Consider the following 91,676-nt stretch of genomic DNA (forward strand, 5'->3'; position numbering starts at 1 on the left):
TTCAGCCAGTTGAACAACGAGGCTTCGGAAATCCCGAAGTCTCTCGCAATCTGCGATAACGGGGCCCGGGCTTTACGGGCCACAGCCACGACATCGTCACGGAACTCTTTCGGATAGGGCTTGGGCAAGAGATACATCCTTCCAGCGAGGACGAATCCTCACAGATCAGATGTCAACCAAACCCGGGGCACACCCAGAAAAAGCTTTCCCGTTTAAGCGCAGAGGACCTCGATTCGATCTACCGGAACCTCCGAGATGCTGGACGGTCGGAAACGACCGTTACACAACTTCACCGGATCCTGTCACGTGCCCTAAAAGTCGCGCGGATGAGAGGTCTAGTCGGTGTCAATGTTGCTGAGAATGTTACTGCGCCTAGACCCTCCAATTTTTCGCCGCAACTCCTTGGGATTGAAGATGCGAAGAAGCTCCTTGCATCGATTAGTGGCGACGAGGACGAGGCTCGCTGGATTGTGGCCCTGGCTCTCGGCTTAAGGCAGGGCGAGGTTCTTGGTATGGGCTGGGATCAAGTAGACCTAAGAGCAGGTAACCTCCGCGTTACCCGCTCCCTATACAGGCTCCCTTGGGCGCATGGCTGCCACGAAAAAAGCTGCGGGAAAGCTGCTTGGCGATGCCCCCAACGACAGGGCGGCGGTGTCTTCATCGGTGAACCGAAATCTAAGGCCGCAGTGCGAACCATCTCGCTCCCAGGCCCACTCATTGAGGCACTGACAGCACTTCAGGAGACCCAAAAACGGTGGCGAATAGAAGAAGGGGAACGGTGGACAGGTTTCACCGATGATGCCGGACGCACAGTGGATCTGGTCTTCTCAACTCGCTTAGGTGCTGCCCGAAATTATCAGGATGACTGGACCGAGTGGAAAGCCTTACTCGCCAATGCAGGTGTGCCATCTGTACGGCTCCATGATGCCCGACATACTGCCGCGACAGTGTTGTTGGCCCTCAATGTTCAACCCCGCGTGGTTATGAACATGATGGGTTGGACGGCAGTATCGATGACCACCCGCTATCAGCATGTGGTTGATGAGATGCTCAAAGATGCCTCCAGAAGAGTCGAGGATGCGCTGTGGTCCGCGCCCGGCAAAGGCGATCCGCCCACGGGGGCGGAAGTTATTAGCCTGGAAAATCGCCGCTCCTTGAAGCGTCGAAAACCATTATAGGCCACCAAATAGGCCACCAAAAGGGCTCAAAACGGTAAAGAAAGCCCCTGTTCAGAAACCTAAATATGCTTCTGAACAGGGGCTTTATCCTGTGCCCCAGGTGGGATTCGAACCCACACTGGGCGGATTTTAAGTCCGCTGCCTCTGCCGGTTGGGCTACTGGGGCGCGATGAATCGCTCTGCCCAGCTTAGCCGACCTTCGGCTGCGCAACGGACATTACGACCCTCCTCTGGTGCGCTAGCGCACCATCACGGTTTCTCCTCAGACACTGGGAGCCGCTGCTTTTTTTCCTGGCTTCTGCTCCTGCCTCTCAGCCGCATTCGCAGCGGACTGGGCACTGGGCTGCGCATCAGGGGCTGGTTTCTCAGCGGCCTTGGCCGGCGGTGTGGCCGCCTCCACAAAAGCCACCCGAGGCTGGTCGAAGTTCAGTAGCGGGGCGATATCCCGGCCCAGGAAGAAGCTCAGGATCCAGTTCCAGATCACCCGAACCTTGCGCTCGAAGGTCGGCATCGCCAGGCCGTGGTAGCCACGGTGCATGAGCCAGGCGAGCGGGCCGCGGGCGCTGACGCTGCCGACCCTGGCCACACCCTTCCACAAACCCAAGCCGGCTACCGCGCCGATGGTGTTGTGCTTGTAATCTTTCAGGGGCTTATCCCACCGCGAAGCCCAGAGGTTCTTCGCCAGCAATTTGGCCTGGCGCACCGCGTGCTGGGCGTTCGGCACGCAGAATCCGCCGACTCCGCCACCACTGAGGTCCGGTACCGCGGCCACGTCACCGGCGGTCCAGGCGTTCTCCAAGGGACCGAATTCACCAGTGATGCGCAGATCCGCGCCGGCTTTAATCCGGCCGCGATCATCGATCGGGAAATCAGTGTTCCGCACCGAAGGGCTCGCCTGAACGCCTGCGGTCCACACCAGAGTGTCGGTCTCAAATTCATCCGCGGGGCTCTTATCCGGCATGTTGATGAGCTTGAGCTTGCCGTCCGTCGCGTCCGCGAGCGAGGTATTCAGAAGAACCTCTACCCCGCGGGAGCGCAGGTGCTCGACTACCCACTCAGCAGAGGCCTCGGTCACCTCGGGCATGATCCGGCCCATCGCCTCGACCAGCACGAAGCGAATTTCCTCCGGCTTCAGCCTGGGATTCTTCTCCGCGATCGACTTCGCGAGATCCTGCATCTCGCCCATGGCCTCGACCCCGGCGAAGCCTCCGCCGACGACGACGAAGGTCAGCATCCGGCGGCGCTTGACCGGATCGGTCTCGATCGACCCCAGCTCAAGCTTGTCGATGATCTGGTTGCGCAGGGCCGTGGCCTCTTCGATGGTCTTCAAGCCGATGCCCTGCTCGGCCAGGCCGGGAATCGGGAAAGTGCGGGTGATCGCTCCGGCGCCCATGACGATATCGAAATACGGGATGTCGAAGGGCTCCCCCCCGCTGCTCGGCTCCACGACCGCGACTCGATGAGCATGATCGACTTTGACGACTTTGCCCTGGATGACCTCGGTCTGCGGTAGATGCTCACGGAAGGAGACCACGGCGTGCCTCGGCTCGATGTTGCCGCCGGTGACTTCTGGTAAGAAAGGCTGATAAGTCATGTACGGCATGGGGTCAACCAGAGTCACCACCCCGCCCGCCTTGGCGATCTTCTTTTGCAGCCCAAAGGCTACATAAAGGCCGACGTAGCCGCCGCCAACGATGAGTACTCGCGGGCGGTCCTGGAGTTCTAGTGGGCTTGCCATGACTCTAGTCTAACGCAGTTTGTGAAAAGATTCACGAAGTGCGCGGAGGGTCCTCCCTGGGGCGCCCCAGGTCTGCTGCCGCGGTCTCCGCAGAGCCCGAACCGTCGGTACCTGCGGGCTGTCTCGACCGTTCAAGGCGCTTCCTGAGCCAGCGCAGATGCACGGTTCCGGCGACGAGGACGAGTAGCAGGAGCACCCCGAACCCGATGATCAAGATCCCCGGCAGAGGAGAACTCAGCTGCGTCGGCTGGATGGCAACAGGAGCGGTAGCCGGCGGTACGGATTCCCCACCGGAACCAGCGGAGGCAGTGGCCGTGCTCGTAGGAGTCGGCTGCGTACCCCGACGGTGGATCGTGATCCACTCCTGGAGGCTCGGCAGCGGACTCACCGTCACCGGAGCGACATCGGCATTGAGCGTAGCATCCGCATCGAGGATGCCCCAGCCGTAAACATTATTAGGCGTCTCATCGCCGGCGGGTTTCGCGGTGCGGATGATCCGGTTAATGACCTGGGCAGCAGGCATGCCCGGATACTTGGAGCGGATGAGCGCAGCCACCCCGGAGACGATCGGGGCAGCACCACTGCTGCCGCCCCAGTCCGCATAATTATTGCCCGGCAGGGCTCCCACCAGGTTCTCCGCCGGGGCGGATACCGCGATCGTGATGCCCTGCGCGGAGGATCCCTGGCTCGCAGTGCCATCCCGCTTCAGGCCCGCTACCGCCACGACGCCGGGAATGGTCGCCGGCGCGCCCACCTGGGTGATCCCGGCATCGGTATTCCCCACCGCAGCTACGATTACCACATCGCGTTCCTCGGCGTAGAGGAACGCCTCGTCCCAGCTCTGCGGCCAGGAAGGCGAACTGGATGTGAGCGACATATTGATCACCCGGGCGCCATTATCCACTGCCCAACGCACGGCTTCAGGAATCTGCTCATCGACGCTCTTACCAGACGGATTCGGGCTGCCGAGCCAGGTGGAGACGGCGAGCAGCTCTGCCTCCGGAGCAACGCCGACAACCCCGTTGGGTCTAGGGCTATCGCCGTCTTCGCCGCCGGTGCCGCGCCCGGCGAGCACCGAGGCGACCAATGTGCCGTGTTCCGGCCGTGCACCGAGACCCTGCTGCCCATTAGAGCTGCCGGAGCCGGAAACATCGGTGCCGCCAACTACGGCTCCTTTGAGGTCCTTATGGCTGCCATCGACTCCGCTATCGATCACCGCGACTTTGACGCCAGCACCTTTACTGCTCTCCCAAGCCTTCTGGATGCCGTAGTCGTTGAGCCAGTACTGCCGGTTTCGAGTCTCATCGGCAGACGCGGAAGGCGCGGCCCATAGAGAGGCGAGCAGGAAAGCGGGAACCAGAAAGAGCGTGAAAGCAGCCAGAATTCGACGGAAACCAGCAGGTCGGTTCACCTGCCTGATCGACTCCGCCCTAGAGCTTCTCTCCACTGGACCCCCTTGGTACTTACCCTTGGTCCCGGCCTCCACCACTGGCACAGCTCTCCACCGCGGATGAAGGATCGCGATCTAGACGCTGCACCGGAAGCATTACTCCGAAACTCAGTCCCGTCCAGAATACCCTGCGCGCCGCTGAGACGCTCTGATGAGACTCAGGCCAGGCTGAGAGCCAGGCCGTCGAGAATGTCGTGCTCGCTCGTCACCGCCGCCTGGATCCGGCCACCACTCAGTTCTGACAGCTCCGCCAGGATAGTCCGCCAAATCAGCGCGCCCGCACCGATCACATCGACTCGCCCCGGGTGCATGAAGCCCAGCGACGACCTTTCCGCACGGCTCATCACCGTCAACTCATCACTGGCTCGGATGAGCTCCGGGATCGCCACCTCGGCTCCGTGCAGTCTTTCCGGCAGATACGACGTCAGGCCCAGGGCGTGCGCGGTCACCGTGGTCACGGTACCTGCCACTCCAATCACCTGCTGCGCCCGAGCCAGCGGAATCTGCGCGGCCACCTCGGCCATAACGGCTCTGATATCGGCTACAGCAGCCAGCAGTTCGGGTTCAGTCGGCGGATCCGAAGTCAGATACCGCTCCGTGAACCGTACGCAGCCGAGGTTCACGCTGCGGGAGGCGATCAGCCGGGGAGCGACGGACTGCGACTGAATCTGGGCTCCGCTCCGGATCTCGCCGAGCACGAATTCCGTGCTGCCTCCGCCCAAATCGACCACCAGAGCAGTGCCCGGTTCCACCTGCGGCAAGCCGCTGGCAGCCCCGGTAAAGGATAGCTCCGCCTCCTCGGTTCCGCTGATGACTTCCGGCTCAACTCCCAGCCGGTCCCGGATTCCAGTGATGAACTGGTCCCGGTTGCGCGCATCGCGACTGGCCGAGGTGGCGGCGAAACGAATTCGTTCCGCGCCTTCCCGCTGAATCAGCTCGGCGTACTCATCCACAGCCGCGAAGGTTCGTTCTAGGGCCTCCGAGGAGAATTCACCGGTCGCATCCACGCCTTGGCCCAGCCGCACCACCCGCATCTCGCGCTGCACATCATGGACAGTCATGGGGCCACTGATATCGGCTATGAGCAGCCGGATTGAGTTCGTCCCGCAGTCTATCGCCGCTACTCTAGTCATCCGCGCCATCCGGTTCCTCTACTGGTCCTCTGTTGGGCCGGTCAGCCGCGCGTAGCCCTGGTTGGCCCGCCGGACGTGCCTGCTCAGATCCCGGTCAGGAACCGGCCCGGCAGCGTCCCAGGCCCCCGCGCAAGAGCAGCGATCCGGAATCCACCAAGGTTTGATCAACCGGAGCGTTTCATCACCCAGAACGTTCACCCCGGGCCCGGCGGCGAGCGCATGACCGACCAGCACGTGCAGGCATTTCACCCGGTCCGGCATTCCGCCGGCGGAGATGCCCGAAATCTCCGGGACCTCGCCGCTGCCGGCCAGCTCGCCGATCCGGGCTCGCGCAGCCAGATACATCTCATGCGCGTTTCGGTGGACTTCGGCCAGTTCCGGATCCGCTGAAAGCCGTTCGTTCATCCGAGCCATCTCTCCCCCAGCTTCGATCCGGGAGACCGCAGCAGCGAGTACCGGATGGGTCAGATAGAACGTGGTGGGGAAAGGGATGCCATTGCTCAGCCGCGGGGCAGTGGCCGCGACCAGGGGGTTCCCGCAGACGCAGCGCGCCGAGATCTCGACGACATCGCGCACTGGGCGGCCCAACTGCCGGCTCAAGGTCTCCAGATCAGTGGTGGTGGGCAGGCTACCTTCGGCAGAGGAAGCGGTTTCAGCCACGTACTCAACTCCTGTGCAGATCAGCGGGCTTATTCAGTGGCGGAGCAGACGATGGATTGCCATAGCCCGTCTGCCCACGGCCGCCCTTCGGGGTTAGCCGTGGACGGCGCCTGCTCGGGGGCAGCCGGAACCTCGGCATTGCCGTAGACCCAGTACCCGGTTTCTCCCGGCATCACCATATTAACCCTGTCCCGCGCCTGCATTCTGATATAGGCCGGATCGTCCCAGCGGGAGAGCTCTCTGCGCAGATCCGTTTCGCGCTGCTGCTGATAGGCGATATCCGCTTTGATCGCAGAGATCTCAGCGCGTTGCTGAAGGAAGTTGTTGACTGATGGAGCCACGATGATCCCCACAAGCACCAGCACGGCTACCAGGAGAACCGCGCGCCCGGAAAAAGACCGAGCCGCTACCGGTTCGGCGCCCTGGACGGTACCGCGGCGCTTGCCGTCCGAGCCTTTCGAGCCGCTCTGCTCCTTCTGATTCTTCTGGCTCTTCTGATTGCTGGAGCCTTTCTGCGTCTCGGCGGGGCGGGCTCCTAAAGCGGCTTTCTTCGCACCGCTCTGAGCTGTCGATTCCGGAGTCGAGCCGGGCACGGCAGAGCGCCCTACTTGACTCGACGCAGCGTGGCTCTGCACAGGTTGATTCTGTTCCGGTTGTCTCTGCGCCGGCGCACCCTGTTTGGTGCCCCGCGGGACACTGGGTTTGCGTGGTGGCATAAGAGGAACTTTCCGGCAGATAGCAGTCTGGGCTCACCGCATGGCGGTGAGCCCAGACTATCGTGAGATCAGGCTGATCTCCGGGAGGAACCCGGGGTGATCCTCAGAACCTCGGGAAGGCGCTGCGCCCGGCATAGCGGGCGGCATCGTCGAGGTCTTCTTCGATGCGCAGCAGCTGGTTGTACTTGGCCACCCGATCCGAACGGGCCGGAGCGCCGGTCTTGATCTGCCCCGCGTTGGTGGCGACGGCGATATCGGCGATCGTGGTGTCCTCGGTCTCGCCGGAGCGGTGCGAGGTGATCGTGGTGTAGCCGTGCCGCTGCGCGAGCGCTACGGCGTCCAGGGTCTCGGTGAGCGAACCGATCTGGTTGACCTTGACCAGCAACGAGTTCGCGATGTGATCGTCGATACCGCGCTGGAGGCGCTCCGGGTTGGTGACGAAGAGGTCGTCGCCGACGATCTGGACCTGATCGCCGATCTGATCGGTCAGCGCCTTCCAGCCGTCCCAGTCGTCTTCCTGCAGCGGATCCTCGATGGAGACCAGCGGGTAGTCCCGCACCAGTTCGGCGTAATACGTGCTCATCTCCTGAGCCGTGCGGGCCTGGCCCTCGAAGTGGTAGACGCCGTCCTTGAAGAATTCGCTCGAGGCCACGTCCAGGGCGAGCGCGATATCGTCACCCGGGGTGTAGCCGGCGCGCTTGACCGCCTCCAGGATCAGATTCAGTGCGGCGCGGTTGGATGGCAGATTCGGTGCGAAACCGCCCTCGTCGCCGAGCCCGGTGGAAAGCCCCTTCTCGTTGAGGACCTTCTTGAGCTCATGGTAGATCTCCGCACCCCAGCGCAGGGCCTCGGAGAAGGTGGAGGCGCCCAAGGGGACGATCATGAATTCCTGGATATCGACATCGGAGTCTGCGTGGGAGCCGCCGTTGAGGATGTTCATCAGCGGCACCGGCAGCAGATGGGCGTTCGTGCCGCCCAGGTAGCGGTAGAGCGGCAGATCAGCAGAATCCGCTGCAGCGCTGGCCACCGCCAGGGAGACGCCGAGAATGGCATTCGCGCCCAGTTTGCTCTTATTCGGGGTGCCGTCCAGGTCGATCATGACCTGATCGATGATCCGCTGCTCGGTGGCGTCGAAGCCGATGAGCGCGGGGGCGATGGTATCGATTACGGCGGTGACGGCTTCCTGCACGCCCTTGCCGAGATAGCGCTTCTTATCCCCATCGCGGCGTTCAGCCGCTTCGAAAGCGCCGGTCGAGGCACCCGAGGGCACTGCTGCACGGCCTACTGAGCCGTCGTCCAGGCCGACCTCCACCTCTACCGTCGGATTGCCGCGGGAATCGAGGATCTCGCGGGCGTGGATGGCGTCGATAATGGCCATGTTCGTGCTCCTCCAGAGTGCTAGCAACGATGATGAGAACAGCGATGCGGTCAACACATCACTTCTATCTCAGCCTATCGCCTTCGAGGTGCCGACATCGAGCTGCGCTGCTCGCGGCTGCACGGCCAGCAAAAAGCCCAGCAAGAAGCACAGCGGATTCCAAGAGACAAGAAAGATTGACAAGCGATATTTAACGATATATCTTTAATCTATCGCGACATACCGCGATGCATTAATACCCTTCCTGAAAGGAACTTTCCATCATGAGAACTCGACACCATCTCCCCCAAGGATTCTCCGCCGACTCTTTTGACTCGCTGCGCGGCGAGAAGCGTCGTGGCCGAGGCGGCCGCGGTCACGGATTCGGGCCGGGCTTCGGCCCCGGATTCGATGCCGGTTTCGGGCCAGGCTTCGGACCGGGTAGGCGAGGCGGCCCCGGGCGGGCCCGCCGAGGCGATGTGCGCACCGCCATCCTCTCCCAGCTCCGCGAGTCCGAGTACAACGGCTACGGCCTCATGAAGACCATCGCCGAGCGCACCAACGGACTGTGGCGCCCTAGCCCCGGTTCGGTCTACCCGGCCCTGGCAGCACTTGAAGACGAAGGCCTCATCGAAGCCACCGGCGAAGGCCGCCGAAGCGACTACCGCCTCACCGACGCCGGGCGCTCCTATACCGCAGAACGCGAAGCAGAACTCGAAGCAGTCTGGGAAGAGCTCGATGCTGAATCAGGCGGTCACCACGATGCCGTCCGCGATCTGCGCGAAAGCATCGCGAAACTCATGGGAGCCGTTCAGCAGATCGCCATGGATGGCACCGAGGAGCAACTGGCCAAAGTCCAGGAGGACCTCGACGCCACCCGGCGCAAGATCTACCAGCTGCTAGCCGAGTGAATCCCCTGAATCGTCAGCAGCCCGGCTCTGCTGCTCTTCCTCAGCCCGGGCCTGCAGACGATAAACGGCCGCCCGGAGTGCCTGCTCCGCATCCACTCCGGGCGCTTGCCGCAGCAGATCCAGGAGCTGCTCCCCGAGCTCTTCCGCGCTGAGCTGGTCAGGGCTGATCCGCCCAGAGGCCGGTGCCCCGGCCCGACGAAGAGTCTTCTGAGCCAGCATCAGCGCCGGCAAGGCGGCCGGAATGCCCTCGAAAGCCCCGCGCACCGGATTCTCTTCGCGCTTGACCCGCTGCCATTCCGCATCGACCTGCGCCAGGGCCGCATCAGCATCGACCCTGAGCGTGCCATCCGGAGCAAAAACATGAGGACTGCGCCGAATGAGTTTCTCAGAGAGCTCGTGCAACACGGATTGGAGGTCGAAATCACCGTTCTCCTCGGCGATCTGAGCGTGCAGCACCACTTGGAAGAGCACATCCGCTAGCTCTCCTCGAAGTTCCTCCGCGGACCGGCCCTGCTCGATGGCGTCTACGGCCTCATAGGCCTCTTCGACCAGATAACCGAGCAGCGTGCGGTGGTCCTGCGCCCGGGTCCACGGGCAGTGCTCGCGCAGCGCGGAGACGATCCCGCTGAGCCGAGCGACCTCGGCGGCCAGATCTTCGATGGTACGGCCCTCAGTCCACGCCGATGGCACCCTGAGCCCGGTAGGCCTCGCTCAGGTACTCCGCCAGAGCCTCCCGCTCCTCGAGCGGCAGGAAAGCCGCCTCGGCAGCATTCAGGCTGAACACCAGTAAGTCGTCGAGGCCGTAGCCGAAAGTCTCCGTGAGCAGCTCGAATTCACCGATGAGCGTGACTCCGCTGTTCAGCCGGTTATCAGTGTTCACGGTGACCCGGAAACCTGTCTGGTAGAGCAGATCGAAGGGGTGCTCGGCCAGGGCCTGGCCCCACTCCGCAATAGCCCCGGTCTGCAGATTCGAGCTGGGGCAGATCTCCAGGGCGATCCCGCGATCCCTAACCCAAGCGGCAAGAGCACCGAAGGACACCACGCCCAATTCATCGGCGTCGTCGTCTTCGGCCAGGACGGCCGTACCATCGTGATATTCCACCTGGAGGTCACGGGCGATGCGCACACCGTGACCGAGCCTGAGCGCCCGGCCGTCGACGAGAGCCGACTGGATGCTCTCGAGCCCAGCCGCTTCACCAGCGTGCACGGTCACCGGGAAGTTCTGCTCCGCCAGGTAGCGGAAGGCCTCGGTGAATCGGGAAGGCAGAAAGCCGTCTTCTGCGCCGGCGATATCGAAGCCGACCGCTCCGCGTTCACGGTGCCGGACGGCGAGCTCGGCGATCTCCATACCCCGGTCGGCATGCCGCATCGCGGTGATCAACTGACCCACCTGGATCGGCCAGCCCTGCTCAGCAGCGGCTTCAACGCCTTCCTGGAGCCCTTGTTGCACCGCTTCGACGGTTTCATCCAGGCTCAGCCCGCGCCGCTGATGCTGTTCCGGCGCCCAGCGCACCTCGCCGTAGACCACGCCATCAGCGGCCAGATCCTCGACGAATTCCCGCGCCACCCGGCGCAGACCCTCTACGGTCTGCATCACTGCCACCGTGTGCTCGAAGGTCTCCAGGTAGCGGGGCAGCGAACCCGAGTCCGCGGCTTCCCGGAACCACGTACCCAGGATTTCCGGATCATGGCTCGGCAGCTCATGGCCGATCTGCTCAGCGAGCTCGACAACAGTGGCCGGCCGGAGTCCGCCATCTAGATGATCGTGCAGGGAGACTTTCGGCAGGGCGGTGAAGTCGATGGCAGATTCAGAAGCGGGGATAGTCACGAACTCACTCTACGGGATGCCGGGTCACCGAAGTTATCAGAATCGTCAGAGTCCTCTGAGCGAGCGGTAGCCGCTTCCTCCGCCTCGATCTCCTCCGCAATGATCTCGGGGTTCACCGACTTCGGATTCTTCCGATCCAGCCAGTTGTGGAAGAACCGAATCAGATGATCCACGATGAAGCCCATGATCACCGCGAGCACGATGGCGAGCAGGACTCCCAGGAGTTCGTTGTTCTCGATCCAACGGCCAGCGAAGTTGCCGATGGCCACGCTGTAAGCCGCCCAGCTGATGCAGGCCAGGATGTCGACCCAGACGAATCGCCGCCACGGGTACTGGGTAGCGCCCGCGGTGAAGTTGACAGCCACTCGGCCCACGGGGATGTACCTGGCGGTCAGGATCAACACGGCACCGCGTTTATCCAGCTCCCGGCGCGCCCACTGCATTGTCTTTTCCACCTTGGGCTGACGCATCCAGCCAAAACCTGCGGTGCCGATCTTCCTGCCCAGGAAGTAGGCGATATTGTCACCGATCGTCGCCCCGACAGCGGTGACCGCCATGAGGTACCAGAGATTGGGCACACCGCCGTTATTGGCGGAGACAGCGGAGAGCGCCACGATCAGGCTCTCGCTCGGGACGAACATGAAGAAGCCGTCGATCATCGAGAACAGCCCAACCACCGGCACCACCCACCACTGGCTGGCGGAATGGGCGATCAAGCCGTTGAGCGAGTCGCTCAGACCGCGGATGAAATCGAGAAGGTCCACGGCGGGCGGCTCCTTGCTGGTTTCGAACACATAGGCATGCGGGCATCAGTTATCCTCCCGCACAACGACCAATGATCGAGGGAAGTTCCTTCTTTTCCTTCTATCTATCGTCGCACGTTCCTCCACCGAGTGGTCGGTTATGGCGGTTCAGAACGGTTCTGAGCCGCCATAACCGACCACTCGGTGGAGGCGGAGGGCGATCAGGCGATGCGATCGATGATGAGCGGGCGCAGCTCCGGGCGAGAGCCTTCCGGGGCGATGGTCACGGCATCGGCGAGGGCTTCCCGTGCCCGCTCGAACCGCTCCGGGGTATCCGTGAACAAGGTCATCAACGGCTCCCCGGCACGCACCGAAGCACCCGGATTCGCATGCAGGCGCACTCCCGCTCCCGCCTGCACAGGGTCTTCCTTGCGGCTGCGGCCCGCGCCCAGACGCCAGGCCGCAATACCCACGCTCAGCGCATCCAACTCGGTCAGCACACCATCCGCGGGTGCATGGATCACCTCGGATTCCCGGGCCTGCGGCAGCGGAGCCGCAGGATCTCCGCCCTGAGCCGCGATCATCCGCCGCCAGACATCCATCGCCCGGCCGTCCTTGAGCGCCGCGGCCGGATCCGCCTCGCGGCCCTGGGCATCGCGCGTCACCCCCGCAGCGGCGAGCATCTCCTCGGCCAACCGCACGGTCAGCTCCACGACGTCCTGAGGGCCGCCACCGGCCAGCACCTCGACGGACTCTTCGACTTCGAGTGCGTTACCCGCGGTCAGACCCAGTGGAGTGGACATATCGGTGAGCAGGGCCACCGTATTCACCCCGGCGTCCCGGCCGAGCTCCACCATGGTGCGCGCCAATTCCCGGGCCATGTCCTCATCCTTCATGAAGGCGCCGGATCCGGTCTTGACGTCGAGCACCAGGGCACCCGTGCCCTCCGCGATCTTCTTGCTCATAATCGACGAAGCGATCAGCGGAACCGCCTCCACCGTGCCGGTGACATCCCGCAAGGCGTAGAGCTTGCGGTCCGCCGGAGCCAGCCCAGAACCGGCGGAGCAGATCACCGCGCCGACCTCGTCCAGCTGCCGCAGCATCTCGTCATTGGACAGTGCCGCGCGCCAGCCCGGAATGGTATCCAGCTTGTCCAGAGTGCCGCCGGTGTAGCCGAGGCCCCGGCCGGAGAGCTGCGGCACGGCGACTCCGAAAACCGCCACGAGCGGGGCCAACGGCAGCGTGATCTTATCGCCGATGCCGCCCGTGGAGTGCTTGTCCGCGGTGGGCCGCTGCGAGCCGTCACCTGTGCGCAGCACACTGAAGTCCAGCCGCTCCCCCGAGTCGATCATGGCCTGGGTCCAGTGCTGGATCTCCTCGGCGTCCATGCCGTTGAGCAGGATCGCCATATTCAGTGCGGCCATCTGCTCCTCGGCGACGACTCCCCGAGTGTAGGCATCGATGATCCAGGCGATCTGCCCCGCACTGAGCCGGCCGCGATCCCGTTTGGTGCGGATGACCTCGACCGCGTCGAAGGATTCAACACGCTGAGTTCCAGATCCATCCAACTGGCCGGTCATCCTCTGCCCTCTTCCTGTTCGTTGCTTTTCGTGCGAGTTCTTCTAGACGAGATCCTGCGGCCCGAAGGCGTCCGGCAGCACCTCGCCCATGGTGCGCACCCCGGAGACCGTCATCAGCACCATCCCCGGTGCCCGGTGCTCGTAGAGCAGCTGGCGGCAGCGCCCGCACGGCATGAGCACCTGGCCGTGCTGATCCACACAGTAGAACGCGGCGATCTTGCCGCCGCCACTCATCTGCAGAGCACCGACCAGAGTGCATTCCGCGCAGAGGGTCAGCCCGTAGGAGGCGTTCTCCACATTGCAGCCGGAAACCACGCGCCCGTCGTCGAGCAGCGCGGCGGCACCTACTGGGAAACCTGAGTAAGGTGCGTAGGCTTTCGCGGCGGCCTGGTGCGCAGCCGAAGCCAGGCGTTCCCAGTCCGCAGCGGAGATCTCTGCTCTGCCGGCCATGGCTCAGGCCTTGACGTAGGCTACGCCGTTGGCGGCAGGCGGCCTGGCGCGGCCCACCAACCCGGATACCGCCAGGATGGTCAGCGCATAGGGCAGCATCGCCAGGAAGGCCCCGTCCACCGGGGTCACCGCGATGGAGAGGATATTCTGCAAATTGCCCGCCACGCCGAAGAGCAGCGCCGCCAAGAACGCCCCGATGGGGTTCCACCGGCCGAAGATCATCGCGGCGAGGGCAATGAAGCCCAGCCCGCCGGACATGTCTTTGCTGAACGAACTGACCGCCACCAAGGTGAAATACGAACCGCCGAGGCCGGCCACGGCACCGCCCAGGCTCACGTTCCAGAACCGCACCCGGTTGACTTTCACGCCCACGGTATCCGCCGCTTTGGGGTATTCGCCCACGGCCCGGACGCGCAGCCCCCAGCGGGTGCGGAACAGAGCGAACCACAGGCCAAAGACAAGAACCAGCATCAGATAACCCAGGATCGTCTGCTCGAAGAACACCGGCCCCAGCACGGGGATGTCTTTGAGCAGTGGGATGCCGAGCACCGGCAGCCTGGGCGGCTGGTTGTACAGGGCGGCACCGGAGTCCTTCATGAGCTTGTCGAAGAGGAAGCCGGTCAGCCCGGAGACCAGCACGTTGAGCACCACGCCGACGATGATCTGATTGACCAGGTACTTGATGCTGAAGACCGCGAGCACCAGGGAGACGAGCACCCCGGCCAGGGCCGCGGCGAGCATCGCCACGAGGGCGTTGCCGGTCATCGTGCCGACCAGGGCTGCGGTGAAGGCACCGCCGAGCAGCTGGCCCTCGATGGCGATGTTGATCACCCCGGCCCGCTCGCAGAGCACGCCGGATAGTGAACCGTAGACGATCGGCACCACGATCAGCATGGAGCCGGTGAGCATCCCGACCAGGCTCACGGTCTGCGCCTGGGTTCCCGCGACGATCCAGATCATGAAGCCGATGACGAAGAGCACGGCGAAAACGCTGTTGAGCCAGCCGGTGGTCCGGCCCACCGTACGCACCTGGAAGTACGCCAGCACCGCCAGCGCCACGAGCCCCAGGGCGAGAACCCAGCCGAACGCTTTAGCGCCCAGCACCAGCGGGGCCAGCTGAATCGCATCGCGATCCTGGGAGAGCCGGAACGTCGCCGATCCGTCCGGGCCCAGAATCGCAAAGCCTAGCAGCGCGACAACCGCGAGGATCCCCATCACCACGGGGGTTTTCCAGTGCCGCAGCTTCGGCGCGGAAGCTGCCTGGTCTCCGGGCTGCCCGGTGGGGTCTGTCTGTCCTGTGACGGAGCTGATCTGGCTCATGCTGAGGCCTGCTTCCCCGCTGTTTTACCCGTTGTTGCAGTATTCGCATCATCGCTGCCGGGGGTACGCGGATCGTTCTTCCCCGGCCCGGCGAACCGGCCCAGGCCGAAGATCCGACGCACCAGCGGCGGCGCGGCGATGAAGAGCACGATCAAGGACTGGATCACCAGCACAATGTCGATGCTCAGACCCGCCTGGACGGACATGGTCTGACCGCCGGCTTTGAAGGCTCCGAAGAGCAGCGCGGCGAAGAACGTGCCCCAGGGGGTTGAGCGGCCCAGCAGCGCCACGGTGATCGCGTCGAAGCCAATGCTGCCTGCGATATCGCTGTCCAGGGTGCGTTCGGTGCCCGCAAGCTGCGCGGCACCCGCCAGGCCCGCCAGCGCACCGGCGATGGACATGACGATGATGTAGCCGCGGCCGACGCTCATTCCGGCGGTCTTGGCGGCATGCTGATTCGCCCCGATGGCTCGGAGTTCGAAGCCGAGGGTCGAGCGGTTGATGAGCCAGGCCACCAGGAACACCGCGATGACCGCGAGTAGCAGGGAATAGTTGAGCCGCAGCCCGGGGATGATCGCCGGGAACATCGCGGATTCGGGCATCGGCGAGCTGATCGGCTGAGCGCCCTCAGGGGCTTTGTAGACCGTGCGCAGCAGAAAGTCGAGGAAGTACTGGGCGATGTAGTTGAGCATGATCGTCACGATCACCTCATGCGCTCCGGTCCGGGCCTTGAGCAGGCCGACCACCCCGCCCCAAATCGCGCCGCCGATGGCGCCGCCGACGATCACCACCAACAGGTGCAGAACCGGCGGGAGATCCAGGCCGAAGCCGATGCCGCCGGCGAAGATCGCGCCGAGGATGATCTGCCCTTTGGCCCCGATGTTGAACAGCCCGGCACGGAAGGCCACCGTGACCGAGAGCCCGGCCAGGATGAGCGGAGTGGCCTGGGTCAGAGTCTCGATGATGCCGAATCTGCCGGTGACCGTCCGGGCGCTCGGGTTGAACGTCGCGCCCTGGATCAGTGCGCCGTAGGCTCCGGCGATGGCGGCCCAGGCGGCGGCTAAGGTGTCCCCCGGACGGGCGAAGAAGTATCCGGCGGCGCGCGCCACGCGATCGTCGGTGACGGCGATGAGCACCGCACCCACGATCATCGCGAGAAGTACCGCGAGCACCGAAACCAGGGCCGGGCCGGTGGTGATCTCGCGCAGCAGTTGCCGGTTCTTCTGCTCTTCCGGCGGTGCGCCCCCGGATGCTGCCGGCGCCTTGCGCTCCGGCTGAGCTGGCTCAGTCATGCTTGGGGTCCTGTTCTGCCTGTTCTGAAAGCTGCACCCTGGCTTCGGCCTCGTTCATCCCGGCCATCATCAGCCCTAGCAGATCCCGCCCGGTGTCCCCCGGGACGATGCCCATGATCCGGCCGTCGTGGAAGACCGCGATCCGGTCGGCGAGCTCGGCGACTTCTTCGAGTTCCGTCGAGACGATGAGCACCGGGGTGCCCTGATCCCGTTCCGCGATGATACGGCGATGCAGGAATTCGATGGAGCCCACATCCACACCGCGGGTCGGTTGGGAGGCGATGAAGAGCTTGAGCGGCCGGGAGAGCTCGCGGGCCACCACGACTTTCTGCTGGTTGCCGCCGGAGAGCGTGCTCACCGCAGCCTCAGCTGATGGCGTACGCACATCTAATTCGGCGATCTTCTGCTGCGCGTGCTCGGCGATGGCCTGCCGGCGCAGGGTGCCGGCCGCAGCGAATTCAGGATCCCGGTAGAGGTTGAGAATGAGGTTCTCGGCGATGCTGAACTCCCCAACCAGCCCGTCGACACTGCGATCCTCCGGCACGAAACCCACACCGGAACTGATGATCTGCCGCACCGAGCGGCCTACGAGCTCCTGGCCTTCGAGCCGGATGGATCCGAAAACGTGTTTGCGCAGCCCCACGAGCGCTTCGGCGAGCTCGGTCTGGCCGTTGCCCTGCACTCCGGCGATCGCCAGGATCTCCCCTTGCGCCACGGAGAAGCTGACATCGTCGAGCAGGCGGCTGCCGTCATCTGCCAGAACGCTCAGATGCTCAACCTGCAGGGTCTGCGCTCCCGGCTGCGGTGCTGCTTTGTTCAGGGTCAGGCTCACCGCCCGGCCCACCATCAGATCGGCGAGTTCCGCGGCGGAAGCGGACGGCTCCGCGGTGCCGACGACCTTGCCGCGGCGGATCACCGTGATCCGATCCGCTACTGCCTTGACCTCGCGCAGTTTATGCGAGATGAAGACGATGCCTTTGCCGGAGGCCTTGAGCTGGCCGATGATCTCGATGAGCTCGTCGGTCTCCTGCGGGGTGAGCACCGCGGTGGGCTCGTCGAGGATCAGAGTATCGGCATCGCGAACCAAGGCCTTGATGATCTCCACCCGCTGCTGCACGCCGACGGGAAGGTCCTCGACGAGAGCATCAGGGTCCACCCGGAAGCCGTAGCGCTCTGAGATCTCCCGGATCCGGCGGCGGGTGCTCTCCAGATTGAGCACGCCCCCCGGCCCGGTGTGCTCATTGCCGAGGGCGACGTTCTCGGCAACGGTGAACACCGGGATGAGCATGAAGTGCTGATGCACCATGCCGATGCCCGCGGCCATGGCGTCACCAGGGCCGTTGAAGGCCACCGGACGGCCGTCGACCTCGATACTGCCCGAGGTCGGTTCGTAGAGCCCGAACAGCACGTTCATCAGGGTGGATTTGCCGGCGCCGTTCTCACCGAGCAGGCAGTGCACTTCACCGGCTTCGACGGTGAGATCGATCTGATCATTAGCGGTCATCGTACCGAAGCTCTTGGTGATCCCTTTGAGTTCTAGTTTCACTCAGTCGGCCAATCTTGAAAGCGGGCTGCGGCCTGGCGGCTCATCGAGTCTCAGCGCCAGGCCGCAGTGCCGGTGATTCCGGTGTATTACTTGGGGCTGGCGACAGAGTTCACCGTGATCTTGCCGTCGATGATGTCCTGCTTGATCTGATCGACATCCGCGCTGAGCTCAGCGGGGACCGTGTCGGCTAGGTCATGATACGGAGCCAGGTCTACGCCCTGGTTGGCCAGGGTGCCGATATAGGGGCTGGCGTCGAACTGCCCCTCGGTATCGGTCTTGATGACCTCTTCCACAGCGTCTTTCATCTTCTTCAGCACCGAGGTGAGGATCACGGACTGATACGCCGGAGCGGTCTCGTAGCCGTCCGAGTCGACCCAGATCAGCTTGACGTCTTTGCCATCGCGATTGGCCGCTAGGACAGCGTCGCCAGCACCGGTGCCGAGCGGACCGGCCACGGGCATCACGATGTCCGCTCCCTCATTGATGAGGTTCTGCGCGTTCTTGGTGCCTTCCTGGATGATCTCGAAGGTATTCGCGAAAGCGCCCTGTTGAGTCTCCTTGTTCCAGCCCAAGACCTCGACGCTCTGGCCCTTCTGCTGGTTGTAGTACTGAACCCCGTCGTAGAAGCCGTCCATGAAGATCGTCACCGTGGGCAGTTTCACTCCGCCGAAGGTGCCGACCTTGCCGGTTTTACTGCTTCCCGCTGCGAGGTATCCGGCGAGGAATGCCGCCTGAGCGGTGTCATAGATGACGGGCTTCACATTGGGCAGGTCGATCTGATTGTCATCGATGATCGTGAACTTGGCCTCCGGGTTGGCCTCCGCCGTGGCCTTCGTCGCATCGGAGAGCATGAAGCCGACCGTCACGGTCATATTGCAGTTGGCCTGCATCATCTGGTTCAGGTTCGGCACGAAGTCGGACTTGCTGCTGGACTGCGCTTTCCGGACCTGGATGCCCAGATCTTTCTCGGTCTGCTTGAGCCCGTCATAGCTGGACTGGTTGAAGGAGCGGTCATCAAACCCGCCGGAGTCGGAGACGATGCAGCCGATGTAGTCGCTATTGGCGCCATCGGCATTAGAGGCGCTGTCCGGCGGAGTCCCGCAGGCGCTGAGCACTAGCGCGCCGATGCCGAAAGCGGCGACAGCGACGGTGCTGTGCCGGGCGCTGCGTGAGGACGTGAGTCTAGCCAAGGTTCCTCCAGAGAGAAGTACTGAGTGAGTCCGGCAGGGAGACCTCCAATACCGCAGCATGCAGTATCGGAGGTCTCACCGGCTACCCGGGCGAACGGAGCTCCGGGATGTGGTCCCCCCATCCTAAACCATGCTGTGGCAGTGCTCACACTTGCGCTGCCCATCAGCCTGGCGGAAGCTCGCGTCAGCTCAGCTCGACGACCATTTTGCCGGTGTTGCCCCCGGCTAGCAGATCGATCATGGCCTGCGCGGTGTTCTCGAAACCGTGCACCGTGGTCTCCTGGGCACGGATCGTGCCATCGGCCAGCAGCGGTGCCATGAACCGGATGTACTCCTGCTCGTATTCGAAGTAGCTGCTGACCAGGAAGCCGCGCAGGGTGAGCTGTTTGCCCACCGCGAGGACGATGTTGCGGGGCCCCTGCAGAGCTTCGCCGGGCTTCCGGTTGTACTGGCTGATCGCCCCGCACAAGGCAGCACGTCCGAAGCCGTTCATCGCGCTCAGTGCGGCTTCGAGGTGATCTCCACCGACATTGTCGAAATACACGTCGACGCCTTCGATACCGCCTTTTTCCAGCGCGGATCCCAGCTGCTCATGGACCGGGGCATCGCGATAGTTGAAGGCCGCGTTGAACCCGAGATCCTGCAGCATCGCCACTTTCTCTGCGGAACCAGCGCTGCCGATCACCCATGATGCACCCAGCTGCCGGGCGATCTGCCCGGCGATGGAGCCCACGGCTCCTGCGGCACCGGAGATGAAAACAGCATCACCGGCTTTCATCTCGGCGATCTTGGTCAGGCCGATATAGGCGGTGAGCCCGGTCATGCCGAGCACGCCCAGATAGGCCGCAGCGGGGGCTACCGAGGTATCGATCGGCTGCACCTGATCCGCGGACAGCACCGCGAATTCGCGCCAACCCAAATAATGCATGACCATCTGACCGACCTCGACCTCAGCTGACCGGCTGGCGATCACCTCGCCCACCGCTCCGCCGTCGAGCGGCTGATCCAGCTGGAAAGGCTCTCCGTAGGACTTCGTATCGTCCATCCGCCCGCGCATATAGGGGTCCACGGAGAGAGCCTGGTTCGCCACCAGGACCTCACCCTCCTGGAGTTCCGGCAGCGGGGCTTCGGTCAGCCGGAAGTCCTCGAGCCGAGGCACCCCCTGTGGCCGGGCCGCCAGCTCGAACCAGCGAGTGGTCTGCGGCGCTTCGCTCATGCTGCGGATCCGGTCGAGGAGAGCGTGACGTCGATGTTCCCGCGAGTCGCATTGGAGTAGGGGCAGACTTTGTGCGCGGCTTCGGTGAGCGACTCGGCGGTGGCCTGATCGACATTCGGCACGCAGACGTGGAGGGAGACCTCCAACTGGTATCCACCCTCGCCGTTAGGGCCGATGCCGACCTTGGCCGACACCTCGCTGCCGTTCACATCGGCTTTCTCCCGCCGAGCCACGACGTGCAGCGCCGAGTGGAAGCACGCGGCGTACCCGGCGGCGAAGAGCTGCTCCGGGTTAGTGGCACCGCCCTGACCGCCCATCTCCTGCGGAACGGCCACCTCCACATCGAGGAGGCCGTCCGAACTGCGAACATGGCCGTCCCTGCCGGCACCAGTGGCCAGGGCTTCTGCGGTATACACGGTTTCCATGAGATCTCCCTATCTTTGACAGCGATATCGAAGCGAGGCTAAGCGAGACGGGAGCGCTACTGCTCGACTGCCCCCGCCGCTTCCCTCAGCTCCATCCAAAACCACAATCACAAAGTACGCAAAGCCGCTGCGGCGAGCACCCGGATGCCGTACCCGAGCGCTCGCTCGTCCAGCACGTAATCGCCTCGGTGCAGATCGTAATGCTCCTCCCCGTCAACACCGTTGCTTCCGGGAGTATGCGTTCCGAGCCGGAGCATGGCCCCCGGAATCTCCTGGAGGAACCAAGCGAAGTCCTCCCTGCCCATCGACTGCGGCGTCAGCACCACCGAATCCGGGCCCAGTTCTCCCCGGGCGGCGGTTTCGATCAGCGTGGTCTCGGATTCGGAGTTGACCACGGGCGGAACTCCGCGGAAATGGGTGACCTCGATCTGGACCCCATAAGGAGCCGCGACTTGCTGGACCACTTCATCGAGCAGTTCCCCGGCAGCGTGCCAGGCTTCCCGATCCAGGCAGCGCATGGTCCCCCAGAGGAACCCCGAAGCAGGAATGGCATTGGGAGCGGCACCGGCCTGGATCTGCCCCCACACCACGGAGACTCCGCTGCGGACGTCGACCCGGCGGGAAAGCACAGCGGGGACGTTGACCGCGATCTCGGCGAGCGCGAAGACCAGATCCTCGGTGAGATGGGGCCGCGAGGTGTGCCCGCCGCGCCCAGTCAGCTGGATCTTCACGGTATCCGAGGCCGAGGTGATGGCACCGATTCTGGTGCCGATCTTGCCCACCTCGATCCGCGGATCGCAGTGCAGCGCCAGCATCCTCGGCACACCTTCCAGAACGCCTTGGGCGATGCAGTCCAGCGCCCCGCCGGGCATCGTCTCCTCAGCGGGCTGGAAGAGGATCCGCACGGTGCCGTTCAACGGCTTGTGCTCATGCATCGCCTGCAGCACCAGGGCGATGCCCAGCATCGTGGTGGTGTGCACATCGTGACCGCAGGCGTGCGTGACGCCGTGATTCGTCGACGCCCAGGGCAGCCCGGTCTCCTCTAGCACCGGCAGGGCGTCGATATCCCCGCGCAGTGCCAGAGCGATGGGCCCCTGGCCGATATCGACAACAGCGCCCGTCGGCTCCAGGCGGCGCGGTTTCAGCCCGGCAGCGCTGAGCCGATCCGTGGTGCGGAACTCATGGCGGGACAGCTCGGGGTGGCGGTGCAGGTCGCGCCGGAACTCGATCAGCTCGGGTAGCAGCGGTTCGAGCCATGGGAGAACCGACTCATCTGCTGGGACGCCCTGCACGCCCTGAGACTTTCCGTCATGAGACTGAGCGTAATAAGTCACCTCTTGACTTTAGCCAAGAGGCAGACCAGATCCCTCATTATTGTTTCAGCTTTGTGTCAGCGCATGGTGGATCTACTCGCCGAGGCTATCGGTATCGCAGGGGTCGAGTTTGGCATGATGCCCCAGGGGGTGGGCCAGGGGCGCGGGGTTTCGAGCTGATAGACAAAAGGAACCGCGTAGTCGATGAGCGCTTTGCCGGGCGACGTGCGCCCTACCGCCTCCCCCGGTACCGAGCACTGCGATTTTCACGGATCCTCCTTGGGGTCGTCGATACCGATGCTGCTGCCGTCAGAGGACGTCGACGTCCCCGGAGGCTTTGAGGCTTTCCACGGCCTCTTTGACGCGCTGCGCATGAGCCGAGGTGGTGACCAAAAGGGCGTCGGGGGTATCCACCACGACGACATCGTCGATGCCGATCAGCGCGATCACCCGTTTGGTGTCCGTGACCACCACGCCGGAGGCGTCTTCGCTGAAGACCCGGTGCGTGCCCTCGCCGAGAACCGTGATGACTTCAGAGTCCTTGGCGCTGTTGAGCCGGCCGATCGCAGCGAAATCCCCGACATCGTCCCAACGGAACGATGCCGGGATCACCGCTACATCACCGGCAGCGGCGGCGGGTTCGGCCACCGCGTAATCGATGGCGGTCTTGGGCAGCTGCTGCCAGATCCGTGCGGTGACCTCATCGCGCTCCGGGGTGTCCCAGGCCTTGGCGATCTCGGTCAGCCCGGCGTGCAGCTGAGGCTCATTGGCTTCCAAGTGCTGCAGCAGGAGGGCGACCGGGGCCACGAACATCCCGGCGTTCCAGTGGTAGTCGCCGGCAGCCAGATAGCGCTCCGCGGTAGCCTGATCCGGCTTCTCCACGAACTCGGCCACGGTATGCGCGTTCGGCGCTCCCGGGACGTCCAGGCCGGCACCGGTGCGGATATAGCCGAAACCGGTCGAGGCGTGGGTGGGCGTGATCCCGATGGTGACGATCTTGCCGGTGGCGGCAGTGCGCACGGCCTCCAGCACGGCCTCCTGGAAGAGGTTGTCGCCGCTGATCACGTGATCGGCGGCGAAGGACCCCATGATGATGCTGGGATCCCGCTCGTAGAGGATGGCAGCGGCGAGACCGATCGCCGCAGCGGAATCTTTGGGTTCGCTTTCCAGCACCAGATCGGAGTCCTTGACTTCCGGAAGCTGGGCGCAGACCGCTTCCCGGTGGGCGACGCCGGTCACCAGGAGGATGCGATCCCCGGCTAGGGGCTGCAGGCGGTCGAAGGTGGAGCGCAGAAGGGTACTTCCGGAGCCGGTGAGATCATGCAGGAACTTCGGCGCACCGGCTCGGGAGAGCGGCCAGAGCCTGGTGCCGACTCCGCCAGCCGGGATCACCGCGTGGAAAGCCGCTAGATCCTGCTGGGCCTGGGCTGGTTGCTCCGATGCCGTGCGCGCATCAGTCTGATCAAGAGAAGAGTCGGCCACAAAGGCTCCACGTGCTAATAGAAGTTACAGGGTCATGACGGGGCCTTGAAGAACAAAGGTCGTCACAAGGTCGCATATGTCTTATAGATAACTGCTGAAGAACTGCCGATCATTTTATCCCATGTATTGGCGTATTGGCTTCGACCGTTTTCACGAGTCGCCGCCAGCCGGCTTCAAGGCCGTAGTTAACCACCGGAAAGAGCCCCGATCCGTGGAATCGAATCGGCTTCGGCGCACCCACCGGAAGGATGAATACGACGAGGTGTGAAGCAGCCCACAGACCAAGGGAAGCCTAAGTTGAGTAAGCGGCGGGGGAGGCCTAGATTTACCCTTGAAGTAAGCCAGCTGAAAGAGCTGAGCTTTCGGTAACGGCCGAACCGAGCAGAGGCACGCTGAGGTTTTGCTGCCGTTGCCCTACAGGGAGGTTTATTCAGTGCCGACAAAACCAGCTGGCACCCTGTACCGCGGCCGGGAAGGCATGTGGTCCTGGGTCGGGCATCGGGTCACCGGTGTGGTGATCTTCTTCTTCCTGTTGGTACACGTTCTGGACACCTCTTTGGTGCGTGTCTCACCGGAAGCCTACGACGCTGTTATTGGCACCTATAAGAATCCGGTCATGGGTCTGGGCGAAGTCGCCCTCGTCGCCGCGATCGTCTTCCACGCCTTCAACGGCTTGCGGATCATCGCCATTGACTTCTGGAAGAAGGGCCCCAAGTACCAGCGTCAGCTGCTCTGGGGCGTCGGGATTCTCTGGTTCCTCGTAATGGTGCCGTTCACAATCCGACAGCTGAGCATCGTCTTGGCACCGCTATGGGGAGGGAACTGATGACGACCATCGAAGCCCCGCGCAGCAAGGCTAGTAAAGCCAAATATCAGCGCAGCGGCCGTTCTGGCTCCAACTTCGAGATGCTGGCCTGGCTTTTCATGCGCGTCTCCGGTGTTTTCCTGATCGTGCTGATCTTCGGCCACCTCTTCGTGAACCTGATGCTCGGCGAAGGCGTCAAGCAGATCGATTTCGCCTTCGTCGCGGGCAAATGGGCCAACCCTTTCTGGCAGTATTGGGCGCTCATCATGCTCTGGCTGGCGATGCTCCACGGCACCAACGGCGTGCGCACCATCATCAATGACTATGCCGAACGGGTCAGCACCCGAATCGCACTGAAGTCGGTGCTGTACATCGCCACCGTCGTGATCATCTCGCTGGGCACCATGGTGATCTTCACCTTCGATCCGTGCATCGATGCGCCGGGCCAGTTGCCTGCTTTCTGCCCGGCACCCCAATAATCCGCGCTTTCCGGCCCCGGTGACGCAGCAGAGCTGCCCCGGAGCGGGAGGCGGAAGCCCCGAGGGCTTCATAGTTATCAACAGTTCAGATTCATATCCGCCAAGGAGCACATGGCATGCAGGTTCATAAGTACGACGTGGTGATCGTCGGGGCCGGCGGCGCCGGAATGCGAGCCGCTATCGAAGCCGGCCAGCGTGCCCACACCGCCGTACTCACCAAGCTCTACCCGACGCGATCGCACACCGGTGCGGCGCAGGGCGGAATGTGCGCTGCACTGGCGAACGTCGAAGAGGACAACTGGGAGTGGCACACCTTCGACACCGTCAAGGGCGGCGACTACCTCGTCGACCAGGACGCGGCAGAGGTCATGGCCAAAGAAGCCATCGACGCAGTGCTGGACCTGGAGAAAATGGGCCTGCCGTTCAACCGCACCCCCGAGGGCCGGATCGATCAGCGCCGCTTTGGCGGGCATACCCGCGATCACGGCAAGGCACCCGTGCGCCGGGCCTGCTACGCCGCGGACCGCACCGGTCACATGATCCTGCAAACGCTGTACCAAAACTGCGTCAAGCACAATGTCGAGTTCTACAACGAGTACTACGTGCTGGATCTGCTCGTCGTCGAAGAAGAGCATGAAGGCACGATGCGCAAGCGGGTCGCCGGGGTGGTTTCCTACGATCTAGCCTCCGGCGAGCTGCACGTCTTCCAGGCGAAGTCCGTGGTCTTCGCCTCCGGTGGTGCGGGCAAGGTTTTCAAGACCACCTCGAACGCGCACACGCTCACCGGAGACGGTATGGCGATCGCCTTCCGGCGCGGCATCCCGCTGGAGGACATGGAATTCTTCCAGTTCCACCCGACCGGCCTGGCCGGTCTGGGCATTCTGCTCTCCGAAGCGGCCCGCGGCGAAGGCGCGATCCTGCGCAACTCCGAGGGCGAGCGGTTCATGGAGCGCTACGCCCCCACCATCAAAGACCTTGCGCCGCGTGACATCGTGGCCCGGTCCATGGCGAACGAAGTCCGGGAAGGTCGCGGCTGCGGGCCGAACAAGGACTACGTGCTGCTCGATCTGACCCACCTGGAGCCCGAGCACATCGAGGCCAAGCTCCCGGACATCACCGAGTTCGCACGCACCTACCTGGGCGTCGAACCGTTCACCGAACCGGTGCCGGTCTTCCCCACCGCGCATTACGCGATGGGCGGCATCCCGACCAATGTCGAATCCGAAGTGCTCGAAGACAATGACACCGTGATCCCCGGGCTCTTCGCCGCCGGGGAGGTGGCCTGCGTCTCCGTGCACGGCTCGAACCGACTGGGCACCAACTCCCTGCTCGATATCAACGTCTTCGGCAAACGTGCGGGCATCGCCGCGGCGGAATACGCCAAACACGCCGATTTCGTGGAGCTCCCGGAGGATCCGGAGGCCTACACCATCGCACTGCTGGACCATGTCCGGGCGTCCGATGGCGGCGAGAAGGTCGCGGCGATCCGCAAAGATCTTCAGGACACCATGGACGCCAATATGCAGGTGTTCCGGTCCGCGCAGACCCTGCACAGGGCGCTCGACGACATCGCATCCCTGGAGGAGCGCTACGCGCGGATCACGGTGCAGGACAAGGGCAAGCGCTTCAACCTGGACCTGCTCGAGGCCGTCGAGCTCGGTTTCCTTCTGGAGCTGGCCAAAGTGATGACCGTCGCCGCACTGCACCGCGAAGAGTCCCGGGGCGGCCACTTCCGCGAGGACTTCCCGGACCGAGACGACGAGAAATTCATGAAGCATTCAATGGCTTATCTGGATGATGCGGCGGAGGCCGAGCATATCGCCGGCATCCGGCTGGACACCAAACCCGTGGTGTTCACCCGCTACGAGCCGATGGTGAGGAAGTACTAGTCATGACCGCAACTGCATCGACTCCAGTGGAGACCGCCGAGCCGGCCTCGAAAGTAGAGCTGCCGGCCAGCGTCGGCGGCGGGGGCGAGATTCCCACCTTCGATATCACGCTCAAAGTGCGCCGGTACAACCCGGAGTTCGAGGACGAGGGCCACTGGGACGAATACCAGCTGACCATGTACGGCACCGATCGAGTGCTCGACGCCTTGCACAAGGTGAAGTGGGAGATCGACGGCTCGCTGTCCTTCCGCCGCTCCTGCGCACACGGCATCTGCGGCTCGGACGCGATGCGGATCAACGCCCGCAACCGGCTCGCCTGCAAAACCCTACTCAAGGACCTGGACACCTCCAAGCCGATCACCGTCGAGCCGATCAAGGGCCTGCCCATCGAGAAAGACCTCATCGTGGACATGGAGCCATTTTTCCAGTCCTACCGCGAGGTGATGCCCTTCCTGATCAACAAGGGCCACGAGCCCACTCGGGAGCGCCTGCAGTCCGCAGAGGATCGCGCCCGCTTCGACGACACCACTAAATGCATCCTGTGCGCCGCGTGCACGAGCTCCTGCCCGGTGTTCTGGACCGATGGCCAGTACTTCGGGCCGGCGGCGATCGTCAACGCGCACCGCTTCATCTTCGACTCCCGTGATGACGCCGGGGACATGCGCCTGGAGATCCTCAACGACAAAGAAGGCGTCTGGCGCTGCCGGACGACCTTCAACTGCACCGAGGCCTGTCCGCGCGGCATCGAGGTCACCAAGGCTATCGCCGAGGTGAAGCAGGCCATCCTGACGCGCAGCGTATAACAGCATGATCTGAAAAAGCAGAGCCCGGGCCGCCACGGCCCGGGCTCTGCTTTACTTTTGCAAGGCTTTACTCAGCACTTCCCTCAGGTCTCCTCGGGCTCCCGATTGAAACCGATCCGATCCACCACCCCGGCGAGCCCATGCAGATCAAGGACCAGCGCGTCGATGTCATAAGGCTCCCCGTCGACCGCCACCACGATGTCCTGGTACCGGCCGTCCTCGGCCTGCGTGCTTTTAAGGATCTCCAGGTTAGAGACCTTCATGCCGTGCTCGGCCACTGCGGCGACGATCTGCCGGAACAGGCCATCGCCCTCCCGGTAACGGTTCCGCAGATCATGCCGGATGTACCTGGAGCGCGGCATCCTGCGGGCCAGCGGCGGAATCCCCAGGGTCACCAGAAGGTACGCCACCGTCACCGCGGCGGCCACGATGTACATGCCGGCACCGGCTGCCGTGCCGACCGCCGCGACCAGCCAGATACTCGCCGCCGTGGTCAGCCCGCGCACCGCATTGCGCTGAATGAGGATCAGGCCGGCACCCAGGAAGCCGACCCCGGTGATGATCTGCGCTGCCATCCGGGAGCCATCGAAGCTGAATCCGGGCAGGCTCGCGAGATCGAAGAAACCGTATTTGGAGATCACCATGAACAGCGCCGCACCCAGCCCGACCAGGATATGCGTGCGGATGCCGGCATTCTTCTGATGGTATTCGCGTTCCACGCCAATGATCAGCGATAACACCATCGCCAAAGCCAGATTGAGCAGATAAACCCACTCGTTCATAAGACTCCTCGTTCCTGATACGTCATATCCAATACTTCTGATACTCCGCATCCTGCCCGGGATGTCTGAAAATGTCAGCGATGCCTGATTTGTTCCGCCCTCAGGAGAATTCCGCCCCCTAGAGCCCAGCCATCATCGATGCTGCGCAGCATGCTGATCCAACGCTCAGCTCCTCTGCTGTTCCGTATCGGCTTTGCCTATCGTTCCCCAACCGGCGGCGATCAGATAGACCTGGGAGAGCAGGTAGAACCAGACGAAAAGGCCCAGGATCACCGAGAACGGGGCAAGCAGAGGGTTCTGGCCGCCGACATTCGCCAGGAGGATCCCGGAGAGCGAGCGCAGCACCGTAGAGCCCACGGCTGCGATAAGCGCTGTCTGCCAGGCGACCGCCCGCGGCATCGAGACATCCGCAGCCACGCGGAACAAGGCGAAGGCCACGATCAAATCCAGCAGCAAGGTCACCAGCAGCGAGAGCACGAAGCCGAGGATCGCGAAGCTGCGGGATTCCAGGCCGATCTGGGTCAGCAGCCAGTCCAGCACTGTGGAGGCTCCCAGCCCGATCACCGACGTGAGGATCAAGGCCACGCCCAGGCCGAGCAGCAGGCCCAGGTCCTTGACGATCCGTAGCACCGGGTTGCCCTGCAAAGTCTCCAAGCCGAAGACCGCCCGAATCCCCGCGCGCAGGCCGTTGATCCAGCCCAGAGAGGTGAAGAGCAGAGCCACCACGGAGATGATCAGAGCCAGGGAGAGCCCCGTGCTCATATTGAACAGATCCTCCGGTTCGGCGAGGCCTGGCTGGCTGTCCGTAGCGATCAACCCGGGAGTGGACTGGGCCACAGCATTGACCACGGATCGTTGCAGCTGCTCGTTACCGGAGGCGATCAAGCCGAAGATCGAGAACCCGGCGACCAGCATCGCGGCCACCGAGAAGAACATATTGTAGGCCGAACCCGCAGCGAGCAACGGCCCATGGCGCAGCGAGTACGTCTGGAAAGCGCGCATCGGTCGGAAGGTGTTGAGCCGCGTGGTCAGCAGGCCCAGCCTGGCACCTAGAGTGCCGAAGAATCCCGGGCTTTCCCGCGTCGCCTTGCCGAAGGCAACTTGAGCTGCCAGTACTCGGCGTTCGGTTTCCGCACGATCCCAGGGGGCCGGCTGCTGCGATCCGACGTCCTCGCTGTAAAGCCGCGACTTCTTGACCTTAGCCGTTACCAAAGCCCACCTCTTCCCTCAACGTCCACACCCCATCATTACTGTGCTCGTACAACCCCATGCTATCGACGGGGAAGCTGGCCTCATAAGCATCCAGCATGGTCAGAGCCTCGTCCATGCCTGCTTCGGAGATGTCATGGGCCACTGTGACATGCGGATGGAAAGGGAAAGGCAACTCCCGTGCCAGCGGGCCGCACTGCAGTCTTTCGTGCAGGGCCGTGCAGTGCTCGAAGCCCTCGGCCACCTTCAGGAAGACCACGGGCGAAACCGGGCGGAAAGCCCCGGTACTGCGCAGAGTGACCCGGAACTCCTCTTGCTCGGAGGCCACATCCCGCACATGGTCGGTGACCGAGGCCCAGTCCGTGATCGGCGTCGTGGTCACCAAGGTGATATGCGCCGGGACGATCTCTGCGAGCGGATCGCCGAAGGAAGCCCGCCAGATCTTGAGCTCGGTGGCGAAGGGCTCCGGTATCGCCAGCACTACCCCGGCGAGGCTAGCCAGCACGCTACTCGGCCTGGGCGGTTGACCGCTGCACCGCAGAAGCGGGTAGGAAGCCGACCTGATCGTAGACACTGCGCAAAGTCTGCGCCGCGACATCACGGGCCCGTTGGGCACCCACCGCGAGGGAACGATCCAGCTCGGCAGGATCCGCGAGCAAATCCATGGCCCGTTCCCGGATCGGCGCGAGCACCGAAACCACCAGATCAGCCAGATCTGTTTTCAGATGCCCGTACATCTTGCCCTGGTACTGGGTCTCGAGATCCGCGATCGTGCTCCCGCTCAGCGCCGAGTAGATGCTCAGCAGATTCGAGATCCCAGGCTTGTCCGCTTTGTCATAACGGATCTCGGAACCGTTATCGGTGACCGCGGATTTGATCCGTTTCGCGGTCACCTTGGGATCATCCAGCAGATTGATCAGGCCCTGAGGCGACTGCGCTGATTTGGACATCTTGGCTTCGGAGTTCTGCAGATCCTGGATCTTCGCGGTCTCTTTCTGAATCAGCGCCTCGGGCACCACGAAGGTCTCCCCGAAGCGGTGGTTGAAGCGCTGCGCCAGATCCCGGGAGAGCTCGATGTGCTGGCGCTGGTCCTCCCCCACCGGCACACCGGAGGGCTGGTACAGCAGAATATCCGCGGCTTGCAGGATCGGGTAGGTGAACAACCCGACGCTGGCGGCATCAAAACCCTGTTTGAGGCTCTTGTCTTTGAACTGGGTCATCCGGGAGGCTTCGCCGAAGCCGGTCAGGCAGTTGAGTACCCAGGCGAGCTGAGCGTGCTCCGGAACATGGGACTGCACGAATAAAGTCGCTTTATCCACATCGATTCCGCCGGCGAGGTACTGCGCCGCGGTGACCCTGGTGCGCTCACGCAGCTCAGCGGGATCCTGAGGTGTCGTGATCGCATGCAGGTCCACGATGGAGAAGAACGCCTCGTATTCGTCTTGCAGGCGCACCCAGTTGACGAGAGCACCCAGATAATTCCCCAGATGCAGGGAACCAGCAGAAGGCTGCATCCCGGAGAGGACTCTGGGCTTGGCGTGCGGCTTGGCGATATCAGTCATGTCTGTGGCGGATCTTCCTCAGGGTTCGCTTCCGGTGCCCTGTGTTTTAGCTGATGTGTTTCAGCTACGGTCCAGCGGGAAAACTAGCGGATGGTGTAGTCGACGAGGAGCGGGGCGTGATCAGACCAGCGCTCAGCATAGCTCGGCGCTCGATCCACCACGGCATTCCCCGCCCGGGCGAAGAGCTCCGGGGTGGCCATGTGGTAGTCGATCCGCCAACCGGTGTCGTTGTCAAAGGCCTGGCCGCGCTGCGACCACCAGGTGTAAGGGCCGTTCACGGGGCCCGCGAGCTCGCGCTGGACGTCCTTCCAGCCCAGGCCGCCAGGGGTATCCCCACCACCGAAGAACTTATCGAAGTAGGCGCGCTCCTCCGGAAGGAAGCCCGCGTTCTTGACGTTGCCCTTCCAGTTCTTAATATCGAGCTCGGTATGCCCCACGTTCAGATCCCCGACGATCAAGGCGTAGTCGCTCTGCTCGGCCAGCTCGGCCATCCGCTCCAGCATCGTGTCCAGGAAGCGGTACTTGTCTTCCTGACGCTGCGTACCGACTTCACCGGAGTGCACATAAGCGCTGATCACCGTCAGCTTCTTGGCGTTCTCACCGATCGTGTAATCGGCTTCGACCCAGCGCCCCGCCGTGGCAAAATACTCTTCACCGATCCCGATCCGGGTGGCATCAGGGGCGAGCGAATCCTTGCGGGAGGCGATGAGCACCCCGGCCCGGCCCTTGGCCTCAGCCTCGGCATGGACGATATGCCAGTCATCTGCGAGGAATCCGTCCACCACCTCATCGGGGGCTCGGACTTCCTGCAGGCAGAGGATGTCGACCTGCCGAGGGGCCAGCCATTCAGCCATGCCTTTGCGATATGAAGCACGGATGCCATTGACGTTGACCGAGGCCACCCGGAGGGCCTCAGCCTGTTTGGCATTCGCGTCTGAAACGTCTGATGTGGCTTCTGGGGTCTGCGCGGCGCTGCTCACTTGATCCACTGTACCGGGCTGCGCGGCTCTCGGTATTCAAACAGCCCGCTAATCGTGCCACTACTGAACTCAATGATGAGCCCGGCACCGGCCTCAGTCGGGGACAACGACCCCGGAGATCGGCTCGCCGTCTGCGCCGTTGCCCCCGCTGCGACGCTCCTCCTGCTGGCTGCCGAGCATGTCCCGGGCATTATGCGAGGTGATCTGGATGGTCTCCAGGGCGCGGTCGACCATATCTTTGGCAGCCGCGTCCAGCCCCGGCTGATCCGCGGCGTCGAGCTGTTCGGCGATGACCCTGGCTTGGACCTGAACGATCTTGAAGCTGTGGTCCAGCTTCATATCGCGCACGCCGTCGCGAGGCTGCTCATCCACCAGTCGGGTGCTGTCGCGCTCCCGCTGAGTCATGTTCTGCTGGGCGAGATCCTGCTGGACCCGGCGCATCTGATCGGCACCGAAGCGCGCCGCCCGGGCGACACCTACGTAGACCAGGGTGGCCAGGATCAGCCAGCCCAGCGCGATGGCGGCGATGATCCAGCCGAGCACCGTATTGTTATTGGCCGCCAGCACCAGGGCTAGCAGGAACACCACGGCAAGGAGCACCGGCCCCGCGGCACCTACCCAGCCGGGACGGCGGTTTTTACCAGAAGCCTGCGAAGGATCCAAGGAGAACATCTTCCCATTATCCTCGCTCGACGCTCCCGCCGGGCCGTTTTCCCGTCGCTTCCGCGACCGGCGAAACCCCGGCCTGCACGGCGGCCTCCGGAGCCTCAGTCTGCAGGGGCTCGGGCTGCGCCCTGGTCATCGGCCCGAAGATCAACCAGAGGCCCGTGATGAACCAGCCGCGCCCGATAGACCACCAAAGCGTGGTCCGCGCTTGCTCATCCGCGAAGAAAACGATCAGCATCAGATACACAACACTGGCGATCGCCACCGCGATCACGACCCGATACCACTCGCGCCAGAGCACCTGCTGCTTCGCCGGCCCATATCGCGGGCGCGGAGGCGGCTTGGGGCCGCCGGCAAAACGGTAGGCGAACCTGGCATCGGCCCAGCGCACCACGGCCGGGCCGAACGCCACGCTGAACCCTAGGTAGTACCCGGCCAGGATATGCGTCCAGCCGAGTTCAGCGCCCTGAGCCAGATCCACCGCGACGGCCACTACGAGGACCACATCCAGCAACGGGATCCCGAGGAGCAGGGCGGTGCTGAGCTTCCGCCACCGCAGCAGATAACGGCAGGCCAGGCCGGCGACCAGCAGCACCCAGAGACCGATCTCACTGGCCAGAATGAAAACAGCCACCGGGTTCTGCTGGAAGAAGCCGGTGACCCCGGAGGTCATGATGCCGCCCCACCGGTATTGCTACGCTGCCGCGCCATCGCCAGTGACCCCACGCTGATCACGGTGTCGATGACCCAGACGATCGCCCAGATCCGGGACGCATTCGAGGACCAGGCTGCACCGTCAACGGTCCTCAGGATGGTGCTCACCTCGGCCTGGCCCGTCAGCACCTGCCACGGCCAGGAATAACCAGCAGAGGCGAAGACGACCTGCGCCAACAGGAAGATCACCGTGTGAATCAGCCAATGTCTCATACCTGCCATGTTTCCGCACGATGGCACTGACCCACATCGTCCAGGAGCCGCATACCGGGCTCATCCTTTAGTCGTAAGCAGCTTGTCCGGAGCTGACTCCGCTCGGGAGAATCAGACCATGGTCAGCGATTTCAGCTTCCGGGCGCTGCCGCGCGCAGACTACTTCATCGCGATGTTCTACCTGGTACTGGGCGGCGCGCTCCAGTTCACCGGGCTGGGCTGGGCCGGTTCGGACCTGTTCGGCCCAGCCCAGCCCAGTGAGCTGGAGCAGCTCTGGCCGGCCTGGCTGCTCCTCGGGTGCGCGGGAATCCTGCTGCGCACCGTCAGGACAGGGGCGATGATGGCGGTGACCGGGTGCGCGGTGATCCTGAGCCTGCTCAGCGGGGCCGGCGTGGTCTCTTTGGTGCTCGTCTTCGAGGTGATCTTCTCCGGTACGCTCTTCGGCTCAGCTCGGCAGCGCCGGATCGCCCAGATCACCGGCCTCGGGCTGAGTGCGCTGACTCTTATCGCCGCACTGTTCGGTGGAAGTTGGCAGCTGGTCTTCGTAGTCCTCGTGCAATGCCTTGTGGTCTTCCTGACCCCGATGTGGTGGGCGGAGAACGTCCGCCAGCAAGGTGAGATCGCACGCACCGAACAGCTCCGGGCGAAGCAGGCGGAACAGCTGCTGGCCCAGGAGCGCCTGCTGGCGCAGCTCAACCTCCAGCTTTCCGTGGCCGCAGAACGCGGCCGAATGGCCAGGGACTTGCACGACGTGATCGCCGGTAGGCTCTCCGCTATCGCCTTGCAGACCGCTGCAGCACTGCAGAGCGAGGACCACCGGCTGCACGGGGAAGTCCTAGCTGCAGCGCGGCAGGCCTCGGTTCAAGCCCTCAACGATATGCGGCAGATGATTGAGGTGCTGCACACCGTGGACGGCGCTTCCGACGGCTCAGATGCGTCATCCGGAAGCGGCACCGGGAATCTCTCCGGGCCCGGCCTGAATCTTCCAGCAGACCTGCAGGTGCTCGCGGACTCCCTGGGTGCCGGCGGCACCCGGGTGACTTTAGATCTGGATCAGAATCAGCCCAGCCCCACTGTGGCATTCAGCGCCGCTGCGGGACAGGCGGTGTACCGAATCTGCCAGGAAGCCCTGGCCAATGCGATCCGGCATGCTCCGGGAGCACCCGTATCGGTACGACTCGCGACGATCGCGGAGGAGCTGGTCCTGACCGTGACGAACTCTTTTCCGCCTGAGGCACCGGTCCGACAACCGGAGAACAGACTCCCAGCGGGTCACGGACTGCGCAATATGCGGGTCCGCGCGGGCGAACTCGGCGGCAGCCTGACCGCGGGGGCTCGTGGGGGTGAGGGTAATGGTGCTGACAGTACCGTCTGGATCGTGGAAGCGAGGTTGCCGCAGTGACCGCTCACACCGATGACGTCCCGCAGCCGGCGCTGAAGCCTCCGGCAGTGCTGATCGCGGATGATCACGCCGCGATCCGCCAGGGGCTGCGGATGATCCTCGACGGTTCCGCCCGGGTGGTCGGCGAGGCTGCCGACGGAGCGAGCGCCGTGCACATGGCCCGAAGCCTGGAATGCGATGTGGTGCTCATGGACATCCGAATGCCCGGCCTTGACGGTATCGAAGCCACCCGGAGGATCGCCGCGGAAGGCAGAGCTTCCGTCCTCATCCTGAGCACTTTTGGCCTCGACGACTACGTCCTCTCCGCGCTCCGGGCCGGCGCAGCCGGCTATCTACTCAAATCCGTTTCCGCCTCGGAGCTCACCGAAGCAGTGCGGCGGGTCGCCGCCGGGCAGACGGTACTGGCACCTGAAGTCACCCGGGCCGTGGTCGATCAGGCTCTCGAAGCCCGCTCACCCGGCGCAGAGCCGCCCGAAGCCCTGGCCGAGCTGACCCCGCGTGAAGTCGAAGTCCTGCAAGCAGTGGGAGCCGGGTGGAGCAATCAGCAGATCGCCCGCAAGCTCGGCATCGCCGAGGTCACCGTCAAAAGCCATATCTCGCGGATCTTCAGCAAACTGGGCCTGGCCTCACGCGTGCAGGCCGCGATCTTCTGCGCGCAGCATCTCCCCCACTGAGCCCACCGCCGCCTGAGCCGGCCCGGCCCTGCGTGCCTCAGCTGAGGAAGAGCTTGCGCAGCCGGGCAGTGGTGAGAATAAGGCCCGCGACGATCATCACCAGGTAATACCCGATATGCACCAGCAGACCCCAGCCGATCGCTCCCGCACCGAGTTGCCGCAGCAGTTCCACGCCCTGCCATAGCGGCAGCGCTTGAATGATCCACTGCACCGGCTCGGGGTACACCGAAAGCGGGAAGAACGTCCCGGAGAACAAGAAGAGCAGCAAGGTGATGAAGCTGATCCATTCCAGACCCTGGAAGCTCTTGATGAAACTGGTCAGGGCCATCCCGAAGCTGGCGAAACCGAAGGCGATCAGCGCCGAGGCCGGGATCATCATCACAGCCCACGGCGAAGTGATCAGGCCCAGCATCGCCATCACCGCGGTGAAGCCGCTGGCATAGATCGTCCCGCGGAGCAGGGCCAGGAAGATATCTCCCAACGCCACGTCCAGCGGGCCCAGCGAGGTGTTGAGGATACCCCGGTACAGCTTGGAGATCCGCATTCGGAAGAAGACGTTCCAGGTGGAGTCGTAGACTGCGCCGTTCATCGCCGACGTAGCCAGCAGCGCGGGTGCGATGAATGCCGCGTAGCTCATCTCCTGGCCGCCCGGCCCGATCACAGTGCCGACCAATGCGCCCAACCCCACACCCAGCGAGAGCAGATACAGCACAGGCTCCAGGAAGCCGGCGACCACGATCGCCCATCGAGTGCTCCTGGTCGCCAGTAAGCCGCGGGCCACGATGGACCTGGCGTTACCGGAATACAGCCCGGCCAGTGGGCCGCGCCGCCGGGCGATCCGTTCGGCGGCGCGGGAGGTGACTTCTTGGCCCGATGGCTCCGGGGCGAGTTCTAACCGGCTCATGCGGACAGCCTCCGCGTGTACATCCGCTGGGCCAGGGCCCATCCGGCACCTGCCAGCACCACCAGATAGGCCAGATGCACGACGATGAGCCAGCCCGGTATCGGGTAACCGAAGCTGAGCCAGCGGCCTAGCTCGGTGGCGTGCCAGAGCGGAGAGATCCAGCCGATCCACTGCAGACCCCAGGGCAGCTGGCTGAGCGGGAAGAACGTCCCGGAGAACAGGAACATCGGGGTGATGACGAACCGGCCGATCAGCGCGAACTGGCCGGCATCTGTTTTCAACGTCGCAGACCAAGCCATCAGCGGAAGGCCGAAGGCCAGGGCCGCCAGAACCGCGGTGAGCACGGAGGACCAGCCCCAAGGGCTCGGCGCGGCACCGAAGAGCACCACGATCAGGTAGTAGAACACCGTCGGCAGCAGCACCCGCAAGAACGTGGCGATGATATGCCCTTGCGCAATCTGCCCCGGTACCAGCGGTGAGGCCTGCGGCCCGTAGTAGAGCCTGCGCCATTTGAATCCGCCGAGCACGGGGAACATGAACTCCCCGGCAGCAGACATGATCGCACTGGAGGCCACGAGGGCAGGGGCGATGAAAGTCTGATAGTTCACCCCGGCGAACTGGTTCTCGGCGCCGCTGTCGATCAGCGTCGCCAACCCCATGCCCATGGCCAGCAAATAGGCCAGCGGAGATCCGATGGAGTACGCAATGATCGAGCCCAGCCAATTGCGCTGCTGACGGAGCACCTGCTCGGCAAAATACCAGCTACCCCGGTGTTCTGCCCGCCGGGCTGATTCTTCCGGATCGATCGGCATAGCCGGCCGGGTTGCCTGCGGCTCAGTCAATGAGACTCCTCCCGGTGAGGCGCAGGAAGACGTCCTCCAAAGAGGATCGCCGGATCAGCGAGGTCAGCGGATGCAGCCCGCGCCGGGCGGCTTCCTCGAGCACTGCTTCACCGCTCTGGGCATAGACCAGAACCCGGTCCGGCAGAATCTCAAGACGTTCGCCGATATCGGCCAACTGCTCAGCAGCCCCGGCGTTCTGCGTGGAACCGAAGCGCAATTCCGCCACTTCCCTGGTGGAATACTCTCGGATCAGGGCAGCCGGAGAGCCCTCCGCCATGATCCGGCCCTGGTCGACGACGACGAGTCGATCACAGAGCTGCTCGGCCTCATCCATATAGTGCGTGGTCAGGATCAGCGTAGTGCCGGCTTCCTTGAGCCGGAAGAGCCGGTCCCAGAGAATGTGCCGGGCCTGCGGGTCCAGCCCCGTGGTGGGCTCATCGAGCAGCAGTATACGGGGCTCGTTCACCAGCGCCCGGGCGATGGTCAACCGGCGCTTCATGCCACCGGAGAGGTCATCGACTTTCGCTTTTGCTCTCTCGCTGAGCTGGGCGAACTCCAGCAGCTCAGCGGCCTTGGGCTTCAAGTAGCTCATCGGCAACCCGAAATACCGCCCGTAGACGATGAGGTTATCCCGGACTTTCAGTTCCTCATCCAGATTGTCCTGCTGCGGCACCACCCCCAGATGAGCCCGTACCTGGGGCCATGCTGATCCGGATCCAGGCCCATGATGCTCAGCTCGCCGGCGCTGCGCTGGGAGACCCCGCCGATCATCCGCATCGTAGTGGACTTACCGGCGCCGTTAGGGCCCAGCAGCCCGAAGGCCTCCCCCGGTGCCACCTCGAAGCTGATGTCGTCGACAGCGGTGAAATCCCCATAGCTCTTGCGGAGATTCCGGGCAGAGATCACCGGAGCGGAGGATTTCTGTGAAAAGGGCACCCGCCCAGCCTAATCGCAACGGCACGTAGAGATAAGTCAAACCTTATCTACTACTTGATATCTCTTCCGCTGACCTCACCGCTGCTCTGCTGTTGCCTGGCCCTTCGTCGTTTCCGAGGCGAGCTGCGCCACCTTGGCCCCTTCCACATCGACATCCGGCAGGATCCGATCCAGCCAGCACGGCAGCCACCACGCCGACCGGCCCAGAAGCCGCATCGCAGCCGGAATCAGAGTCATTCGGACCACGAAGGCGTCGATCAAAACGCCCAGGGCGAGGGCGAAACCGAGCGGCCGGACCATCGTCAGATGCGAGAAGATGAAGCCGGCGAAGACGCTCACCATGATGATCGCCGCGGCCACCACCACGGTGGCGGCATGGCTGAATCCAGTGCGCACAGCCTGCCGAGCATCCTCGCCGTGTACGAAGGCCTCCCGCATGCCGGAGACGATGAAGACCTGGTAGTCCATCGCCAGCCCGAAGAGCACCCCGATGAGAATGATCGGCAGCAGCGAGAGCACCGCACCGGGGTTCGCCACCCCGAAAATCTCGCCGAGCCAGCCCCACTGATACACCGCGACAACGGCGCCGAAACTCGCCGCGAGGGAGAGCAGGAAGCCGCCGGTGGCCAGCAGCGGCACCAGGATCGAGCGGAATACCATGAGCAGCAGCACCAGGGACAAGCCGATAACCACGGTCAGATACAACGGAAGCGCTTCCCCGAGTTTGGCGGAGACATCCACATTGGCCGCGGTCTGCCCGGTGAGCCCTATGCTCACCCCGGTCTCCGCTTCGATCGCGCTGTTCTGGGCACGGAGATTCTTGATCACCTGAACCGTCTCCGCGCTAGCCGGCCCCTCCTCCGGAATCACCTGGAACGCGGCCACCTGCTGATCCTGGCTCAGCGCTACCGGCACCGCCGCGACGACTCCGGGAACCGCACCCAAGTCATCTGCAACATCGAACTGCTTGCTCTGCGCTTCTTCCTGACTGAGGCCGGAAGGGAGCTGGCCGACGACGACGATGGGGCCGTTCGCGCCCGCGCCGAAGTTCTCCTCGGTCAGCCGGAAGGCCTCATAAGAACTCGACCCCACCGGCTCAGAACTGCCGTCCGGCAGTGCAAGACGCAGCTGAGTCGCGGGAAGCGCGACCAGCCCGAGCACCGCGACACCGGCCAGCAGCGTGATCACCGGATGCCGGGTCACCAGGCCGCCCCAGCCTGAGCCCTGCGGGCGGTGGGTCTTCGCTTCGACCTGCTCTGCCTGCTCGCCCGGATGGGCTTCGGCTCGCCGCCAGGCGCGGCGCGAGATCAGCCTGCGGCCAATGAGGCTGAGCATCGCCGGGGTGAGCGTCAGCGCGATGAGCACCGCGATCAGGACGGTGGCGGCCGCGGAAAGACCCATGATCATCAGGAAGGGCAGCCCGGAGAGCGTCAGTGCCGCCAAGGCAATGACCACGGTGAGCCCGGCGAAGAGCACGGCGTTTCCGCTGGTTCCCGTTGCCGTGGCGATGGATTCGCGCACAGGCATCCCGGCGAGCAGCTGTTGGCGGTGTCTGTTGATGATGAACAGCGAATAGTCGATGCCCACGGCGAGGCCGATCATGAGCCCCAGAGCGGGGGTTACCGAATTCATCTCGATCAAGCCGCTGAGCGCCAGCGTCCCACCGATGCCCACCGCGACACCGATCACGGCCATGAGCAGCGGCAGCCCGGCGGCGACCAGCGTGCCCAACATCACCAGCAGGACTACCGCCGCGATGACGATGCCGATGATCTCCGCGACGCCGAAGATCTGGGAGACGTCCTCGGTGATCTCTCGGGAGAAGAAGACGTTCAGCCCACCCCCGGCTTCGGAGACCGCCTGGCTGAGCATGTCCTGAACTTCCTGGCGCACCGAGGAATCGAGGTTGAACAGGGGCTGGGTGAACTGGATCCGGGCCAGGGCCACGGTGTTGTTCTCCGAGACGAAACGCAGGCCATCACTGAGCCGAAGCTGCTGCGCGGCGGTATCCAGCTCCAGGCGCTGAGCGTTCAACTGCGCCTGAGCAGCCGCCCAACGGGCCTCCCCTGCATCGTACTGAGCCTGTTGCGCGGAGAGCTGGGCCAGCTGCGCGTCCGGCACCGGGACGCCGGCGTCTTGGGCTTGACTCACTTGCCCCTGAGCCGCATCGAGCTGAACCTTGGCGGTATCGAGCTGAGCGCGGGTCTGCTCGAGTTGAGTCTCGCCCGCGGCCAGCTGCTGACGGCCGTCGGCGAGCTGAGCCGGCCCGTTATCCAGCTGCTGCTGTTGCTGGAAGGGGTCCACGGTGCTCTGCACGTAGTCCTTGGCTTCGAGCTCGGTGAGGGCCTGTGCGACGGCGTCGCGCTGGGCTTGGGTGAAACCGTCCGGGGATTCGAACACCACCCCGCCGCTGCCGCCTGCGGCCTGCGGTAGCTCGGCTTCGAGCTTATCGAGCATCTGCTGGGTCTCGGTTCCCGGAATCTGGAAATTATTCGTCAGCTGCCCCCGGAATGCCGCGGCTGAGGCCCCAACGGCCAGTAGGATGATCAGCCATGCGGCGATGACCGCCCAGCGGTAGGTGGCCGCGAATTTACCGAGCCGGTAGAGCACAAAAGCCATGGTCTTCTTCTTTCAGGTTCAGGTCTTCAGTGGGGCTGACGACGGTTGAAAGGGGTCAGGGCGAGGCCGGGCTCTCCTGGAACCCATGACCTAAGTAGTCGATAGCACGGATCAGCAGTTCCCGTAACTCGGCGAGCGCAGCAGCATCGATGCGCTGGCCATTTCGGGCAGCCCAGATCTCCATCGCAGCTTTTCCGCAGGCCATCACGCTGGCGACCAGGGCTCTGGTGTAGAGAGGATCCTGATCGGGGGCGATGCGCTCCTGCGCGGCTGCGATGATCTTCTCGGTGCAGTTGGCCCAGACTTCGAGCTCGTAGCGCTCCAGAACCCGGTGCCAGCCGGCTAGCTCATAGACCTCTGCAATCGTGGAGAGGTACATCGGGTCCGCTAGCGCGATCAGGGCCTGTTTAGCCGATTCCAGCGGTGCTTCGTCAGCCGGGCGCTGCCGGAACTTGTCGATCACCTGGTCCAGGAAGTCCTCATTCAAAGAAGCGATCGCCGCTTCGGTCGAGGGGAAGTAGTTGAAAAACGTCCGGCGCGAGATCCCTGCTGCCTGCGCCACCTGGTCCACCGTGAAGCTGCCCAAGCCGTGTTCCCGGAGCAGATCCAGGGCGGCCTGCGCGATAGCCTGGCGGGTCGAGGCTTTGTTCAGCTCGCGCCGGCTAAGTTCTGCTCCTTCCTGAATCATAATGTCTACACTAAGTGCAACTTTGCACTAAGTGCAACTATTCTCGATGCGGCCTTCCAGTTTTTGATGCCTTCCGTGACTTTTGATACCGGTCTGCGACCATCAAAAGTCACGGAAGGCATCAAAAACGGTGCGGCTCAGGCGAGGGAACGCTGCGCCGCCTGAACCACATTGCGCATGAGCAGCGCCCTGGTCATCGGCCCGACGCCGCCGGGATTCGGCGAGACCCAACCCGCAACCTCGGCTACCGCAGGGTCCACATCCCCGAGCAGCCGGGGTTTGCCCGTGGCCTCATCCCGCTCCCGGGAAACCCCGACATCGAGCACAGCCGCACCCGGTTTGATCTGCTCGGGCCTGATCATATGCGCCACCCCGGCGGCGGCGATCACGATATCGGCCTGCGCCAGATGGCCGGGGAGATCCACGGTGCCGGTGTGGGTCAGCGTCACCGTGGCGTTCAACGCCCGGCGGGTCAGCAGCAGACCCAGTGCCCGACCCACGGTGACCCCGCGGCCGACGACCACCACGTGCTTTCCGGCCAACTCGATGTCATGACGCAGCAACAGCTCGATGGCACCCACGGGAGTGCACGGCAGCGGAGTCTCGATTGGGCCATTGACATTGAGCGCCAGGAGCCCCAGATTCACCGGGTGCAGACCGTCGGCGTCCTTGGCCGGCGCAATCCGCAACAGCACCTGCTGCTCATCCAGATGCGCAGGCAGCGGCAGCTGGACCAGGATCGCGTGCACCGCAGAGTCCGCGTTGAGCTCATCGATCACCGCCTCCAGCTCCTGCTGCGTGGTCTGCTCCGGAAGCTCCCGCTCCGCCGAGACCAGGCCGAGCTCCTGGGCGTCACGATGCTTCATCCGCACATAGGCCTGGCTCGGTGCATCCTGCCCCACCAGCACCGTGGCCAAGCCCGGAGTCACCCCCCGCTGCGCCAGCTCGGCTATCTGCTCGGTCAGCTCGGACTTAACCTCAGCTGCAATTTTTCTTCCATCGAGGATCTTGGCCGGCATATCTCATAGCTCCTTGAAATGGCCGTTACAGGCCGGGATACAGCGGAAAATCAGCGGCCAGTTTGCTGACCCGACCCCGCAGGCTCTCGATATCCGCGGCGCGGCCTTCACGCAGCGCCTCGGCGATGATCTCGGCCACTTCGGTGAACTGCTCATCGCCGAAGCCGCGCGTAGCCAGCGCAGGGGTGCCGATCCGCAAACCGGAGGTCACCATCGGCGGGCGTGGATCGAAAGGCACGGCATTGCGGTTCACGGTGATCCCAACCTCATGCAGCAGATCTTCGGCCTGCTGGCCGTCCAACTCCGAATTCCGCAGATCCACCAGAACCAGGTGCACATCAGTGCCCCCGGTCAGCACGGAGACTCCGGCAGCAGCGACATCGGGCTGATTCAGTCGCTCAGCCAGAATCCGGGCCCCGGAGATCACGCGATCCTGCCGCTCCCGGAATTCTTCGCTCGCCGCAGCTTTGAAAGCCACCGCTTTGGCCGCGATCACGTGCATCAGCGGGCCGCCCTGCTGGCCGGGGAACACATTGGAGTTGAGCTTCTTGGCCCAGCGGTCCGCATCGGCGGCCAGAATCAGCCCGGATCGCGGCCCGGCGAGCGTCTTATGCACGGTGGAGGTGACGATATCCGAATGCGGCACCGGATTAGGGTGCAGACCTGCTGCGACGAGGCCGGCGAAATGCGCCATATCTGTCCAGAGCAGAGCACCGACTTCATCGGCGATCGCGCGGAAGGCACCGAAGTCCAGTTGCCGCGGATACGCCGACCAGCCGGCGATGATCACCTGCGGGCGCTCGGCTTTCGCCTGCTCCCGGAGCTTATCCATATCGATCCGGAAAGTCTCCGGTTCCACCTGGTAGGCGGCGACTTCGTAGAGCTTTCCGGAGAAATTGAGTTTCATACCGTGAGTCAGGTGCCCGCCATGGGCCAGGGAGAGACCCAGGATCTTGTCACCGGGCTGGATCATCGCGGCGAGCGCGGCGGCGTTGGCCTGCGCCCCGGAGTGCGGCTGCACATTGGCGTAGCCAGCGCCGAAAAGCGCCTTGACCCGGTCGATAGCGAGATTCTCGGCGACATCGACGTATTCGCAGCCGCCGTAATAGCGGCGCCCCGGGTATCCTTCCGCGTATTTATTGGTCAGCACCGAACCCTGCGCCTCGAGCACCGAACGCGGAGCGAAGTTCTCCGAGGCGATCATTTCCAGGGTTGCCCGCTGGCGGCCCAGCTCATCATCGAGAACCTGAGCTATTTCCGGATCGAATTCGGCCAGCGGCTGGTTAGTAAGCAGTTTGTGGGTGGAAGAGGCAGAAGAGACGGATGACATCGGCAGCTCCTGGGTCGGGTGGATTCTCATGGTCAGGTTATCCGCTCAGAGCCGTAAGTCACCAGCTAAATACGCAGATACCCAGCTCCGTGCCGAGTTCTCTGGCTGGAATAGGTTCCAGCCAGTCATCGTTTCGGTGGATATGTACCAGGTGATCGTGATCGGCGCGGGCCAAGCAGGGCTCTCCGCGGCGTATCACCTCCAGCGCAAAGGCCTGCGGCCCGCGGAGGATTTCCTCGTGCTCGACAGCAACTCGGGCCCCGGTGGGGCTTGGCGGCATCGCTGGCCGTCGCTGACGCTGGGTGCAGCCCACGGTATTCATGATCTGCCGAGCTTCCCTCTGAGCACTGTTTTCCCTGAAGGGCCGGGAAGCAAACGCCCCGCCTCCGAAGTGGTCGCGGAGTACTACGCCGCTTTCGAAGCCGAATACGATCTACAGGTTCAGCGTCCGGACCGGGTGCTCTCCGTGTCCGCTGAAACTCCGGGCGCACACAGCCCGCTGACCGTTCGCGCTGGAACCGAGAGCTTCGCGGCATCACTCGTAATCAATGCCACCGGGACCTGGGACAAGCCGTACTGGCCCTACTACCCGGGAGCCCCGGGGTTCATCGGAAGGCAGCTGCACACCCATGACTTCCGTTCCGCAGCTGAATTCACCGGCCAGCGGGTGCTAGTAGTCGGGGGCGGCACCTCAGCCGCGCAGTTCTTGCTGCAACTGCACGATGCCGGGGCGCAGACTGTCTCGTCGACCAGGCGGGAGCCGCATTTCACACCGCGGACCGACTTCGTGGAGTGGGGCCGGGATGTGGAGCGGAAGGTCAATGCCCGCACCAGTGCAGGATTGCCACCGATCAGCGTGGTCGGAGCCACCGGGCTGCCTTTGACACCGGAGTATCAGCGCGGCATCGATCAGGGAACGCTGATCTCCCGGGGGCTGCTGGATCGTTTGGAGCGGCAGGAGGCGGTGTTCGCGGACGGCAGCCGAGAAACGGTCGATGCAGTGCTGTGGGCCACCGGGTTCCGGGCCACCCTGGATCATCTGGCTCCTTTGCGGCTGCGTGAGCCAGGTGGCGGAATTCGGACCGATAGCGCAGGCGTCGGGGTGGCCAAGGAGCCTCGCCTTCTGCTGGTTGGCTATGGTGCTTCGGCGTCGACGCTGGGAGCCACCCGGGCGGGGCGCTCTGCGGCTCTTTTGACTTTGCAGCGGCTCAGAGCCCCGGTGCACGACGATCTGCCCGTACGCTAAGACTCATGAACACCGCTGTGGATTACATCCTGACGCTCTCCTGCCCGGACCAGGCAGGTATCGTTCACGCCGTCAGCGGGGCTCTCGCCGACTGCGGCGGCAACATCCTGGAATCCCAGCAATACGGCCGGCCGATGGACGGATCGCCGACTGGGTCAGAAGCGGGCGATGCGCCGAGCCGGTTTTTCATGCGGGTCAAGGCGAGCGTCAGCGCCCCGGAGGCTCGGCTGCGAGAGGCGCTCGGCACAGTGGCGGAATCCTTCGATATGGACTGGCAGCTGCACCGCAAGGATCAGCCTTTGCGCATTCTGGTCATGGCGTCCCGGGAGGCGCACTGCCTCAACGAACTGCTCTTCCAGCAGCAAAGCGGGCAGCTGCCGGTGCAGATCCCTGCGATCGTCTCCAATCATCCTGATCTGGCGGGCCTCGCTGAGTTCTATCGAGTCCCTTTCCACCACCTTCCGGTGACCCCGCAGGGCAAACCCGATGCCGAAGCGGCCCTTCTGCGGCTCGTCGCGGAGCACAATGTTCAGCTCGTGGTGCTGGCGCGGTATATGCAGGTCCTTTCGGACGATCTGTGCCAGCGCCTGAACGGACAGGCGATCAATATTCACCATTCTTTCCTGCCCTCGTTCAAAGGCGCGCGCCCCTACGCGCAGGCGTATTCCCGGGGCGTCAAGCTGATCGGAGCCACCGCGCATTACGTCACCCCGGATCTGGACGAGGGCCCGATCATCGAGCAGGAAGTCGTCCGGGTGGGTCACGCCATGACCCCGCCCCGGCTTGCCGCTCGGGGTCGCGCGGTGGAAGCCAGCACCCTGGCCCAGGCGGTGCGCTGGCATGCCGAGCACCGGGTACTGCTGGACGGCAACCGCACCGTTGTCTTCGACTGAAAATTGATCAGCTCTGCCTGCTAGGCCATTTCGGAGCAGCCCGGCCGGGGCAATCCCCTTACAAACCAGGGATGATTTTCATAAAAACATACTCAATCGTTTTGACCGTAGCTGGAGAGCATTGGTATAAATAAACAGCTACACTTATGGTGCAGCTTATGGAAATCACAGTAAAGGTTTCGCCCGTCAGGTTATTAAAAGGTCTGCGCGCATGGGGTGCATGCAGATCCAGGGAGGGACATACTGATATTGAAATAGTTGGGGAACTGAAGAATCATTGGGGAAAATAGGGGGCATCGATAAAGTTCTTCTGGAAACTTTATCCGGGGCGCGTTGAGAGAATTTACTCTCAGTCAACACATCAGTCAGAGCCTTGGAATGCTCTGCATATCCGAAAAATATCGGGCATGCACCGAGGTGACCGAGCATCGGAAACGGCCGATATGTCGTGCCTCTGAAACGCTGCGCATAAAACCTTCCGGTGGGGCACTCCTCGTCAGCAAGGTTTTGATGCACCGTTTCCAGAATTTATCCAGACTGCTTAGAGCAGACCATGCGGGTATGGTCCATGCCCGGTGAGTGAAGCACCTGCTGAAAAACGCTTCACCGTCTCCATCATGGCTTCTTCAATCATGTCTGAAATTATCGATGTGCCACAAAAAACTTCCTTCCCATGCTTCAAAACATTAAATTGGGGGAATTAAAGTTGAGAGCATTCTCGAAATTATCGTTCCTAGGCGCGGGCATACTCACCACTTCTTTACTTGCGCAAGGCGGCCTGGTGGCCCAGGCGGCACCAGAACAGGCCGCACCAGAACAAGCCAGCACCGGCGAGAGGTATCCTCTCGCCAAGACCGTCAACATCGACGGCAATGCGCTTTACGGCGCATCGGGCGGCAGCATCATCAAAATCGACCTGCGCACAGGAGCGCAGCAAGAGGTCGTCGCCAGCAGGCAGCCCAACCGCACCTGGGCCACCAATCTCGGCGTGGGGCCCGATGTCTCGACTCCGGGTAAGTTGGCTTTCTACAGCAGCGCCTACCGCGGCTCCGATAAAACCTCTGTCTTCCGCGTAAAAGATCAGAGCAATTACATCGAGAACACCGGTGATGCCCGCCAAGTCTCGCGCGCATGGGGCGGCGGTGCGGTCAGCGCGGATGGCATGTACTGGCAGGGAACGAACCTGCTCACCACCGGCAAGACTCAGATCAGCCGGTACAACCCGGTGACCAAGCGCACGGAGATCAGCGGAAACCTCCGGGCTCCCAGCAGCGACCGGGTCTGGAACAGCTGGAAAGGAAAGGTCGCCCCGGACTACACCTTCGATGATCAGGGAAATCTCTACGCCCTGGTCTCCTACTGGTTCAGCACATACCTCTACAAGTTCGATGTGGAGAACTTCTCCGAGAACGCTGTGGTCCCGGTTTCCCGGGTGACCGAGGTCAAGGGTTTGCCGAAGCTCGCGAAGCGCTATTACGGGCTCGCCTGGAACAACGGCAATTGGTACACCGGCCAAAGCAACGGGAACATCTATAGGATCAACTCCTCCGGCACAGCCTCCTACTTCACGAAGATGATGCGACCCAGCGTGAAGGGCTCCTACCTACTGGAGGACCTCGCCTCATCCCCCGGCCCCGGGCCGGAGCCAGCGAAGATCGACGTCGTGAAAGAATCCTCGATTCCGGCCGGAAGCATCGTGGGTACCGGAATGCGTATCGACTACACGCTGCGTTACACCAACACCGGCGGTTCCGCGGGAAGTGTCAATGAGTTCGACGACATGTCCGACGCACTCGATGACACGACGCTCGCAGCTCGCCCGGTCAGCAGCGATTCTGCACTCGCGGCGAGCCAAGTGGACTCCTCCGGCCGCTTCACCATCAGGGGAACCCTGCAGCCCGGGCAGACCGTCACGGTCCGCTATGCCGTCACCGTGAAACCTGAGGGCCAGCGCGGCAACGACCTCGTCGTCAACTTCGTGCTGCAGGACGGCACCGCGGTTCCACCACGATGCACGGCCGAGCTCAGCAGCAGATGCATCGAGACCCGCGTGGGCAAAGCGATCAACGGCTGAACCGCGTCAGCATCAGCTGATTGAGCAGCAACCGAGGGGCGGGCGAAACAGATTTCGCCCACCCCTCGGTCGTAGGACCGATAAGTCCGTAGGATAGGCTAGACGGATGGCTCCGCTCCATGAATTCGCAGACGCTTGCCCGCAGCTCGCCGACGATGTCTTCCTCGCGCCATCCGCGAGCGTTATTGGCCAGGTCACAGTAGGCGCTGGCTGTGGCATCTTTTACGGTGCCGTAGTGCGCGGCGACAGCAGCCAGATCTCTATCGGCGAAGGCAGCAATGTGCAGGACAACGTCGTCATCCACGCCGATCCCGGATTCCCCGCGCGGATCGGCAACGGGGTGAGCATCGGGCACGGGGCGATCGTCCATGGCTGCTCGATCGCCGATGACTGCCTGATCGGCATGAGTGCGACCGTGATGAACGGGGCCATCATCGGCACCGGTTCGCTGATCGCCGCTGGGGCGGTGGTTCTCGAGGGCACCGAGATCCCGCCGAGATCCCTGGTCGCCGGGGTGCCCGCCAAAGTGCGCAGGCAGATCAGCGAATCAGAGTTGGACGGAATTCGACAAAACGCGATGCGCTACCGCGAACTCAGCGCGCAGCACCGAGGGCATCAAGAGCGCTGAAAGAACCATCAGGAGGCCAGGGCAGTGACGATATTCATCTCGAATCATTACTTTCAATTCTTGACGGCAAATATTCAGCTAGTGCACTCTTACTGATATGTCCGCCGACACTCCCGTAGCCGCAGCGCCAGGCGCGCTCAGTAGCCCTGGATCGCAGACTGCGCTCCGGGAGCGGAACCGGCAGCGCATCATCGCGGCCCTGCTCAACTCCGGGCCGCTCACGCAGGCCGAGCTTTCCCGGCGCACCGGCTTGTCCAATGCCACAGTCTCGAACCTGGTGCGGATCATGAGCGATTCCGGCCTTGTCTCCACCGAGCCGACAACCAGCTCCGGGCGCCGGGCAACATCGGTCCGGCTCAACTCCGACGGCACCGTGGCGGTGGGCATCGATATCGGCCGGAGTCATGTACGCGTGGTGCTCGCCAGCATGGATTACCGGGTGGTCGCAGAGCGCTCGAAGCTGCTGCCCCTCGGTCACTGCGCGATTGACGGCGTCAATGCAGCCGCCGCGCTGATGGACGGATTACTCGAAGAGCAGGGCCTGAGCCGCCAAGCCGCCCTCGGCGCCGGCATCGGCATCCCTGGGCCGATCGACCGGCGCAGCGGCACGGTAGTGCAGGGTGCGATCCTGCCGGAATGGGTGGGCATCAACATCCTGGAGCTCTTCGAACAGAATCTGCAGCTGCCAGTCCAGGTGGACAATGACGCCAATCTGGGCGCCCTGGCCCAGGTGACCTGGGGCCCGCACAGCGATGTGAGCGATCTGGCGTTCGTGAAGATCGGCACCGGCATCGGCGCGGGGCTGATCCTCGGCGGTTCACCGTACTACGGGAACATCGGGGTCACCGGGGAGATCGGGCACGCCACCATCGTGGAGCACGGGCAGGTCTGCCGCTGTGGAAATCGTGGCTGCCTGGAGACCGTGGCCTCCACCGCGGTCATGATCGAACTGCTCTCCAGAGCTATGGGCGCCACCGTGAGCATCGAGGAGATCCTGCGCTTGGCCGCCCGCCGAGATGCCGCGACCCTGCGCGTTATCGATGATGCAGGCCTTGCCATAGGCCAGGCGATGGCCACCGTGGCCAATCTGCTAAACCCCCAGGTCTTCGTAGTGGGCGGCCCGCTGGCCGAACTCGGCGAAACCTTGATGGAGCCGATCCGGCGCAGCTTGATCCGCCATTCAGTGCCCACCGTCGGCGAGACCACACAGCTCCTCGCCTCCTCTCTGGGCAACCGGGCCGAAGCCCTCGGCGCGGCCGCCTTGGTGCTCCAGCAGCACGGCCTGGGTCAGAGCGCACCCGCACGCCGCAGCTGAATTCAGCGCGCCGCCCTGCAATATTCGGTGCGAAAAGCTGCAGGAACCTGCGGAAAATCAGAAGAGCAGCAGAAACGAACGCTCAATAATGTGTTCAATACTTGACGGCATGACCTGAAACCTGTTTACTTTCCTCAGACTAATGATTGGGTAACGACGAAGTCCCACGAGAGGTGCGTTCGATGATTGAGGACACCGCGCTGGCCAGCAGCACATACTCCCAGGCTCCCGTAGTGCTCGAGATGCGCTCCATCACCAAGGAATTCCCAGGCGTCAAAGCGCTCTCCGAGGTCACGCTCACCGTCCGCGCCGCAGAGATCCACGCGATCTGCGGGGAGAACGGGGCCGGGAAATCCACGCTCATGAAAGTACTCTCCGGGGTCTACCCGTACGGGAGCTACCGCGGGGAGATCATCTACCAGGGCGGCATCTGCCAGTTCAAGGACATCCGGGCATCCGAGGCCGCCGGCATCGTCATCATTCATCAGGAGCTGGCGCTCATCCCAGAGCTGTCCATCACCGAGAACATCTTCCTGGGCAATGAGCCCACCCGGTTCGGGGTCATCGACTGGGCCGAAGCCCACCGGCGCACCGCAGAACTGCTGGCGAGAGTCGGGCTGAGCGGTGATCCGGCCACGCCCATCAAAGAGATCGGCGTGGGCAAGCAGCAACTCGTGGAGATCGCCAAGGCCCTCAGCAAATCGGTCAAGCTGCTGATCCTCGACGAGCCCACCGCGGCTCTCAACGAATCGGACTCCCAGCACCTGCTGGACCTGATCCGCGGCCTCAAGGCCAAGGGCATCGCCTCCATCATCATTTCGCATAAGCTCAATGAGATCGAACAGATCGCGGACTCCATCACCATCATCCGAGACGGCAAGACCATCGAGACCCTGGACGTCAGCAGCGGCGATGTCGATGAGGACCGGATCATCCGGGGTATGGTCGGGCGCACCCTGGAATCCCGGTTCCCGGACCGCACCCCGGAGATCGGCGAGGTGTTCTTCGAAGTCGATGACTGGACCGTCGCCCACCCGCAGATCCCGGACCGGTTGGTCTGCAAGAACAGCTCCTTCACGGTGCGCCGTGGGGAAATCGTCGGCTTCGCCGGGCTCATGGGCGCCGGCCGCACCGAACTGGCCCGCTCCCTCTTCGGCCGCTCCTACGGCACCTACCTTTCCGGCCGCATCGTCAAAGACGGCGAAGAGGTCCGGTTGCACACCGTGGCAGAGGCGATCAAGCACGGCCTGGGTTACGTCACCGAAGACCGCAAGAGCCTGGGCCTGAACCTCCTCGATGACATCAAGACGACCACGGTGGCCGCGGCACTGAAGAAGATCGTGCACGGCCTGGTGGTCGATGACGATGAGGAATACCGCATCGCCGAGGAATACCGGCAGCAGCTACGGACCAAGACGCCCAGCGTCGATGAAAGCGTAGCCAAGCTCTCCGGCGGCAATCAGCAGAAAGTGGTGCTCGCCAAATGGATGTTCACCGATCCTGATCTGCTGATCCTCGACGAGCCCACGCGCGGTATCGACGTAGGTGCCAAGTACGAGATTTACGGCATCATCCAGCAGCTCGCGGCGCAGGGCAAAGGGGTCATCGTGATCTCCTCGGAACTGCCCGAGCTGCTGGGGCTCTCCGACCGGATCTACACCATCTTCGAAGGCTCTATCACCGGGGTGCTGGAACGCGGCGAGGCGGATCAGGAGAATCTAATGCGCCTGATGACCTCGAACCGTCCCGCTGAGCGCTCCGCCTAACAGCACTACCCCACCACCAACTCTCTCGCCCACCGCACGTATCAGGAAACCCGATGAATCAGCTCAAACACATCTTCGGCGATAATCTTCGCCAATTCGGCATGGTCTTCGCGCTCATCGCTCTCATGCTGTTCTTCCAAATCGCCTCCGGAGGGAAGGTCTTCACCCCCTTCAATATGCAGAACCTGATCAGCGGAAACTCGTATGTGCTGATCCTGGCCATCGGTATGGTCCTGGTGATCATCGCCGGGCACATCGACCTCTCCGTCGGCTCCGTCGCGGCCTTCGTCGGCATCGTCGTGGCCATCGCTATCCGGGACTGGGGCATTCCCTGGTGGGCCGGGGTGCTCTTGGGCCTGGCCGTCGGCGCGATCGTGGGCTCCTGGCAAGGATTCTGGGTGGCCATTATCGGTATTCCGGCGTTCATCGTGACCCTCGCCGGAATGCTGCTCTTCCGCGGCCTGAACCAGTTGGTCGGCAAGAACGCCACGGTCCCGGTGCCAGAGGAGATCAAGTTCCTCGGTGCGGGGTACCTGCCGGAAATCGGGCCGGATACCGGATTCAACAATCTCACTCTGCTCCTCGGCATACTGGGCATCGCCGCAGTGACCTACGGTGAAATCCGCCGCCGCAACTCGCGCCAGCTCGGTGCCAGCCTCGCCCCGCTCTGGGCCGTGATCACCCGGGCGGTTCTGATCAGCGGTGTTATCGCCTACGCCACCTACCTCTTCGCCACCGGACGCCCCGGCACTTCCTTCCCGATCCCCGGGATCATCCTGGGCCTGCTGGTGCTGATCTACGGCTTCATCTCCTCCAAGACCGTGATCGGCCGCCATGTCTACGCCGTGGGCGGCAACAAGCATGCCGCGGAGCTCTCCGGCGTCAGCAGCCGCAAAGTGAACTTTCTGGTGATGATGAATATGTCCCTGCTGGCATCGGTGGCCGCGATCGTCTTCATCGGACGCTCCACGGCCTCCGGCCCCTTCGATGGCACCGGCTGGGAGCTGGACGCGATCGCCGCGGTGTTCATCGGTGGCGCGGCGGTCTCCGGCGGTGTGGGCACCGTGATCGGTTCGGTGATCGGCGGCCTCGTCATGGCGGTGCTCAACAACGGGCTGCAGCTGCTCAGCGTCGGGGCGGATATGACCTCGGTGATCAAGGGCCTCGTGCTGCTCCTCGCCGTAGCGATCGATGTCTACAACAAGAGCCAGGGCCGGCGCTCCATCATCGGCCTGCTGATGCGCAATTTCGAGCGCAAAGAGAAAACCGGCCTACAGGCCAATAACTGACCCCTTACCTGTTTCACCTTTACCCAAGAAGTCCCCTAGAAGCCAAGAAGTCCCCTAGAAGCCAAGAAACCCCCTAGAAGAAAGCACAGTCATCATGGTGAGAATCACGAAGACAATGACCACTGTGGCCGCGGTAGCGGTAGTCTCAGCGCTGGCGCTGAGCGGCTGCGGCCGAGCCGGCACCGCCTCAGAAGGCTCCGGCGATACCGCATCCGGCTTCGACGCCGGTGCCACTATCGGCGTAGCCCTGCCGCAGAAGACCTCGGAGAACTGGGTGCTCGCGGAGTCCCTCTTCAACGACGGTCTGAAGAACGCCGATTTCAAACCGGAGGTGCAGTTCGCCAATGCCGGTGTGACCGAGCAGCAGAACCAGATCACCTCCATGATCTCCAACGGCGCCAAGGTGCTGATCGTCGGTGCTGTCGACGGATCCCAGCTGGACACCCAGCTCCAGCAAGCCAAGGACGCCGGCGTGACAGTGATCGCCTACGACCGGATCCTGAAGAACACCTCGGCTATCGATTACTACCTGGCCTATGACAACTACAAGGTCGGCCAGCTCCAGGGCCAGGCGCTGCTGGACGGCATGAGCTCGAAGAAGTCCTCCGGCCCGTACAACATCGAGCTGTTCGCGGGCTCGAATGACGATGCGAACTCGAAGCCCTTCTTCGACGGCGCGATGAGCGTCCTGCAGCCGAAGATCGACGATGGCACTGTCAAGGTGGCCTCCGGGCAGATGGATCAGTCCGCCGCGGCGACCCAGGGCTGGAAGGCCGAGAACGCGCAGAAGCGCATGGACACGCTGCTCGCCGGTTTCTACACGGGAACTGAGCTGGACGGTGTACTCTCCCCCAATGACACTCTGGCGCGGGCCGTGCTCACCTCGGTGAAAGCTGCGGGCAAGCCGATTCCGTTGGTCACCGGACAGGACTCCGAGGTCGAATCGGTGAAATCGATCATGGCCGGGGAGCAGTACTCCACGATCAACAAGGACACCAGGGATCTGGTGAACGCGGCGATCGCCATGGTCAAAGACCTGCAGCAGGGCAATACCCCGCAGACCACGAGCGAACAGGACAACGGCACTAAGCAGGTGCCGACGAAGTTCCTGGAGCCGGTGATCGTCACCAAGGAGAACGCCGCCGAGGCTTATGCGAATAACCCGGCACTGGAGGCACTCACCAAGTAAATCTGACCGGAGTCACCGGATAGAAGGTTCTATGTTGAAGGCCGGAGGGGCGTGCGCCCCTCCGGCCTTCGTCGTCGCTGCAGAATCAGAGCTCCTCAGAGCAATCACTGAGAAATCGCTGCGCAATCACTGCATAGACGACCCTGCTGTATTTTCGTTGTCGTTTTCTTCTTCAGATTTTTCCGCTTCGGAGCCGTCCGCCGCAGCCTCGCCATCATCGTCGCTCTGTTCATCCGGCTGTTCATCTGGCGGCCCGGCAGCAGAGTACTCGGCATCGGAACGCACCGCCGGGTCGGTTTCCCAGCTTCTGGAGGCGATATAGCGGATCGAGGAGTTCGTCACGGCCAATAGCGGGACGGAGAAAAGCGCGCCCGGAATACCGGCCAGCAAGGTACCCGCGGTCACCGCGAGGATCACGGCCACCGGGTGGAGCGAAACGGCCTTGCCCATGATCAACGGCTGCAGCACATTGGACTCCAGCTGCTGCACCACCAGCACGATGGCCAGCATCACGAGCGCATTGATGGGCCCGTTGGCCACCAAGGCCAGGAGCACCGCGATGGCGCCGGTGAACAGGGCGCCGACGATCGGGATGAAGGAACCGAGAAAAACCAGCACGCCCAGGGGCAGGGCGAGGGGCACCCCAATAATGGCAGCACCGACGCCGATGCCCACGGCATCGACGAGGGCCACGAAGACCTGCACCCGGACGTAGTTGACCAGTGACGACCAGCCCCGGCGTCCGGTACCGTCGGTAGCTCGCCGGGCCCTGCGGGGCATGAGCCCTACCAGGAACTTCCAGATCCGCTCGCCTTCGTAGAGGAAGAAGATCAGGATGAAAAGGCTCAGCACGAAGCCAGTGCCGAAATTTCCGGCACTGCTGCCGAAGGAGAGAGCGCCGGTGAGGATGCTGCTGCTGTTCTGCTCAAGAGCCTCAGTGGCCTGCCGCAGATAGTCCTCGACCTGTTCCGTGGTCAGCCTCAGCGGACCATCCGAAAGCCACTGCTGCACGGTCTGCACCCCGCGCAGGGCTTCATCCCAGAGATCCTGGAAACCAGTGTAGAGCTGCCGGCCGACCAGAGCCAGAGCACCGGCGACTACCACGATCAAGCCCAGCTCAGTGATCGCCACGGCGGCCCCGCGCGGTACTCGGTGCCGGCTCAGCCAATTCACCACCGGCAGCAGCAGACCGGCGAGCAGGGCGGCGACCATGATCGGAATGACCAGTAGCGTCACGAAGCTCAGCAGCCACAACAAGGCGCCTCCGACGATCAGGAGCGCCCCGAGCCGCCAGGCCCATTCGGCTCCTATCCGGAGCGCATAGGGAATATCATCGGGCTTTCCGCTGCTGGCCATGCCCTTATCTTCGCATGGGCCCGTCAGCAGGCAGCGCCAAGGGGCAGAATAGAGAAGTGCATAGTCGTCATATCCTCCGCCCCGGTTGGTACACATCGGATGGCCTTCCGGACCCCAGCACCGCCACCGGCAAGCCGCTGCGCTGGGGAGTGGTCTCCACGGGGAAGATCGCCCACGCCGTGCTCCCGGACCTCCTGCTGCTCGCAGACGCCATCCCCTACGCGGTCTCCTCGAGATCCGAGCAGCATGCAGAGACGTTCGCGCGCACCTTCGGCTTCGAGCGGTGGTACGCCGACGACGGCCAGATCGCCGGCTATCAGCAGTTAGTGGAAGACCCTGCCGTGGATATCGTCTATATCGGCGCCCCGCACGGTCAGCACTATGAGATCGCCGCAGCGGCCTTGCGCTCCGGTAAGCATGTGCTCTGCGAAAAAGCCCTGACCATCAATGCCGCCGAGACGGAAGCGCTCATCGACCTGGCCAGGGCTGAAGGACGGTTCCTGATGGAAGCGGTCTGGTCCCGCTTCGTTCCCGGTATGCAAAGGGCGTTCGAGCTGATCGCCGAGGGCGCTATCGGTGACATTCGCTGGGTCAAGGCGGATCTCGGCTTCCCTGCTCCCGACGACCCGGAGTCCCGGCTCTGGGCAGCGCACAGCGGGGGCGGTGCGCTGCTGGATCTGAGCGTCTACCCGCTGCTCTGGGCCTGGGGTGCGCTCGGCGCTCCGGAGAGTGTTCAGGCGCAGGGCACACTGACCGCCCCTGATCCGGAAGGCTACCGAGTGGATGCCCAGAACGCCCTGACCTTGGGGTATCCGGGCGGGGCCATCGCCCAGCTGATGAGTTCGCTGCAGTCTCAGTGCTCCCGCACCGCAACGGTCTGCGGTACCTCAGGGATCATCGAGACGGTGGGCCCGCGGATGAACAACCCGCTGGCTCTGCGCATACACAGCGGTTGGCAGGGCGATGGCTGGGAAGTGGACCGACTGGAAGAGTTCGAGCTCATCGGCTCCGGTTACAGCTACGAGTTCCGGGAGGTCACCTTATGCATTCAACAGGGCCTGCTGGAGAGTCAGGTGATGCCCTGGCAGGATTCCCTGGACACTATGCGATTCTTCGATCGGATCAGAACTCAGCTGGGAATAACGTACCCCCATGACCGCCAGGGGTCATGAGGGCACGTGAGGTGAAAAAGCCTGAAGGATTCAGGCGTCGAACTCCGCATTGGCCGCGCGACGGCCGGTCGGCACCTGATCACTGCGCCGGTTACGGCGCCAGAGGCCTTCGACGGCACCTGCTCCCCCGCCCAGCAGGACGAGGGCCAGCGCGGTGATTCCGTAGAATATCGGCTTCTCTCCAGTGATCCCCGCTGCCTCGGTGAACAGGGGCTGCCCGGCAAAAGTCGCCAGCCAGATCGAGAAGAACATCAGGACGGCGAGGCCCGCAGCGATCCTGGTGAAAATCCCGAGGAGGAGGGCCAGCCCGAGTCCCAGCTCACCAGCGATGATGAGCCAGCCCGACATCGGCGGAGCAGGGATATTCAGGGTATCCACGTAGTCGACAAACTGCTGGGGGCCGTTGACCAGTTTCTGGATTCCGTACAACAGAAGCGTCGCACCGACGAGCAGTCGCAGGACCATGACTCCCACCCCGGCGGTTCGGGGCAGATAAGAAAGAGAAGAAGCAGACATCGTCTGGCACCTTTCGTGAATGTATTCTGAGGGACTGCGGTTCTAGCGAACTGTGTCAGATTTCTGGGCATCATTCCAGCGCACATCTCGCGAGATGACGTTGAGTCGCAGTATCCAGAAGTGCCTCCGCCCCGGATTCTCAGTGCAGAAGCAGTCACTATGCAGGAAACAGAGTGAAAATCTTTCTGCTATAGGGAATCTGGGAATAAGCGACGGTGATCCGGGCATACAAAGAAGGAGCGGGTCCGCGGACCCGCTCCTTCTGGTGTGCTCAGTACCTGGGCTCAGGCTGCTTCCGATAGCCTGGCGCTGAGATTCTCATCGAGTGCCGCCAGGAACTCCTCAGTGGTCAGCCACGGCTGCTCCGGGCTGATCAGCAAGGCGAGATCCTTGGTCATCTTGCCGGATTCCACCGTCTTGATGACGACGTCCTCAAGCGTCTCCGCGAAGTTCACCACCTCGGGAGTGTTATCCAGCTTGCCGCGGTGCATCAGACCTCGGGTCCAGGCGAAGATCGAAGCGATCGGATTCGTCGAGGTCGGCTTGCCCTGCTGGTGCTGCCGGTAATGACGGGTGACCGTGCCGTGCGCGGCCTCGGCCTCAACCGTCTTGCCATCCGGGGTCATCAGTACGGAGGTCATGAGCCCCAGCGAGCCGAAGCCCTGCGCGACGGTATCCGACTGCACATCACCGTCGTAGTTCTTGCAGGCCCAGACGTAGCCGCCTTCCCACTTCATCGCGGAGGCCACCATATCGTCGATCAGCCGGTGCTCGTAGGTAATGCCCGCGGCCTCGAACTGAGCCTTGAACTCGTTGTCGTAGACCTCCTGGAAGATGTCCTTGAACTGACCGTCGTAGGACTTCAGGATGGTGTTCTTGGTGGAGAGGTACACCGGGTATCCACGCTGTAGGCTGTAAGCGAAGGAGGCTCGGGCGAAATCCCGGATGGAGTCGTTGAAGTTGTACATACCCATGGCCACGCCGCCTTCTTCCGGCATGGAAACGACATCGAACTTCATCGGCTCGCCACCGTCCTCCGGCTCGAAGGTCATGGTGATCTTGCCGGGGCCGGGCACCTTGAAGTTGGTGGAGCGGTACTGATCGCCGAAGGCGTGACGGCCGATGATGATCGGCTTGTTCCAGCCCGGTACCAGACGCGGGATATTCGAGATCACGATGGGCTCGCGGAAGATCACGCCGCCCAGGATGTTGCGGATGGTCCCGTTCGGGGAGAGCCACATTTTCTTGAGGCCGAATTCCTCGACGCGGGCCTCATCCGGAGTGATCGTGGCGCATTTGACGCCGACATGATGCTCTTTGATCGCGTTCGCGGCGTCCACGGTGACCTGGTCATCGGTGGCATCACGGTTCTGGATGGACAGATCGTAATACTTCAGATCGACGTCCAGGTACGGGTGGATGAGGCGGTCCTTGATGAACTGCCAGATGATCCTGGTCATCTCATCGCCGTCCAGTTCGACAACCGGGTTCAGAACCTTGATCTTGGACATTTCAGGCACGCGCCCTCCTCGGCATGGCTTGAGACCTAGTTCTTAGGCCTGGTTTTGCGCAGAAATCTTCAGCAACTATTCTGCCACGCGAGCGGAAGCCTTCTAAATCTGCGCTTCTCCTTCCGACAATCCGTCTACAGTTAGTCCGTGAGTTCAGGTATGCCATCACGGGAACCCGCTCTGGACGGCGCTCAGATTCTGCAGAGCCTGCCCTGGCGCTGGCGTGCCCAAGGCCGGATCTTCCTGATCGGCGGCCTGGGGTTCATGTTCGACGCCTGGGATGTGGCGCTCAACGGGGTACTGATCCCCCTGGTCGCAGCCGAGTGGTCCCTGGACCGCCCGACAGCGGCCCTGTTGGCCACCTCGAATCTGATCGGCATGGCGGTGGGCGCCTTCGCCTGGGGCGGTATCGCGGACCGGATCGGGCGGAAGACCGCCTTCAGCGCGACCCTGCTGATCTTCTCGATCTTCACCATCGCTGGTGCGCTGGCCCCAGATTTCCTCTGGTTCTGCCTTTTCCGGTTCATCGCCGGATTCGGCCTGGGTGGTTGCATCCCGGTGGATTACGCTCTGGTGTGCGAGTTCACGCCCAAGAAACAACGCGGCACCGTGCTGGCCGCCCTGGATGGCTGGTGGCCGCTGGGGGCCGCGGCGGGGTTCTTTGCTTCCGGGGCCGTGCTCGCGATGACCGGCGAGTGGCGGCTGATCCTGCTGGCCATGGTCTTGCCGGCGCTTCTGGTCTTCTGGGTACGGCTGGGGGTGCCAGAATCGCCGTTGTACTTGATCCGACGTGGGCAGCCCGAACAGGCCCGGCGGATCATCGACCGCTTGGTCCAGCAGACTGGAGCTCCGGTGCGGCCTTACACACTAGCCCCAGAAGCCCCGGGAGTCCCAGAAGCCCCGGGGCCGGGGACCCACAGCAGCCCGGCTCCCCTTAATATCGCAGGCCAGCTGCGGGCGCTCTGGGCCTTCAACTGGCGTATCACCGCCACCAGCTGGTTGCTGTCCTTCAGCATCCTGCTGGTGTACTACCTGGCGCTGAACTGGATGCCCAGCATCCTCATGGAAGCGGGGCTGGGCAGCCAGACCGCGCTTTTTGCCAACGGCGCGATGGCAGCTGTCGGCTTAGTCGGTGTGCTCATCTCCGCACTGCTGATAGAACGCACCGGGCGGAAGGCCATCATCGCCGTGACCGGCCCTCTGGCCGCTGCGCTGCTCGCGGTCACGGCCTGGTCCCTGGGCACGCCGATGCTGGCCGTGCTCTGGCTGCTGGGCTTCGGCCTGGTGGTACAGGCCGCTATCCCGGCGCTCTACACCTATCTCGCAGAGCTCTATCCCACTGAATTGCGCGCCACCGGCTTCGGCTGGGCTTCGACCGTCTCCCGCGTGGGCGCCGGGCTTGGCCCGCTGTTCTTCGCCTCTGTTTTGTGGCCTCTTCTGGGGCTTCCGGTCTCGTTCCTGCTCAGCGGCGTACTGGTGCTGTTCGCCGTGCTCTGGATGCTCCGTTTCGCACCGGAGACCCGCGGCCGGCAGCTCAACTGACTCCGGCGAACACTAGCCACAGCAACAGAGTGAGCAAGAAGCCGAGCAGCCCGAGCACCGTCGTCAGCACCGTCCACGACTTCAAGCCGTCCGCTACGGACAGGCCGAGGTATCGCGTGACGATCCAGAATCCGGAGTCATTGACATGAGAGAAGCCCAGGGCGCCGAAGCCCACCGCGATAGTGATCAGGGCGATCTGAACCGGGCTGAACCCGCCATCGGCCACCGCGGTACTCAACAGTCCGGCGCTGGTGATGATGGCCACCGTTGCAGAGCCCTGGGAAATCCGGAGCACCGCCGCCAGCAGGAAGCCGCTCACAATCACGGGTAGACCCGCAGCTGCGAGCGAGTCGGAAAGTACTTTGCCGACCCCCGACTCGGTCAGGACCTTGCCGAAAACCCCGCCGGCGCCGGTCACCAGGATCACGATCGCGGTCGGTGCCAGCGCTGATTCGAGGATCTCGCCGGTGCGCGCACTGCTCCATCCGCGGCGAACCCCCAGGAAGTAATAGGCCAGCGCCAAAGTCAGCAGAAGCGCCACGAGAGGGGAGCCGAGGAAAGTGAGGGCATTGCGCAACGGCGTGCCTTCCGGAATCACCACGGCGCCTACGGTGCCGAACAGGATGATCAGGATCGGAAGCACGATGAGTGCTGCGATCATGCCGGGGCCGGCGGAGCCTGGGTCTGCTGCTCGGTCAGGTGGCCGGAGCCGGACTGCGCGGATTCTTCCTGGGTTGCTACGCCCGCTGCCCTGTCATTTCGGCTGCCGAAGGCCAGGAACTCCTTGTGCGTGGATGGCAGCATCACGAAATCGCGGCGGTTGATCCAGTGCGCCACGTAGTAGGCGACGAACCCCAAGGGCAGGCAGACCGCGAAGGCCAGCAGCGTCACCCAACCGACATCGGCACCGAGTACTCCGGCGGCACCCACCACTCCCGGGTGCGGAGGGACCACGACGTGTAGGGTCAGCATGATCCCGGCGATCGGCAGGCCGACCTTGACCGGATTGGCCCCGATGATCTTCGCGAAACCGTAGATGATCGGCACCAGGATGATGAACCCGACGTCGAAGAACACCGGTATCGCGAGCAGGAAGGCCGCCGCGGTCAGCGCCGCGACGATCCGTCGGGGGCCGAGGATCGAGGTGAAACGGGTGGCGAGCGATTCCGCGCCACCGGAGACCTCGATGATCCGCCCCAGCATGGCTCCCAGGCCGACCAGCAGTGCGACGCTGCCGAGAGTTCCGCCCATCCCCGCCTGCACCGTGGTCACGATGTCCTGAATCGGGATGCCAGCCGCGAGCGCCACCAGCAGGCTGGATAGCAGTAGCGCGATGAACGCCGGGATCTTGAATTTGATGACGGCCAGGAGCAGCAGCAGTACTCCGGCAACACCTACCGAGATGAGATAGATCGGCTCCATGCAGTCTCCTTTGACCGAAGCGGGGTAGAAAGAAAAAGAAAACGTCAGGAAGCAGTTCCGCCGGGTCCGATAACAGGTGCGATGAGACGGATCAGCGCTGAATCGTCATCGGCCCCCAGCCCGGAAGACCTGCCCATCAGATACTGCTGCTCGGCGGTGGCAGCGAGCGGTGTGGCCACGCCGAGTTGACGGGCTGCGTCCTCCACAATCCCCATGTCCTTGACGAAGATATCCAGGCGGCTGAGCACTTCCGGCTGCTCCTGGTTCAGCACCTGAAGCATCCGCGGGCCCCGGTTCCCGAGCATGAAGGAAGCGGCGGCGCCTTGCTGCAGGGCCTCGAGCGTCCGCTCCGGATCGAGCCCCATCGCCGAGGCGAGCGAGAGCGCTTCCGCGGCCGCAGCGATATGGATACCGCAGAGCAGCTGATTGACTGTTTTGAGTGCCTGGCCATCCCCGGCCCGTTCGCCCACGATGCTCAGGGTCGATGCCAGCAGGTCCAGCGCTGGGGCGGCTTTCGCCAGGACAGCCGGCGCAGCGCCGACCACGATCAGGAGATCACCGCTACGGGCCCTCACCGGCCCGCCGGAGAGCGGAGCATCCACAAGGCCGATCTGGTGCGCTGCCAGCCGTGCGGCGACGTCCCGCACCGGGGCAACCCCTACCGTTGCGCATAGCACGACCACCGCGCCGGGGGCGAGCGCGGCCAGAATGCCCTCGATCGGAGCGGAGAGGTCAGTCGGTGCATCAACAAGTTCGGAGCCGAAGAGCACCTGCTCCAGCTGAAGAGCGTCGCGCACCACGAGGAAGACGAGATCAGCGCCGGTGACCGCACCCTCTGCTGTGGTCACTGGTTGCACGCCGTCTGCGGCTGCGAGGTCGCGGCGCTCAGCGACGATATCGTAACCGCGGATGGGGAAGGTCTCCGCGAGCCGTGCGGCCATCGGCAGGCCCATGGTTCCTAGTCCCAGCACCGCGACGGTGGGGTTGGTGTTCATTTCGCGCTCCTCGCTTCTACTGTCTGCTTTCCCTGCTGTTCTCCCCTGTTGTTCTGCTCGGGGCACTGCGCGATCATGAGCCCGCCCCGGGCTCCGGACTCGACGAGAGCTTCTCAGTCACCGTGGCCAGCGCTTGCGCATCACCGACGTTGCCGGGGAAGACGATATACGGGATCTCACTGCCGATACCGTCGCGCGGCTCCCAGAGGGAGATCGTGCCGGGTAATACCGGGCCATGCACCCAGCCGTGATGCATGGCCAACGCTCTGGTAGCGATATCTGATGAGGTGATACCGCCCTTGGCGATGATGAACCGGGGTTTCACCAGCTCCAGGATTCCGGCGACCAGGCGGACCATCGCGGCGGAGACCTCGCGGGCGATCCGCAGGCTGTCCTCCGGGCTGGCTCCCCGACGCACCAATCGGCTGGTGCTGATGATCACGTTGCCCTGCCCGAGCCACCCGGCCGCTTCCCGCGCTAAGCCGGCCAGGTACGCTTCGTACTCGGCGCCCGCGACGTCGAGGATCCGTTCCAGTTCCAGCTCGACCGTAGCGACCTGCAGAGCAGGCGCGGCAGTCCGCAGCCGGTCCAGCTGCGCCGTGGTCAGGGCGGTATGCGAGCCCACCGCGATCAGTCCGCCGCGAACGCTCCGGTCATTGGCCAGCCCCGCCGCATCCGCTGCGCTCAGCGGTTCCGGCGGGGCCTGCCCGATCAGGCTGCGGACGAAGGTGGGGCCGGTTCGGTACAGAAAGCGCTTACCGCGCCTGTGCGCCTGGTGGATGCCAAGAGCCGCCGTGGATAAATCTGCGTCCTCGAGTGCGTCGATCACTACGACCTGACCGTTGCTGCTCTGTTTGAGAATCGCCGCGACAGCCTGCGCACCCTCACTGCGGATCGTGTGCACATCGATGATGGTTACCGCGGAGGCGGGGATTCTGCCGTCGGTTTTCTCCTCGACGTAATCAGTCAGTGCGGAGGAGCTGAATCCGAAGGTGGCATCTTGCGCGAATTCGGTCTGCGCGATCGGCGTGAGCTCATCGACTTGGGCGAAGTAATGCACCCCCTTGATCGTGACCCGGCCGGCGGCGGGAAAAGCCGGCGCCAGAATCACCGCATCGGTGACCTGCCCGTGCTGGCTGAGCACCTCTGCGATAGTGTCCGTCTCGAGGGGGAAGTGGCCGCGGAGTGTGGAGTCGCCACGGGAGAGGAAAGACAGCTCTTTCTTCTTCGGAGCCTCGTCCTGCGCCGCAGCGGCTAACGCGTTCGTGACGATCTCCCGGTTGATTCGCTCAGTCTCCGCGGGGTCGAGGCTCCGGGTGTTGGTGAGCACGTAGATCGCGCTGCCGCCCTGCGCGAAGGCCCACTGGAAATCGGGGATCTGCCATCTGGTCAGTACCGGAAGCTGGGCCACCGCCTGAGCCCCGGTGGGATCATCGTCAAGGACGATCAGCCGGTGCGATCCGGGGCCGAATGCCTCGGAGACCGTACTGGCGGGGGTCTGCCGGATTTCGGGAATCCCGTTGAGCAATTCTGCTCGTCGTGCCACTCTGCACTCCTCGATAAAGCCGGCTTCAGTCAACCCGACTCAGCCAAATAAGTCTGATATCAGATATCTTATGAAAAGTGTTCCCGGATATCAACGACTACGCGTTACCGGACCTTACTGCCCGTTGATCGTCCGTTCCCGGAGCACATAATGCTTGAGGTCCTGCAGGGTCTGATCCATATGCGCGAGCATCGCCACACGAGCAGCCAAAGGGTCCCGGTCCCGTAAAGCCGCCAGCAGCGCACGGTGATGTTCGATGGCGTGCCGCTGGATCTCCGGCACCGCAGAGGTCTCCCGGCGCTTCTCCTGCAGCAGTCGATGCAGGGGTTCGAAGAGCACCAGCACGATGACGTTTCCCGAGGCCTGCAGGATGATGTCGTGAAATTGGATATCAGCTGCGGTGAAGGCCTCGACATCGCCGGCTCCGGACGCCGACCGCATCTGCTCCAGGCAGTCGGACAGTCCTTTCAGGACGTCCTCATCGGCCCGCTCCGCGGCGAGCTCCGCAGCTCCCACTTCGATCATGCGGCGCACCTCGAGCAACTGCACAGACGGATTGATGCCTTGCGCGGGGCGCTTGGTGGTCAGCTGCATCACGGCCTGCAATGAGGTCCATTCCGCAGCGGGCCTCACATACGTTCCGGAGCCGCGCCTGGCTTCCACGACGTTCATCGCGCGCAGCGCTTTGAGCGCTTCCCGCACAGTCAACCGGCTGACGTCGAAAGATTCACCGATGACGGCTTCCGATTCGAGCGCCTCCCCCGGCTGGTAGCGGCCGTCGATGATACGTTCCAGAAGCTGATCCACTACCGTATCGACGAGTGTGGCCTTGGGCATACGCCCATCGTAATCCACCCGTACTGCTCACCGACGTCACGCCGTCCGCTCGCCGGCCTCGACGATACGGAGCAATAGTCCACCCAGCTCGGCGGGCTTGGTGAACTGCGGCCAGTGGCCGGTCGGCAGATCGATCAGTTCATATTCCTGCGCCCGCGCGAGTTCTTCGGTCATGCCGTGCCAAGGGTGCTGCGGCTCGGTGATCATCGCCTGCACCTCCGCCGCGCTGAACGCACAACAGATCACCGTTGCCGGGATGCCGAAACGGCGCTCATCCTGAAGACGCACGTGATCATTAGCAGCACTAGCGGGTTCCGGCACCGCTGCGGCACGGAACCGTTCCTTCAGCTCCGGGGTGAGATCCCGGAGGTCGCCGGTATCGAACTCATCCCACTCAGGCAGCCGAATCACTCCGTTGCGCACCGGCAGATCCGGATTGATCTGGCCGCCCTCGTGCAACGGCACGGTATCGACGTAGATGAGCCGCGCGATCCGGCCAGGCCGGGCATCGGCGGCCCCGTAAATCACCGGGCCGCCGCCACTATGGCCTATGAGCACCGCAGATCCCGGTAGCGCATCGACCAGGTTCACCACCGCGTCGATCTGGTCCTGCAGGCGCACCCCGGCAGCATCATCACCGGGCCCGCGACCCGGCAGGTCGACACAATGCACGGTGTGCCCCGCGCTTTGCACTGCCTGCGCGCATTCTGCCCAGCTCTCGCCCCGGAGCCAGAACCCGGGAACCATCACGATGTCCATGCCCTCAGTCAACCGCAAGGCACCGACAATACAACGCCGGCACAACGTCAGCACGGGCCCGGTGAGCTAGGCTAGATGACGAGATACGCACGCCGATGCCCGCAAGGGGCGAGCACAAGGAGGCAGCATGGCCAGCGATTCGACCTTCGATGTCGTGAGCAAAGTAGACACGCAAGAGGTCTCGAACGCTCTCAACCAGGCGCAGAAGGAACTCGCTCAGCGCTATGACTTCAAAGGCGTCGGCGCGGAGGTAGATTTCAGCGGCGAGAAGATCCTGATGAAAGCTAACTCCGAAGAGCGCGTCCTGGCCGTGCTGGATGTCTTCCAGTCCAAACTGATCAAACGGGGCATCTCACTGAAGTCCCTCGACGCAGGTGAGCCTTACTCATCCGGTAAGGAATACCGCCTGGAAGCCTCGATCAAAGAGGGTATCGCCCAGGAGACCGCGAAGAAGATCACCAAACTGATCCGGGATGAAGGGCCGAAATCGGTCAAAGCCCAGATCCAGGGCGACGAACTGCGCGTCAGTTCGAAGTCCCGTGACGATCTGCAGGATGTGATCGCGCTGCTCAAGGACTTCGAGGACGCCAATCTGCAGTTCGTCAACTACCGCTGATCGGAAAGCTCTAACGTTTCAGCTCAGGCTTTCGGGCCGTACACCAGGTGAATCACGCCGTTCTCGAAGGATTCCGAGGACAACAGCTCCAGATCGAGCTGCTGACCGTCCTGGCTATCAGGCCAGAGCCGCAGACCGGAACCCAGCACCACCGGGTACACCAGCAGGTGCAGTTCATCGACCAGCTTGTCGCTGAGCATGGCGCGGACCAGGGTCACGCTGCCGCTGACGTACAGATCGCCGGCTGCCTGCCCTTTGAGTTCACGGATCCCCTCCACCGTATAGGCACCCAGCGCGGTGGTATTCTCCCATTCGCGTTCCAGGGCTGCCGTGCCGACGACGTACTTCGTCGAATCATTCATGAACGGAGCCCCGGGATCCTCCGCCGCAGTGCGCCCGGGCCAGGCAGAAGCGAACATCTCATAGGTGTTCCGACCCAGCAGCAGCGCCGAGCTGGACGACATGAGCGCTCCGACGGCTTCGCCCATCCGCTCGGTGAAGCCGTAGGGTGCCGTCCAAGAAGGCGTCTCCACTACCCCATCGAGCGTGATGAACTCGTGTACTTTGATCTTTCCCACGGATATCCCCGGCTCTCTTTGAGGCTGCTTCCAGACTTCTTACTCGTTTTACTCGTTACTGCAACACTGCAACGGCTTACTGCAACGGTCGGCCAGCCATATTCTCCAGCCGGGAGATCCGCTGGTCCATCGGCGGGTGGGTCGAGAAGAGATTCTTCATCCCCCCACCGCGGAAGGGGTTCGCGATCATCATGCGGAAGGGGTTCGCGATCATCATATGGCTGGCGTTGACGACGCGCTGGTCCTGGGGCATCGGCAGCGCCTGCACTCCGGACTGGAGTTTGCGCAGCGCCGAGGCCAGCGCCAGCGGATCACCGGTGAGCTTCGCGCCGTCCTCATCCGCATCGTATTCGCGCGTACGGCTGATCAAGAACTGGATGAGCGCGGCAGCCATGGGGGCCAGAAGGGCCATCGCGATCATCGCGAGCGGGTTGCCGTTCCGGTTGTTCCCTCCGCCGAAGAACAGCATCATCTGCGCTACTGAGGTGATCACACCGGCCACCGCGGCCGCTACCGAGGAGATCAGGATGTCCCGGTTGTAGACATGCATCAGCTCGTGCCCCAGCACGCCGCGCAGTTCCTGTCGGTTGAGGATCTGCATGATCCCGTGGGTGCAGCAGACTGCGGCGTTCTGGGGATTGCGGCCCGTGGCGAACGCATTGGGCGAAGGCGATGGTGAAAGATACAGCCGGGGCATGGGCTGATTGGCCCGAGTCGCCAGCTCTCGGACGATCTGGTACAGCTCAGGTGCTTGTTCTTCGGTCACCGGATAAGCCTTCATGGCACGGATCGCCATTTTGTCGCTGTTCCAGTAGCCGTACGCGGTGGTGCCGACGCCGATGAGCGCGAAGATCACGATCGGGGCAAGGCTGCGCGTACTGCTGGCGATCAGTGCCCCGATGCCCAGCAGAATCGCCCAGAGCACTCCAAAGAGCGCCGCGGTCTTCAACCCGTTGTAATGCCGGTTCACGGTTCCATCCCCTCAGGTTCTCTCGCTCAGATATTCAGATATCTCATGTATTGAGAAGTGTCGAGAACCATCATAGATAACGCGTGGCAGCCCGCCGGCGTTCCCTGACGCCGAACTGCGCGCCTGTGCCGCCTCCGATCTTCGGTCGGATCTAGCCGGAGACTTCTTCGCCTTTCTCCCAGTTCTCCAGATCCGGCCCGTCATGATGGTCATCAGCCAACTCAGCACCCCCGGCCGGCCCGTTGGTCCACTCCAGGATGCGCCACGGCCGCTGTGCATCGCCGGAATCGTCTTGGAGCAGCACCATGCCGGTGTTGCTCAGATCGTAATCCATGGGCTGGGCAGGGTCGATGTTATTCGCCCGGATGCCTGCCCAGGTGCGGATCATCCCGCCGTGGCTGACGATCACGACGTCCTGGTACCCGGAATCCCGGGCTTCGGCGAGGACTTCTTCGAACCGCGTGAGGACCTCTTCACCGGTTTCCGCGCCCGGCATGCGGTAGTCCAGATCTCCGCGCATCCAGGCGGTCACCGCCTCCACATAGCGCATGATGTCCGTTTTCTCGCCGGACATCTCGAGCTCTCCCGCAGAGATCTCGCACACGCCCGCCCGGGGCTGGGCCACTAGGCCGCGGGCCTCGGCGAGGGGCTGCGCGGTCTGCTGAGTCCGCAGCGCCGTGGAGACGTAGAGGGCGTCTATCTGCCGCTGATCCAGTGCATCGACGAGTGCTGCCGCCTGCGCCTCGCCGAGCTCGGTCAGGCCTGGGCCGGGAGGGGCGGTGTCCAGGAGTCTGCGAATATTCGAAGCGGTCTGGCCGTGACGGATCAGTAACAAGCGCATGAATCTCATTCTGTCATCTCAGGCGTCTCAGACATCACCGGCCGCTCAGCACATCACCAGGAAGAACTTAGGCTCTCCTTATTACGAATCACTCAAAATAAGTGTTTGACTGAAGTCATGAGCGTGATCCGGGAGACTAGCGCGGAAGAAACCAGCGCAGACGCCCCGGCCTGGGCTGCCACCCTGCGTTCCCACGGCCGGCGGGTGACCAAGCAGAGACTTGGTGTACTGACCGCCGCCCATTCAGCCCCGCATCAGGACGCAGAGCGCATCTGGTCCACCGCCCGGGCCGAGCTCCCGGAACTCACGCTGCAAAGCGTGTACACGGTGCTCTCCGACCTCACCGCCCTCGGCCTGCTGCGCAAGATCGATCTCAGCGCCGGCCCTGCCCGCTATGAAACCAGGGTGGGCGATAACCACCATCATGCGATCTGCACGGTCTGTGGCCAGATCGAAGATATCGACTGCGCGGTGGGGCACGCTCCGTGCCTGCAGCCATCCGGGTCCACGATGTCCATCTACCAGGCCGATATCACCTTCCACGGAACCTGCGCCGCCTGCCTCAGCGCTTCCGACGCCGCTCATCTCGACGCCCCTGAACCCCCGCTCAATACCTCACATTCAGAACCTCAAAGAACCACAACCGAAGGAGAATCATGACTGGCAACACCACGCCTCCACAGGCGACGACGCAGTCTGGAGCACCGGTAGTCTCCAATGCGCATTCGCAGACGGTAGGCCCTGACGGCGTCGCGGCGCTGACCGATCACTACCTGGTCGAGAAGCTCGCCCAGTTCAACCGCGAGCGCGTCCCGGAGCGCGTCGTGCACGCCAAGGGCGGCGGCGCTTTCGGCACCTTCGTGACCACCGGCAACGTCTCCCAGTACACCAAAGCAGCGCTCTTCCAGCCGGGTGCCGAGACCGAGATGCTGATCCGCTTCTCCTCGGTAGCCGGCGAGTCCGGTTCGCCCGACACCTGGCGCGACCCGCGCGGCTTCGCCATCAAGTTCTACACCACCGAGGGCAACTACGACCTCGTCGGCAATAACACCCCGGTGTTCTTCATTCGCGACGGCATTAAGTTCCCGGACTTCATCCACTCGCAGAAGCGCCTTCCGGGCTCCAACCTGCGCGATGCCGATATGCAGTGGGATTTCTGGACGCTCTCCCCCGAGTCCGCGCACCAGGTCACCTGGCTCATGGGCGATCGCGGGCTGCCGGCCTCCTGGCGAAAGATGCAGGGCTACGGCTCGCACACCTACCAGTGGATCAATGCCGACGGCGAGCGCTTCTGGGTGAAGTACCACTTCCACTCCAACCAGGGCGTCGAGAACATCTCCAATGAGGAGGCCGCAGAGTTGGCCGGCTCGGATGGCGATCACCATATCCGCGATCTCTACGAGGCCATCGAGAAGGGCGACTTCCCGTCCTGGAACCTGTCCGTCCAGGTCATGCCCTACGAGGATGCCAAGACCTACCGATTCAATCCCTTCGATTTGACCAAGGTCTGGCCCAAGAGCGACTACCCGCTGATTCCGGTGGGCACCATGACACTCAACAAGAACCCGGAGAACTACTTCGCGGAGATCGAGCAGGCCGCCTTCGCGCCCTCGAACTTCGTGCCGGGCATCGCGGCTTCTCCGGACAAGATGCTGCAGGCCCGCATCTTCTCCTACGCCGATGCGCACCGTTACCGGGTGGGCACCAACCACGCGCAGATTCCGGTGAACTCCGCCAAGGCTGAGGTGCACAACTACAGCCAAAACGGTGCCGCACGGTACAAGTTCAATGCCCCCTCGGTGCCGAACTACTCGCCAAACTCCAAGGGTGGGGCAGTCGCCGACGAGGCGCTCTTCCAGCCTGGCGGCTGGGAGAACGATGGCGAGCTGACACTGACCGCGGCTAAACTGCACCGTGATGACAGCGACTTCGGCCAGGCAGGCACCCTGTACCGCGAGGTGTTCGACGATGCCGCGAAGGCCCGGTTCCTGGAGACCATCACCGGCGCTGTCGGCGGAGTGCAGGATGCCGATATCAAGGAGCGCGCGATCCAGTACTGGACGAACGTCGATGGTGATCTCGGCGAGAAGCTGCGCGCCAACCTGGGTGCCGGCGATGCCGGTTCCGCAGACGGTGCTGTCGCTCAGGGCGGCCTGACCGGCCCGGAGGACGGCGCACAGTAGGCGTTCTCAACGGTTTTTGATGAGGGCCGTGACTTTTGATGCCGTACGGCGGCTATCGAAAGTCACGGCCCTCATCAATTTCACGAGAGGGTCAGAGGCTGCCGCGCAAACCTTCGATGAGCCTGGCCATTCGCTCGTCCGGCTCCGGGCTCAGATCCAGGTTCATACGCTGACTGACATAGCCGAAGGTGATGCCGCTCTCCGGATGGGCGAACCCGAGCCTGCCGCCCATTCCGGCGTGACCGAAGGACCCTTCGCCCAGCATCGGCTGGCCGGGGCTGTCCAAGTGGAAGCCGAACCCCCAGCGCGGATCGGGCTGCGCGTTGCCATCCGGCAAGAGCGGCGCATGCACTCCGGCGGTCTGCAGGCTGCCGGCCTGGGCGACGGTCTCGGCCGAGAGCAGGCGCATGCCGTTGACTTCGGTCAGCAGCGCGGCGAACATCCTGGCCAGAGCGCGCCCGTTCGTCACCCCGCTGGCGCCGGCGAGCTGGGCCGCCCGGAATGCTCGCTGGTTGAAATCGGCCTCCGCGCTCGACGGCGGCAACGGTTCCATATGCATCGAGCGCAGTTCGGCCACGGTATCGGCGGGAAGCTGAGCCCAGGCCGAATCCGGGATCTCCGGGAAATCAGGCGTATCCCGGTAAGTGCTGGGCAGGAATCGGTGATCCTCCTGCTCCGGGAACCCGAGCCAGAACTCCAAGCCGAGCGGGCCGGCGACCTCGGCGGCGAAGAAATCCCCGATACTCTGCCCGCTGACCCTGCGGACGATCTCGCCGACCATCGTCCCGAAGGTGACCGGATGGTAGATGAAGCTCGTGTTCGGCGGGTAACTCGGAGCCTGCGCCGCGAGCCTGGCTTCGGCAGCACCGGGTTCGAGGAATTCTTCGAACGGCCCCTCAAGATAGGGCAGCGCGCTCAGATGCCGGAGCACCTGGGAGACGGTGATCTCGGATTTGCCCGCAGCGGCGAACTCCGGCCAGTACCGGGCCACGGGGGCGTCCAGGTCGACGAGCCCGCGTTCGACGAGCCGGAGCAGGCAGATCGTCGCGGCGGCCTTCGTGGTGGAGAAACCGACAGTCACCGAGTTCTGCTGCCACGGTGTTCCGTCGTCCGGGTCGACACCGCCCCAGAGGTCTAGAACTGCTCGCCCTTCCCGGTAGACGGCCAGGGATGCGCCATCGTCGAGGCCGTCTTGCTGCAGGGATTCGAAGGCCTCGGCCAGAGGTTCGAAACCATCGGCGACGAAGCCCTGATTGGCAGCACCCCGGGGCGCTTTCTTATCGGCCATCTAAGCTGCTTTCTCTTTCTTTGGTTCTTCCTGAGCGAGCCGAGATTTGCGCATCCCGTAGGCGAAGTAGATCACCATCCCGAGGACCATCCAGATGCCGAAGAAGATCCAGGTCTGCGTGGCCAGGTTGAACATGAGATAGAGGCACAGCAGTGCGGAGGCCACGGGGATCACCGGGCCGAAAGGAACCCGGAAGGAGGGCTTGATGTCCGGCCGGCGCCGGCGCAGGACGAGAACCCCGACACTGACCATCACGAAGGCTGTCAGTGTGCCGATGTTGATCATCTCGGAGAGCAGATCCACGGGTGTGAACCCGGCGAGGAACGCCACTACGGCACCGCAGATGATCTGCACCCGGGCGGGAGTGGCCCGTTTTTCCGAGGTGCGGGAGAGCGTGCGCGGCAGCAGGCCGTCCCGGCTCATGGCCATCGAGACCCGGGCCAGGCCCATCAGGAGCACCATGATCACCGTGGTCAGGCCGATGAGCGAGCCGAGGGAGATGACGATCACGGCCCAGTCCGCACCGACGATCTGGAAAGCCGAGGCCAGGGAAGGAGTCTCGGTGTTGGCGAGATCCTGATAAGAGACCATCCCGGTCACCGCGAGCGTCACCAGAATGTACAGTGCAGTGACCACGGCGAGACCTGCGAAGATGCCTCGCGGCAGGGTGCGGCTGGGGTTCTTGACCTCCTCGGCGCTCGTCGCCACGACATCGAAGCCGATGAAAGCGAAGAACACCAGAGCGGCCCCGGCGATCACTCCGCCCACTCCGTACATCTGCGGCTCCATGCCGAAGAGGAAAGAGAGGAAGGGCTGCTCCAGGGCTCCCGCGCTGCTTTCCGGCGGGGTCTGCGCAGGGGGCACGAAAGGAGTGTAGTTCTGCGCCTTGACGAAGAAGAAGCCGACGACGATCACGAAGAGCACGATGCCGATCTTGATCACCGTCACCACATTGTTGACCCTGGCGGAGAGCTTCGTCCCGAGGACGAGCAGCACCGTGAACGCGGCGACCACGAGCAGCGGGCCCCAGTACAGGTCAACACCGAAGATTTGGAATTCAGCCGGTAGCGGCACCCCGACGGCCTGGAAGAAGTCCGCTAGGTAAACGCCCCAGTATTTCGCGATCACGGCGGCGGCCATGAGCATTTCCAGGATCAGATTCCAGCCCACTACCCAGGCGAGCACCTCGCCCATCGTGGCGTAGGTGAAGACATAGGCGCTTCCGGTCACCGGCATCGCCGTGGCGAACTCGGCATAGCACATGATGGCGGCCGCGCAGGTGATCGCCGCCAGGATGAAGGAGATAGTGACGGCGGGGCCGGCGTTGAACGCGGCGGCTTTCGCACCGACGGAGAAGATGCCTGCGCCGACCGCAACGGCAACGCCCATGATCATGAGATCCCAGGTGCTGAGGGAGCGCTTGAGGGTGCGCCCGGGTTCGCCGGAATCCGCAATGGATCGTTCCACCGATTTAATCCGCATGATATTCGGCATGCTCTTCTACCTTGCTCTCTCGATCACTCCAGAGCACCTCAGGGCGCTAGTCCTCCCACACCCTAGGCTATTCCGTCGCTCAGCAAGTGCACAGTAGGGGGTGTATCTCACATTGTGAGATACACCCCCTGCTGTTTCTTGCTCTATGTATCGCCTAGTAAAGCAGTAGGTGGTATCTGCTTATGCAGCGCGGGCGGTACCGACGAAGTTCACCACACCGGTGCCGCTGATCACTCGGCCCGTACCGGAACCCTGGAGGTTCCAGCTGAAGGTGTAGGGGCAGGTGACGACGCGCCCGGTGATGCTCCTGAAAGCAACATTCACGGTAACTGAAAGCTGCCGGGGAACAGCTGCCGTATATGTAACATTGCCACCCCACACGGTGCCGGCATTGGGGAGATTCACGTTGTTGAAGGTGAAAATGCCAGGGAAGACCCCTGCGGCACCCAGAGCACCCGTGCCGGCCCCGAGGCCTGAGGTCGATGTGTAGGTGCGGTTATTAGACATGACTAGCTGAGCTTGCGTGACCGTGTAAGTAAACGCCGGCTCGAAGAGGCTCAGGTTGCAGCCCGTGGCGTCAATGCCAAAGACGTTCGTCAGCCGGACTGTGCCGGCATTACGGCTCACCGTAATGCCGGGTGCGGTCCACGCACCACCGGCCAGAACCGCCGGCCGGAGACAGGTGGGGCACGGCGGGTCAACAATACTGGATGCTGCTAGTGGCGCCGCATAAGCGATCGCCATTGCAGGCGCAGACCAGGCTGCACCCTTGACAACTGTTCTTCTTTCGATGGAATCCCCCACTCGAACACCTTTCAATAGACACGGCACTGAAATTGCATGGCTAATAAAGTACCGATCATTTTTAAAATAAGGATATGTCCAGCAGCATCACTAGCCAGCTACTGGCGAGTACAGTAGCAAAAATACTGGCCTCTCGCTATGTGGTTTAGGCAACAAAGAAACTATGACGATGAATTTACATAAAGTTTCTCCGAAGCCTGTACTGAACGCCGCCGAGATCTACCAGTAAAAAGTCGGTAGTGCTCAGCGAGCGCCGCTGATTAGATACTGTGTATGACTGATCTCCGGCAGGACTCCCCGCCGCTCGGCAAAGGAGTCACCTTAGGCCTCGGCGCCTACGGGTTATGGGGGCTACTACCCCTCTACTTCGTCCTGCTCTTGCCAGCCAGCCCGGTGGAGATCGTCGCGAACCGAGTGCTCTGGTCGCTGCTTTTCTGCATGCTCTTACTCAGCGTCACCAGGAGCTGGGGAGCACTGCTGGCCGCACTGCACAGCCCCCGCACCCTGGCCGCGCTCTCCCTGGCCGCGCTGCTGATCGTCGGCAACTGGCTGACCTACACCTACGGCGTCACCAGTGGTCAGGCGACAGAAGCCGCCCTGGGATATTTCATCAACCCGCTGATCTCCGTGCTACTGGGTGTGCTGATCCTGAAAGAACGGCTACGCCCGCTGCAGTGGGTGGCACTCGGCATCGGCTTCGTGGCGGTCATCCAGCTGACCGTCGCCTACGGCAGGCTGCCCTGGATCGCTCTGGTGCTGGCGCTGACCTTCGGCTTCTACGGTTTCACCAAGAACCGGCTGGGCTCGCGCACCACGGCGATCACCTCGCTCAGTGTGGAGACCGCAGTACTGGCCCCCATCGCAGCGGTCCTCATGCTGCTCCTGGCGCAATCCGGCACGGCGACGCTGACGTCCCAGGGCACTGCTCACTTCTGGTGGATGGCTTCTTCCGGCCTGGTGACCGCGATACCTCTGCTGCTCTTCGGGGCGGCTGCCAGGCGGCTGCCCCTGGTCAGTATCGGTCTGCTGCAGTACTTCTCACCGGTGCTGCAGTTCCTCGTCGCCGTGCTGATCCTGAAAGAACAGATGGGCCTGGAGCGCTGGATCGGCTTCGGCATCGTCTGGCTGGCGCTCATCGTGCTGACCGTCGACCTGCTGGCTTCGATGCGGCGCAACAGGGTTCTACGGCGAGCCGAGCAGATGCCTCAGCAGGCCGAGCAGACCGAACCGTGATGCCGCACCGACCCTCTCAGCGCTGAAATATCTCTTCAGACCTGGGCCTGAACCGCGCTCTCCAGCACGTCCAGGGCGACGGCGAGCAGTCCATCGCTGATCACCAAGGGCGGCAGCAGCCGGATCACATTCCCGTAGGTGCCGCTCGTGAGGATCACTACCCCCGCTTCCAGGCACGCCGCGGCAATCGCCTTGGCCGCCTGGGGGTTCGGTTCCTTCGTGGTCCGCGCGGTACCCGGCTGAACCAGCTCGAAGGCCAGCATGGCACCCCGGCCCCGGATGTCCCCGATGACGCTCTGCTCGCCCAGTGCTTCATCGACAGCCCGCAGACGCGGCAGCACAATGCCCTCGATCTGCTGGGCACGGCTACTGAGATCCGCTTCGCGCATGACGCCGATGGCTGCCAGTGCGGCAGCGCAAGCGATCGGGTTGCCGCCATAGGTGCCGCCCAGGCCTCCGGGGTGCACCGCGTCCAGCAGTTCGGCCCGGCCCGTCACCGCAGAGATCGGCAGGCCGCCGGCGATGCCCTTGGCCATCGTCACGATATCCGGGACGAGGCCTTCGTGCTCGCTCGCGAACCAGGCACCGGTGCGGCAGAAGCCGGACTGGACTTCATCGGCGATGAAGGCGATGCCTTTCTCCTTGGCCCAGTCCGCGAGCGCGGGCAGAAAGCCCTCCGCGGGCACGATGAACCCGCCCTCGCCCTGGATCGGTTCGATCAGGATCGCCGCGACCTGATCTGCGCCGATCTGCTTGTCGATCATGGTGATCGCGCGCTGGGCCGCATCCTCGCCCTTGATCTCCGCCTCTTCCCGGTAGGGGTAGCTCATCGGAACTCGGTAGACCTCCGGGGCGAAGGGGCCGAAGCCAGTTTTATACGGCATGGCCTTCGCGGTCAGCGCCATGGTCAGGTTGGTCCGGCCGTGATAAGCGTGATCGAAGACGACGATCGCTTTCCGTCCCGTGGCGTGCCTGGCGATCTTGACGGCATTCTCCACCGCTTCAGCACCGGAGTTAAAGAGCACCGAGCGCTTCTCGTGGTCGCCGGGAGTCACCCGGGCCAGCTCTTCGGCCAGTTCCACATAGCCTTCGTACGGGGTGACCATGAAGCAGGTGTGGGTGAATCGCGCGGCCTGCTCGGCCACCGCTGAGGCGACCGCCGGGTGGGATGCCCCCACTGAGGTCACCGCGATGCCGGAGCCGAGGTCGATGAACGAGTTGCCGTCGACATCCACGATCACGCCGCCATCTGCGTCGGCGGCGTAGACCGGAACCCCGGACGCCGCGCCGCTCGCCACCACGTCAGCCCGCCGTTCGGCCAAAGCGCGGGAGTTCGGCCCGGGGAACTCGCCGACCCGCCGCTGCTGCGGCAACCGGTACTGAATCTCTGTCATCGTTCTCTCTCCAGCTTGCAGGGGGGGTATCAGGCGTCGAGGGCGCTCATCACATGCTTGATGCGGGTGTAGTCCTCCACACCGTAGAGCGAAAGGTCCTTGCCGTAACCCGATTGCTTGAAACCGCCGTGGGGCATCTCCGCGGTGAGCGTGATGTGGGTGTTGATCCACACCGCACCGAAGTCCAGATCCCTGGAGACCCGCATCGCCGTGCCGTGATCGGCGGTCCAGACCGAGGAGGCCAAGGCGTAATCGACATCGTTGGCGAGCTCCAGCGCCTGCTCTTCGGTGTCGAAGCCCTGCACCGTGATCACCGGGCCGAAGGTCTCCTTCTGCACGATGTCATCACCCTGTTTCACATCGGTCACCACCGTCGGGGCGAAGAAGAATCCCTTCTCCCCCGCCCGCTGGCCGCCGGTGACGATCCGGGCGTGCGCGGGCAGCCCCTCCACAGCAGCGGTCACCGCGTTGAAGTGGTTGATGTTGTTGAGCGGGCCGTAGTAGTTCTGGCTGTCGTCCTGGCTTCCGGTGTGCAGCGATTCCGCAGCTTCTTTCAACAGGCCGAGGAACTCTTCCCGCACAGGTTCCTGGACCAGCACCCGCGTCACCGCGGTGCAGTCCTGCCCCGCATTGAAGAACGCGAACTCCGCCAGCGCCTGAGCGGTCTTCGGCAGATCCGCATCAGCGAAGACCAGGGCGGGAGCTTTTCCGCCCAGCTCCAAATGGGCGCGTTTGAGATCCTGCGCCGCGCCAGTGGCCACAGCTTTACCCGCGCGGACCGAACCGGTGATCGAGACCATCGTGGGGACCGGGTGCTCCACCATCGCGGAGCCCGTACCGGCGTCGCCCAGCAGGACGTTGAAGACTCCCGCCGGGAAGATGTCCTTGATGATCTCGGCGAGCACCAGAGTGCTCTCCGGGGTGGTGTCCGAGGGCTTGAGCACGATGGTGTTGCCTGCTGCCAGCGCCGGGCCGATCTTCCAGATCGCCATGAGCAACGGGTAATTCCACGGCGTCACCTGGGCGACGACGCCCACCGGTTCGCGGCGGATGTACGAGGTGAAGCCCTCCATGTACTCCCCCGCGCTCTTGCCCTCCATGATCCGGGCGGCACCGGCGAAGAACCGGATCTGGTCGGCGCCGACGGCGACCTCTTCATCGGCGATGATCTGGCGCACCTGGCCGGTATTGCGGTGCTGCGCCTCGACCAGCTCGTCGCTGCGGGCTTCCATGGCATCGGCCAGCTTGAGCAGCATCAGCTGCCGCTGCGCCGGAGTGGTGCGCTTCCAACTGGCAGAAGCGCTCTGCGCGGCGGCCATTGCCGCGTCGATGTCCTGCTGCCCCGAAACCGGAGCCTGCGCGATGACCTCTTCGGTAGCGGGGTTGACGATATCGAGCACGGTCCCGGAGCCGCCACTGACCCCGACGAACTCGCCGTTGATGAAATTCTGCAGCGTGGGTACAGTCGAGTTAGCCAAGTGAGCCTCATTCCGTAACGAGCGATGGTCTTGTGGTTCTCGTCGCGAGCATACGCGGCCAGACATCTGCGTTGAAATAGCGAAATGCACTACCCATAAGGCAACACGTAGTGCGTTTGACCATCGATTTCATGTCATAGTGAGTTGCGTGACCCTCAATCTCAGCCAGTTACTGGATGATCCCGGCCTGGGCTTGCGCAGCATCGGCTCTGCCCTGAGCACTCTGACCACGCCGATCGAGTGGGTTGCCGTCACCGAAGTAGCGAATCCGAGACCCTTCCTGAGCGGCGGCGAGCTGGTCCTGACCACGGGGGCCAGGCTGAGCACCGCGGACGCCCAGCGCAGTTTCGTCCGCCAGATCAAGCGCGCCGGCGCGGTGGGGCTCGGCTTCGGCATCGGCCTGGGTCATGAGAGCGTTCCGGCGGCATTGATCGTCGAGGCGAATCGCTGGAGCATCCCGATTTTCGAAGTGCCCTACCGGACCCCTTTTCTCGCCATCGGCAAGCTCGTTACGGATTCCCGTAATGCCGATCATCTCGCCGAGATGCAGCGGCTGCTCAACAGCCATCAAGCCCTGGCCCAATCGCTACTGGCCACCGGAGGCGAAGGCGGGGGGCTGGCCCAGCTGCTGAGCGCGCTGCGGAAAATGATCGGCACAGAGGTCGTGCTGGAGCAGTTCCGGAAACGCCTCTACCCTTCCCTGGCCGAGCTGCCGGAACAGCCGGGCGGCACCCCTGATGACGAAGCCTGGCTGCCCATTCCAGTACCTACCGGCCAGCGGGATGCCTGCACCCTCTGGTTGCGTCGGCCCGTCCTCGCAGCAGATCTGAGCATCGTCGATTATGCGAAGAACCTCATCAGCGTGGAACTCGCCAATCAGTGGCGGCGGCGGCAGGATGCCCGGGCCGCCTCGGGCCAGGTCATCGAAGATCTGCTCCGCGGGACGCTGCCTGCTGCCGATATCGCAGCCCGGCTGCATGGCATCGGTGTGGACCAGAACGCCAAGCACATCGTGCTGCTGCTTTCCCTGCCGGAGCGGCGGGCCGGCCTGCTCAGCGGCATTGCTTTGCCCACCGAATTCGACACCGCTATCACCGCGCTGCTCGGCCAGGAGTTCCTGGTCATCGCCCCCGCCTCGGCAGGGGATCCCGTGCGCCTGGCGAAAACACTCTCCGCTTATCTGCGCGACGCGGGGATCTCCGGCCCAGTGGGGATCGGCGGGGCTTATGCACAACCCAGCGGACTGCGCTGGAGCTACTTCGAAGCACGGGACGCCGCCGGCCGGGGGCTTGAGGTCAATGAGCCGGAGCGACTTTCGCTGACCTCGCTGCTCCTGGCGAGCGAAGACGTGCCGATGACGGACATGGCGGCCGAAACGCTGAAGCCGCTCCGGGATTTCGATGCCGCTCATGGCGCAGAGCTACTGACCACGCTCGAGGCCTACTTGCAGCTCAACGGCTCGCTGGCCGCAGTGGCCGCAGAGCTTTCCCTGCACCGGAACACCGTCCGCTACCGACTCGGTCAGATCACCGAACTCACCGGCTACGACCCCGCCCTGACGGCCGACCGAGTGCAGCTCTGGCTCGCGCTTTCGGTGCGGAAGCTGCGGTGACAAAGCAGAGGCCGGGCACCCGGTGACCGTCGAAGAAGGCGGCGTGGTCCCGGCCAGCTGAACTCAGACCCGGCTTTGGGTTTGGCTCTGAACCTGCTCTTGGATCTGGCGGGAGATGCGGATCATCTCTTCCCGGGGTACTACTTTGACGCGCTCTCTGCTGAGCTCCAGGCCCAGGCCGGCCGCGTCGAAGACCTCGCCGAGGTTCTTCTCATAAGCATCGAGCGCGTGCCAGCCTTCCCAGGTGGTGTACTCCACGCCTTTGCCATCGAGGAGTTCCAGGATGCTCGCTTCAGCGGGCCTCGCGGCCTCCGGCAGCTCAGCCACGTCTTCCAGCAAGTACGTCACCGTCTCCAGTGCGTCGCCCTTGGTGTGCCCGATGAGCCCTACCGGCCCGCGCTTGATCCAGCCCGTCGCGTAGACACCCGGCACATGCGCTCCGTCGACGCCGAGCACGCGTCCGCCGGCATTCGCCACCACCCCACGCTGGGCATCGAATTCGATACCGGGCAGCGCCGAGCCGAAGTAACCGATCGCTCGGTACACCGCCTGCACCGGGTATTCCGTGAACTCCCCCGTGCCCCGGGCGTTACCCGTGCCATCCAACTCGGTGCGCTCGAATTTGATGCCCGTCACCCGGCCGTCCTCGCCCTGGATCTCCACGGGGTTATGCAGGAAGTGCAAATGCAGCCGGCGCGAGGCGGTGGATTCCTCCGGCTGCTCCACGAGCCAGTTGGTCAACGTATTGACCATGGTCTTGACCTGGTTATTGGTCTTGATCGCTTCGTCAGAGGCTTCATCGAACTCGAAGTCCTCCGGGTAGAGCACGATGTCCACATCGCGGGAATGCGAGAGCTCGCGCAGTTCCAGCGGGGTGAATTTCACCTGCGCCGGGCCGCGGCGGCCGAAGACGTGCACATCGGTCACGGGGGACGCCTTGAGCGCCTGGTAGACGTTCTCCGGGATCTCCGTCACCAGCAGATCGTCAGCGTGCTTGGACAGCACCCGGGCGACGTCCAAGGCGACATTGCCATTGCCCAGCACCGCGACTTCCTTCGCGTCGAGCGTCCAGTCCCGGGAGACATCGGGGTGACCGTCGTACCAGGAGACGAAGTCTGCACCGCCGTAGGAACCAGCCAGGTCGATGCCGGGAATGTTCAGCGCCGCATCGTCGATAGCACCGGTTGCGAAGATGACCGCATCGTAGTGCTCGCGGAGTTCTTCCAGGCTCAGATCCGCCCCGTAGTTCACATTGCCGAAGAAGCGGATATCGCCACGATCCATCACTTTGTGCAGCGCCTGGATGATGCCCTTGATCCGCGGGTGGTCCGGGGCCACTCCGTAACGGATGAGCCCGAAGGGCGCCGGGTAACGATCGAAGAGATCGATGCTCACCTTCAGCTCGCCGCTCTTGACCTGTTCCGATTTGGTCAGGATATCGGCGGCGTACACCCCGGCCGGGCCGGAGCCGATCACGGCGACGCGCAGAGGCCGCTCAACGCTGCCACGGGCCACGCCTGAATTGCTGACGGGACTAGTCAAAGCTTCTCCTTCGTTCTGCGCTCGGGGAACGCAGCGGTGTCCGACTCGGCCCGCATGATGACGGCTCTTCACCTGGCAGTCATCATGCGCTCTTAGGGCCCGAAGCCACCCTCAATCATAGCAACCGCGTCATTCTCGCCCCGGCGGGCTGTGCGCAAGGTCACCATCGTCCACGCCCACCCGTTTCTGATGCCTTCCGTGACTTTTGATGGCCTACGGACGGCATCAAAAGTCACGGAAGGCATCAGAAACGGGTGGGCCGGGAGTCGTTGAGCTCCTTGGCTCGGGTCTCCGGCAGGGTCAGCACGGTCACGATGGAGACCAGGGTCAGCACGATGGCGTAGCCGGAGAACAACGCGGCGCTGCCGCTCAGCTCAGTGAGCCAGGTCTGCAGGTACGGCGCCGTACCGCCGAAAAGTGCAATGGCGATGGAGTACGGCACCGCCACCCCGATAGTTCGGATCCCGGTGGGGAAGAGCTCCGCCATGACCGTCGGCATGATCGAGCTATTGGCCGCCATGAACACCAGCACCGCGGACATGCCCACTGCGAGCGTCCAGGGCTGGGGTCCCAGCAGCGAGTTCATCGGGAAAATCATGACCAGCACGCCCAGACTGCCCGCGAGCATCACCGGCTTGCGCCCGATCCGGTCCGAAAGCGCACCCCAGAGCGGCAGCGCAGCCATGAACACCAGGTTCCCGATCACACTGGCCCACAGCGCCGCACCTCGATCCATGCCGAGAGAGACCGCGTACGCCGGGGCGCTCACCGCCCAGACATAGTAGGAGACCGTGAGGCCGCTGACCATGCCCACGACCTGAAGAGCCCGCCGGCGATGCTGCAAGATCTGCGGCCAGAGCCGCTGCCGGGCCGGCTCAGCGGACCGATCCGTCTGAGCCGCCTGAGCCTGCGTGAAGGTCTCCGTCTCCGCCATATACCGGCGGATGAAGAGGGTCACCAAACCCAGCGCCGCACCCACCGCAAAAGGTATCCGCCAACCCCATTCGTCCATCGCGGTGGCGGGCAGCGAGCTGCTGAGCACGGCACCCAGGATAGTGCCGGCGAGCACACCCGAGGTCACCGAGATGTAGATCAGGCTCGAGTACAGACCGCGTCGGCGCCGGGGGGCGTACTCCGCCAGGTAGGTCTGGGCCGCGGGCATCTCGCCGCCGTGCGCCAGGCCCTGGAAAACCCGGGCGATGAGTAGCAGCACGGGAGCCAGGATCCCCGCTGCGGCGAAGGTCGGGGTCAGCGCGATCATGAGGCTGCCCAGTGACGCCAAGCCGATGGAAGCGGTCATCGCGGTGCGCCGGCCCCGGCGGTCCGCGATCCAGCCGAAGAGCAGGCCGCCGAACGGCCTGGCGAAGAATCCTACGGCGAAGACCGCCAGCACGCCGAGGATATCCGCCACCGGGTGCCCGCTGCGGAAGACCTGGCTGGCGAAGAACGGGGCCGTCGTGGCGTAGATCGCCCAGTCGTAGAATTCGATGCCGTTGCCGAGGGCTACCCCGGTCAGAGTGGCGCGCCTGCGCTTCATGGACCTGCCTTGCCGAAGGTGCGCCCGGTGCCGGACGATGCTGACGGTCTATTATGCCGGACTCCGGCCGGGCCCCGGTTCACCGTCTGCGCGGCGTCCGCAGCGCGGAAGAAGTGTAATCTGCTCCGGTGAGCATTGATCTTGTGCTGGACCTCCTCGGCGTCTTCTTCTTCGCCGTTTCCGGCTGCCTGCTCGCCGGACACAGGGGCTTCGATCTGATCGGTTCGCTGCTCCTGGGTTCGCTCGTGGGCCTGGGTGGCGGGGTGATCCGGGACGTGGTGATCGGCCAGCTTCCGGCGGCGTTCTCGAACCCGCTGTATCTGGTGCCACCGGTGGCCGCGGCGTTGCTGGTCTTCTTCCTGTACCCCTTCTTGGAGCGGATAGGCAGGCTGCTGGTGATCTGCGATGCCGCCGGGCTGGCCTTGTTCTGCGTGACCGGAACGATCAAAGCGCTCAACGCCGGGCTCAATCCGGTGGCCGCGATACTGCTCGGCGTCACCACGGCGGTGGGCGGCGGCCTGCTCCGGGACGTCGTGGCGAATCAGGTGCCGCAGCTTTTCAGCGCTCACGATATTTATGCCATTCCGGCCTTCATGGGGGCAGGGCTGGCCGCCCTGGCGTACACCATGGGCTGGTTCAACCCGCTGGCCGGCTTCGGCATCGCGGTTCTGGTCTTCAGCTTCCGCGTGGTCGCCTGGCATTTCGGTTGGCAGGCGCCTAATGCGGTCATCCGGCATTATCGCAAGACAGACGCTGAGGGATGAAGCAGCATAATCTATGTCACTCACTGGCCGCCATCATCTATGGGCACTAGTCTGGTGGGGTGAGCCCGTTGTTTTTGCAGAAGTTCCGTGACATCCTGCCGAACCTCCTGGGTGAAAACTGGCAGGAAGAAGACGGCATCCCGACTGAAGAGCTCGATGCTGATCTAGAGCTGCTGATTCCTCAGGCTCTGCGTGAGTTCTACCTCGCCCTGGGCAACACTGAGCTCATGGAGGCCCATTATTACTTCTGGGACCCTGATGAGCTAGAGATCAACGATGGGTACCTGCTGTTCATCGAAGACGAGGAAGAGCTCTTCACCTGGGGAGTCAAGGCGGATCAGGTCGATCTACCGGACCCGCTGATCTGGCGTCGGAACAACGCCAAAGAAAACTGGGTCAGTGAAGAGGGCACGGTGAGCGAGTTCATTCTGGATTACTTCGAATGGCTGCTCACCGACGAGGACGACTGACCGCACTTAGAAGGTGGGCGGCTCAGCTATTGCGGCGCTCAGACATCACGCTGTACAACAGCGTGAGCGAAGTCGGCCAAGGCGGTTCGCACCGTTCCCTCCGGAAGCGGCTCGAGCGCCTTCACCGCATCCTCAGCCCATTGCCGGGCGATACCCCAAGCCTGCTCGGCCACCGGGTGTTCGCGCAAAGCGGTCACAGCAGCGGCGAGTGCTTCATCGGAACTGAGGTCGCCGTCTATGAGTTCGAGCACCGCAGCGGCCTGCGCATCGGTCTGTGCAGCCTGACGCAGAAGCAGAACCGGCATCGTCGGCACTCTTTCCCGCAGATCAGTTCCGGGCACTTTACCGGAGACCTGCTTCAAACCGGTCACATCGATCACGTCATCGGCGAGCTGGAAGGCGATACCGACTTTCTCGCCGTACTCCACCATGATGTCCTGGTACTCGGGCACTCCGGCGAAAAGAACGCCCAATTGACCGGATGCCGCCACCAGAGAGCCCGTTTTATCGGCGATCACCGACAGGTAGTGCGCGATAGGGTCTTCATCCGGCCGCGGGCCCACGGTTTCGTGCAGCTGGCCGAGGCATAACCGTTCGAAGGTGCGGGCCTGAATGCGCAGAGCCTCGGCACCGAGATCGGAGACCAGGATCGAGGCCCGGGCGAAGATCAGATCCCCGGTGAGGATCGCCACCGAGTTCCCCCACACCTCATGCGCGGTCGGCGCACCACGGCGGTAGGGAGCCGAATCCATCACATCATCGTGATACAGGGTGGCGAGGTGGGTCAGTTCCATCACGACGGCGACCCGAACCACCTCGGGGCTCTCCCAGTCACCCAGATGGGACGCAAGTAGTACCAACAAGGGCCGGATGCGTTTGCCACCCGCTTCGATCAGGTGCCGGGAGGTGGCGTCCGCCAAAGGATCGGAACTGGCGATCGCTTCCCGCAACTGCTTCTCCACTTTGGCTAGACTCGTGGAGATCGCGGGGCCGAGCTGCGGATCCTCAGCGACTTGAGCGAAGGAGGCCGGGAGCTTGATGCCGACCGCGATGCTGCTGGTCGGCACATCGGCAGCCAGGTCTTCAGACGGGCCATGGCCGGCCTGGGTCCACTCCGCACCCCGCCGATGCACGTCTGAGGTGCCGTTGCCTGCGCTCGTCGTCACCGGTCAAGCCTATCCTGCTTGGCTGCTGCGGGCTTCCCCGCCGTGTTCCCGGCGCGGGATGAGCCGCTGTCCTGGTTGCTCGCCGCGGGCACGAAGGCCTCTAATGCACGGATCGTGAGGTCCCCGAAGGCTTTGCCATTCGGGTCTGTGAGATTCGCCATGAGCCGGACCACGAAACGCATCAGGAACGGCAACGGCATCCCGGTCCGCAAAGCAAGACTCATCACGGCGGGGTGCCCAATCAGTTCGGCGAAGCCGCGGCCCAGGGTGAAATGCCGCCCCCATAGACCCCGCAGACGTTCCTGATAGCGGAGCATCGCGGCGTCGAGCACGCTGCGCGAAGGCAGTGCGGCAGCGCTGACCAGAAGCTCTGCGGCATAACGGGCGGACTCCAGGGCGTAGGAGATCCCCTCGCCGTTGAAAGGACTCACCATTCCGCCGGCGTCGCCGAGCAGCAGCAGGCCGGGCCGGTAGTGCGGGGTTCGGTTGAACCCCATGGGCAGTGCAGCGCCGCGGATCTGCCCCACCTGATGCTCCGGATCGAACTGCCACTCTGCGGGCATCGTGGCGACCCACTGCTGCAGTACCTGGCGGTAATCGAGCCGGCCGAATTCCTTAGAAGAGTTCAGGATGCCCAGGCCGACATTGCAGGTGCCGTCCCCCACTCCGAAGACCCAACCGTAGCCGGGCAGCGGGCGGCGCGGATCCGGGCCGGTCAACTCCAACCAGCCCTCCATCCAGTTCTCCTGGTGGCGCGGCGAGGTGTAGTAGGTGCGCACCGCGACGCCCAGTGGCCGGTCATCGCGTTTCGCGATGCCCAGGGAGAGCGCGGTCCGGGTGGAATTCCCGTCTGCGGCGAGCACCACGTCGGCCGGGAAATCCTGGACCTGACCGGTCTTGCGTCCGTTCTCATCGAGTAGTGCGGCGCGTACTCCGACCACCCGGCCGGTATCGTCTGTGAGCGCTTCGGTGACGGAATGCCCCTCGAGGATGGTCGCTCCGGCAGCTCTGGCGTGATCGGCCAGCTCTTCGTCGAAGCCCCAGCGGGTCCTGGTCAAGCCGTAATCGGGGAATTCGCCGCCCAGGGCGCCCCAGGGAACTTCGACCTTCCGCTCCCTGGCAAGCAGGCGCAGCCCTTCGGTACGCTGCCATTCGGGGCCGTCATGGGGTAGGCCGAGCAACTGGAGTTCGCGGACGGCCCGCGGCGTCAGCCCGTCCCCGCAGACTTTCTCTCGCGGGAACCGGGTTTTCTCCAGCACCGTGACGTCGATACCGGCTGCCGCCAGATAGTAGGCTGCCGCAGAGCCGGCGGGGCCGGCTCCGACGATGAGAACGCGCATGCTCAACGGCTGCTCCCGGCGGCCGCCTGATCGGCGTCTGACTGGCCTTTGAAAGCACGATGCACGGCGACCAAGCCGCCGTTAAGGTTGCGGTACGTCACCGCGGACCAGCCCGCATCGGCGATCCATTCCGCAAGGTGATTCTGATCCGGCCAGGCCCGGATCGATTCGGCGAGGTATTCATAGGCCACCGCATTGGAGGAGACTCGGCGTGCGATAGCAGGCAGGGCACGCATCAGATATTCGTAGTAGACCGTGCGCCACGGGCCAAAGAGCGGGCGGGAGAATTCCGCGATGACCAACCGGCCGCCCGGCTTCGTCACCCGATGCATCTCCGCCAGGGCGGCGCGCGGGGCGCTGACATTGCGCAGGCCGAAAGAGATCGTGGTGGCGTCGAAGCTGTGGTCCGCGAACGGCAGTGCGGTGGCATCCCCCGCGACGAAGTCGATATCAGGGCGGCGGCGTTTTCCGACCAAGAGCATGCCGAAGGAGAAATCCAAGGCCACGACGTTCACGCCGGCATCCGCATAGGGTTCGCTGGAGGTGCCGGTTCCCGCCGCGACATCGAGCACTCGCTGCCCGGAATCGGCCGCTACCGCCTCGACCACGGCCTTCCGCCAGCGCCGGGTCTGGCCCAGGGAGAGCACATCGTTGGTCACATCGTATTTGGGCGCAACGTCATCGAACATCGCGGCAACCTCATCGGGACGCTTCTCCAGGGATGCTCGGCTCATTGATCTATTCTCGCAAACTTCTCAGCCACTGGTGCACCCGGCTTCCTCGGGAAACTTCCGAAGGAAGGGGCTTGTGTAACTCCGGCAGCTTTTCTATGATGTAGATCAATAATTACATTAATTAGCTTAATTGATTCTAGGATTGGCGGACTGAGGTGACGCAGGGTGGCTGACGTGAAGATCAGCGCGGAGGTCTTCGAAAGCGCTGGAAAGGCGCTGAACACTGCCGCCGGAACCGTGGAGGCTCTGGCGCAGGATGCCTCAGCAGACCTCGGCCACCCGGGGCTGCGAACCGCCGCCGACGATGCCGCCACCACCTGGGCGGTAGCCCGCAGCGCCCTCGGTTCCGCCATGGCCTCGGAAAGCCGCCAGGTTGCCTCCGTGGCCGTCGTCTTCGCACAAGTGGATGAAGCGCTTTCCCGGAGCATCACCGGGATCGGAATCACTGAAGGGCCCCGCGATGGGTAGGCCCTCGGACTGGTCCCTGCTGGGCGGCGCTGATCCCTGCCCGGGCAGTATCGACGAGGCCCTGGGCTTATCAGACTCCTGGGGGCGATGTGCCGGCGGCCTGAGTGATGCTCATCGAGTGCTCTCCGGCGTGGAGGTTTCCGGCGCCGGCAACGCGGTGATCGCGGCCGGGGATCTGGTGCGCTCCAGCGCGGGGCTGCTAGGGGTTTACCGTGACGCCTGCGAGGGCTGCGCTCATGCTCTGACGATGTGGGCCAGAGCCCTGGAAATGCTGCAGAGTGAAGCTGATCGCCTGCACGCCCAGGCCTTGCAGGCCAAGGATGATCAGGAAGCCGGGCAGCGAATGATCGCCACCGGGCGGGATGAGCGCATACGGTAAGCCACCGCGAAGGGGCTTCTGGACGGTATGGGCCAGACCATGATCGAGACTCTGCTACCCGGGCTGGCGGGCTCCTTCTCTGATCAGCGGGGGCAAGCCCTAGTGGCTGAGGCTACCGAGCGGCTGCATCGGTTGCGGCAGCAGACCGAGCAACTCCGGGACGAATACCGGGCAGAGGGCGACCGGGTGGCACACGGGTTGATGACCCCGGTGCCGTCCGATGCGGTCAGCAAAGCGGGACTGGTCGCCGATACACCAATCGGCAACGGCGCTATTGCTGCAATCCTGAACCCGGGCAAGGACAGGCAGCTGGCCGCACTGAACAATCTTTACGGTAAAGCCTCAGCAGGTGACACTCAGGCGCAGCAGCAATACCTGACCGCCCTGGCGGCCCTCACCTCGATGCAACTGGCGCTGTTCGCTGTATGGCAACAGGGCCAAGCCCGCAACCCACTCACTCAGGGCCGAGTCGATGTGCCCGCGACCAAGGCCTGGTGGGGTGGGCTGAACTCCTCGACCCAAGCGCTGCTGATCGCCGCGGTGCCCGGCATCATCGGCAACCTCAACGGCGTCCCGTACAGCACCCGGGATAAAGCCAATAGGACGCTTCTGAATACGCTGAGAAGAGATCTGGGGGTAAGTGAAAGGGTTCGTAAAGCGCTTGATGGGATCGAAAAGTCAGTGAAGTACCAAGATGGTTCTCCGCGTGCCGACCGGTACGTCATCGCATTCGATCTGAACAACGACAAACCTCTTGCTGCGGTGGCAATTGGTGATCTTGATACCCCGGGAAACGTTACCTGGAACATTCCAGGCATGGGCACCACCGTCGCACCGGGAGGTATTGATGACTGGACTAATGCCTCGCAAAATGTTTATAACCGCCAGGTAGCTACCTTAGAGAGATATGGGCCAGCCGCTATAAGCAATGCTGTGGTTTCCTGGGTGGGCTACGATGCTCCCGAGATGTTCCCGCAAAGCCAAGAGGTTTTCTCCGGAGACAAAGCCTGGGTTGGTTCGGATAAGCTTGCCGCCGCCCTTGATGGATTTTACGAAACTCGAAACGCCGGGAACGGAATAGGCCTTCCGAAGGTCCATGTCGTTGCGCATTCTTATGGGACCACAAACGCCGCTTATGCGCTGACGAAAACCTCTTACGACGTCAGTACAGTAACGTTCGTAGGCTCAGCCGGTATCGACCCGAATGTGGTTCCGAATGCTGAAGCAATGAATATCAAAAAGGCAAGCGATGGCAAACCTGCCGTATACGCGACTCTGGCCGTCCGTGATTTGGTAGCACCTGCTGGCATCTGGGGGTCACAGACCGCAGGAGTTGACGCGGCGCTCGGCGACTTCATCACAAACCCCGTGGATGTACTCGGTAGATACTTCGACACCATCAATAATCAGGAACCGATTCAACCTCGAGTCTCACCGACTAGCCCCGTGGTCTGGCCCGGAGCCAAAATATTCTCTTCCGAAGGAGGCTTCGATCCAGAGACCGGGGTGAAGTTAGAAGAAACTGATGGGCATCAAACGACCGGGGACGGTAGCTGGAGCCCCATCCAAGCTTCCGCGGGAAACGGGTACTTTGATACTCGAACCGAGTCCTTGCAGAACATCGCATTAGCCTCCACCGGGCACGGCGATAAGATCCGCCCTTCGTCATGGTTCAGAATCACCATTCCCGATAAAACACTCCGCAGCAGCCTTAGCCAGATGAGCAATGAATGAAGGAACTCAAGGTGAGACTTACTGATACCAACAAAAAACCCTCTGCCATGAGAACCGCTCTAATTACAGCCATAGCCCTACCGCTACTGATCAGCGGCTGCGGTTCAAACCCCAACCCAGGAGGCACAGCACCTATGAGCTCCGATTCTGCACGCCCCTTTGACGGCACCCGGGCCGGTGATGTCATGGAAAAAGACTTCTACGACACCATTGAGGAGACAGTCCAGCAGTCCGGAACCACCTTCCCCACCTGGGACCGAAGTGACCCTCAACGAATCGGACTAACCACCTGCACTATAGGGTCACAGCTCGGCAACTACCTCACCATTACCCTCCGCGGTGGGTCCATCGATGATCCTAAAAGTGCGGCTGACAAAATCAAGGCTTACTGGGAATCTCACGGCTGGAAAATTGAGACTGTCTTCGACCACAGTGATGCCCCCAAACCCTGGAGTGCAGATCTCGGGAACCTCTCCCACAGGAATCGCAGTAACATTCGATGCCAGCAAAAACGCCGTCGGACCCGCAGACAAAACCGAATGGTCAATGCTTCAAGTGAAGAGCGACTGCTCACTTGATCCTGCGCTGAACATCAGACCGACGCCCACCAACTCATCGGACGATCTCTTCTGACCATGCCACGACTCACGGGCCAGGCTCCAAGAAACCTCATGCTCAGCAGCACAAGGGTCTGCCCCGGGTTTGGTTGACAGTTGGGGTTTGGGGTGATCAGGCCGCTTTCGCGTCCGTGTAGATCGTCTCAAACTCTACGGGAGTGAGTTTGCCGAGGCCGCGTTGCCGGCGTCTTCGGTTGTACTTCGTTTCGATCCAGGAAACGATCGCGAGGCGGAGGTCAGCGCGAGTGTTCCAGCATCTCGTGTTGAGCACGTTCTTCTGAAGCAGGCTGAAGAAACTCTCCATGCTCGCGTTATCGCCAGCTCCGTAGGACCG

The 91,676-nt window shown here is 63.4% G+C and carries 86 protein-coding genes, 1 tRNA gene and 1 pseudogene; 29 read left to right on the forward strand and 59 right to left on the reverse strand.

From position 1 onward, the window contains the following. A partial coding sequence (locus tag C501_RS0106280; RefSeq protein ID WP_026174448.1) for a transposase occupies positions 1 to 128 on the reverse strand: 128 nt, incomplete at its 3' end. Between the two features lie 198 nt (positions 129 to 326). Here C501_RS0106280 and C501_RS13975 point away from each other — a divergent pair. Then, positions 327 to 1,178: a tyrosine-type recombinase/integrase gene (locus C501_RS13975; RefSeq protein ID WP_083906559.1), complete on the forward strand. Its 852-nt coding sequence runs from the start codon at positions 327 to 329 to the stop codon at positions 1,176 to 1,178. A 92-nt stretch (positions 1,179 to 1,270) separates the two neighbouring features. Here C501_RS13975 and C501_RS0106285 read toward each other — a convergent pair. The 7 genes from C501_RS0106285 to eno form a co-directional block, all read right to left on the reverse strand. Further along, a tRNA-Leu gene (locus C501_RS0106285) sits at positions 1,271 to 1,344 on the reverse strand. Positions 1,345 to 1,440: 96 nt separating this feature from the next. Then, positions 1,441 to 2,916, reverse strand: coding sequence for an NAD(P)/FAD-dependent oxidoreductase (locus C501_RS0106290; RefSeq protein ID WP_018134779.1), 1,476 nt, complete (start codon positions 2,914 to 2,916; stop codon positions 1,441 to 1,443). A gap of 31 nt (positions 2,917 to 2,947) precedes the next feature. Further along, positions 2,948 to 4,327: a S8 family serine peptidase gene (locus tag C501_RS0106295; RefSeq protein WP_018134780.1), complete on the reverse strand. Its 1,380-nt coding sequence runs from the start codon at positions 4,325 to 4,327 to the stop codon at positions 2,948 to 2,950. A 197-nt stretch (positions 4,328 to 4,524) separates the two neighbouring features. Beyond that, a complete protein-coding gene (locus tag C501_RS14740; protein ID WP_043568433.1) occupies positions 4,525 to 5,499 on the reverse strand; it encodes a Ppx/GppA phosphatase family protein in 975 nt (324 codons plus the stop codon). 18 nt (positions 5,500 to 5,517) lie between these two features. Beyond that, positions 5,518 to 6,159: a DUF501 domain-containing protein gene (locus tag C501_RS14745; RefSeq protein WP_018134782.1), complete on the reverse strand. Its 642-nt coding sequence runs from the start codon at positions 6,157 to 6,159 to the stop codon at positions 5,518 to 5,520. A gap of 29 nt (positions 6,160 to 6,188) precedes the next feature. Further along, positions 6,189 to 6,794, reverse strand: coding sequence for an FtsB family cell division protein (locus C501_RS0106310; RefSeq protein WP_245532427.1), 606 nt, complete (start codon positions 6,792 to 6,794; stop codon positions 6,189 to 6,191). A gap of 184 nt (positions 6,795 to 6,978) precedes the next feature. Then, positions 6,979 to 8,253, reverse strand: coding sequence for a phosphopyruvate hydratase (eno, locus tag C501_RS0106315; RefSeq protein ID WP_018134784.1), 1,275 nt, complete (start codon positions 8,251 to 8,253; stop codon positions 6,979 to 6,981). 263 nt (positions 8,254 to 8,516) lie between these two features. Here eno and C501_RS0106325 point away from each other — a divergent pair, with 263 nt between their 5' ends. Beyond that, positions 8,517 to 9,143, forward strand: coding sequence for a PadR family transcriptional regulator (locus C501_RS0106325; protein WP_018134786.1), 627 nt, complete (start codon positions 8,517 to 8,519; stop codon positions 9,141 to 9,143). On the opposite strand, the gene C501_RS0106330 is transcribed toward C501_RS0106325, so the two are convergent. From C501_RS0106330 to C501_RS0106395, 13 genes are all read right to left on the reverse strand, one after another. Then, entirely contained in the window at positions 9,132 to 9,833 is a 702-nt protein-coding gene (locus C501_RS0106330; RefSeq protein ID WP_018134787.1) for a MazG nucleotide pyrophosphohydrolase domain-containing protein, read from the reverse strand. The genes C501_RS0106325 and C501_RS0106330 overlap by 12 nt on opposite strands. Next, the gene (locus C501_RS0106335) at positions 9,814 to 10,971 is read right to left on the reverse strand and encodes an adenosine deaminase (protein ID WP_018134788.1); all 1,158 of its coding nucleotides are present in this window, start codon (positions 10,969 to 10,971) and stop codon (positions 9,814 to 9,816) included. The genes C501_RS0106330 and C501_RS0106335 overlap by 20 nt, the downstream gene beginning before the upstream one ends. Further along, positions 10,968 to 11,735, reverse strand: a complete 768-nt coding sequence (locus C501_RS12705; protein WP_156807664.1) for a DedA family protein — start codon at positions 11,733 to 11,735, stop codon at positions 10,968 to 10,970. The genes C501_RS0106335 and C501_RS12705 overlap by 4 nt, the downstream gene beginning before the upstream one ends. 200 nt (positions 11,736 to 11,935) lie before the next feature. Further along, positions 11,936 to 13,294, reverse strand: a complete 1,359-nt coding sequence (locus C501_RS0106345) for a thymidine phosphorylase (RefSeq protein WP_018134790.1) — start codon at positions 13,292 to 13,294, stop codon at positions 11,936 to 11,938. A 42-nt stretch (positions 13,295 to 13,336) separates the two neighbouring features. Further along, positions 13,337 to 13,702: a cytidine deaminase gene (locus tag C501_RS0106350; protein WP_406566322.1), complete on the reverse strand. Its 366-nt coding sequence runs from the start codon at positions 13,700 to 13,702 to the stop codon at positions 13,337 to 13,339. A gap of 45 nt (positions 13,703 to 13,747) precedes the next feature. Next, the gene (locus C501_RS0106355; protein WP_018134792.1) at positions 13,748 to 15,064 is read right to left on the reverse strand and encodes an ABC transporter permease; all 1,317 of its coding nucleotides are present in this window, start codon (positions 15,062 to 15,064) and stop codon (positions 13,748 to 13,750) included. Then, entirely contained in the window at positions 15,061 to 16,356 is a 1,296-nt protein-coding gene (locus tag C501_RS0106360; protein ID WP_018134793.1) for an ABC transporter permease, read from the reverse strand. Before C501_RS0106360 ends, C501_RS0106355 begins: the two co-directional genes overlap by 4 nt. Then, positions 16,349 to 17,902 carry an ABC transporter ATP-binding protein gene (locus C501_RS0106365; RefSeq protein ID WP_018134794.1) on the reverse strand — a complete coding sequence of 518 codons (1,554 nt, stop codon included), beginning with the start codon at positions 17,900 to 17,902 and terminating at the stop codon, positions 16,349 to 16,351. The genes C501_RS0106360 and C501_RS0106365 overlap by 8 nt, the downstream gene beginning before the upstream one ends. Before the next feature lie 86 nt (positions 17,903 to 17,988). Next, complete coding sequence (locus tag C501_RS0106370) at positions 17,989 to 19,092, reverse strand: BMP family ABC transporter substrate-binding protein (RefSeq protein WP_018134795.1); 1,104 nt, start codon at positions 19,090 to 19,092, stop codon at positions 17,989 to 17,991. Between the two features lie 184 nt (positions 19,093 to 19,276). After that, a complete protein-coding gene (locus C501_RS0106375; protein ID WP_018134796.1) occupies positions 19,277 to 20,308 on the reverse strand; it encodes an NADP-dependent oxidoreductase in 1,032 nt (343 codons plus the stop codon). Continuing rightward, entirely contained in the window at positions 20,305 to 20,733 is a 429-nt protein-coding gene (locus C501_RS0106380; protein ID WP_018134797.1) for an organic hydroperoxide resistance protein, read from the reverse strand. The genes C501_RS0106375 and C501_RS0106380 overlap by 4 nt, the downstream gene beginning before the upstream one ends. 107 nt (positions 20,734 to 20,840) lie before the next feature. Then, on the reverse strand, positions 20,841 to 22,025 hold the full coding sequence (locus tag C501_RS0106385; protein WP_018134798.1) for an amidohydrolase: 1,185 nt from the start codon (positions 22,023 to 22,025) through the stop codon (positions 20,841 to 20,843). 330 nt (positions 22,026 to 22,355) lie between these two features. Next, positions 22,356 to 23,438, reverse strand: coding sequence for a mannose-1-phosphate guanylyltransferase (locus tag C501_RS0106395; RefSeq protein WP_043568438.1), 1,083 nt, complete (start codon positions 23,436 to 23,438; stop codon positions 22,356 to 22,358). A 523-nt stretch (positions 23,439 to 23,961) separates the two neighbouring features. On the opposite strand from C501_RS0106395, the gene sdhC reads away from it, so the two are divergent. The 4 genes from sdhC (at position 23,962) to C501_RS0106415 (ending at position 27,504) form a co-directional block, all read left to right on the forward strand. After that, complete coding sequence (sdhC, locus tag C501_RS0106400) at positions 23,962 to 24,354, forward strand: succinate dehydrogenase, cytochrome b556 subunit (protein ID WP_083906560.1); 393 nt, start codon at positions 23,962 to 23,964, stop codon at positions 24,352 to 24,354. Further along, complete coding sequence (locus C501_RS0106405; RefSeq protein WP_018134802.1) at positions 24,354 to 24,812, forward strand: succinate dehydrogenase hydrophobic membrane anchor subunit; 459 nt, start codon at positions 24,354 to 24,356, stop codon at positions 24,810 to 24,812. The genes sdhC and C501_RS0106405 overlap by 1 nt, the downstream gene beginning before the upstream one ends. 116 nt (positions 24,813 to 24,928) lie before the next feature. Continuing rightward, complete coding sequence (gene sdhA, locus C501_RS0106410; protein WP_018134803.1) at positions 24,929 to 26,701, forward strand: succinate dehydrogenase flavoprotein subunit; 1,773 nt, start codon at positions 24,929 to 24,931, stop codon at positions 26,699 to 26,701. 2 nt (positions 26,702 to 26,703) lie between these two features. Continuing rightward, entirely contained in the window at positions 26,704 to 27,504 is an 801-nt protein-coding gene (locus tag C501_RS0106415) for a succinate dehydrogenase iron-sulfur subunit (protein WP_043568429.1), read from the forward strand. A gap of 83 nt (positions 27,505 to 27,587) precedes the next feature. Here C501_RS0106415 and C501_RS0106420 read toward each other — a convergent pair whose 3' ends face one another. The 8 genes from C501_RS0106420 to C501_RS0106455 all read right to left on the reverse strand — a co-directional run bounded on the left by C501_RS0106420 (position 27,588) and on the right by C501_RS0106455 (position 33,639). Continuing rightward, positions 27,588 to 28,286 (reverse strand): MgtC/SapB family protein, encoded by a 699-nt coding sequence (locus C501_RS0106420; RefSeq protein ID WP_018134805.1) that lies wholly within the window; start codon positions 28,284 to 28,286, stop codon positions 27,588 to 27,590. Positions 28,287 to 28,451: 165 nt separating this feature from the next. After that, the gene (locus C501_RS0106425) at positions 28,452 to 29,498 is read right to left on the reverse strand and encodes a YihY/virulence factor BrkB family protein (protein WP_018134806.1); all 1,047 of its coding nucleotides are present in this window, start codon (positions 29,496 to 29,498) and stop codon (positions 28,452 to 28,454) included. Next, positions 29,485 to 30,000: a 2'-5' RNA ligase family protein gene (locus C501_RS0106430; RefSeq protein ID WP_018134807.1), complete on the reverse strand. Its 516-nt coding sequence runs from the start codon at positions 29,998 to 30,000 to the stop codon at positions 29,485 to 29,487. The genes C501_RS0106425 and C501_RS0106430 overlap by 14 nt, the downstream gene beginning before the upstream one ends. Before the next feature lies 1 nt (position 30,001). After that, on the reverse strand, positions 30,002 to 31,057 hold the full coding sequence (gene trpS, locus C501_RS0106435) for a tryptophan--tRNA ligase (protein WP_018134808.1): 1,056 nt from the start codon (positions 31,055 to 31,057) through the stop codon (positions 30,002 to 30,004). 83 nt (positions 31,058 to 31,140) lie between these two features. After that, positions 31,141 to 31,959: an exodeoxyribonuclease III gene (locus C501_RS0106440; protein ID WP_026174685.1), complete on the reverse strand. Its 819-nt coding sequence runs from the start codon at positions 31,957 to 31,959 to the stop codon at positions 31,141 to 31,143. 171 nt (positions 31,960 to 32,130) lie between these two features. Then, complete coding sequence (locus C501_RS0106445; protein ID WP_018134810.1) at positions 32,131 to 32,709, reverse strand: hypothetical protein; 579 nt, start codon at positions 32,707 to 32,709, stop codon at positions 32,131 to 32,133. 7 nt (positions 32,710 to 32,716) lie between these two features. Then, the gene (locus C501_RS0106450; protein ID WP_018134811.1) at positions 32,717 to 33,376 is read right to left on the reverse strand and encodes a hypothetical protein; all 660 of its coding nucleotides are present in this window, start codon (positions 33,374 to 33,376) and stop codon (positions 32,717 to 32,719) included. Next, on the reverse strand, positions 33,373 to 33,639 hold the full coding sequence (locus tag C501_RS0106455) for a hypothetical protein (protein WP_245532428.1): 267 nt from the start codon (positions 33,637 to 33,639) through the stop codon (positions 33,373 to 33,375). The genes C501_RS0106450 and C501_RS0106455 overlap by 4 nt, the downstream gene beginning before the upstream one ends. A 109-nt stretch (positions 33,640 to 33,748) precedes the next feature. On the opposite strand from C501_RS0106455, the gene C501_RS13555 reads away from it, so the two are divergent. Beyond that, positions 33,749 to 35,032: a sensor histidine kinase gene (locus tag C501_RS13555; RefSeq protein ID WP_018134813.1), complete on the forward strand. Its 1,284-nt coding sequence runs from the start codon at positions 33,749 to 33,751 to the stop codon at positions 35,030 to 35,032. Beyond that, positions 35,029 to 35,706: a response regulator gene (locus C501_RS0106465; protein ID WP_018134814.1), complete on the forward strand. Its 678-nt coding sequence runs from the start codon at positions 35,029 to 35,031 to the stop codon at positions 35,704 to 35,706. Before C501_RS13555 ends, C501_RS0106465 begins: the two co-directional genes overlap by 4 nt. Before the next feature lie 37 nt (positions 35,707 to 35,743). Here C501_RS0106465 and C501_RS0106470 read toward each other — a convergent pair whose 3' ends face one another. The 7 genes and pseudogenes from C501_RS0106470 to glyA all read right to left on the reverse strand — a co-directional run bounded on the left by C501_RS0106470 (position 35,744) and on the right by glyA (position 44,044). Continuing rightward, on the reverse strand, positions 35,744 to 36,610 hold the full coding sequence (locus C501_RS0106470; RefSeq protein WP_018134815.1) for an ABC transporter permease: 867 nt from the start codon (positions 36,608 to 36,610) through the stop codon (positions 35,744 to 35,746). After that, complete coding sequence (locus C501_RS0106475) at positions 36,607 to 37,422, reverse strand: ABC transporter permease (protein WP_018134816.1); 816 nt, start codon at positions 37,420 to 37,422, stop codon at positions 36,607 to 36,609. The genes C501_RS0106470 and C501_RS0106475 overlap by 4 nt, the downstream gene beginning before the upstream one ends. 22 nt (positions 37,423 to 37,444) lie before the next feature. Further along, a pseudogene (locus C501_RS12715) lies at positions 37,445 to 38,388 on the reverse strand (ABC transporter ATP-binding protein). 75 nt (positions 38,389 to 38,463) lie between these two features. Continuing rightward, a complete protein-coding gene (locus C501_RS0106485; protein WP_018134817.1) occupies positions 38,464 to 41,007 on the reverse strand; it encodes an MMPL family transporter in 2,544 nt (847 codons plus the stop codon). Between the two features lie 55 nt (positions 41,008 to 41,062). Next, positions 41,063 to 41,695 (reverse strand): TetR family transcriptional regulator, encoded by a 633-nt coding sequence (locus C501_RS0106490; RefSeq protein WP_018134818.1) that lies wholly within the window; start codon positions 41,693 to 41,695, stop codon positions 41,063 to 41,065. Between the two features lie 137 nt (positions 41,696 to 41,832). Further along, the gene (locus tag C501_RS0106495) at positions 41,833 to 42,714 is read right to left on the reverse strand and encodes a bifunctional methylenetetrahydrofolate dehydrogenase/methenyltetrahydrofolate cyclohydrolase (protein WP_018134819.1); all 882 of its coding nucleotides are present in this window, start codon (positions 42,712 to 42,714) and stop codon (positions 41,833 to 41,835) included. A gap of 25 nt (positions 42,715 to 42,739) precedes the next feature. Then, on the reverse strand, positions 42,740 to 44,044 hold the full coding sequence (glyA, locus tag C501_RS0106500) for a serine hydroxymethyltransferase (RefSeq protein WP_026174687.1): 1,305 nt from the start codon (positions 44,042 to 44,044) through the stop codon (positions 42,740 to 42,742). Between the two features lie 142 nt (positions 44,045 to 44,186). On the opposite strand from glyA, the gene C501_RS0106505 reads away from it, so the two are divergent. The 8 genes from C501_RS0106505 (at position 44,187) to C501_RS0106540 (ending at position 54,444) form a co-directional block, all read left to right on the forward strand. Beyond that, positions 44,187 to 45,290 (forward strand): FAD-dependent oxidoreductase, encoded by a 1,104-nt coding sequence (locus C501_RS0106505; RefSeq protein ID WP_043568448.1) that lies wholly within the window; start codon positions 44,187 to 44,189, stop codon positions 45,288 to 45,290. 5 nt (positions 45,291 to 45,295) lie between these two features. Further along, positions 45,296 to 46,183, forward strand: a complete 888-nt coding sequence (purU, locus tag C501_RS0106510) for a formyltetrahydrofolate deformylase (protein WP_018134822.1) — start codon at positions 45,296 to 45,298, stop codon at positions 46,181 to 46,183. A gap of 781 nt (positions 46,184 to 46,964) precedes the next feature. After that, positions 46,965 to 48,257, forward strand: a complete 1,293-nt coding sequence (locus C501_RS0106515; protein ID WP_018134823.1) for a DUF7927 domain-containing protein — start codon at positions 46,965 to 46,967, stop codon at positions 48,255 to 48,257. 106 nt (positions 48,258 to 48,363) lie between these two features. Continuing rightward, on the forward strand, positions 48,364 to 48,885 hold the full coding sequence (locus C501_RS0106520) for a gamma carbonic anhydrase family protein (protein WP_018134824.1): 522 nt from the start codon (positions 48,364 to 48,366) through the stop codon (positions 48,883 to 48,885). Between the two features lie 97 nt (positions 48,886 to 48,982). Continuing rightward, positions 48,983 to 50,200 carry an ROK family transcriptional regulator gene (locus C501_RS0106525; protein ID WP_018134825.1) on the forward strand — a complete coding sequence of 406 codons (1,218 nt, stop codon included), beginning with the start codon at positions 48,983 to 48,985 and terminating at the stop codon, positions 50,198 to 50,200. A gap of 182 nt (positions 50,201 to 50,382) precedes the next feature. After that, positions 50,383 to 51,966, forward strand: a complete 1,584-nt coding sequence (mmsA, locus tag C501_RS0106530) for a multiple monosaccharide ABC transporter ATP-binding protein (RefSeq protein WP_051064488.1) — start codon at positions 50,383 to 50,385, stop codon at positions 51,964 to 51,966. A 53-nt stretch (positions 51,967 to 52,019) separates the two neighbouring features. Then, a complete protein-coding gene (gene mmsB / locus C501_RS0106535; RefSeq protein ID WP_018134827.1) occupies positions 52,020 to 53,255 on the forward strand; it encodes a multiple monosaccharide ABC transporter permease in 1,236 nt (411 codons plus the stop codon). Between the two features lie 94 nt (positions 53,256 to 53,349). Beyond that, positions 53,350 to 54,444: a substrate-binding domain-containing protein gene (locus C501_RS0106540; protein ID WP_156807666.1), complete on the forward strand. Its 1,095-nt coding sequence runs from the start codon at positions 53,350 to 53,352 to the stop codon at positions 54,442 to 54,444. Positions 54,445 to 54,570: 126 nt separating this feature from the next. Here the strand turns inward: C501_RS0106540 and C501_RS0106545 are convergent, their stop codons facing one another. After that, on the reverse strand, positions 54,571 to 55,800 hold the full coding sequence (locus tag C501_RS0106545) for an AI-2E family transporter (RefSeq protein ID WP_018134829.1): 1,230 nt from the start codon (positions 55,798 to 55,800) through the stop codon (positions 54,571 to 54,573). A 56-nt stretch (positions 55,801 to 55,856) separates the two neighbouring features. Between C501_RS0106545 and C501_RS0106550 the strand changes: the two genes are divergently transcribed. Next, positions 55,857 to 56,972, forward strand: a complete 1,116-nt coding sequence (locus C501_RS0106550) for a Gfo/Idh/MocA family protein (protein WP_018134830.1) — start codon at positions 55,857 to 55,859, stop codon at positions 56,970 to 56,972. A 30-nt stretch (positions 56,973 to 57,002) separates the two neighbouring features. On the opposite strand, the gene C501_RS13560 is transcribed toward C501_RS0106550, so the two are convergent. Both C501_RS13560 and C501_RS0106560 read right to left on the reverse strand, forming a co-directional pair. After that, positions 57,003 to 57,488: a DoxX family protein gene (locus C501_RS13560; RefSeq protein ID WP_018134831.1), complete on the reverse strand. Its 486-nt coding sequence runs from the start codon at positions 57,486 to 57,488 to the stop codon at positions 57,003 to 57,005. 284 nt (positions 57,489 to 57,772) lie between these two features. Further along, positions 57,773 to 58,999, reverse strand: coding sequence for an NADP-dependent isocitrate dehydrogenase (locus C501_RS0106560; RefSeq protein WP_018134832.1), 1,227 nt, complete (start codon positions 58,997 to 58,999; stop codon positions 57,773 to 57,775). Positions 59,000 to 59,158: 159 nt separating this feature from the next. Between C501_RS0106560 and C501_RS0106565 the strand changes: the two genes are divergently transcribed. Then, positions 59,159 to 60,541, forward strand: coding sequence for an MFS transporter (locus C501_RS0106565; protein WP_018134833.1), 1,383 nt, complete (start codon positions 59,159 to 59,161; stop codon positions 60,539 to 60,541). Here C501_RS0106565 and C501_RS14600 read toward each other — a convergent pair. The 6 genes from C501_RS14600 to C501_RS0106590 all read right to left on the reverse strand — a co-directional run bounded on the left by C501_RS14600 (position 60,534) and on the right by C501_RS0106590 (position 66,100). Next, a complete protein-coding gene (locus tag C501_RS14600) occupies positions 60,534 to 61,202 on the reverse strand; it encodes a GntT/GntP/DsdX family permease (protein WP_211206353.1) in 669 nt (222 codons plus the stop codon). The two genes, C501_RS0106565 and C501_RS14600, sit on opposite strands and share 8 nt — an antisense overlap. Further along, positions 61,199 to 61,963 (reverse strand): GntT/GntP/DsdX family permease, encoded by a 765-nt coding sequence (locus C501_RS14605; protein WP_211206354.1) that lies wholly within the window; start codon positions 61,961 to 61,963, stop codon positions 61,199 to 61,201. The genes C501_RS14600 and C501_RS14605 overlap by 4 nt, the downstream gene beginning before the upstream one ends. Before the next feature lie 44 nt (positions 61,964 to 62,007). Beyond that, entirely contained in the window at positions 62,008 to 62,958 is a 951-nt protein-coding gene (locus tag C501_RS0106575; protein WP_018134834.1) for an NAD(P)-dependent oxidoreductase, read from the reverse strand. A gap of 73 nt (positions 62,959 to 63,031) precedes the next feature. Further along, positions 63,032 to 64,504: a four-carbon acid sugar kinase family protein gene (locus tag C501_RS0106580; RefSeq protein ID WP_043568456.1), complete on the reverse strand. Its 1,473-nt coding sequence runs from the start codon at positions 64,502 to 64,504 to the stop codon at positions 63,032 to 63,034. Between the two features lie 114 nt (positions 64,505 to 64,618). Further along, positions 64,619 to 65,341, reverse strand: coding sequence for a FadR/GntR family transcriptional regulator (locus C501_RS0106585; RefSeq protein WP_018134836.1), 723 nt, complete (start codon positions 65,339 to 65,341; stop codon positions 64,619 to 64,621). A 36-nt stretch (positions 65,342 to 65,377) separates the two neighbouring features. After that, a complete protein-coding gene (locus C501_RS0106590; RefSeq protein WP_018134837.1) occupies positions 65,378 to 66,100 on the reverse strand; it encodes an alpha/beta fold hydrolase in 723 nt (240 codons plus the stop codon). 127 nt (positions 66,101 to 66,227) lie between these two features. On the opposite strand from C501_RS0106590, the gene C501_RS0106595 reads away from it, so the two are divergent. Beyond that, the gene (locus tag C501_RS0106595; protein ID WP_018134838.1) at positions 66,228 to 66,716 is read left to right on the forward strand and encodes a YajQ family cyclic di-GMP-binding protein; all 489 of its coding nucleotides are present in this window, start codon (positions 66,228 to 66,230) and stop codon (positions 66,714 to 66,716) included. Positions 66,717 to 66,739: 23 nt separating this feature from the next. Here C501_RS0106595 and C501_RS0106600 read toward each other — a convergent pair whose 3' ends face one another. From C501_RS0106600 to C501_RS0106610, 3 genes are all read right to left on the reverse strand, one after another. Next, entirely contained in the window at positions 66,740 to 67,294 is a 555-nt protein-coding gene (locus C501_RS0106600) for a dihydrofolate reductase family protein (RefSeq protein ID WP_018134839.1), read from the reverse strand. 76 nt (positions 67,295 to 67,370) lie between these two features. Continuing rightward, a complete protein-coding gene (htpX, locus tag C501_RS0106605) occupies positions 67,371 to 68,264 on the reverse strand; it encodes a zinc metalloprotease HtpX (protein ID WP_018134840.1) in 894 nt (297 codons plus the stop codon). Positions 68,265 to 68,415: 151 nt separating this feature from the next. Continuing rightward, on the reverse strand, positions 68,416 to 69,105 hold the full coding sequence (locus tag C501_RS0106610; protein WP_018134841.1) for a histidine phosphatase family protein: 690 nt from the start codon (positions 69,103 to 69,105) through the stop codon (positions 68,416 to 68,418). Positions 69,106 to 69,222: 117 nt separating this feature from the next. On the opposite strand from C501_RS0106610, the gene C501_RS0106615 reads away from it, so the two are divergent. Both C501_RS0106615 and C501_RS0106620 read left to right on the forward strand, forming a co-directional pair. Continuing rightward, complete coding sequence (locus C501_RS0106615; protein ID WP_018134842.1) at positions 69,223 to 69,765, forward strand: Fur family transcriptional regulator; 543 nt, start codon at positions 69,223 to 69,225, stop codon at positions 69,763 to 69,765. Beyond that, positions 69,762 to 71,288: a catalase gene (locus C501_RS0106620; protein ID WP_018134843.1), complete on the forward strand. Its 1,527-nt coding sequence runs from the start codon at positions 69,762 to 69,764 to the stop codon at positions 71,286 to 71,288. The genes C501_RS0106615 and C501_RS0106620 overlap by 4 nt, the downstream gene beginning before the upstream one ends. Positions 71,289 to 71,379: 91 nt before the next feature. On the opposite strand, the gene C501_RS0106625 is transcribed toward C501_RS0106620, so the two are convergent. The 3 genes from C501_RS0106625 to C501_RS0106635 form a co-directional block, all read right to left on the reverse strand. Continuing rightward, on the reverse strand, positions 71,380 to 72,576 hold the full coding sequence (locus C501_RS0106625) for a serine hydrolase domain-containing protein (protein ID WP_018134844.1): 1,197 nt from the start codon (positions 72,574 to 72,576) through the stop codon (positions 71,380 to 71,382). Continuing rightward, positions 72,577 to 74,070 carry an APC family permease gene (locus C501_RS0106630; protein ID WP_018134845.1) on the reverse strand — a complete coding sequence of 498 codons (1,494 nt, stop codon included), beginning with the start codon at positions 74,068 to 74,070 and terminating at the stop codon, positions 72,577 to 72,579. A 180-nt stretch (positions 74,071 to 74,250) separates the two neighbouring features. Then, entirely contained in the window at positions 74,251 to 74,814 is a 564-nt protein-coding gene (locus C501_RS0106635; protein WP_156807669.1) for a hypothetical protein, read from the reverse strand. A 333-nt stretch (positions 74,815 to 75,147) separates the two neighbouring features. Here C501_RS0106635 and rarD point away from each other — a divergent pair, with 333 nt between their 5' ends. Next, positions 75,148 to 76,107 carry an EamA family transporter RarD gene (gene rarD, locus C501_RS0106640; protein WP_018134847.1) on the forward strand — a complete coding sequence of 320 codons (960 nt, stop codon included), beginning with the start codon at positions 75,148 to 75,150 and terminating at the stop codon, positions 76,105 to 76,107. 35 nt (positions 76,108 to 76,142) lie between these two features. Here the strand turns inward: rarD and gabT are convergent, their stop codons facing one another. Both gabT and C501_RS0106650 read right to left on the reverse strand, forming a co-directional pair. Then, the gene (gene gabT / locus C501_RS0106645; RefSeq protein ID WP_018134848.1) at positions 76,143 to 77,501 is read right to left on the reverse strand and encodes a 4-aminobutyrate--2-oxoglutarate transaminase; all 1,359 of its coding nucleotides are present in this window, start codon (positions 77,499 to 77,501) and stop codon (positions 76,143 to 76,145) included. A gap of 29 nt (positions 77,502 to 77,530) precedes the next feature. Then, positions 77,531 to 78,979: a gamma-aminobutyraldehyde dehydrogenase gene (locus tag C501_RS0106650; protein ID WP_018134849.1), complete on the reverse strand. Its 1,449-nt coding sequence runs from the start codon at positions 78,977 to 78,979 to the stop codon at positions 77,531 to 77,533. 148 nt (positions 78,980 to 79,127) lie between these two features. Between C501_RS0106650 and C501_RS0106655 the strand changes: the two genes are divergently transcribed. Next, on the forward strand, positions 79,128 to 80,591 hold the full coding sequence (locus C501_RS0106655; protein WP_018134850.1) for a PucR family transcriptional regulator: 1,464 nt from the start codon (positions 79,128 to 79,130) through the stop codon (positions 80,589 to 80,591). A 63-nt stretch (positions 80,592 to 80,654) separates the two neighbouring features. Here C501_RS0106655 and C501_RS0106660 read toward each other — a convergent pair whose 3' ends face one another. Both C501_RS0106660 and C501_RS0106665 read right to left on the reverse strand, forming a co-directional pair. Next, on the reverse strand, positions 80,655 to 82,133 hold the full coding sequence (locus C501_RS0106660; RefSeq protein WP_245532430.1) for an FAD-dependent oxidoreductase: 1,479 nt from the start codon (positions 82,131 to 82,133) through the stop codon (positions 80,655 to 80,657). A gap of 244 nt (positions 82,134 to 82,377) precedes the next feature. Next, complete coding sequence (locus tag C501_RS0106665) at positions 82,378 to 83,670, reverse strand: MFS transporter (protein ID WP_018134852.1); 1,293 nt, start codon at positions 83,668 to 83,670, stop codon at positions 82,378 to 82,380. Between the two features lie 128 nt (positions 83,671 to 83,798). Between C501_RS0106665 and C501_RS0106670 the strand changes: the two genes are divergently transcribed. After that, the gene (locus C501_RS0106670; protein WP_018134853.1) at positions 83,799 to 84,434 is read left to right on the forward strand and encodes a trimeric intracellular cation channel family protein; all 636 of its coding nucleotides are present in this window, start codon (positions 83,799 to 83,801) and stop codon (positions 84,432 to 84,434) included. A gap of 59 nt (positions 84,435 to 84,493) precedes the next feature. After that, positions 84,494 to 84,904, forward strand: coding sequence for a hypothetical protein (locus C501_RS0106675; protein ID WP_026174690.1), 411 nt, complete (start codon positions 84,494 to 84,496; stop codon positions 84,902 to 84,904). A 38-nt stretch (positions 84,905 to 84,942) separates the two neighbouring features. Here the strand turns inward: C501_RS0106675 and C501_RS0106680 are convergent, their stop codons facing one another. From C501_RS0106680 to C501_RS0106690, 3 genes are read right to left on the reverse strand one after another with little or no spacing between them, the layout of a single operon-like run. Next, positions 84,943 to 86,070: a polyprenyl synthetase family protein gene (locus tag C501_RS0106680; RefSeq protein ID WP_018134855.1), complete on the reverse strand. Its 1,128-nt coding sequence runs from the start codon at positions 86,068 to 86,070 to the stop codon at positions 84,943 to 84,945. After that, positions 86,067 to 87,410 (reverse strand): geranylgeranyl reductase family protein, encoded by a 1,344-nt coding sequence (locus tag C501_RS0106685; protein WP_018134856.1) that lies wholly within the window; start codon positions 87,408 to 87,410, stop codon positions 86,067 to 86,069. The genes C501_RS0106680 and C501_RS0106685 overlap by 4 nt, the downstream gene beginning before the upstream one ends. Positions 87,411 to 87,412: 2 nt before the next feature. Beyond that, on the reverse strand, positions 87,413 to 88,144 hold the full coding sequence (locus C501_RS0106690; RefSeq protein WP_018134857.1) for a demethylmenaquinone methyltransferase: 732 nt from the start codon (positions 88,142 to 88,144) through the stop codon (positions 87,413 to 87,415). A gap of 165 nt (positions 88,145 to 88,309) precedes the next feature. On the opposite strand from C501_RS0106690, the gene C501_RS0106695 reads away from it, so the two are divergent. The 4 genes from C501_RS0106695 (at position 88,310) to C501_RS12730 (ending at position 91,303) form a co-directional block, all read left to right on the forward strand. Beyond that, entirely contained in the window at positions 88,310 to 88,612 is a 303-nt protein-coding gene (locus C501_RS0106695) for a hypothetical protein (RefSeq protein ID WP_156807670.1), read from the forward strand. Further along, the gene (locus C501_RS0106700) at positions 88,605 to 88,991 is read left to right on the forward strand and encodes a hypothetical protein (protein ID WP_018134859.1); all 387 of its coding nucleotides are present in this window, start codon (positions 88,605 to 88,607) and stop codon (positions 88,989 to 88,991) included. Before C501_RS0106695 ends, C501_RS0106700 begins: the two co-directional genes overlap by 8 nt. A gap of 201 nt (positions 88,992 to 89,192) precedes the next feature. Beyond that, a complete protein-coding gene (locus C501_RS0106705; protein WP_169332120.1) occupies positions 89,193 to 90,725 on the forward strand; it encodes an alpha/beta hydrolase in 1,533 nt (510 codons plus the stop codon). Continuing rightward, positions 90,722 to 91,303 (forward strand): hypothetical protein, encoded by a 582-nt coding sequence (locus C501_RS12730; protein ID WP_043568431.1) that lies wholly within the window; start codon positions 90,722 to 90,724, stop codon positions 91,301 to 91,303. The genes C501_RS0106705 and C501_RS12730 overlap by 4 nt, the downstream gene beginning before the upstream one ends. A gap of 151 nt (positions 91,304 to 91,454) precedes the next feature. Here C501_RS12730 and C501_RS0106715 read toward each other — a convergent pair. After that, the coding region (locus C501_RS0106715) for an integrase core domain-containing protein (RefSeq protein WP_018134862.1) at positions 91,455 to 91,676 on the reverse strand (222 nt) is incomplete at its 5' end.

It is taken from the genome of Acaricomes phytoseiuli DSM 14247 (genome assembly GCF_000376245.1).
Taxonomy (GTDB): Bacteria; Actinomycetota; Actinomycetes; order Actinomycetales; family Micrococcaceae; genus Renibacterium; species Renibacterium phytoseiuli.

Excerpts from the sequence above, each read along its gene's own strand:
- C501_RS0106360 (WP_018134793.1), bottom strand. The coding sequence starts at position 16,356 with ATGACTGAGCCAGCTCAGCCGGAGCGCAAGGCGCCGGCAGCATCCGGG.
- C501_RS0106345 (WP_018134790.1), bottom strand. The coding sequence starts at position 13,294 with ATGACCGGCCAGTTGGATGGATCTGGAACTCAGCGTGTTGAATCCTTC.
- C501_RS0106540 (WP_156807666.1), top strand. The coding sequence starts at position 53,350 with ATGGTGAGAATCACGAAGACAATGACCACTGTGGCCGCGGTAGCGGTA.
- glyA (WP_026174687.1), bottom strand. The coding sequence starts at position 44,044 with ATGTCATCCGTCTCTTCTGCCTCTTCCACCCACAAACTGCTTACTAAC.
- C501_RS12730 (WP_043568431.1), top strand. The coding sequence starts at position 90,722 with ATGAAGGAACTCAAGGTGAGACTTACTGATACCAACAAAAAACCCTCT.
- sdhA (WP_018134803.1), top strand. The coding sequence starts at position 24,929 with ATGCAGGTTCATAAGTACGACGTGGTGATCGTCGGGGCCGGCGGCGCC.
- mmsB (WP_018134827.1), top strand. The coding sequence starts at position 52,020 with ATGAATCAGCTCAAACACATCTTCGGCGATAATCTTCGCCAATTCGGC.
- C501_RS0106525 (WP_018134825.1), top strand. The coding sequence starts at position 48,983 with ATGTCCGCCGACACTCCCGTAGCCGCAGCGCCAGGCGCGCTCAGTAGC.
- C501_RS0106705 (WP_169332120.1), top strand. The coding sequence starts at position 89,193 with ATGACCCCGGTGCCGTCCGATGCGGTCAGCAAAGCGGGACTGGTCGCC.
- C501_RS0106495 (WP_018134819.1), bottom strand. The coding sequence starts at position 42,714 with ATGCCGGCCAAGATCCTCGATGGAAGAAAAATTGCAGCTGAGGTTAAG.
- C501_RS14600 (WP_211206353.1), bottom strand. The coding sequence starts at position 61,202 with ATGATCGCAGCACTCATCGTGCTTCCGATCCTGATCATCCTGTTCGGC.
- C501_RS0106575 (WP_018134834.1), bottom strand. The coding sequence starts at position 62,958 with ATGAACACCAACCCCACCGTCGCGGTGCTGGGACTAGGAACCATGGGC.
- C501_RS0106455 (WP_245532428.1), bottom strand. The coding sequence starts at position 33,639 with ATGGCAGGTATGAGACATTGGCTGATTCACACGGTGATCTTCCTGTTG.
- C501_RS13555 (WP_018134813.1), top strand. The coding sequence starts at position 33,749 with ATGGTCAGCGATTTCAGCTTCCGGGCGCTGCCGCGCGCAGACTACTTC.
- eno (WP_018134784.1), bottom strand. The coding sequence starts at position 8,253 with ATGGCCATTATCGACGCCATCCACGCCCGCGAGATCCTCGATTCCCGC.
- C501_RS0106585 (WP_018134836.1), bottom strand. The coding sequence starts at position 65,341 with ATGCCCAAGGCCACACTCGTCGATACGGTAGTGGATCAGCTTCTGGAA.
- C501_RS0106475 (WP_018134816.1), bottom strand. The coding sequence starts at position 37,422 with ATGCCGATCGATCCGGAAGAATCAGCCCGGCGGGCAGAACACCGGGGT.
- C501_RS0106560 (WP_018134832.1), bottom strand. The coding sequence starts at position 58,999 with ATGTCCAAGATCAAGGTTCTGAACCCGGTTGTCGAACTGGACGGCGAT.
- C501_RS13975 (WP_083906559.1), top strand. The coding sequence starts at position 327 with ATGAGAGGTCTAGTCGGTGTCAATGTTGCTGAGAATGTTACTGCGCCT.
- C501_RS0106485 (WP_018134817.1), bottom strand. The coding sequence starts at position 41,007 with ATGGCTTTTGTGCTCTACCGGCTCGGTAAATTCGCGGCCACCTACCGC.
- C501_RS0106545 (WP_018134829.1), bottom strand. The coding sequence starts at position 55,800 with ATGGCCAGCAGCGGAAAGCCCGATGATATTCCCTATGCGCTCCGGATA.
- C501_RS0106450 (WP_018134811.1), bottom strand. The coding sequence starts at position 33,376 with ATGACCTCCGGGGTCACCGGCTTCTTCCAGCAGAACCCGGTGGCTGTT.
- C501_RS0106505 (WP_043568448.1), top strand. The coding sequence starts at position 44,187 with ATGTACCAGGTGATCGTGATCGGCGCGGGCCAAGCAGGGCTCTCCGCG.
- C501_RS0106700 (WP_018134859.1), top strand. The coding sequence starts at position 88,605 with ATGGGTAGGCCCTCGGACTGGTCCCTGCTGGGCGGCGCTGATCCCTGC.
- C501_RS0106420 (WP_018134805.1), bottom strand. The coding sequence starts at position 28,286 with ATGAACGAGTGGGTTTATCTGCTCAATCTGGCTTTGGCGATGGTGTTA.
- C501_RS0106635 (WP_156807669.1), bottom strand. The coding sequence starts at position 74,814 with ATGGCGATCGCTTATGCGGCGCCACTAGCAGCATCCAGTATTGTTGAC.
- C501_RS0106595 (WP_018134838.1), top strand. The coding sequence starts at position 66,228 with ATGGCCAGCGATTCGACCTTCGATGTCGTGAGCAAAGTAGACACGCAA.
- mmsA (WP_051064488.1), top strand. The coding sequence starts at position 50,383 with ATGATTGAGGACACCGCGCTGGCCAGCAGCACATACTCCCAGGCTCCC.
- C501_RS0106590 (WP_018134837.1), bottom strand. The coding sequence starts at position 66,100 with ATGGACATCGTGATGGTTCCCGGGTTCTGGCTCCGGGGCGAGAGCTGG.
- C501_RS0106690 (WP_018134857.1), bottom strand. The coding sequence starts at position 88,144 with ATGAGCCGAGCATCCCTGGAGAAGCGTCCCGATGAGGTTGCCGCGATG.
- C501_RS0106375 (WP_018134796.1), bottom strand. The coding sequence starts at position 20,308 with ATGAGCGAAGCGCCGCAGACCACTCGCTGGTTCGAGCTGGCGGCCCGG.
- C501_RS0106610 (WP_018134841.1), bottom strand. The coding sequence starts at position 69,105 with ATGCGCTTGTTACTGATCCGTCACGGCCAGACCGCTTCGAATATTCGC.
- C501_RS0106355 (WP_018134792.1), bottom strand. The coding sequence starts at position 15,064 with ATGAGCCAGATCAGCTCCGTCACAGGACAGACAGACCCCACCGGGCAG.
- C501_RS0106490 (WP_018134818.1), bottom strand. The coding sequence starts at position 41,695 with ATGATTCAGGAAGGAGCAGAACTTAGCCGGCGCGAGCTGAACAAAGCC.
- C501_RS13560 (WP_018134831.1), bottom strand. The coding sequence starts at position 57,488 with ATGTCTGCTTCTTCTCTTTCTTATCTGCCCCGAACCGCCGGGGTGGGA.
- gabT (WP_018134848.1), bottom strand. The coding sequence starts at position 77,501 with ATGACAGAGATTCAGTACCGGTTGCCGCAGCAGCGGCGGGTCGGCGAG.
- C501_RS0106445 (WP_018134810.1), bottom strand. The coding sequence starts at position 32,709 with ATGTTCTCCTTGGATCCTTCGCAGGCTTCTGGTAAAAACCGCCGTCCC.
- C501_RS0106520 (WP_018134824.1), top strand. The coding sequence starts at position 48,364 with ATGGCTCCGCTCCATGAATTCGCAGACGCTTGCCCGCAGCTCGCCGAC.
- trpS (WP_018134808.1), bottom strand. The coding sequence starts at position 31,057 with ATGACTGATATCGCCAAGCCGCACGCCAAGCCCAGAGTCCTCTCCGGG.
- C501_RS0106620 (WP_018134843.1), top strand. The coding sequence starts at position 69,762 with ATGACTGGCAACACCACGCCTCCACAGGCGACGACGCAGTCTGGAGCA.
- C501_RS0106405 (WP_018134802.1), top strand. The coding sequence starts at position 24,354 with ATGACGACCATCGAAGCCCCGCGCAGCAAGGCTAGTAAAGCCAAATAT.
- C501_RS0106665 (WP_018134852.1), bottom strand. The coding sequence starts at position 83,670 with ATGAAGCGCAGGCGCGCCACTCTGACCGGGGTAGCCCTCGGCAACGGC.
- C501_RS14605 (WP_211206354.1), bottom strand. The coding sequence starts at position 61,963 with ATGGAGCCGATCTATCTCATCTCGGTAGGTGTTGCCGGAGTACTGCTG.
- C501_RS0106685 (WP_018134856.1), bottom strand. The coding sequence starts at position 87,410 with ATGCGCGTTCTCATCGTCGGAGCCGGCCCCGCCGGCTCTGCGGCAGCC.
- C501_RS0106615 (WP_018134842.1), top strand. The coding sequence starts at position 69,223 with ATGAGCGTGATCCGGGAGACTAGCGCGGAAGAAACCAGCGCAGACGCC.
- C501_RS0106290 (WP_018134779.1), bottom strand. The coding sequence starts at position 2,916 with ATGGCAAGCCCACTAGAACTCCAGGACCGCCCGCGAGTACTCATCGTT.
- C501_RS0106380 (WP_018134797.1), bottom strand. The coding sequence starts at position 20,733 with ATGGAAACCGTGTATACCGCAGAAGCCCTGGCCACTGGTGCCGGCAGG.
- C501_RS0106470 (WP_018134815.1), bottom strand. The coding sequence starts at position 36,610 with ATGAGCCGGTTAGAACTCGCCCCGGAGCCATCGGGCCAAGAAGTCACC.
- C501_RS14740 (WP_043568433.1), bottom strand. The coding sequence starts at position 5,499 with ATGACTAGAGTAGCGGCGATAGACTGCGGGACGAACTCAATCCGGCTG.
- C501_RS0106415 (WP_043568429.1), top strand. The coding sequence starts at position 26,704 with ATGACCGCAACTGCATCGACTCCAGTGGAGACCGCCGAGCCGGCCTCG.
- C501_RS0106630 (WP_018134845.1), bottom strand. The coding sequence starts at position 74,070 with ATGCCGAATATCATGCGGATTAAATCGGTGGAACGATCCATTGCGGAT.
- purU (WP_018134822.1), top strand. The coding sequence starts at position 45,296 with ATGAACACCGCTGTGGATTACATCCTGACGCTCTCCTGCCCGGACCAG.
- C501_RS0106325 (WP_018134786.1), top strand. The coding sequence starts at position 8,517 with ATGAGAACTCGACACCATCTCCCCCAAGGATTCTCCGCCGACTCTTTT.
- C501_RS0106625 (WP_018134844.1), bottom strand. The coding sequence starts at position 72,576 with ATGGCCGATAAGAAAGCGCCCCGGGGTGCTGCCAATCAGGGCTTCGTC.
- rarD (WP_018134847.1), top strand. The coding sequence starts at position 75,148 with ATGACTGATCTCCGGCAGGACTCCCCGCCGCTCGGCAAAGGAGTCACC.
- C501_RS0106565 (WP_018134833.1), top strand. The coding sequence starts at position 59,159 with ATGCCATCACGGGAACCCGCTCTGGACGGCGCTCAGATTCTGCAGAGC.